The sequence below is a fragment of the Microcoleus sp. bin38.metabat.b11b12b14.051 genome (genome assembly GCF_013299165.1).
Lineage (GTDB): Bacteria > Cyanobacteriota > Cyanobacteriia > Cyanobacteriales > Microcoleaceae > Microcoleus.
Map to the genome: position 1 here is coordinate 1 of NZ_JAAFKD010000006.1, position 115,343 is coordinate 115,343.

The 115,343-nt window shown below is 46.0% G+C and carries 74 protein-coding genes and 2 pseudogenes (1 of these 76 running past the window's edge); 39 read left to right on the forward strand and 37 right to left on the reverse strand.

Annotated features, from left to right (window positions below; genetic code table 11):
• Positions 1–182: 182 nt before the first annotated feature.
• The 3 genes from QZW47_RS08770 (at position 183) to QZW47_RS08780 (ending at position 2,472) form a co-directional block, all read left to right on the forward strand.
• Complete coding sequence (locus QZW47_RS08770) at positions 183–815, forward strand: flavin prenyltransferase UbiX (protein ID WP_293126156.1); 633 nt, start codon at positions 183–185, stop codon at positions 813–815.
• A 205-nt stretch (positions 816–1,020) separates the two neighbouring features.
• Positions 1,021–1,899: a LapA family protein gene (locus QZW47_RS08775; RefSeq protein ID WP_293126158.1), complete on the forward strand. Its 879-nt coding sequence runs from the start codon at positions 1,021–1,023 to the stop codon at positions 1,897–1,899.
• A gap of 6 nt (positions 1,900–1,905) precedes the next feature.
• Complete coding sequence (locus QZW47_RS08780) at positions 1,906–2,472, forward strand: shikimate kinase (protein ID WP_293126160.1); 567 nt, start codon at positions 1,906–1,908, stop codon at positions 2,470–2,472.
• Positions 2,473–3,247: 775 nt separating this feature from the next.
• Here QZW47_RS08780 and QZW47_RS08785 read toward each other — a convergent pair.
• Positions 3,248–3,691 carry a hypothetical protein gene (locus tag QZW47_RS08785; protein WP_293126162.1) on the reverse strand — a complete coding sequence of 148 codons (444 nt, stop codon included), beginning with the start codon at positions 3,689–3,691 and terminating at the stop codon, positions 3,248–3,250.
• A 62-nt stretch (positions 3,692–3,753) separates the two neighbouring features.
• A complete protein-coding gene (locus QZW47_RS08790) occupies positions 3,754–4,158 on the reverse strand; it encodes an NIL domain-containing protein (RefSeq protein ID WP_293126164.1) in 405 nt (134 codons plus the stop codon).
• A 175-nt stretch (positions 4,159–4,333) separates the two neighbouring features.
• Between QZW47_RS08790 and QZW47_RS08795 the strand changes: the two genes are divergently transcribed.
• From QZW47_RS08795 to QZW47_RS08805, 3 genes are all read left to right on the forward strand, one after another.
• Positions 4,334–4,936, forward strand: coding sequence for a thioredoxin family protein (locus tag QZW47_RS08795; RefSeq protein WP_293126166.1), 603 nt, complete (start codon positions 4,334–4,336; stop codon positions 4,934–4,936).
• A 471-nt stretch (positions 4,937–5,407) separates the two neighbouring features.
• Positions 5,408–8,632, forward strand: a complete 3,225-nt coding sequence (locus tag QZW47_RS08800; protein ID WP_293126168.1) for an efflux RND transporter permease subunit — start codon at positions 5,408–5,410, stop codon at positions 8,630–8,632.
• Positions 8,633–9,129: 497 nt separating this feature from the next.
• Positions 9,130–10,311, forward strand: coding sequence for an RtcB family protein (locus QZW47_RS08805; RefSeq protein ID WP_293126170.1), 1,182 nt, complete (start codon positions 9,130–9,132; stop codon positions 10,309–10,311).
• A 200-nt stretch (positions 10,312–10,511) separates the two neighbouring features.
• On the opposite strand, the gene QZW47_RS08810 is transcribed toward QZW47_RS08805, so the two are convergent.
• The 6 genes from QZW47_RS08810 to QZW47_RS08835 form a co-directional block, all read right to left on the reverse strand.
• Entirely contained in the window at positions 10,512–10,778 is a 267-nt protein-coding gene (locus tag QZW47_RS08810) for a type II toxin-antitoxin system RelE/ParE family toxin (protein ID WP_293126172.1), read from the reverse strand.
• Positions 10,775–10,984, reverse strand: a complete 210-nt coding sequence (locus tag QZW47_RS08815) for a hypothetical protein (protein WP_293126174.1) — start codon at positions 10,982–10,984, stop codon at positions 10,775–10,777. Before QZW47_RS08815 ends, QZW47_RS08810 begins: the two co-directional genes overlap by 4 nt.
• Before the next feature lie 46 nt (positions 10,985–11,030).
• Complete coding sequence (locus QZW47_RS08820; RefSeq protein WP_293126176.1) at positions 11,031–14,312, reverse strand: HEAT repeat domain-containing protein; 3,282 nt, start codon at positions 14,310–14,312, stop codon at positions 11,031–11,033.
• A 159-nt stretch (positions 14,313–14,471) separates the two neighbouring features.
• Positions 14,472–14,909, reverse strand: coding sequence for a hypothetical protein (locus tag QZW47_RS08825; protein ID WP_293126178.1), 438 nt, complete (start codon positions 14,907–14,909; stop codon positions 14,472–14,474).
• Between the two features lie 241 nt (positions 14,910–15,150).
• The gene (locus QZW47_RS08830) at positions 15,151–15,522 is read right to left on the reverse strand and encodes a DUF4278 domain-containing protein (RefSeq protein WP_293126180.1); all 372 of its coding nucleotides are present in this window, start codon (positions 15,520–15,522) and stop codon (positions 15,151–15,153) included.
• 386 nt (positions 15,523–15,908) lie between these two features.
• Positions 15,909–16,253, reverse strand: coding sequence for a BON domain-containing protein (locus QZW47_RS08835; RefSeq protein WP_293126189.1), 345 nt, complete (start codon positions 16,251–16,253; stop codon positions 15,909–15,911).
• Between the two features lie 150 nt (positions 16,254–16,403).
• On the opposite strand from QZW47_RS08835, the gene QZW47_RS08840 reads away from it, so the two are divergent.
• The 10 genes from QZW47_RS08840 (at position 16,404) to QZW47_RS08885 (ending at position 31,243) form a co-directional block, all read left to right on the forward strand.
• Positions 16,404–16,883, forward strand: a complete 480-nt coding sequence (locus QZW47_RS08840) for a chemotaxis protein CheW (RefSeq protein ID WP_293126191.1) — start codon at positions 16,404–16,406, stop codon at positions 16,881–16,883.
• A gap of 411 nt (positions 16,884–17,294) precedes the next feature.
• Positions 17,295–18,620 (forward strand): CheR family methyltransferase, encoded by a 1,326-nt coding sequence (locus QZW47_RS08845; protein ID WP_293126193.1) that lies wholly within the window; start codon positions 17,295–17,297, stop codon positions 18,618–18,620.
• A gap of 29 nt (positions 18,621–18,649) precedes the next feature.
• Positions 18,650–20,404 (forward strand): methyl-accepting chemotaxis protein, encoded by a 1,755-nt coding sequence (locus tag QZW47_RS08850; RefSeq protein WP_293126195.1) that lies wholly within the window; start codon positions 18,650–18,652, stop codon positions 20,402–20,404.
• 234 nt (positions 20,405–20,638) lie between these two features.
• Positions 20,639–22,264: a CHASE3 domain-containing protein gene (locus QZW47_RS08855; protein ID WP_293126197.1), complete on the forward strand. Its 1,626-nt coding sequence runs from the start codon at positions 20,639–20,641 to the stop codon at positions 22,262–22,264.
• Position 22,265: 1 nt separating this feature from the next.
• The gene (locus QZW47_RS08860; protein ID WP_293126198.1) at positions 22,266–23,858 is read left to right on the forward strand and encodes a methyl-accepting chemotaxis protein; all 1,593 of its coding nucleotides are present in this window, start codon (positions 22,266–22,268) and stop codon (positions 23,856–23,858) included.
• Positions 23,859–24,023: 165 nt separating this feature from the next.
• A complete protein-coding gene (locus tag QZW47_RS08865; protein WP_293126200.1) occupies positions 24,024–24,692 on the forward strand; it encodes a chemotaxis protein CheW in 669 nt (222 codons plus the stop codon).
• Between the two features lie 196 nt (positions 24,693–24,888).
• The gene (locus tag QZW47_RS08870; RefSeq protein WP_293126202.1) at positions 24,889–27,897 is read left to right on the forward strand and encodes a hybrid sensor histidine kinase/response regulator; all 3,009 of its coding nucleotides are present in this window, start codon (positions 24,889–24,891) and stop codon (positions 27,895–27,897) included.
• 581 nt (positions 27,898–28,478) lie between these two features.
• On the forward strand, positions 28,479–29,498 hold the full coding sequence (locus tag QZW47_RS08875; RefSeq protein WP_293126204.1) for a chemotaxis response regulator protein-glutamate methylesterase: 1,020 nt from the start codon (positions 28,479–28,481) through the stop codon (positions 29,496–29,498).
• Between the two features lie 98 nt (positions 29,499–29,596).
• Positions 29,597–29,773 (forward strand): hypothetical protein, encoded by a 177-nt coding sequence (locus QZW47_RS08880; RefSeq protein ID WP_293126206.1) that lies wholly within the window; start codon positions 29,597–29,599, stop codon positions 29,771–29,773.
• Positions 29,774–29,911: 138 nt separating this feature from the next.
• The gene (locus QZW47_RS08885) at positions 29,912–31,243 is read left to right on the forward strand and encodes an adenylate/guanylate cyclase domain-containing protein (RefSeq protein WP_293126208.1); all 1,332 of its coding nucleotides are present in this window, start codon (positions 29,912–29,914) and stop codon (positions 31,241–31,243) included.
• A gap of 1,075 nt (positions 31,244–32,318) precedes the next feature.
• Here the strand turns inward: QZW47_RS08885 and QZW47_RS08890 are convergent.
• From QZW47_RS08890 to lpxC, 5 genes are all read right to left on the reverse strand, one after another.
• Entirely contained in the window at positions 32,319–33,587 is a 1,269-nt protein-coding gene (locus tag QZW47_RS08890) for a DNA cytosine methyltransferase (protein ID WP_293126210.1), read from the reverse strand.
• A 23-nt stretch (positions 33,588–33,610) separates the two neighbouring features.
• Positions 33,611–34,783: a lipid-A-disaccharide synthase gene (lpxB, locus tag QZW47_RS08895; RefSeq protein WP_293126212.1), complete on the reverse strand. Its 1,173-nt coding sequence runs from the start codon at positions 34,781–34,783 to the stop codon at positions 33,611–33,613.
• A 559-nt stretch (positions 34,784–35,342) separates the two neighbouring features.
• On the reverse strand, positions 35,343–36,137 hold the full coding sequence (gene lpxA / locus QZW47_RS08900; RefSeq protein ID WP_293126214.1) for an acyl-ACP--UDP-N-acetylglucosamine O-acyltransferase: 795 nt from the start codon (positions 36,135–36,137) through the stop codon (positions 35,343–35,345).
• Positions 36,138–36,417: 280 nt separating this feature from the next.
• Positions 36,418–36,939 carry a 3-hydroxyacyl-ACP dehydratase FabZ gene (gene fabZ / locus QZW47_RS08905; protein ID WP_293126216.1) on the reverse strand — a complete coding sequence of 174 codons (522 nt, stop codon included), beginning with the start codon at positions 36,937–36,939 and terminating at the stop codon, positions 36,418–36,420.
• A gap of 239 nt (positions 36,940–37,178) precedes the next feature.
• On the reverse strand, positions 37,179–38,033 hold the full coding sequence (gene lpxC, locus QZW47_RS08910) for a UDP-3-O-acyl-N-acetylglucosamine deacetylase (protein WP_293126218.1): 855 nt from the start codon (positions 38,031–38,033) through the stop codon (positions 37,179–37,181).
• Between lpxC and QZW47_RS08915 the strand changes: the two genes are divergently transcribed.
• Positions 38,022–38,192 (forward strand): hypothetical protein, encoded by a 171-nt coding sequence (locus QZW47_RS08915; protein WP_293126220.1) that lies wholly within the window; start codon positions 38,022–38,024, stop codon positions 38,190–38,192. The genes lpxC and QZW47_RS08915 overlap by 12 nt on opposite strands.
• 480 nt (positions 38,193–38,672) lie before the next feature.
• On the opposite strand, the gene QZW47_RS08920 is transcribed toward QZW47_RS08915, so the two are convergent.
• Both QZW47_RS08920 and purC read right to left on the reverse strand, forming a co-directional pair.
• A complete protein-coding gene (locus tag QZW47_RS08920; RefSeq protein WP_293126222.1) occupies positions 38,673–41,123 on the reverse strand; it encodes a BamA/TamA family outer membrane protein in 2,451 nt (816 codons plus the stop codon).
• 467 nt (positions 41,124–41,590) lie between these two features.
• Positions 41,591–42,319, reverse strand: a complete 729-nt coding sequence (gene purC / locus QZW47_RS08925) for a phosphoribosylaminoimidazolesuccinocarboxamide synthase (RefSeq protein ID WP_293126224.1) — start codon at positions 42,317–42,319, stop codon at positions 41,591–41,593.
• Positions 42,320–42,877: 558 nt separating this feature from the next.
• Between purC and QZW47_RS08930 the strand changes: the two genes are divergently transcribed.
• The 3 genes from QZW47_RS08930 (at position 42,878) to QZW47_RS08940 (ending at position 49,316) form a co-directional block, all read left to right on the forward strand.
• Positions 42,878–43,309 carry a response regulator gene (locus QZW47_RS08930; RefSeq protein WP_293126226.1) on the forward strand — a complete coding sequence of 144 codons (432 nt, stop codon included), beginning with the start codon at positions 42,878–42,880 and terminating at the stop codon, positions 43,307–43,309.
• Between the two features lie 121 nt (positions 43,310–43,430).
• Positions 43,431–46,850 carry a response regulator gene (locus QZW47_RS08935; RefSeq protein WP_293126228.1) on the forward strand — a complete coding sequence of 1,140 codons (3,420 nt, stop codon included), beginning with the start codon at positions 43,431–43,433 and terminating at the stop codon, positions 46,848–46,850.
• 141 nt (positions 46,851–46,991) lie between these two features.
• Entirely contained in the window at positions 46,992–49,316 is a 2,325-nt protein-coding gene (locus QZW47_RS08940; protein ID WP_293126230.1) for a DNA phosphorothioation-associated putative methyltransferase, read from the forward strand.
• Between the two features lie 77 nt (positions 49,317–49,393).
• Here QZW47_RS08940 and QZW47_RS08945 read toward each other — a convergent pair whose 3' ends face one another.
• Both QZW47_RS08945 and QZW47_RS08950 read right to left on the reverse strand, forming a co-directional pair.
• Positions 49,394–50,566, reverse strand: a complete 1,173-nt coding sequence (locus QZW47_RS08945; protein ID WP_293126232.1) for a TRC40/GET3/ArsA family transport-energizing ATPase — start codon at positions 50,564–50,566, stop codon at positions 49,394–49,396.
• A gap of 140 nt (positions 50,567–50,706) precedes the next feature.
• Positions 50,707–51,090 (reverse strand): DUF2358 domain-containing protein, encoded by a 384-nt coding sequence (locus QZW47_RS08950; RefSeq protein ID WP_293126473.1) that lies wholly within the window; start codon positions 51,088–51,090, stop codon positions 50,707–50,709.
• A 194-nt stretch (positions 51,091–51,284) separates the two neighbouring features.
• Here QZW47_RS08950 and QZW47_RS08955 point away from each other — a divergent pair, with 194 nt between their 5' ends.
• Positions 51,285–51,899 carry a glutathione S-transferase N-terminal domain-containing protein gene (locus QZW47_RS08955; protein ID WP_293126234.1) on the forward strand — a complete coding sequence of 205 codons (615 nt, stop codon included), beginning with the start codon at positions 51,285–51,287 and terminating at the stop codon, positions 51,897–51,899.
• A gap of 220 nt (positions 51,900–52,119) precedes the next feature.
• Here QZW47_RS08955 and QZW47_RS08960 read toward each other — a convergent pair whose 3' ends face one another.
• The 3 genes from QZW47_RS08960 to ahcY form a co-directional block, all read right to left on the reverse strand.
• Entirely contained in the window at positions 52,120–53,544 is a 1,425-nt protein-coding gene (locus tag QZW47_RS08960; RefSeq protein WP_293126236.1) for an NADP-dependent isocitrate dehydrogenase, read from the reverse strand.
• 466 nt (positions 53,545–54,010) lie between these two features.
• Positions 54,011–54,625: a DedA family protein gene (locus QZW47_RS08965; RefSeq protein ID WP_293126238.1), complete on the reverse strand. Its 615-nt coding sequence runs from the start codon at positions 54,623–54,625 to the stop codon at positions 54,011–54,013.
• 351 nt (positions 54,626–54,976) lie between these two features.
• On the reverse strand, positions 54,977–56,254 hold the full coding sequence (gene ahcY, locus QZW47_RS08970) for an adenosylhomocysteinase (RefSeq protein WP_293126240.1): 1,278 nt from the start codon (positions 56,252–56,254) through the stop codon (positions 54,977–54,979).
• A 2-nt stretch (positions 56,255–56,256) separates the two neighbouring features.
• Here ahcY and QZW47_RS08975 point away from each other — a divergent pair, with 2 nt between their 5' ends.
• On the forward strand, positions 56,257–56,457 hold the full coding sequence (locus tag QZW47_RS08975) for a hypothetical protein (protein WP_293126242.1): 201 nt from the start codon (positions 56,257–56,259) through the stop codon (positions 56,455–56,457).
• A gap of 196 nt (positions 56,458–56,653) precedes the next feature.
• Here the strand turns inward: QZW47_RS08975 and QZW47_RS08980 are convergent, their stop codons facing one another.
• Positions 56,654–57,259 carry a VTT domain-containing protein gene (locus tag QZW47_RS08980; RefSeq protein WP_293126244.1) on the reverse strand — a complete coding sequence of 202 codons (606 nt, stop codon included), beginning with the start codon at positions 57,257–57,259 and terminating at the stop codon, positions 56,654–56,656.
• 153 nt (positions 57,260–57,412) lie between these two features.
• Here QZW47_RS08980 and QZW47_RS08985 point away from each other — a divergent pair.
• Positions 57,413–58,294, forward strand: a pseudogene (locus QZW47_RS08985) (mechanosensitive ion channel family protein).
• Positions 58,295–58,548: 254 nt separating this feature from the next.
• Here QZW47_RS08985 and QZW47_RS08990 read toward each other — a convergent pair.
• Together QZW47_RS08990 and QZW47_RS08995 are read right to left on the reverse strand one after the other, a co-directional pair.
• Positions 58,549–59,256, reverse strand: a complete 708-nt coding sequence (locus QZW47_RS08990) for a PEP-CTERM sorting domain-containing protein (RefSeq protein ID WP_293126246.1) — start codon at positions 59,254–59,256, stop codon at positions 58,549–58,551.
• Positions 59,257–59,856: 600 nt separating this feature from the next.
• Positions 59,857–60,456 carry a sulfite oxidase-like oxidoreductase gene (locus QZW47_RS08995; RefSeq protein ID WP_293126248.1) on the reverse strand — a complete coding sequence of 200 codons (600 nt, stop codon included), beginning with the start codon at positions 60,454–60,456 and terminating at the stop codon, positions 59,857–59,859.
• A gap of 309 nt (positions 60,457–60,765) precedes the next feature.
• On the opposite strand from QZW47_RS08995, the gene QZW47_RS09000 reads away from it, so the two are divergent.
• Positions 60,766–60,999, forward strand: coding sequence for a hypothetical protein (locus tag QZW47_RS09000; RefSeq protein WP_293126250.1), 234 nt, complete (start codon positions 60,766–60,768; stop codon positions 60,997–60,999).
• Between the two features lie 259 nt (positions 61,000–61,258).
• On the opposite strand, the gene QZW47_RS09005 is transcribed toward QZW47_RS09000, so the two are convergent.
• Both QZW47_RS09005 and QZW47_RS09010 read right to left on the reverse strand, forming a co-directional pair.
• Complete coding sequence (locus tag QZW47_RS09005) at positions 61,259–61,954, reverse strand: TrkA family potassium uptake protein (protein ID WP_293126252.1); 696 nt, start codon at positions 61,952–61,954, stop codon at positions 61,259–61,261.
• 140 nt (positions 61,955–62,094) lie between these two features.
• On the reverse strand, positions 62,095–63,429 hold the full coding sequence (locus QZW47_RS09010) for a TrkH family potassium uptake protein (RefSeq protein ID WP_293126254.1): 1,335 nt from the start codon (positions 63,427–63,429) through the stop codon (positions 62,095–62,097).
• Between the two features lie 255 nt (positions 63,430–63,684).
• Here QZW47_RS09010 and QZW47_RS09015 point away from each other — a divergent pair, with 255 nt between their 5' ends.
• From QZW47_RS09015 to QZW47_RS09025, 3 genes are all read left to right on the forward strand, one after another.
• The gene (locus QZW47_RS09015; protein WP_293126256.1) at positions 63,685–64,638 is read left to right on the forward strand and encodes a methyltransferase domain-containing protein; all 954 of its coding nucleotides are present in this window, start codon (positions 63,685–63,687) and stop codon (positions 64,636–64,638) included.
• A 406-nt stretch (positions 64,639–65,044) separates the two neighbouring features.
• Positions 65,045–66,043 carry a homogentisate phytyltransferase gene (locus QZW47_RS09020; protein ID WP_293126258.1) on the forward strand — a complete coding sequence of 333 codons (999 nt, stop codon included), beginning with the start codon at positions 65,045–65,047 and terminating at the stop codon, positions 66,041–66,043.
• Between the two features lie 341 nt (positions 66,044–66,384).
• Positions 66,385–76,101 (forward strand): tetratricopeptide repeat protein, encoded by a 9,717-nt coding sequence (locus QZW47_RS09025; protein ID WP_293126260.1) that lies wholly within the window; start codon positions 66,385–66,387, stop codon positions 76,099–76,101.
• Between the two features lie 312 nt (positions 76,102–76,413).
• Here QZW47_RS09025 and rppB read toward each other — a convergent pair whose 3' ends face one another.
• Positions 76,414–77,766 (reverse strand): two-component system sensor histidine kinase RppB, encoded by a 1,353-nt coding sequence (rppB, locus tag QZW47_RS09030; protein ID WP_293126262.1) that lies wholly within the window; start codon positions 77,764–77,766, stop codon positions 76,414–76,416.
• A gap of 98 nt (positions 77,767–77,864) precedes the next feature.
• Between rppB and QZW47_RS09035 the strand changes: the two genes are divergently transcribed.
• Complete coding sequence (locus QZW47_RS09035) at positions 77,865–79,037, forward strand: RNA-guided endonuclease TnpB family protein (RefSeq protein ID WP_293126264.1); 1,173 nt, start codon at positions 77,865–77,867, stop codon at positions 79,035–79,037.
• Between the two features lie 43 nt (positions 79,038–79,080).
• Here QZW47_RS09035 and rppA read toward each other — a convergent pair whose 3' ends face one another.
• From rppA to QZW47_RS09050, 3 genes are all read right to left on the reverse strand, one after another.
• On the reverse strand, positions 79,081–79,770 hold the full coding sequence (rppA, locus tag QZW47_RS09040; RefSeq protein ID WP_293126266.1) for a two-component system response regulator RppA: 690 nt from the start codon (positions 79,768–79,770) through the stop codon (positions 79,081–79,083).
• A gap of 268 nt (positions 79,771–80,038) precedes the next feature.
• Positions 80,039–83,143, reverse strand: coding sequence for an efflux RND transporter permease subunit (locus tag QZW47_RS09045; protein ID WP_293126268.1), 3,105 nt, complete (start codon positions 83,141–83,143; stop codon positions 80,039–80,041).
• 80 nt (positions 83,144–83,223) lie between these two features.
• Entirely contained in the window at positions 83,224–83,844 is a 621-nt protein-coding gene (locus QZW47_RS09050) for a hypothetical protein (RefSeq protein ID WP_293126270.1), read from the reverse strand.
• A 205-nt stretch (positions 83,845–84,049) separates the two neighbouring features.
• Between QZW47_RS09050 and QZW47_RS09055 the strand changes: the two genes are divergently transcribed.
• Positions 84,050–84,238: a hypothetical protein gene (locus QZW47_RS09055; protein WP_293126272.1), complete on the forward strand. Its 189-nt coding sequence runs from the start codon at positions 84,050–84,052 to the stop codon at positions 84,236–84,238.
• Between the two features lie 974 nt (positions 84,239–85,212).
• Here QZW47_RS09055 and QZW47_RS09060 read toward each other — a convergent pair.
• Positions 85,213–87,630, reverse strand: coding sequence for a TylF/MycF/NovP-related O-methyltransferase (locus tag QZW47_RS09060; RefSeq protein WP_293126274.1), 2,418 nt, complete (start codon positions 87,628–87,630; stop codon positions 85,213–85,215).
• A 164-nt stretch (positions 87,631–87,794) separates the two neighbouring features.
• Between QZW47_RS09060 and cobA the strand changes: the two genes are divergently transcribed.
• The 6 genes from cobA to QZW47_RS09090 all read left to right on the forward strand — a co-directional run bounded on the left by cobA (position 87,795) and on the right by QZW47_RS09090 (position 94,271).
• Complete coding sequence (gene cobA / locus QZW47_RS09065; RefSeq protein ID WP_293126276.1) at positions 87,795–89,363, forward strand: uroporphyrinogen-III C-methyltransferase; 1,569 nt, start codon at positions 87,795–87,797, stop codon at positions 89,361–89,363.
• A 179-nt stretch (positions 89,364–89,542) separates the two neighbouring features.
• Entirely contained in the window at positions 89,543–89,734 is a 192-nt protein-coding gene (locus QZW47_RS09070; RefSeq protein ID WP_293126278.1) for a DUF2281 domain-containing protein, read from the forward strand.
• Positions 89,721–90,113: a type II toxin-antitoxin system death-on-curing family toxin gene (locus tag QZW47_RS09075; protein ID WP_293126280.1), complete on the forward strand. Its 393-nt coding sequence runs from the start codon at positions 89,721–89,723 to the stop codon at positions 90,111–90,113. The genes QZW47_RS09070 and QZW47_RS09075 overlap by 14 nt, the downstream gene beginning before the upstream one ends.
• Before the next feature lie 239 nt (positions 90,114–90,352).
• Entirely contained in the window at positions 90,353–91,534 is a 1,182-nt protein-coding gene (locus QZW47_RS09080) for a tetratricopeptide repeat-containing serine protease family protein (protein WP_293126282.1), read from the forward strand.
• 85 nt (positions 91,535–91,619) lie between these two features.
• Positions 91,620–92,198: a Uma2 family endonuclease gene (locus QZW47_RS09085; RefSeq protein ID WP_293126284.1), complete on the forward strand. Its 579-nt coding sequence runs from the start codon at positions 91,620–91,622 to the stop codon at positions 92,196–92,198.
• A 1,440-nt stretch (positions 92,199–93,638) separates the two neighbouring features.
• The gene (locus QZW47_RS09090; protein ID WP_293126286.1) at positions 93,639–94,271 is read left to right on the forward strand and encodes a restriction endonuclease subunit R; all 633 of its coding nucleotides are present in this window, start codon (positions 93,639–93,641) and stop codon (positions 94,269–94,271) included.
• A gap of 95 nt (positions 94,272–94,366) precedes the next feature.
• Here the strand turns inward: QZW47_RS09090 and QZW47_RS09095 are convergent, their stop codons facing one another.
• Positions 94,367–94,495, reverse strand: coding sequence for a hypothetical protein (locus QZW47_RS09095; RefSeq protein ID WP_293126288.1), 129 nt, complete (start codon positions 94,493–94,495; stop codon positions 94,367–94,369).
• Positions 94,479–99,617 (reverse strand): CHAT domain-containing protein, encoded by a 5,139-nt coding sequence (locus QZW47_RS09100; protein WP_293126290.1) that lies wholly within the window; start codon positions 99,615–99,617, stop codon positions 94,479–94,481. The genes QZW47_RS09095 and QZW47_RS09100 overlap by 17 nt, the downstream gene beginning before the upstream one ends.
• A gap of 206 nt (positions 99,618–99,823) precedes the next feature.
• On the opposite strand from QZW47_RS09100, the gene coaE reads away from it, so the two are divergent.
• From coaE to QZW47_RS09115, 3 genes are all read left to right on the forward strand, one after another.
• Positions 99,824–100,519 (forward strand): dephospho-CoA kinase, encoded by a 696-nt coding sequence (gene coaE / locus QZW47_RS09105; RefSeq protein WP_293126292.1) that lies wholly within the window; start codon positions 99,824–99,826, stop codon positions 100,517–100,519.
• Positions 100,520–101,125: 606 nt separating this feature from the next.
• Complete coding sequence (locus QZW47_RS09110) at positions 101,126–101,332, forward strand: hypothetical protein (RefSeq protein ID WP_293126294.1); 207 nt, start codon at positions 101,126–101,128, stop codon at positions 101,330–101,332.
• A gap of 192 nt (positions 101,333–101,524) precedes the next feature.
• Positions 101,525–101,776: a hypothetical protein gene (locus QZW47_RS09115; protein ID WP_293126296.1), complete on the forward strand. Its 252-nt coding sequence runs from the start codon at positions 101,525–101,527 to the stop codon at positions 101,774–101,776.
• A 321-nt stretch (positions 101,777–102,097) separates the two neighbouring features.
• Here the strand turns inward: QZW47_RS09115 and QZW47_RS09120 are convergent, their stop codons facing one another.
• Positions 102,098–103,501, reverse strand: coding sequence for a TldD/PmbA family protein (locus tag QZW47_RS09120; RefSeq protein ID WP_293126297.1), 1,404 nt, complete (start codon positions 103,499–103,501; stop codon positions 102,098–102,100).
• A 281-nt stretch (positions 103,502–103,782) separates the two neighbouring features.
• Here QZW47_RS09120 and QZW47_RS09125 point away from each other — a divergent pair, with 281 nt between their 5' ends.
• The gene (locus QZW47_RS09125) at positions 103,783–105,354 is read left to right on the forward strand and encodes a HAMP domain-containing sensor histidine kinase (protein ID WP_293126299.1); all 1,572 of its coding nucleotides are present in this window, start codon (positions 103,783–103,785) and stop codon (positions 105,352–105,354) included.
• 491 nt (positions 105,355–105,845) lie between these two features.
• Here the strand turns inward: QZW47_RS09125 and QZW47_RS09130 are convergent, their stop codons facing one another.
• The 4 genes and pseudogenes from QZW47_RS09130 to QZW47_RS09145 form a co-directional block, all read right to left on the reverse strand.
• Complete coding sequence (locus QZW47_RS09130; RefSeq protein ID WP_293126301.1) at positions 105,846–109,574, reverse strand: PAS domain S-box protein; 3,729 nt, start codon at positions 109,572–109,574, stop codon at positions 105,846–105,848.
• A 1,270-nt stretch (positions 109,575–110,844) separates the two neighbouring features.
• Positions 110,845–111,330 (reverse strand): annotated as a pseudogene (locus QZW47_RS09135) (response regulator); the annotation flags it as partial.
• Positions 111,331–111,406: 76 nt separating this feature from the next.
• Positions 111,407–114,202, reverse strand: coding sequence for a hybrid sensor histidine kinase/response regulator (locus QZW47_RS09140; protein WP_293126303.1), 2,796 nt, complete (start codon positions 114,200–114,202; stop codon positions 111,407–111,409).
• Positions 114,203–114,549: 347 nt separating this feature from the next.
• A protein-coding gene (locus tag QZW47_RS09145) for a response regulator (RefSeq protein ID WP_293126305.1) crosses the window boundary here: on the reverse strand, positions 114,550–115,343 show its 3' portion. Its footprint extends 490 nt past the window's final position; 794 of the gene's 1,284 nt are visible here — the last part of the coding sequence; the start codon falls outside the window, past its right edge; the stop codon is at positions 114,550–114,552.

Sequence of the window (115,343 nt, forward strand, 5' to 3'; positions counted from 1 at the left end):
GCCACGATTACACCCACATGAGCAAGTCGCGTGACTAGAATATCGGGAGCCGAATGCGATGAAAGTCGCACGTTCGGATCTAATTGGGAGGGGCGGGGCTTAATAGCCTCCCTCGACCTAACTCAATGGACACGCTCTCAATTCCTACTTGCTTCTTTCCTCAAACTTATTTCTGAAAAATAATGACAAATAACTACCCGCTAATTGTAGGAGTGACTGGAGCATCGGGATTAATTTACGCCGTGCGAACATTGAAATATCTCTTGGAGGCCGATCGACCTGTGGAACTGGTAGCATCAAAATCTACCTACATGGTTTGGCAAAGCGAACAGAACATCCGAATGCCCGCAGAACCAACTATGCAAGAAGAATTTTGGCGGGAACAAGCAGGAGTACCCAATTCTGGTAAACTCCGGTGCCATCCCTGGCAAGATGTTGGTGCTAATATTGCTAGCGGCTCGTTTCGCACCCAAGGGATGATGATTATTCCTTGTAGCATGAGTACACTAGGCAAGCTGGCGGCTGGCTTAAGTTCGGATTTGCTCGAAAGAGCGGCCGACGTTCAGCTCAAGGAAGGCAGAAAATTGGTACTCGTACCTCGGGAAACACCTTTTAGCTTGATTCACCTGCGAAATTTGACCACCTTAGCCGAAGCTGGAGCTAGAATTGTGCCAGCGATTCCCGCTTGGTATCACAATCCTCAAACTATTGAAGATTTAGTAGACTTTGTGGTGGCTCGTGCTTTAGACCAATTGGGGATTGATTGCGTTCCTCTCAAACGCTGGAAGGAAGAAGATTTGTCAGTTGTCAGTTGACAGTTGATAGTTGACAGTTGACAGTTGACAGTTGACAGTTGACAGTTGACAGTTGACAGTTGACAGTTGATAGTTGACAGTTAACAGTTGACAGTTGTCAGTTGACAGTTAACAGTTAACAGTTAACAGTTAACTGTTAACTGTTAACAGTTGACAGTTGACAAATGACTAATGACAAATGACTAATTACCAATAAAAATTCTATATGCGCGCTGTATTTTTGCTCGTGATTGTGGTAGGGCTAACTATTTTTGCCCTGCAAAATGTGGAGCCGGCATTATCGCTGGTATTTTTGGGAATTCGATCGCCCGCTGTACCCTTGTCAATCTGGATTTTGCTGAGCATGGCGGCGGGAGCTGTCACATCTTTATTGATTTCTGGTATGCTCTCTTTTTCAAATTACCTATCTCAACCGCGCGATCGCTCTGGCCGCGACAGTCGCAGCCAGAGCGATACTTTCCCGACAGACAGGAGGACACCTAACTCGCCACCTCCCCCTCCTAGAAAACAAGAAATTGACCCGGATCTGAATCGGGAAAATAGCCAAACTCAGTCTGCTAGTTACCGAACACAGTTCGGTACGCCGGCGGGCTACGGTGCCCGGACTTTTCAGCAAGAAACTCCGAATCCGGTTGGGGCGAAAGATTACGCTGCTGCGGGGAGTTCTATCGCAGATGATGAGGACGATTGGGTTTCTGATGGCTCAAAATCGGCAAATGGCGCCAGCGATGATGATTGGGGGGATGGCGATTTGGCTGCTGACTCGCAGCTAAATGACTTGGGACAAGGCGCAAATCCGAGGGATTACGAAACTAAACAGGAACCCAAAAGCAAGTCTTGGGCTGGCTCGGTATACTCTTACGGCTATCGAGATCCGAACCAGTCGGGGGTGGGACAAACTGAGTCTGTCTACGATGCTGAGTATCGGGTGGTGGTTCCCCCCCAAGAGTCGATACTTAACTCCAATAGCGCGGGAGTATCCCCAAATCCTAGCGCAGAAGCAGAGGACGATTGGGGATTGGATGAGGATGATGTATTTGATGAGGACGATCGCCCCAGCGGATCGATTAATCTGAAAAAATAGCAAAATATGGAGGATTTGGCGGTGGATTTATTGAGGGGAGTCAATCTGTATCTCGTCGGGATGATGGGTGCGGGGAAAACCACGGTGGGGCGTATTTTGGCTAGGGAATTAAAATACCGTTTTTTTGATACTGATGACCTAATTGTTCGAGTGGCGAATCAATCAATTGCTGAGATTTTCGATCGCCTTGGGGAAGAGGCTTTTCGGGAATTAGAAACGAAGGTGCTCGGCGAGTTGGCTGCTTATCAAAATTCAGTCGTGGCTACGGGCGGGGGGATTGTGGGGCGATCGATCAATTGGGGTTACTTGCACTACGGTATCGTGGTTTGGCTGGACGTACCTGTAGAACAATTGATCCAGAGATTGGGTTCTGACACCACTCGACCCCTACTGCGGGAAGGCGATGTCAAATCTAAGCTGCAAAGCCTTCTGAGCGAGCGAGAGCGTTTCTACACTCAGGCAGATGTCCGAGTGTCTACCCGTCGAGGCGAACAGCCTGAAGAAGTTGCACTCAGGGCGATCGAGGAAGTCCGAAAAGTTATCAAATCTCAAACCCGGGATGATATCAATTGATACGCTCAGAAAGTGAGTTTCTGGGAGAATAACAGATTTTTGAGGATTTTTTTATTCCGTAATAATACTGATTTCTGTCTGAAGGTGTCCATTGAACCGCCCAAGCTCTAAAAATCAACCGGGTTTGAGGCGAGGCGGTGCGTATGTTTTATTCAATGTGACGATTTGGCTGTGGGAGACTTTGTAGAAAAGTTAATAGCAGGCTTGTCTGATGCGATCAAGTCAGCTATTGATACCAGTTTAAAAACAGAATGCAACTGTAGGTGAGCGATCCAAAGCTTTACCCGATCGGTCATTTTGATTGAAAATTGAAAATGCTGTGAGTTCTCTCTCAAAATAAAATGGCCCCACCGCTGAAGGGCTGTAGGGCGCAAGGACAGTTAAACGCTAACTTCATTGTCAGGAAATTTAGCTTCGATGTTATCCTCCTATGTGACGATTTCGCGATCGTCCATTGACTCATCAATTCTCCCGTATCAAAAAATGTAACCCAAGATCGATCGAATTCCACCCGTCCTATCCTGAGAACAATACCTCATGCAATCTGACGAGCAGCTCCCTAAAGCTGCTTTTTTATTGGGTGCGAATTACTGATTCGGCATCTGTAGCTCGCCATGGTAAAAAATCCTATGATTGCCCCCCGACAGGGGCAATTAGCCCGGGGTGAGGTATTGAATAAATATCGGCTGTATTTTAGTGATAGGCGATCGGATTATTTTCCACTAAATATCCGCTGTTAGTTGCCGCATTTGGTGGGTAAATTTCCTGTTTCCAATTAAGAGAATACGAGCCTGCCTGTTTTTGAGAAAAATTCGAGGTAGCCACCCAACCCCAAACCGCTCAGAGAAACAGCAGCTAATACGCAAAAAGTCCGCCATCTTTGATGACCAAAAATTTGAATGTCAAGTCTTGCCAAAGCTCCGGCTGAAATTAATACTAAACCAGTCACAAAAAGGTGCATCCAAGTCACAACTATAACAGCCAAAAAAGCTGCTGAAATAATCGAAATAAAAGCACCCGCATCAGTCGAGATCCACCGCATAATCCATTTTTTGGTGCTTTTAAGGGGGAACGACAAAGCGATAGCTAACACAAAAATAGCAGCTACGGCTAAAAACCAAGTCATGTGCGGGGGAATATCAAATTCAGATAATTTCCAGCCAAAAATGAAGTAAGTAGTAAAAAGTAGAGCGAGCGAAAGCCAAGAAGTTTTTCTCATCTGATGAAAAGATTAGGGAAACCAGGTTAAAAAAGATGACCCCGATAAATATATGAGCGGTTTTAGAGGTTGGTAGAAATAGCTTGCACCGGACAAGTAGGGATGCACTGCTCGCAGACGATACAGCGCGATCGAGCAAACGTTAGTTTAAAGCTTTCTGGGTCAAGGGTCAAGGCTTCTGTCGGGCAAACCCCCGTACACAAGCCGCAGTGAACGCAAATATCTTCATCGATGAGAATTTCCCTGCTGGCTAGAGAAACGCCGATGTTTTGCGATCGCATCCAGTCGATCGCCGCTTCGAGTTGGTCGATGTCCCCTGATAACTCTAGCACCAGTTTGCCCACTTGATTCGGAGCCACCTGAGCGCGGATAATGTTGGCTGCAACATTAAAATCCTTTGCCAGTCGATAGGTGACAGGCATTTGGATCGATCGTTGGGGAAACGTCAGCGTTACCCGTTTTTTCACTTTAACCTCGGTAATTTACAAACAATCTTTCCGATCTTCAGTTTTAACGCACTTGAGTCTAATTACAGGCATCAGCCAATTTTAAGATAATATTGGTCTAATTATCTCAAAATATGGTATAATTTCGACCAGCTTATCAAAATAAAAACATAAAAATAAAATCGCGATTTATTTTATGAGTCTCAATTCGCCAAACTCAACTGCTGCCCCTGTACCCAAAGATTCCGACATCACAGCGGCCGCGCGCGTCAGAAACTTATTGATCGTATTAGCAGCGATCGCTCTTTCAATATCCCTCTTCTTCGGAGTGCGAACTCAAACGCCATCAAGCAGTCTCACCGAAATGGCAAAAGCCTCCGTACCATTGGAAACAGCCTTAACAAACGGTAAACCGACGCTGATGGAATTTTATGCTAATTGGTGCGGTAGCTGTCAAGCAATGGCTAAAGATTTGAGCGCCATCAAACAGCAATACGCCGAACCAATGAATTTTGTGATGCTGAATGTAGACAACGACAAATGGCTGCCAGAAATCACTAAATATCGAGTAGATGGGATTCCGCACTTTGTCTACTTAAACGATAAAGGCAACAGCGTTGCAGAAACGATCGGCGAAACACCCCGCAGCATTATGGAAGATAACTTAGAAGCTTTAATTGCCGGAAAACCTTTACCACACGTCCAAGCTTCGGGTCAAGTTTCTGATTTTACCCCCCCCACAGGGCCTGTAAAAACAAGTAGCTCAGACCCGCGCGCCCACGGCAGTCAAGTACAGTAGTCAGTTGACAGTTGACGGTTGACAGTTATCAGTTGTCAGTTGACAGTTGTCAGTTGACAGTTATCAGAAGGACAGGACAATCTAAGGGCGGGGTAGGAACAATGCCCCCCATAATAAAGTTTATTTGTTGTTGTGGAACAGGCATCTTGCCTGTTCCTATTTGTGATAACTTACAGAAACTCAACAGCCGATCGCAATTTATGCCAATTTCGGTTGAGGGCGACTACCTCTAAAGGAATATTCAAAAATAAATAATTATTTTTTATTAAAACTTATTATAATTGCAAAAAGCGCAGTGTAAATATTCGATCGATTGACAGTTGGCACAAGAGCCAGAAAAGTCGGTCGTTGGGTTGACAGCTACTTATCCCTGTTGGCGAGAGGCTTTAAACCAATTATTTGTGGTAAACTTTTCAATCTCAAATCTTGAATCGCCAATCTAAAAATCTAAAATCTAAAATCTAAAATAGAATGAGCGCCGACAAACCCGGATTCAGCATTAGCAGCCTCTCAATCCGCCGCCATATCGGCACCCTCATGCTGACAGTAGCAATTATCATCTTGGGCCTGTTCTACCTCACCCAACTGCCCGTTGACTTGCTACCCTCCATCACCTATCCCCGCATCAGCGTGCGCCTAAACGCCCCCGGAATTTCCCCAGAAGTCGCAGTGGACGAAGTTACCCGCCCCCTCGAACAAGGACTTTCCGCCACCGAAGGCGTCACCCAAGTTTTTTCCCGCACCCGCGAGGGACAAATCAGCGTCGATTTATTCTTTAAACCGGGCGGCGATATCGACCAAGCCCTCAACGACGCCACCGCCGCTGTCAACCGCATCCGCAGCCGACTTCCCGATACAGTTGAATCTCCCAGTCTCTTCAAATTTGACCCTTCCCAACAGCCTGTTTACGAATTTGCTATTACTTCAAATTCCCTCCAAGGAGTTGACTTGCGCGTGTTTGCGGATGAAGAATTAGCAAGAGAATTAAATGTAATTCCAGGTGTCGCTTCTGTTGACGTTTCCGGCGGAGTTAAAGAAGAAATTCAAGTCAATATCGACCTGAATCGCTTGCAAGCTTTAGGCGTTCCCGTCTCTGACGTGTTCGACGCCCTAGCAGCCCGCAACCTAGACACATCCGGCGGGCGGCTGCGACAAGAAGCCAGCGAACCTTTGACGCGGACTGTCGGGCGGCTGCGGAATGCGGGAGAAATCCGCAATCTGTCTTTTCAAGTATTGAGTTCAAACCCGCCGAAACGAGTTTATTTGCGAGATTTTGCGGAAATAATTGACGGTACCGAAGAAGAACGAGTTAAGGTATTTCTCAATCAGAAACCTGCGGTAAAAATTAGCATTCTCAAACAACCAGATGCCAATACGCTGGCGGTTGTGGATGGGGTAAAGAAACGCATTCAGGAAATGCAGAGTACAAATTTAATTTCGCCTGATATGCAGGTTGTGACTAGCTTGGATGAATCCCGATTCATTCGCAATTCTTTAGCAGATGTCGCCAATGCTGGTATTTCTGGGGCATTGTTGGCGGCTGTAGCAGTGCTGTTTTTCTTGGGTTCTCTCCGGCAAACGCTGATTATTTGTTTGACGATTCCTTTGTGTACTTTAGCTGCAATTATTTTAATGCGGCTGTTTGGACTGTCTTTGAATTTGTTTAGTTTGGGCGGTTTGGCATTGGGAATCGGACAAGCAATCGACACTAGCGTAGTTATTTTAGAAAATGTGATTGTTGGTTTGAGAAGTAATCCTCATCTCAATAAAGGGCGGATTAAAGATAGAAAGCAGCGCACAATTGATGAGTGTGTGGCGCGCAGTGAGGAAGTAGAATCATCGATGATTGCTTCTACAGCAGCCAACTTAATCTCAGTATTACCATTTTTGTTAATCGGCGGTTTGATTTCGCTATTATTTAATGAGTTGATTTTAACTATTAGCTTTGCGGTAGCAGCCTCTCTGTTAGTAGCTTTAACTATTGTGCCGATGCTCACTTCTCAATTGATGGCAATTGAGCGATCGAGCGGCATCAGCAACTTTGCGCCGATCGCCATATTTAACCGCAAGTTTGCAGACGCTACGGGCGGCTACGGGTGGTTTTTGACAAAAGTTGTGCGATCGAGGGTGTGGGTAGTGGCGATCGCCTTTGCGGTGTTAGGTAGCAGCAGTTTGTGGATGGCCGGTCAACTTCCCCAAGAAATTTTACCGCGAGTTAACACCAGTCAAGCGAGATTATTTGCTTTATTTCCACCCGGTACTAACCTAGAAACCAATCAAAAAGTCATGGAAGCAGCGGATGAAATTTTTCTCAAGCAACCAGAAACTCAGTACACTTTAACCACAGCCGGAGGACTACTTTTTGGCAACAATACAATAGAAAACTTGCTCAGAGGTAGCAGCACTATTACTGTCAAATCGGGTACTAATGTAGCAGCATTTGCCGATCGCCTCACAGCAGAAATCAATAAAATCGACCTACCCAAAAATACTCGCCTGCGCCTAGTTCCCGAATCAATTCGCGGTTTAGTTTTAAACAACTCGCCAGTACGAGGCGGCGAAATTGATATCATACTCCAAGGCGACAACCCTCAAACATTGCAGACAGCAGGCCGTCAAGTATTGAAAACTCTAGATGAGAAAGTTAAATTAGCGAGATTTCGACCCGATGGCGACCCCCAACAGCCGGAAGTACAAATTCGCCCCGACTGGGAACGCGCCTCACTATACGGGCTGACAGCTAAAGCAATTGGCGAGACAATTCAGACAGCAATTCAAGGCGCAATTCCCACTCAATTGCAGCGGGGAAACCGCTTAGTAGATGTGCGAGTGCAATTCGATCGCAATTCTGTACAAACAGTAGATCAATTGCGGTACATTCCGCTGCTAGGGAGAAATAATACTCTGGTGCGATTGAGCGACGTAACAGCAATTACCTTAGGAAAAGCCCCGGGCGAAATTCAGCGGCTCAACCAACGCCCGGTTTTCTTGATAGTCGGCAATTTGAATAAACAAGTTAGTTTGGGCGACGCCGTAAATCAAGTCAATGCAGCTTTATCTGAGATAAAATTGCCCGACGGAGTGCGAATTGTCCCCAGTGCTGCGGCCGAAACCAATCAGCAATTGCAAAATTCCCTAAAACTTTTGGGCGCGATGGCCACTTTTTTAGTATTTGTGGTAATGGCTGTACAGTACAACTCATTAGTTGACCCGTTGGTGATTATGTTGACAGTGCCGCTAGCTTTGGCTGGGGGGATTTTTGGGCTGTATGCGAGCAAAACTGCGATCGGTGCAACGGTGATTGTGGGCGCGATTTTGCTGGTGGGAATTGTGGTAAATAACGGGATTATTATGGTAGAATTGGCCAACCAAATTCGGGATGAGGAAAAGGTCGATCGCACGACAGCAATTCTCAGAGCCGCACCTCAACGTTTGCGACCGATTTTGATGACAACTATCACGACAGTTTTAGGTTTATTCCCGCTAGCTTTGGGGATTGGAGAGGGTTCGGAATTCTTGCAACCTTTGGGGGTTGTGGTGTTTTCCGGTTTGTCGTTGGCAACTTTGCTAACGCTGTTTATCATTCCGTGTTTTTACGTTTTGCTGCACGATTTCTTTGGTATGTTTGGATCTAAGAAGCCGCAGGCTGTGGCGATTCCCGCGCAGAAAACGGCGGGAAAGACCACAAACTTATAAAATGTAGCGTGCGAAGGTTCGTAGTGTGGACTTTAGTCCGCTCTTATTGCAGACAGTTGCTATTCCCGTGCAGAAAACGGCGGGAAAGACTACAAACTTATAAAATGTAGCGTGCGAAGGTTCGTAGTGTGGACTTTAGTCCGCTCTTATTGCAGACAGTTGCTATTCCCGTGCAGAAAACGGCGGGAAAGACTACAAACTTATAAAATGTAGCGTGCGAAGGTTCGTAGTGTGGACTTTAGTCCGCTCTTATTGCAGACAGTTGCTATTCCCGTGCAGAAAACGGCGGGAAAGACTACAAACTTATAAAATGTAGCGTGCGCAATGCGCACCTTACGATAAATATCCCCTTTACTCTTCAGTCCGCGAAGGCGGACTTTGTTTCTGTAGTAGCGGTTTCAACCGCCGACTCTTATCTTGAGTCGTATTGACATTAGGATAAATTTATGTTACAGGTGTAATACATAAACTCGATAGTCAAAATAAATTCAACCAAAATGCCCTACGAAAAGTTAGAAATATCTACCCCAAAACCAGTATTATCCTGGGCGAACCACGCCCTAGGCGAAAAAGAAACCAAGATGGCCGCCAACGTAGCATCTTTGCCCTTTGTATTCAAGCACGTCGCCCTCATGCCCGACGTACACCTAGGAAAAGGTGCTTTAGTAGGTTCAGTAATTGCCACAAAAGAAGCAATTATTCCGGCTGCTGTGGGCGTGGATATTGGTTGCGGGATGATGGCTGTAAAAATGCCATTTAACGCCAATAAATTAGAAGGAAAACTCAAACAAATTCGCCTCGAAATCGAAGCAGCAATTCCCGTAGGATTTGCCGAAAACAAAGAAGTCGAAAAAAGTGTCACCAACTGGCAAAGATGGGGCGATTTCAAGGAACTGCATCAAGGAGTGCAGCATCAAGACAATAAAGCTTTAAAACAGTTAGGTTCCCTCGGCGGTGGGAATCATTTTATTGAGGTTTGCGTTGACACCGAAAACTCTGTTTGGCTAATGCTGCATTCGGGTTCGCGCGGTATCGGTAATTTACTCGCACAACAGCACATCGAGACTGCTAAAGACTTAGCTAAACTGGCAGAAATTAGTTTAGCTGACAAAGATTTAGCTTATTTTGTAGCCGGTACGCCGGAGTTTGCCGCTTATTGGCACGATTTGCAGTGGGCGCAGGATTATGCCAGTTTTAACCGCGATATCATGATGGCTAGGTTTAAGAAAATTGTCGAAAAGCATCTCGCCGGAGGCAAAGTTACTAAGCCGCTATTACAAGTGAATTGCCACCACAATTACGCGGAAAAAGAGGTGCATTTTGGTGAGGATGTGTATGTGACTCGCAAGGGTGCTGTGCGCGCGCAAGTTGAGGATTTGGGGATTATTCCGGGTTCGATGGGGGCGAAATCTTTTATTGTTAAAGGGAAGGGAAATCTTGAAAGTTACTGTAGTTGCAGTCACGGCGCGGGGCGGTTGATGTCTCGCAGCAAGGCGAAGAATGTATTCACTCTCGATGATTTTGTGCGGCAAACTGAGGGGGTGGAATGTCGGAAAGATGCGGAGTTTTTAGATGAAATTCCGGGGGCTTATAAGCCGATCGAGGAGGTGATGCAGCAGCAGTCGGATTTGGTGGAAGTGGTGGCGACTTTGAAGCAGGTGGTTTGCGTTAAGGGGTGATGGGGAGAGGTGGAGAACAGGAATTACGCATGAAGACCCAAGAAACCGGGTTTTTATCGAATCTGCGGGTAACAACGAAGGATTTTCGTAAAAAACCCGGTTTCTCACCACTCGTCCGTAAGTCCTAAATACTGAAATATGAGAATGATAGAATATAGGAGCTATATATCGTGCCAGTCACCTCTATTAATTCATCTAAGTTAAGGAAAATATCTGTAAACTTCTTTGCGGTGCAACACCCTCACAAAAATGACGATATTTTCATCGAATGCTATACCAATTCTGTAGTCTCCGATTCTAATTCGATAGTAGTTACCGTCAGCTTTAAGCTTTTTCAAGTTGCTTACATCTCCGAAATTTTCAGCCGCCTCTACTTCTTCAATAACCGCCTGAATTCGTTGCAGTAGGGATTCATCGCGCAGATTGTTTAAATCTTTCTCAAAACTCTTTCTAAATTCAACATTCATTGTTTTCGTCCTAGAATATTGAAAATTGTTTCACGGCTGACTGGCTCGGTATTTTCGCCTTCTTGGATTGCTTTTTCTAATGCAATATCTTCAATGATTTCTGCTAATAAATCATAAACTATTTCCTTTCTTTCTTGAAGCAGTTCAACAATGGCACTTTTTATCAGTTGTTTCAGCTCGATCTCGTCTATGGTAATTTCAGACATAAAGCCTCCAGATTGGGAGTTGAGTTTAATCGTAAGATACTCTCTATTATGCCATCATCTCGCTAATCCACGCCACAATCTTGGCAATTAAGTTCGGTTGACTGGGTGAAAAAGTTGGCAAGGAAATATCTGCTTTTTCGCAGACGACACAAATCGCGCGATCGAATTTGCTTAAAGCTTTGAGAAATGGAGCGCTAAATCCTGTGGGTGTGGGTGAGAGTGCTGTGGAATCGTAGCAGATGAAAAACAGGGGGATTTCGCTTTGGCGGCGTAGGGAATTCCAATACAGTTTGAGTTTTTGCATGGTATCTGGATAGCCATTTTGCGACTCTGGACAATTTTGATTTAGCATCATATCGTAAATTTCAAGGGCGGAGTTTTCGGGTTCTATGAATTGGTGAGTGTCGATGCAAATTAGTTTTACTTTGCTGCATAAATCGGGTCGATCGTTAATGGCTTCGGCAAGGATTTGGGGTAAGTTTGCTAAGTTGAGGCTTGCTGTTGGGGAGTTGGGAAGGGTGTCTTGGTGCCAAGCTTGATAGAAGTCGGGGTAGGGTAGATTTTGGGCGTAGTGCCAGATTAAATTGTAGCAGTCATAATTAATTTCCTGAAAGTTGTTTAACTTAGCTATTAAGGCTTTAATTATGGTCAATGGCTTGTCTATTTGGATGTTCTTCAAGCTTTCTGTCCATATGTAAATGTAGGTGTCACAACGATTGGGTGAGTTGAGCAGTTGCACGAAGGTATTGATGGCTTTTTGATTGCCTGGGTCAATTTTCCCTAAGCTTTCTGCTACGTTGCTACGGGTAAAAATACGAAGATTGGGATAATTGAGCAGTTGCACTAAAGTATCGATAGCATTTTGATTACCTTGGCCAATTTTCCCTAAGCTTCGTATCACCTCTATTATAGAGATATAATTAATATTGGGATAATTGAGCAGTTGCACTAAAGTATCGATAGCATTTTGATTACCTTGGCCAATTTTCCCTAAGCTTTCTGTTACGTAGCGACGGATATCATTATCAAGATGGGGTGAATTGAGCAGTTGCACTAAGGTATTGATGGCTTTTTGATTGCCTGGGTCAATTTTTCCTAAGCTTTCTGCTACGTTGCTACGGATATCATCATCAAGATGGGATGAATTGAGCAATTGTGCCAAATCATCGCTCACGGTTTTATTGGCTTGACCAATTATCTGTAAAATTCTTGGCGCTCGTATACGGGTGTCAGCATTAAGATTGGGAGAGTTGAGCAGTTGCACCAAAGTATCGATCGTTTTTTGATTGTTTGGGTCAATTTTCCCTAAGCTTTCTGCCACTCTTAAACGGTCGTAATTATAGATATCCGGTGAATTGAGCAATTGCACTAAAGCATTAATCGCTTTTTGATTACCTGGATCAATTTTTCCTAAACTTTCTGCCACATCCCTACGGATATAATCATCAAGATTAGCAGAGTTGAGCAGTTGAAGCAAAGCATCGATCGCTTTTTGATTGCCTTGACCAATCATCCCTAAGCTTACTGCCAGTAGGCTACGAGTGTTATTAGAAAGATCGATAGAATAGAGCAATTGAATCAGAGTATCGATGGCTTTTTGATTTCCTTGACCAATTTTCTTTAAGCTTGCTCTCACTATTGAATGACTGTAATGAGTGTGATCAGGAGAAATGAGCAGTTGGACTAAAGCATCGATCGCTTTCTGATTGCCTGGGTCAATTCTCCCTAAGCTTTCTGCCACTTCCCTACCGGTGTCATCATCAAGATTGGGAGAATTGAGCAGTTGCACCAAAGCATCGATCGCTTTTGGGAGTTGCGTCTGTTCTAATGCTTCCCTAGCTGCATTGCTGATTACTCTATCGCCATTATAAAAGCCCCACCTAACAATCTGTCCTATTACTTCATCTATTTGGGAATAATCCTGAAACTCCGCAATTGCGGCTGCTGCTAAAAAATACGCTCGATATTCATAGAAGCCTTTGTCTACATCGTCTTGAGAATTCCATTTTCCACATCCATCCTCAAAATTAACCAAAGCATCAATAAATTCCTGTTTCTGCTTTGCTTCTATCTCCCCTCGTCCCAACCACAGCAAAATTACCTCTCTCCACTGCCGCTCAAAAATACGGTAACGGTCAGAAACTGGGGGGATTTGGTGATCTAAGAAATAGTGCCAATCTGTAATGGCACAAGCAGCGAAATATTCCTGAAACGTGGGATGGTAGAAAGCATAAACTGGCTTTTTCGTGCGAGTATCCCTGTCAACCAAAACCAACCATCCCAATTCATCTGCTAAATCAAACCACTGTTCCTCCATCTGCCCGATCGCAAATTCTTGCTCGATCCGAAACCGATTAGCACTTTCCATCGCCGCTAAAGCCAACTTTGCCAAAGCTTGTTGAATCTGTTTTTTATCCGTTTCCTTCAATACTCGCTGTTTCTGCTGAAATTCCTCTTTTTTCCAGTCAAAAAAATAAGTAGTAAACTGCTCGTAAAGTGCCGCCTTCGTTGACGGCAAATCCCGTTCAGCTACGCACCAAGACTGACACAACATCGACAACCGCAGGGGATTGCGTACCAGTTCCCGAATTCGCTCTTTTCCCGGTGCTTTTAACTGTTGCTGTAACCGTTTTCCCTGGGAATGCCAAGAAGTTTCATTGTCAGAATTGCGCCGTTTCTCATCCTGACTCGCTTGCTCAAACCACTGGTGAATAAACTCATCGACATCATCGGGTTCAAATTCCAATGTTTTATAAGTCTCAAAATTCGTCAGCGTATTGCTAATCGCCGCATCCCAAACATTCAAACGGCAAGTTAGCACCACCCGCGCTTTACCCACCCAGTCTGTTAGTTGATCTCGAATTTTCGCCAACGCCTGCACGGGGGATTCGGCGGCCATTTCATCCACGCCATCAAGCAGCAACCACACTTTACCTTGACTGAACAGTTGTTTGAGTGCTTTCCCGATCTCTGGTGTTACATTTTCCGCATCAGCATCGATAAATTGCAGCGCTTTTTTCAGCCAATTATTGAGTAAATAATCTTCAATGGTGCTTTCTCGTAAATCTGCCAGTCGAATACAAATCGGAAAATCTGGGGAATTTTTCGGCAACCGTTCCGCCAATTCTCCTAATAGCGTTGTTTTTCCCGCACCCGGTTCGCCAATAATCGCGATATGCTTGCCTTTTTCGGTGCGATTTTCGGCAATCACTTTCTGGAAAAAAGCATCATCTTTATAAGTTTGGACGATTTGCAGTTCTGGTTCTTTCTGGCGCGACTCTTCGCCTGTGGGGTTTGGTATGGGGTTTGGTGTTTTGGGACGTTCCATTAATCCCAAGGGAACGTAAATATTTAATTCATATTGTTGTGCTGTTGCTTGGCGGCGGAGTTGTTGAGTTTCTATAACTTTGTTGCAGATATCGCGCCAGTTAACTTCGATAGTCTCGGTGAGATTCGATTTTTCCCCGTTCTCAAAGGACGGAGGCAGTCAGAAGTTGTTAGTCTGGTTCTGGATATTACCTTGATTGATAACTCCCTTTTCTTGCAACTTCGACCAGTTCAGGTTTTGGATGGATGGTTGTTGGGACTGGAGCTTTTTCATTTCCAATTGGATATATTCGGCAAGTCTGGGATTTGGATCTGCCTGTGCTGCTGCTAGCAATTGGATTAATATTTGTTTGAATTCGTCATTTCGATCGGCTACTGATTGCACTTCCAGGATTGCTTGACCGTAATCTAAAGGTTGCTCAGGCACAAGTTCGATCGCACTCGCCGTATCTGGAGACTCGTGTTTGAGCACTGACCGGAATTTTTGAACCGATTGAGTCAACGCATCTCCAAGGTTTTCTCCAATTTTTTCCAAAGCTTTTGTTCCTAATACGGTTGCCATCGCAGTTCCAGCAGCCGTCAGCGCCAAAGGTTCCATAAATTATGAGTAGGAGTTTTCATGGTTTGTAAATTTATAACATAATTTTTGTATAAATGCAAAGCTGCACATTTTCGTTGAGATACTGCTGCGACTAGGCGAGAAACTAAAACAAACTTTAATCAGATCGCACAATTGTTGATGTAGTCTTAGAGAATTTCAAAACCACAGCAAAAAGGGGAAATTGAATTTAACTCAACTTCCCCATCTTGACAAACGTCGTATTTTCTGAACTTATTTCCTAACAAGCCATCTGCTGCCACTCTCTTTCTAGCAAACGCAGCAGCTTTTCATCGCCCTTGGCTGCGGCTACTTGTTTCCGTCGATCGAGAATACTGCAAATATGCGCCCGGTGAACTTGCGCCAAATCCGTAGCAGTTGGCGCAGATTTAACCGCCGCATCAAGGGCGTCAACTGCTGTGACATTGTGCTGGGCTTGAAAATCTCGCTTTGTGGTAAAGTTGATACCGCCGTATTTTTTGGGGACAGCCAGGTGTCTCGGATACCGATAGTTCCAGTCTTGACCCCGATATTTGCCTGCGACTTCGCCTTCGATCATATCGACTGTCGGAATGTCGCACTCGTAGTTTGCACCGCGATAAGTGAGTTTCATATTTTTCGAGCCTTAATATTGAGATAAAAACGGTCAGTCGATTTTGGATTTTGGATTTTAGATTTTAGATTTACTTCACAGATGAATCTGGTAGTTGGGACTTTGGCGTTGCCCTGAGCGCAGTCGTTGGGTCTAAAATTTGGCGATCGACACTGGTGTCCCAGCTTGTACCCGTTTTTGGGCGGGTTACGCTAAGCTTGCTTTTTGTAGCTAAAACTATTTAAGTTTCTGTATTCAATTATACGGTTTTTTAAGTAAAATGTGTTTGTTTACAAAAATTAATATTTTGAGGGTGAGAAGGCAGGAAAAAACCCGCCGCAGCGGGTTTAATCGAGCTTTGACTAATTCGATCGTACTCAGAGCCAAACAGATTGAGATCCGAGGAATTACCCGACTGTCACTTGATCGGTTTGCACGCCTGTGGCGCCCTCTTCAGCAGAGGCGATCGCCACCAACTTATCCAGAACTTCCTGGCTGGGAACTTGACCTTTGAGAACAACCGTGCCACTGAGTTGAGCAACCCAAACAGTCTCAATATCAGCAACTTCTGAATCGCCGTCAAAAGCCAAAGCAACCCGCTTCGCCAGGCCACTTTCGTCAAAATTTCCGTCTGGGCCGACTTTAGCAGGAGCAATGGATTGTGCTTCAGCAGCTTGCTGTACTACTTCTGCCATCGGTTGAGCCTGCTCTTCAGGCTTTTCCATTCCGAATAGTCTTTTAAACCAACCCATAGTAGTTGAGTCTCCAGAAAATACACTTTTCCCAAGATAGCTCTAGAATGCCAAAAGACTCCTAATTGTTGCAAAACTAAGCGAAAGTTCTCAAAATTTTTTTCCGCTAGACTTGCAAAATATAAAATCTCTACTGGTATCCCGATGTTAATGTTGCTCTTTTATGTAGGGGACGATCGCTATGCCTTGGATAGCAGGCGAGTAGTCGAAGTAGTGCCCACTGTCACCTTGAAAAAACTGCACAACGCACCGGAATACATTTCCGGCTTGTTTAACTACCGGGGACATCTCGTCCCGGTGATCGACTTGTGCCAAATGCTACAGGGGACGGCGGCCCGCGCTTACTTGAGCACGCGCATCGTCTTAGTCAATTGCCAGTTTCCCGATACTTCTGAGGGGAACGGTGGCAGTTTGCGCGGCCCCCTAATTTTAGGGCTGATGGCGGAAAGGGTGACAGAAACTCTCGACAAACCAGAAACCGAATTTGTTAGTCCCGGCATTAAGATTGACAGCACTCCTTATTTGGGAGAAATGATTGCAGACGATCGCGGTATGATTCAATTTGTCAGGGTAGAACATCTGCTGCCGGAATCCCAAAAAACTTATTTGCTTCCCCAACAGGAAGGTTGACAGTTGACAGTTGACAGTAGACAGTTGACAGTTGACAGTAGTCATGGGTAATGGGTAATTGATAATTGGTAGTTGGTAGTTGGTAGTTGGCAATTGGTAATTGGTAATTGTGGGCAGGTCCGAAAGTTGATAACTACGATATTAACCAATACGGTTTACTTAAGGCTTTTTGAGGAATTTCTTAAGTCAACCATATTATGGTAGGGGTGGGTTTAGCTAACAATCTATGAAATAATTGACTGTATTAAGGCAAAACCCGCCCAATACAAGTAAACCGTATTGCGATATTAACGCATTAGCTAAAGGTAGCTGTCAACAGTCAACAGTCAACAGTCAACAGTCAACAGTCAACAGTCAACAGTCAACAGTCAACAGTCAACAGAATGAACGCAAATCTACGAGCTAAAATCAATGATACAAGCAGCAATTGAAGCTCTACTCAGACAAAAAATTGGTTTGGATGCCCTGACTATTGGTTCTAATACAATTACTAGAGCCGTGAACCGTCGGATGGCAGATTGCGGTTTGACTGATATAAATATTTACTTGGCAAAACTGCAAACATCCCCTCCAGAATTGGAAGAATTAATCGAAAGTGTCGTGATACCGGAAACTTGGTTTTTTCGCGATCGCGAACCTTTTGTTTTTTTGAGCCGCCACGTGCTTTCAGAATGGTTGCCCAAAAATCCCGGCAAAACCCTGCGCGTGTTGAGCCTTCCTTGCTCGACGGGGGAGGAACCTTACTCGATCGCGATCGCCCTACTCGAAGCTGGTTTAAATCCGAGCGACTTCAGCATCGATGCGGCAGATATCAGCAAAGTTGCTCTCAAAAAAGCGGCTCGCGGAGTTTATGGCAAAAACTCTTTCCGCGACAAAAACTTGGATTTTCGCGATCGCTATTTTACTCCGCTGGCGGGAGACCTTTATCAGTTGAATGACTCAGTGAGACGGAAAGTTAATTTTATTCAGGGAAACATTCTAGACAGCTATTTTTTAGTTGGTCAAATTCCTTACGATGCAATTTTTTGCCGCAACGTGTTAATTTACTTTGATAGTGCAGGCAGAAGTCAGACTGTGCAACTTTTAAATCGGTTGTTGAAACCAGCAGGAATCTTGTTTTTAGGTCACTCGGAAAGCGGGCAAAAACTGCCTCCTCAATTTGTTTCGGTGCGTCACTCCCTAGCATTTGCTTACCGCAAAACCGAAATTCCCCAGAATCAAGGCGAGGTAAAACAACAGGCGACTAACATCAATCATTCACGGCTAATTCGGGAGTTGAAACGCACAGAAAATAGGGATAAAGCCCCGATTTGGCAGTGGCCAAGTGTGAGCGGTAAATCCTCTGCTTCCCAGGAAAAATATCCGAGAGAGGGCGATAATTCGCAGGTTTTGCCAATTCGGACGATCGCCCCGACACCAGCTCCTGCTAAGCCTGCTAGTGCCGATTTAGACGCAGCACGCCGCGCAGCCGATCGCGGACAATTGCAGGAAGCCGCCAAACTGTGCGAAACTTACCTCAGTCAAAATCCCACGAATGCTGATGCTTACGTCTTATTGGGGCAAGTTTACCAAGCAACGGGCGATCGCCAACAAGCTGAGCAATATTTCCAAAAAGCAACTTACCTCAAACCGGATCACTATCAAGGGCTAATTCACCTGGCTTTGCTCAGAGAAGAGCGAGGAGATATTGCCGGTGCTGCGATCGTCCGCCAGCGCATTCAGCGAATCGAAAAATAGCCCGATAAGTAATAACTGAGAACCGAAGCATGGACAACATTTTTAAGCATATGACTTTGCAAAGACGCATGATCGCTGCGTTTGTGTTCATGGGGGCGATCGTGCTGGTAGTGGCTTTAGTCGGCGCCAGCGGTAATTTTCGGCTATCTGCACACCTAGAGTCGCTCGCCAACAACGCTTATCCGAGCACCGTAGCTTTGTGGAAAATCAACGAAGGACAAACACAGGTGCAGTCTTCCGATAGAATGCTGCTCAACGAAGCAATCAATGCTGACCAAAGACGCCGAGAAATCGCCAGAATAAATAAGGCTTGGCAGCAGATAAATCAAGGTTTTAAAGAGTACGAAAAACTGCCGCGCGATGAAGATGAAGAAAAAATTTATCAAGAATTTAAACCGCTGTGGCAAAGGTGGGCTGATGCTCACAAACAATTCCAACAACTAAATATAGAATATGAAAAAGTAGGAATTATTAACCCCAGACAAATCCAAATTGATTTGCTAGAAAAAGGTCAAAATAAGTCACCAGAATTAGCAACTGCTAGAGCAGCAGTCGAGGTGCTTAACAGAATGAACGAAAAAGCGTTTAATGAGAAAATAACTACATTTCAAGCTGCGACAGAGGGAATGGTAGAACTCCTCAACTACAATCGCAAATTAGCAGCAGATTCGGCAAAATTAGCCGCAGAGGATATCACTCAAACTCGGTTCTGGGTGCTTTTAGGCACGCTGCTGGGCCCTTTGACGGCTGTAGTGTTTGGACTGTACTTTAGCAATACGATCGCCAAACCGTTAGGCGCTAAAATTGCTGGAGTTGTGGATGTAGCCGAGAAAATGTCGATCGGCGATTTGACTTCTGAAGTTCATGTCAGCGAAACCAAAGACGAAATCAGCAAATTGCAGAACTCATTCCGCAGCATGAATCGGGGTTTAGCCGCATTAATCAAGCAAGTGCAAACATCGGGAATTCAAATCACTTCATCAGCCACCCAAATAGCAGCTTCTGGCAAACAATTAGAAGCCACAGTCAACCAACAAGCAGCATCCACAAACGAAGTTGTAGCTACTGCCAAAGAAATCGCCTCCACCAGCGGTAAACTCGTAAAAACAATGGATGAAGTTTCGCACATGGCAGAGTCAACTGCCCGCGAAGCTGGCTCCGGTCAAAAAGAGTTAGGTCGCATGGAAAATACTATGAAACTATTGGGAAATTCCACCAACTCTATCTCTAACAAACTTGGAATAATTAGCGAAAAAGCTAACAATATCAACAGCATAGTTACCACAATTACTAAAGTAGCAGATCAAACTAATTTACTTTCTTTAAACGCAGCCATAGAAGCTGAAAAAGCCGGAGAATACGGCATGGGTTTTGCCGTCGTCGCCCGCGAAATTCGCCGCCTCGCCGACCAAACAGCCGTGGCAACTTTAGATATTGAAAACATGGTAAAAGAAATGCAGTCAGCCGTTTCTACTGGGGTGATGGAAATGGATAAATTCTCCCATGAAGTCAGCCGGGGGATGGAAGATATTCGCAACATCGGCGTGCAATTAGCCGAAATTATTCAGCAAGTACAATCTCTCACTCCCCGCTTCGATTCGGTAAATCGAGGTATGGAAGCTCAATCAGAAGGAGCTCAGCAAATTAGCGAAACGATGGCCCAGTTGGCTGAAACTTCCCTGCAAACTGCTGATGCTTTGCGGGAAATTAATAGTGCGATCGCGCTTTTGAACGAAGCAGCCCAAGGGATGCGTCACGAAATTTCTCGATTCAAAGTCAGTTGAGCGTTACTCGTAACCCAAGATTCGTCAGGATCGAACAATCTCAAATCACAAATTTTAAACCTCTAATGTTATCATATGATATTCAATAAATTAACCCTAGTAAAAACTGTTGGTAGTCAGGACTTCATTCCTCAGGATCGGCAGAGTGAAACCCTCACTACAAATAATTTGATGTGGGTTATTTTATGCACATAATATCGGCTCTTGCTAGCGCCAAAAGGAGATGTAATTTAAGTGCAGAAAAAATTAACTATTAAACAAATTTTGTGGAGGGGAATCGGCACAATTTTTATGTTAATATTTATAGCTAACATTGTCGCACAGCAAACTCAAAATACTTTAGTTAAGTCTTTAGACAACGTTACTTTGAGCTATAAAATTTTGCAAGAATTGGCAGAGTTAGATATGCTCCTCCTGGAGGCTGAAACCGGGCAGCGCGGTTATCTGTACACGGGAAAAGAGAATTTTTTAGACCCCTATAATAAAGCAAATGCCAGCATCAACGTGCAAGTAGCAAAGTTGAAAGAGAAGATTAGAAACCCAAAACAGCAACAAAAACTCGGTGAACTCCAAACCCTGATTAGAGAAAGAATAGATTATTTAGAAAAAACTATTCAACTCCGCAAATCAGGTCGAGAACAGGAGGTAAAAAAAATAGTAAGCGCTGGAACGGGACTGAAGATTATGGCAAAGCTGAGGGGAAAAATTACAGAAATTAAGGAAGCAGAAAATCAATTATTGGATAACAGGAAGAAATTAGGTCGGGAATCTGAGATTTTTTCAACTTACTTTGCTGGGGCCAGCACTGTGATGATTGTGGGAGTTGGTGCGTTAATTTCTTGGATAATTATCCGGAACATTGCCCAATCTTTGGGAATAGCAGTAAAAGTTGCAGAAGAGGTATCGGCGGGAAATTTAACTACCAAGATTTCCGCAAGTTATCAGGGAGAAATTGGCAAATTGCTCGCCGGATTTCAAAGCATGAGTCACAACCTAAATTCTTTGATAGGGCAAGTGCAGAATTCGGCAATTCAAGTAACAGCTTCGTCTCAGGAAATTTCCGCATCTGGAAAACAATTAGAAGCGACTGTGACAGAACAAGCAGCTTCGATTATAGATGTAAAAAATACTACCAAAAATATTGCTTATACTTCTCGGGAACTGAAGCAGACAATTGAGGAAATTACTTTTACATTCCAAACTACAACCATAGCTGCTGAGGGCGGGCGGCGTAATTTAAGCCAGATGGAAAATACCATGCGGGATTTAGCAACTGCTACGAGTTCTATTTCTAGCCAACTAACTAACATCAGTGAAAAAGCTAACAATATTAGCAGAATTATTCTGACGATAACTAAAGTTGCTGACCAAACTAATTTACTGTCTTTGAATGCTGCAATCGAAGCCGAAAAAGCGGGAAAATATGGTAGCGGTTTTGCCGTAGTTGCCCTAGAAATTAGGCGCCTCGCCGATCAAACTGCTGTTGCTACTTTGGATATAGAAAAAATGGTTAAAGAAATGCAGGCAGCAGTTTCGAGTGGGGTGACGGAAATGAATAGTTTTACTGAAGAAGTAAATGATAGCGTTGAGGATGTCGCAAGTGTGAGCTGGCAACTGACTGAAATTATCGAGCAGGTGCAAGCTATCACTCCGCGTTTTGAAGTTGTAAATCAGGGTATGGAGGCTCAGTCAGCAGGAGCTCAGCAAATTAGCGAGGTGATGGTGTATCTGAGTGAATCATCGTCGCAAACGGCGGACGCATTGCGCGAAATTAACGGGGCTATCTCTCAATTAAATGACGCATCTCAAGGTCTGCATCAAGAAATATCTCGGTTTAAAGTAAGCAGTAAGGAATCGTAAAATGTTTAAAAATATCAGTTTCAAACAGCGGATAAATGCTGCATTTATCTTTCTAGCAGTGATTGTTTTAGCAGTGTCCTCTATCGGTTGGATGGGGAATTATCAGCTCGGCGGACATATTGATACGCTAGCTAATAATTCCCTGCCGAGTATTAGTGGCTTGTGGAAAGTTAATGAAGGACAAACACAAATTGAGTCCTCGGAACGGGCTTTGCTGGATCTGGAACTCTCCCCAGACGAAAGAAAAACTGAGTTGACGAGAATCCAGAAAGCTTGGGAGCAGATTAATGATGGTTTTAAAGAGTACGAAAACACGCCCCGGAGTACGGATGAAGATAAATTGTACAAACAATTGCAGGAAAAATGGGATATTTGGAAGAAAAATCATCAAGCTTTTTTAGATTATAATAAAAAATTTGATAGTTTGGGAATTGCCAACCCATTTAAAAGGCAGATTGAGCTGATAAGCCAAGGTAATACCAAATCGCCCGAGCTTGATGCTGCTAGAAGGGCTGGCGCGTTTTACAATCAATTGAGCGATCGCGCAAAAGGGAATCGCCCCTCCTTTGAAGCAGCTACTAACTTAATTTTGGAAGACCTCAAAATTAATGAAGCTACCGCACAACTAGCTAAACAGGAGTCAAAAAACGATATTAGTCAAACCACTTTTTGGGTAATTGTTGGCACGATCCTCGGGCCGCTAACAGCGGGACTGTTTGGACTGTTCCTCACGGGTGCGGTATCCCAAACTCTGGAAAATCAAATAGATATGTCCGGTATCAAAATTAGCGGTTCTACTAATCAAATTGCTGCTTCTGGTAAGGAATTGGAAGCGACGATGAACCAACAAGTCGCCTCGACTAACGAAGTGGTAGCTACCGCTAGAGAAATTGCTGCTACTGCTATGCAACTGGCGAGGACAATGGATGAAGTTTCCCAGATGTCCCACCAAGCTGCTCAATCGGCTGGTGGTGGTAAACAAGAAATTGGTCGCATGGAGTCCACGATGAATAAATTAGCAGATTCTACCAGTGCTATTTCTGGTAAATTGGGAGTTATTAGCGAAAAAGCTAATAATATTAACAGTATTATCACGACGATTACGAAGGTGGCGGATCAAACTAATTTGCTTTCGCTCAACGCGGCTATTGAAGCGGAAAAAGCGGGTGAGTATGGGTTGGGTTTTGCAGTTGTTGCGAGGGAAATTCGGCGGCTGGCAGATCAAACGGCGGTGGCTACTTTGGATATTGAAAATATGGTTAAAGAAATGCAGTCTGCTGTGGGTGTTGGTGTGATGGAAATGGATAAGTTTACTAATGAGGTGCGCCGGGGGGTGGAAGATGTGCAAACTATTAGTTTGCAGTTGGAGTCGATTATTCAGCGGGTGGAAGCTTTAACTCCGCGTTTTGAAGAGGTGAATGAGGGGATGGACGCGCAGTCTCAGGGAGCTCAGCAAATTAGTGAGGCGATGGTGCAGTTGAGTGAGGCTTCTTCGCAAACTGCGTCGGCACTGCGGGATATCAATGGGGCGATCGGGCAAGTTAACGATGCTACACTTGGTTTGCGTCACGAAATGCTAGCGTTTTTAAAGTAAATAGGGAGTGGGCTACTCAACTCGATTTGTTAAAATAATAACAGGTGTAGCCAGGATAAATCTCAAATTGAATCTTTTTTATAATAGGAGCATATCTGAATAAAATCTAAAATCTAGCAGCTAAAAACTAAAATCTAAAAACTAAAATCTAAAATCTAAAATCGAATGACTGATGATTGCTGGAATCGGATCGGAGTTGGGGGCGATCGCACTTGTCCCGAATTAAAAAGATTTATTCACTGTCGTAACTGTCCTGTGTATTCCGACGCGGGCCGCAGTTTGCTAGAACAGGAATTGCCCGCAGGATATCTGGAAGAGTGGACTAATTTATTGCGATCGAGCCAAGGAGTAACTAACGCCGTTACCGCTGCGGGTACTGTGTCTGTAGGTATTTTTAGGTTGAACGGCGAATGGCTGGCTTTACCCGCCCAACTTTTTAAAGAAGTGACGCAGATATCTGTCATTCACACTGTGCCGCACCGCAGCAATAATATATTTATTGGTTTGGTGAATATTCGGGGTGAAATCCAGTTGTGTATTTCGCTAAAAGCACTTTTGGGATTGGAAGCAGCAGATGCTAGCAGACAAAATATTAGTCCTGTTGTTTACCAACGGATGGTAGTTGTTGAGAGAGAAGGTAGTCGCTGGGTGTTTGAGGTAGATGAAATTTATGGGATTCACCGCATTCTGCCGGAGCAAATCAAAAATGTCCCGGCTACTGTTTCTAAAGTGCCAGAAACTTATACTAAAGGGATTATAAGTTGGCAGGGGCAAAGTGTTTGTTATCTGGATGATGATTTGCTGTTTTATACCTTAACTAAAAAGATTATCTGATGCAAAACCTGGCGAATGGAATTCGTTTTTACACACATAAAATCTGGCGAATGGAATCGGGCGAATGGAATTCGCGTCTACACAGGCGAAACCCGGATTGCCAAGGATTGAAGAAGACCGGGCGAATGGAATTCGCGTCTACACAAACACTCACGCGCATTGCCAAGGGTTGAAATAAATTAAGGATTAATAAAAAATGAGCAATCAAGATATGAGCAATTTCTCCATGATGGATTTATTTCGCATGGAGGCGGACACCCAAGTAGGAATATTAAATGAGAACATTCTGTTACTGGAAAATAACCCGAGTTCTCCTGCTGAATTGGAATCTTTGATGCGTGCTGCTCACTCGCTTAAAGGCGCGGCGCGGATTGTGGGACTGGATGCTGCTGTGCGAATCGCTCACGTGATGGAGGATTGCTTTGTGGCGGCGCAGGCTGGATCGATCGCCCTAGACTCACCTGATAAGATTGATGTGATGCTGCGGGCGATCGACCTTTTGGCCCAAATCAGCCAGATCCCGGAAACCGAGATCGAAAATTGGCTTCCGGTTAATCTATCGCAAATTGAAACCTTAGAAACTGCTATTTTAGCAATTATCAATAACGAACAATTAGATTTTAACAGCGGATATGAAGCAGAAAAAATAGAAATACCTATGATTTTGGCTAGCGATAATCCGCTAGAGTCATCATCGGAAAATTATCTTGTTTTTACCGAAACAACAACAAATTCCGCACAACTAAATTCAGATATTCATCAAGAAATATTGCCAGAATTGCCGTCTGTTGAAACTCCGGAAACTCGGCTGCTAAAAACTGATTTGTCGATGTTGGCTTTATTTTCAGGAGAAGTAGAAACTCAATCAATTCTGTTAAAGCAAACTTTGCTATCGCTCAAAAATAACCCCAATGAATACTTAGACTTGGACTCCCTCGTCAAATCCGCTCATTTAATTAAGGGTGCTGGTAGAATAGTTCATTTTAATGAAATCGTTAAACTTGCTAAGGCGATAGAAAATACATTTCTGGGACTTCAGAAGCACAAAGCTAGCTTAAATGAAAGTCAAATTGACAGCCTGCTTGTCGGAGTAAATATCCTGGTAAATATGCAGGAAATTCCGGCGCTGGAGATCGAAAATTGGCTTGCCCAACGAGACGGAGAAATAGATCAGATTGTGGCCGCGATCGCTCTCATTACCCAAGCAGCTCAAACTCAGCACCCAGCAATTACCTCGGCAGTTACCTCACAAAAATCGGCAGAGCTAACGAGTTCTCCAACAACGCCCGTACCGCCGCCACCGATATCTAAAAATGCTCCGTCGGCACCTACGAAAAATAGCGGTAAAACTTCTGCAAATGGCGATTTACAAGCAATAAATGTAGATCGACGCCAGACTAAAATTGCTAGCGGACAACCTTCAAGTTCAGATATTAGAGAAAACGCTCAAAAGGCGAAAGCGGCAGACCGCGTAGTGCGAGTAAATGCGGAAAATTTAAATCGGATTATGGGTTTGGCGGGCGAATCTTTAGTAGAAGCAAAATGGTTGCAACCGTTTGCTGATTCATTGTTGAAACTGAGAGCAAATCAAGGGCAATTGTATAGTTTGTTGGAGAAATTGCAGGAATCTTTAAGCGATTCTGTCCTGGATCAGCGCTCGGAAGATTATCTGGGGAGTGCTCGCAAAAAAGCTAACGATTGCCGCCATATTTTGTCCGATCGCCTCAACGAACTAGAACTGTTTGCGCGCCGTTCGGCAAATTTGTCTGACCGCTTGTACCGAGAGGTGATTGCTAGTAATATGAGACCGTTTGCCGACGGCGTGCAACCTTTTCCGCGAATGCTGAGAGATTTGGCGAGACAGTTGGGCAAACAAGTGAAATTTGAAGTGCTGGGCAAATCTACTCAGGTCGATCGAGATATTTTAGAAAAATTAGAAGCACCGCTGACGCACATTTTACGCAATGCTCTCGATCACGGTATCGAGGCTCCTGAAGCTCGTTTAGCTGCGGGAAAACCTGCCGAAGGTACGATCAGGATGGAAGCAGCACACCGCGGCGGGATGCTGTCAATTACCGTCTCGGATGACGGTAAGGGAATAGAATCGGAAAACCTGCGCCAAAAAATTGTGACTAAGGGGATGGTGAGTGCGGAAATAGCGGCGAATTTGACTGAACCGGAACTGATGGATTTTTTGTTTTTGCCGGGATTTTCTACTGCTAGTCAAGTTACGGAAATTTCGGGGCGCGGCGTGGGCTTGGATATTGTGCAAAGCATGGTGCAGGAGGTTGGCGGCATTCTGCGAGCGACATCTTTGCCGGGAAAAGGTATGAATTTTCATTTGCAGTTGCCGCTAACTCTGTCGGTAATTCGGACGCTGTTGGTGGAAATTTCGGGGGAACCTTATGCTTTTCCGCTGACTCGGATCGATCGCATTGTGATGGTTGACTCTGCTGAGATTGCGATCGCCGAAAACCGACAGTATTTTACTCTTGACAACCAAAACATTGGTTTGGTGACGGGTTATCAAGTGTTGCAGTTACCGCCGCCCGATCGCAAGTTGGATTTGCTGCCGGTGATCGTGATTAGCGATCGATCTAGCAGTTACGGTTTGGCTGTAGACAAGTTTCTAGGGGAACGCGATTTAGTTGTCAGGCCTTTAGATCCGCGTTTGGGTAAGGTAGCGGATATCAGCGCCGCTGCTTTTATGGAAGACGGTGCGCCGGTGCTGATTATCGATGTTGAGGATTTGGTGCGATCGACTGATAAGCTGCTGACTGAAACTCGGTTGCAAAAAGTTAGTCAAACTGCACAAACTGCTGAATCAAAAAATCGCAAGCGCGTTTTGGTCGTAGATGATTCGATTACAGTCCGAGAAGTAGAGCGAAAACTTTTAGAAAATCAAGGGTATGAAGTTGAAATAGCTGTTAATGGTATGGACGGTTGGAATGCTTTGCGAACGGGGCAGTTTGATTTGGTAATCAGCGATGTTGATATGCCGCGGATGACGGGAATTGAACTGGTAAGTCAAATTAAAAATCATTCGGGTTTAAAGTCGATTCCGGTGATTATTGTTTCTTACAAAGACCGCGAAGAAGATAGAATCAGAGGTTTGGAAGTGGGAGCAGATTATTATTTGACTAAAAGCAGCTTTCATGACGATACACTGTTAAATGCGGTAGTTGATTTAATCGGTGAGGCTTGAAAAGAAATATAGGGTTAACTTTTTTAATGAACACATAAAAATGAGCTAAAAATGTGGTAGGAATATTAGTAGGGTGCGTCAGCCTGCGTAATTTGCTCGATAATTGAGAAGCTGTTTGCTGACGCACCCTACAAGTAGTAGTAGGGTGCGTCAGCCTGCGTAATTTGCTCGATAATTGAGAAGTTGTTTGCTGACGCACCCTACAAGTAGTAGTAGTAGGGTGCGTCAGCCTGCGTAATTTGCTCGATAATTGAGAAGTTGTTTGCTGACGCACCCTACAAGTAGTAGTAGGGTGCGTCAGCCTGCGTAATTTGCTCGATAATTGAGAAGTTGTTTGCTGACGAACCCTACAAGTAGTAGTAGGGTGCGTCAGCCTGCGTAATTTGCTCGATAATTGAGAAGCTGTTTGCTGACGCACCCTACAAGTAGTAGTAGTAGGGTGCGTCAGCCTGCGTAATTTGCTCGATAATTGAGAAGCTGTTTGCTGACGAACCCTACAAGTTTTGTTTTAAATAAAATTCCGCAAAAAAAACTGGCTCGGCAGGCTCCGATAACGACCCGCAACCGAAAATTAATCAGCTATGAAAAATTTCAACATGAAAATAGCGATCGTCAACGACACGCTGATTGCTGCTGAAGCCTTGCGCCGAGTTTTGGTAACAGTACCCGAGTATGAAATTGTTTGGATAGCTGGCGACGGGGCTGATGCTGTGTCGAAGTGCGCCCGCAATACCCCGGATTTGATTTTGATGGATTTGATCATGCCGGTGATGGATGGCGTTGAGGCGACGCGCCTGATTATGAAGCAATCTCCCTGTGCGATTCTGTTGGTGACATCTTCGGTAACAGGTAATGCGGGCAGGGTTTTTGAAGCTATGGGATATGGGGCTTTGGATGCTATTAATACGCCGATTTTGGGGTTGATGGGCAATTCCCCAAGCGGTGGTGCGGAGCTATTAAAAACTATTTCTAAAGTCGCTAGGTTGATTGGCAAAACTAACTCGACTTCTATATTTCAGAGCGCTACTCCAAAATGCTTGACTCCGCCGCTGTTGGCGATCGGCTCTTCGACTGGCGGGCCGCAAGCTTTGGCAACTCTGCTATCGGGTTTACCGCCAAATTTATCGGCCGCGGTGGCGATCGTCCAACACGTAGATGCTGAGTTTGCTCCTGGTTTGGCAGATTGGCTGAGTCAGAAAACTAATTTGTCGGTGGGTGTCGCAGTTGCCGATCGACCTTTGGAAGTCGGTAAGGTGGTAATTGCCGCGACTAACGACCACTTAGTATTACAATCTAATTTAACACTTAAGTATACGAAGGAACCTTTAGACTATCCTTACCGCCCCTCAGTAGACACTTTTTTTCAAAGTGTCGCCCAACACTGGCCGGGTAAAGGGGTGGCAGTGCTGTTAACCGGCATGGGCAAAGACGGCGCTAAAGGGCTCAAGGTTTTACGAGCGGCCGGCTGGCACACGATCGCTCAAGACCGCGCTAGCTCAGTAGTTTACGGGATGCCGAAAGCGGCGGCCGAATTGAACGCGGCGGTGCAGGTTTTGTCGGTGGAGGCGATCGCTCCAGCCTGTCTCAAATATTTAGTCTAGAAAATACTAGAGATGTTTGGGCCATAAGGCTTAGGGTCTTAAGCATAATGGCCGGTGGCACGCAACACTTTCACTTAAGATAATTTACCTACGGGGTGATGATTTGGCAATTTGATTGCGGTTTGTATGTTGCAGCAATCCGTAGGTGTACGGGCAATGCTGCGGGTACCGGCCACCAGGGAGCCAGCAGCAGCCGGGGAGCCAAAAATTGGCGATCGCAGCCCTTGCAATTAATTTCAAGCGTGCTAGGCTGTGTAAAGATTTTGCAAAAATGACCCGGTAACATTTTACAAACCTAGTATTATCACCTGGTAAGCGTACTTAAATAACACCGGAGTCGTTATTGGTATTGACAAAATTTTCAAGTAAAAGTTTTTATCCTCTCCAGACAATGGCCGTTGCCCGATCTAGTTATGAACTTAACTCACTCTCAGGCTATTGAATTCGATCGCATTCATACAGTAAATCAACGAGAAATCCCTGAATTCAACGGCAACGTGGTAAAGTTGAAATTTGAGGATAAGGGAAACAATGGAAAAAAGGCAGTTACAGCGCGAGATAGCGCCATTGTCAGTAACATCAACTTAGAGAGAAGCCTCCATTCTATTGACTTAAATTTACCCTTCAATTCAGAAACAAAAAAAATATCCAGCTTGACCCAATCCACTGTCACAGTTTTACTGGTTGACGATCAGGAAATGATCGGCGAAGCAGTGCGCCGAATGCTAGCCAGTGAAAAAGATATTAAATTTTATTACTGTAACGATCCCGCCCAAGCAATTAATAAAGCATTAGAGGTGAAGCCAACAGTCATCCTCCAAGATTTAGTAATGCCAGAAATAGATGGATTGCAGTTGCTGCGATTTTTTCGAGCGAATTCGCTGACGCGAGACATTCCGATGATCGTCCTCTCCAGTAAAGAAGAAGCGGAACTTAAAGCGCAAGCCTTCTCCTTGGGTGCTAACGATTATTTAGTAAAATTGCCCGATCGAGTGGAACTCATAGCTAGAATCCGCTATCACTCCAAAGCTTATATGCACCTGTTGGAAAGGAATCTGGCATATCAAACTATGCAGGATTATTTAGAGAAATTAGAGATAGAACAAAAAAAATCCCAAGAGTTGCTGCTAAATATATTGCCAGAGGCGATCGCCGAAAGATTAAAAAAAGAACAAGGAATAATCGCCGACGAATTTGCAGCAGTCAGCGTCATGTTTGCCGATATTGTGGGCTTCACTCAGTTGTCAGCATCAATATCGCCGAAAGACTTAGTACATTTGCTCAACGATATATTTTCCAAGTTCGACGAACTCGCCCAAAAGCACGGTTTAGAAAAAATTAAGACAATTGGTGACTCTTATATGGTAGTAGCCGGACTGCCAAATCCGCGAGAGGATCATGGAGATGCGATCGCCGAAATGGCGCTAGATATGCAAGAAGCTATCAGTACATACAGAGAAAAGCTCGGCATCAGTCTCAGCATCCGCATCGGCATTCATTCCGGGCCAGTGGTAGCCGGAATCATCGGTACAAAAAAGTTTATTTACGATTTGTGGGGCGATACGGTAAATACCGCTTCTCGGATGGAATCTCACGGTATCCCGGACGGAATTCAGATTACGGAAGCAACTTACTTGCTCATAGAAAATAAGTATGACTTTGAAAAACGCGGTTTAATTAGTGTTAAAGGTAAGGGCCAAATGGCTGCTTATTTGTTGAAAGGAAGATTGGAAGTTGATTTTTAATTGGGAAGATCGTATCCTGTGAATTACCAACCAGAAAAAGGGTTTGTAGTGAAAACTTTAGTCCTGGCTTTTTGGCGGACTAAAGTCCTCACTAGGAACCAGGAAAAGGGTTTGTAGTGAGGACTAAGGATCGCGAATTAAATAATTTACACAAGTTTGTGGGGTGTCCCGCCCGCCCTTTCGGGACGGGCGAGACGCCCATCCCACAAGAATAAAAGTGTAAGTTATTAAATTTTTATTCCTAAAGTCCTGGGTTTTTGGCGGACTAAAGTCCTCACTACGAACCAGAAAAAGGGTTTGTAGTGAAAACTTTAGTCCTGGGTTTTTGGCGGACTAAAGTCCTCACTACGAACCAGGAAAAGGGTTTGTAGTGAGGACTAAGGATCGCGAATTAAATAATTTACACAAGTTTGTGGGGTGTCCCGCCCGCCCTTTCGGGACGGGCGAGACGCCCATCCCACAAGAATAAAAGTGTAAGTTATTAAATTTTTATTCCTAAAGTCCTGGGTTTTTGGCGGACTAAAGTCCTCACTACGAACCAGAAAAAGGGTTTGTAGTGAGGACTTTAGTCCTGGGTTTTTGGCGGACTAAAGTCCTCACTACGAACCAGGAAAAGGGTTTGTAGTGAGGACTTTAGTCCTGGGTTTTTGGCGGACTAAAGTCCTCACTACGAACCAGGAAAAGGGTTTGTAGTGAGGACTTTAGTCCTGGGTTTTTGGTGGACTAAAGTCCTCATTACGAACCAGAAAAAGGGTTTGTAGTGAGGACTTTAGTCCTGGGTTTTTGGTGGACTAAAGTCCTCATTACGAACCAGAAAAAGGGTTTGTAGTGAGGACTTTAGTCCTGGGTTTTTGGCGGACTAAAGTCCTCACTACGAACCAGAAAAAGGGTTTGTAGTGAGGACTTTAGTCCTGGGTTTTTGGCGGACTAAAGTCCTCACTACGAACCAGGAAAAGGGTTTGTAGTGAGGACTTTAGTCCTGGGTTTTTGGCGGACTAAAGTCCTCACTACGAACCAGGAAAAGGGTTTGTAGTGAGGACTTTAGTCCTGCGTTTTTGGCGGACTAAAGTCCTCACTACGAACCTTGTAGATAATATTGTTCCGCTTCCGACCAATTTAGTTTAAGCAGCGATTCATCTCCACCTGGAAGTTTGACACTCGGCTTGGTTACTTTCACACCCAAAGCGCTAATAATCTGCGCTGCTACAGCTTTCGCCAGCAACGGCGGTACAGAATTTCCGACTTGGCGAAAACCGTGCCATTTTGTGACGTGAAATCTAAACCAGTCAGGATAGGAATGCAGCCGCGCAGCTTCCCTGACTGTAATGCACCGAGGGGCGATCGGGTGAATTGGCCTTGGCGAAGTATAAGCGCCTCTCGCCCTGTCGGTTCCAGCCCTGAGAGTGTTGCAAACTCCGTCTGGGTGCAGCTTGTAAAAACGGCTGATCGGCTCTTTTTCGCCGTAGGCTGCTGCTGCAAATCTTTCCATACATTCTACAGAATGTTTGGTGCGCCGGCTAGATGAGAGGATTTGTCGATCGTACTGGCGATCGTAACTATAATCATTTTCAAAATCATCGAATCCGCGCAAAAAACTCGCGTAATCGCTGTGGCAGTTTCCGTACTCTGCCATTACCCAATCTCGGTGCAGCAACTCGCTATACTGTTCTACTTCCGGCAAATCTCCGATCGCATCCAATACTGTCGGAACCGCAGGTAAATTAACTTTTTTATAGCGTTTAGGAAGTTTCTTTTTAGGTAAAAAAGTAGTTTGCTGAGGGTATTTAGGCAGATCGTAGCCTTTTTTTGAGCCAATCAGAAACAATCGTTTGCGAGCTTGCGGTACTCCGTAATGAGCGGCGTTGAGAACTTGATAGTTTTCTTCTACTTGATACCCTGCTTCCAGAAAAGAGCTAATTAAAAGATTCAGGAGTTCTTTGTGTTCGCCCGCCACAATTCCCGGCACGTTTTCCATGACAAAAAACTTGGGTTTTAACTCTAAAACCAAGCGCTGAAAGTGAAAAATTAGAGAATTTCGCGGATCGTCCACATCGCGCTTCCCCATCAGCGAGAATCCTTGACAGGGCGAACCGCTGATTACCACGTCGATTTCGCGCCGCCCGATCGCAGATTTTTTCCTAATTTCCGATCCCGTGAGTTCTGCGACATCTTTGCACAATATAGAACACAGCGGGAAGTTAAACTCGTGGGTAGCGCAGTGAATTGGGTCAATTTCGACTGACGCAAGTACATCAAAACCTGCTTGTTCAAAGCCCAGGGTCATTCCGCCTGCACCTGCAAATAAATCAACAGCGATCGGTCGCTTTATCCGATAGCTTGGCATAATATTTTAATACTAAAATTGCTTTAAGAAGCTGTATTTAATTTAACATTTTTCATTATTTCTGCCGCCGCGCGATCGCACACACCGACATCTCCGAGACTTTCGCGCATTTCCCGATAATCCGCTAAGGTTTGCTGGCGTCGATCGGCATTTTGCAGTAATTCTAGGGCGTGGAAAACTAGATTTGCCGCAGTAGCCTCATCTTGCAGCAACTCCGGGACGATCGGCTTCATTTGCACCAAATTGGGGGGAGAGATAAAAGGAATCGACAATTTCAGCACGTGGCGAGCAATCATCGCCGTAATCCGACTGACGCGGTAGGCGACAACTTGCGGAACGTCGAGCAAAGCTAATTCCAAATTAACAGTACCAGATTTGGCGATCGCCAGATCCGCAGCCGCCAAGATTTCCAGATTTTGATTTTCCAACAAAGTAGCCCGCAAACCGTAATTATCGATCGCTGCTGCGATTTTGCTGCGAAAAGCGGCTTGAGAAAGCGGAATCCAGAAATGAACCTCCGGCATTTTAGCTTGAATAATTCGAGCTGCCTCAAATATCACCGGCATCAGGTACTTAAGTTCTTGCTTTCTAGAGGCGGGAATTAGCGCGATTGACACCTGTTCCGGCTCAATTCCCAAAGTTTTGCGAGCCTCGAACCGACTGGGCGCAGATTGCATTCTATCCACCAAAGGATGACCAACCCAGCTCACTTGAGATCCTTGTGCGCCATAATAACGAGCTTCCTCGGGGAAAATCGCCAAAATGCGATCAGCAATCCTGACAATTAGCTCAGTATTCCGAGGAGAAATCGAGCAAACCCATTCTTGAGGTGCGATGTACCAAACCACAGGTAAACCGGGCAAATAGCGGCGAATGTAGCTACCAATACCGAGATTGGGAGTCAAATAATCAATCAATACAACAGCATCTGGACGGAAGTTTTTCAAGTATTCTTTAGCTTTTTGCTGAACTTTGATCGTGGGCAAAATATACGGCACTGATTCGATAATGCCCATAGAACCAATACCCACAGTATCGCCTAAAATAGTAGCACCAGCTTCTGCCATGCGAGGGCCACCCAATGCGGTTATTTCTAACTCCAAACCAGCGGCGACAGCATGACGTTTCAATGCAGCGACTAACAAAGCTCCTTGCAAATCGCCTGAAACCTCCCCAGTGCTGATAAAAATTTTCATATTTGTTGTTAATTAAACTCTGACTTTAAACAGGTGAGATTTGTTGGAGCAATTCAGTCACAGCATCGTATTGATATGGCATATTAGCACAGTGCCATAGTGATTCGACAAGATTGCCTAAATCTTTGATAGAGCCAGTCAACCGCAGATTTCAGGCAGATTAACGCAGATCGACGCAGATAATTTCAAGAGCAGAAACCGAATGAGTGCAAGAGGTCTCATTATAAAAAATATTGCTACAAAACAAAATTTTGCTTGCTTCCACGGGGCCGAAGTATCAGGTGCGTCGCTATAGAACCCATTTGAGATCTATTTTGCGTAAATCTCAGAAACCGGGTTTCTCTGTATATTTCTCGTCACCCAACCCAAAAACTCGTAGAAACCCGGTTTCTCGCCCCTTGCGTAAATCTCAGAAACCGGTTTCTCTCTATATTTCTCGTCACCCAACCCAAAAACTTAAAGATGTCAAATGGGTTCTATAAGATTTTCGATATTTACTTAGAGATTTTTCAGGGCGACACACCCTACAAATACTCTTGCATGATTTTCATAATTGGTATTATTTCTTACCAGGAATCAAACCGCGCCGCCCTTTGGTTACAGACTGCTGCACAAATCTCCGCAGGTGCTGCAAGTGGTGATTTTCTGGTAACAAGTCCAACTGTTCCAAAGCTTCATTGAGAGTGTAGCCGGAATGGTATAAAATCCGAAAAGTTTTCTTTAAAATTAGCAAATCTTCTGGGGTTAAACCCGCGCGTTCGAGGCCTATTTTGTTGATAGCTCGCACTCGCGAAGGATTCCCTTCGATTAGCATATAGGGAGGCACATCTCGATCGATCCTGCTCAAGCCACCGATCATGGATAAGCGGCCGATGTGGACAAACTGGTGAACGCCCAAAACCCCGCTGAGTCTGGCTTGCGACTCAATTTTGACGTGTCCGGCTAGGGCTACGGCGTTGGCGATGATTACTCGATCGGCAATATCGCAATTATGACCCACATGAACGTAAGCCATCAACATATTATGATTGCCGAGTGTGGTGCTTTCCCCCGCTCCTGTAGCGCGGTTGATTGTCACATATTCCCGAATCACATTATTGTCGCCAATTGTTACCCTAGTTGGAGAACCCTCATATTTCAAATCTTGAGGTTCCAAACCAATCGCCGCACCAGGGAAAATTTGATTGCGAGCGCCTATTTCTGTTAGTCCGTCGATAATTGCATGGGCGCCAATCTTAGTCTCCGGCCCGATTTTCACTCTTTCCCCAATTACAGCATAAGCGCCCACTTCTACAGTCGGGTGCAGTTCGGCGCGGGGATGAATCACAGCAGTTGGGTGAATCAAAGTAAGCATTTGTCAGTTTTTAAGTAGAAGGAAGAAGGAAGAAGGAAGAAGGAAGAAGGAAGAAGATATACACAGCAAGCTTTTTAGCGACCAGTATTTTACGTTGTTTAATTAGGTGGATTTACTTAGATGGTAATTAGTCATTGATAATTTATAATTAATAATTGATAATTTGCAATTTTGCTTCACCAAACAGTTATTAGTTGTGAGCTCTTACCAATTATCTATTCTCATTACCATTACCAATTTCCATTGCCAATTCCCCATTCTCCATTCCTTATTAGTAAATCTAATCTACCATCGAAAACGTCAGTTCTCCTTCACAAACTTTTTGTCCGTCCACTTCGGCGATCGCCTGCATTTTTCCGAAGCGGCGGCGTTTTACCCACAGCAATTCAACAGTCATCAGCAACTGATCTCCCGGTACAACTTGACGGCGGAACTTGACTTTATCAATGCCGGTAAACATCCACAATCCTTGCTCGATGTCGGGCAACTGAGCCAGAACAATACCGCCAACTTGAGCCATCGCTTCCACAATTAAGACCCCAGGCATAATCGGTCTTCCGGGAAAATGACCTTGAAAATGCGGTTCGTTGAAAGTCACATTTTTAATTCCTACAGCCTTCTGCGACGGCACGTAGTCAATGATTTTGTCTACCAGTGCAAAAGGATAGCGGTGAGGCAACAATTTCTGAATTTCTTCGAGAGTAAAAGTAGATTTAACCGCTGGAGAATCCTCACCGTTGTCGGTGGGAACGAATTCTGAATTAGCAGTATTGAGCGTGTTAACTTCTGTCAGCGTGGACATTGCTTGAAGACTTTTGAGTGTGGTATTACAGAAGGAAGAAGGAAGAAGGAAGAAGGAAGAAGGAAGAAGGAAGGCTTTAGTTATCGTCACCAGAGAAACAATCCACTGCAATGGTTTGAGTAATTAAGAACTTCCTAACCACCTTGGCTGTTGCTATCTAAACGCAAGGCGCAAGGGATGGCGTCTTGGGTTGTGAATTGTAACTGCAAACTATAACTGTAAATTGGCCCGAACCTGTTCTAACTTGTCTGCTTCGCGACTCCAGCTTGGGAGTTCAGCGCTAAGGCAAGTTGGACGTGCAGGTTATGACTGGCTTTGTAGGCCAAGTAGTGAGCTTTTGGCCAAGTTCCCAGCAGACTGAGGTCGCCTGCTAAGTCTAAGATTTTATGGCGCACGGGTTCGTTAGCAAATCTCAAAGGCGGGTTGAGCCAGCCGGAGCGATCGCAAACCAGGGCGTTCTCTAGGGTACCACCTTTGATCAAACCTGCTTGTCGCAATTGGTCAACTTGGCGGGCAAGTCCAAAAGTGCGGGCTGGGGCGATCGCCATCGCAAAACTTTCAGCCTCTGGCGACCAACTGTACCATTGATTGCCGATCGCCTGTTCTTCAAAATCAATTCCGTAGCTAAACCGAGTTTCCGCTGACGGTAAAGCCGCGACAAAAGCATCCCCGTGACGCACCCACACAGGCTCAGCCACAACGAATGACGGATCGGAGTCTGCCTCGCCTTCTTGAGAAATTAAGCCGGTATGGGCGATCGCCTCTACCCAAACCCGAGCCGAACCGTCCAGCAGTGGCACTTCCGGCCCATCAACCTCAATTCGAGCATTATCCGCTCCCATACCTGCCAAAGCGGCTAACAGATGCTCTACAGTGCGAATTTGAGCATCGATACCTGCGAGCTCAGTCGAAAGTGCCGTCTGAGAAACCGCCTCAATTTTTGCCGGAATTATCGGAGCACCGGGCAAGTCAGTTCTGACAAAATAGCGGCCTTCCCCAACCGCAGCGGGCAGGACTCGAACGCGAGTTTGTTCGCCGCTGTGCAAACCGATTCCTGATAGTTCAAATTCAGATTTTAGGGTGTGAATAGTCATGGGGCATGGGGCATTGGGCATTGGGCATGGGGCATTGGGCATGGGGCATTGGGCATTGGGCATTCTACTCGTTACCAGGCTCTGCCTGGTAACGCCGATCGGTCGGCTCTGCCTCGCGTAGCCAAGGGAAAAAGGAAGAAGGAAGTTAAGCGTAGTTAACTCCTTAACTACATCCTAAGATGTGCTTAATGCCCTCGACTACAGCCGCCACAGCCGCGATATCTAAAAATGACTGGAATGGCACTATTATCGAGGTGATGCTAGCTCCAATTGCAAGACCTCCTAGAACCTTTACTACTGCGGCGGGTATCATAATTGACATAGATGGCACACTAGCTGTAGCAGCAAAGGTTAAAAGTCCCCCCATTAGAGCAATGATCGCGATCAACTCCGACGGTCCGACAGTATGACAAGAGCTAGTTTCTGCTAACAGCATTTGAGTAAATTGCAATATCGGAAAAAATGGACTCATCTTGGGCTGGTGGTAATGCGTACTCTACGATTCTAGCAACCGCAAGAGCGTCAGAGTCTTCTAGCCACGCGAGGCAGAGCCTCGCTTACATCGGTTCCCAGGCAGAGCCGGGGAACCAGTTCAATGCCCCATTCCCGATGCCCGATGCCCGATGCCCTATTCCCTAATTAGAATCGCTCGCCAATCCCAAAGTGAATTTGATTGCTGCCGCTGTCGTTGATACCGTAATCGATGCGGATCGGGCCCAAGGGAGATTGAATCCGGACGCCGAGGCCGTAGCCGTAACCGCTACCGGGCTTTCTGCGGATGCCCGCTGGGTCGCCCGGGACATCCTTGCCGGTGCCCAAGTCGGTGCCGGCATCCAAAAAGAGCGCTCCGCCGATAAAGGAAATAATCGGGAAACGGTACTCAACGCTGCCTTCTAGGAAGCTGCGGCCTGCTCCGACATCGCCTTCGTTGTATCCGCGCACCGAGTTGGCGCCACCCAACGCAAAAGCTTCGTAGGGAGGCAAATCGCCGAATATGGTGCCGGCTTTAAAACTAAAAGCCAAGGTTTGGGGGCCGGGGGTAAAGTTGGTGTACTTGACTGGTAGGTAAAAGTTGTAATTGGCGCGCAGGCGGTTGAACAGAATGTTACCGGAACCGACAGGAATCGATTGTTCCATGCCAAATCTGAGCAGGGAACCGCTAGTGGGGCGCACGGGGTCGTTGCGTCGATCGCGCACAACACCTGCTTGCAGTGTTGTCAAGTCGTCGTTGCCAGAATTGCTAAAAGTTAACTGGTTGCCGAGTTCGTCCTCAGCTACGCGCCGGCCTTTGCGATCGGTAGTTGAGACTCGTTGGAACTGCAAGCCGACGGAAGCAGTCCACTCAGCATCGGCAAAAGGATTGCGCGACAGGGGACGGGTAAAATTGATGCCGGCGCCGGTGCGGACGATGCGAGGTCGATCGCCATTTGGCAGATAAACTTCCCGTTCGCCACCGTCAAAAATCACGCTGATCGATCGCCTGCTAAAGGCATTCACCGTATAAGAAGTGCGGTAAGGATCGCCCGCAATCCAAGGGTCAGTAAAACTCAGGTCAAACAGCGTTTGGCGTTCCCCGATTTGTACTTCAGCCCCCAATTTTTGGTTTCTACCGAACAAGTTTTGCTGCTGGTAACTCAGGGTACCGAACAAACCCGTTGCCGAGCTCAAACCCGCACCCGCCGCCAGAGAACCAGTATTTTTCTCAATGACGTTGACAACTACCCTTGCCTTGCGGGGGTCAGTCGCTCCCGGTTCCAAGCCCAGCCGCACGTCTTCAAAAATCCCCAAACCAAATACCCGTCTCAAATCTCTTTCCGCCTTGGTGCGGTTAAAGATGTCTCCGGGCTTCAGTTGTACTTCGCGGGTGATGACATAGCGCCTAGTGTTGCCGCCGATCGGCTGACCGGTGGCATCCGTGGGTTCTCCTTCCTTGTTCAGGAAACGAACATCAACAGATTCGATCTGGCCTTCTGCCACTACCAGCGTTACTGTGCCGTCATCTGCGACTTGCGGCGCATCAGTGATTTGACCCAAAACATAGCCGTTGTCTTGATACCACGCATTAATTTTTTTCACTCCCTCCTCAAAGCGGCGGAGGTTGAGAATTTTGCCGTACTGATCGCGGAAGCTGTCGTCAATTATGCTTTGGGGCAGCACTTGCTGGCCGGTGATTTTCACTCCCCGCAGCACCGGATTTGGCTGCACGATAAAAGTCACCCGGACGCCTAAGGGGGTGTCTTCCGGTACTGCGCGCACGTTTCTGAAGAAGCCCGTGGCAAAAATGGCGTTGATGTCTTGTTGCAGTTGGCTGCGGTTGGTGGTGCGTCCCGGTTGGGTGCTGATGACTCGGTAAATCTCGTTTTGCAGGTCTCCCGTCGCCCCGGTGATGCTGACTTCGGCAACTAGCACCTGCGGTTCTGCCGCCCCGGCTGGTGCTGGGGTTTGTCTCGGCTGCGGTGCTGCTGGGCCCGAGGGCAATGGGGGAACGGTGTTAGCTGGCGGTCTGGTCGGGGCTGGTCTAGCCGGGGCTGGTCTGGGGGGAATTTGGGCGTTTTGAGCGATCGCCCCTGATGCGTCCGGGGCAGATATGGGAGAAACTTGGAGGTTTTGGGCCATTGCCCCTGATTCGTCCTGTTTCCGAGGCTCTACTGCCACCCAGGTAGGCGAAACAGCGGTCTGGGAGGGGGGGAGAGGGCTAGCCAGTTGTGCCTCTGGTAGGGCGTTTTTACTGCTATAGGGGATTCGATTCGATTCAATCTCGGGTTTGAGTTGCACCTGGGCGGGCGAAACCGGGGTTGCCGGGTCTGTGACTCGGTTTGGGGGTTCGCGATCGTTTTCTCCTCTGCCAGGGGCAGTGGCTATTTTTAGGGCTGCCGCTGGGCTGCTGTTAGCTTCTGTGCGGTTTTGAGGAGAATTTTCGGTTAATTCTGGGACGGGGCGATCGGGTAATTCGATCGACGGGGCGGAAGGAACGGCTGCCAAAGCTTCCTCTGTTGATTCAGAGTAGGATGTTTGACCACTTGCCGAATTTGATAGTCCGAATGTTGCTGAGACAGTAAAAACTGCCACCAATACAGCAGATAAGCGCATTTTTGTTCACTCTTTTGGGCAATCACACACACGACATTATTTAGTCATCAGTCATCAGTCATTAGTCATTAGTCATCAGTCATCAGTCATTAGTCATCAGTCATTAGTCATCAGTCATCAGTGCTGTCCTCGAAGAGCGAACGTTAATCAGTCATTAGTGCTGTCCTCGAAGAGCGAACGTTATGACTCAAAATGACTCAAACGTTATCAGTCATTAGTGATTTAGTCGGTTGAATTTCGCACTGACTGCACGTCAAGAGGGATACAAGCCAGTTATCTACCCCCGCAGGGCTGTCGTGGTGCTCCCCAAATTTTAGACTAAGAGTTCAACCTCCCAGATTCATCTGTCAAGTAAATCTCAAATCTCAAATCGACTGACCGCTAATTGATGACTGTTCACCGCTGATTGCTGACATCCAAGGCAGAAGGGTTACAAACTGTGCAATTGTAGCGCATTGCTAAGTGCTCTAGACTTTCTGAGCTAGAACCCGCTGGAGAACTTGCTGGTAAGCGGTTTCTACCGATCCCAAGTCGCGGCGGAATCGGTCTTTGTCCATCACACGGGCGTCGGGATCAGTTTCGGCGTTGTCCCAGAGGCGGCAAGTGTCGGGACTGATTTCGTCGGCCAGAATCAGATTTTGATGTTGGTCGATGCCGAATTCTAGTTTGAAGTCTACCAGGGTGATACCGCACTGGCTGAAGAATTCTTTGAGTATTTCGTTAATTTCGCGGGCGGCGATTTCTAGTTGGTGTACTTGTTCTGGCGTGGCTAGCTGCATTAACAGCAACCGGCCTTCGGTGAGCAGCGGGTCTCCCAAATCGTCGTTTTTGTAATAAAACTCCACCAGCGGCGGATTGATAATTGTGCCGAGGGCGAGTCCGGTTTGCTTGCACAGACTGCCGGCGGCAATGTTTCTGACGACGACTTCTAAGGGCAATATGCGGACGCGGCAAACTCGCATTTGATTGGGGGCGGGCGTGTCAATGAAGTGGGTGGGAATGCCTTTGGCTTCTAGCATCCGAAACAGGTGGGCGGATATGGCATTGTTGATTTCGCCTTTGCCGGTGATGCTGCCGCGTTTCTGGGCGTTAAAGGCGGTGGCGTCGTCTTTGAAGTGGGTCAGCAAAATTTCGCCCTCTTCGGTGGAGTAGAGGATTTTGGCTTTGCCTTCGTAGAGTTTGCGATCGGCTGACATGGCGATTAATAATGTAGATGAGTTTTAGATTTTACTTTAGCTTGATGTTGCCTTGACTGTTTGAGATTCGATTTTTGACATTGAAGAATTGGGAATGACCGATGCTGTATGGGTTTTGAGCGCGAGCTGACCGTTGCAGCCTTTTTTTACTCAGCCCACACCGTTGGCGATTTTCCAGTGGTGATTTGACGATCGGCAATCGCTGATTGCATAGGAGCTGGAGTCTCGAAAAGCAGTTGGATTATTTGATCAAAAGGCTCTGATTTCTCAGTTATACCAATTTTATAAAGATTTGCTAAAGATGAACTCTTAGCCCCCCCAAAGCATCGGGGGGGTTGGGGGGGTGATTGTATAACACTACTTTAGAAAAATGGTATTATTGGCTCTACGCTGCGCCGTTGGCGACTACGCCCAGAGATATATACTGCCACCGGCTGAGGCATAAATGATTCTTTGCAAAGCACAATAGAGTTAGACCTGCTGGGTTCGCGATCGGTGCTACCTGAACCTGGCGCATACAGACTCGCGGTTAAAAAACATCTGTAAAATGGCTGATTTATGGAAGAGAAAAAAATTCATATCCTCTTGGTAGAAGATGATGAGGTTGATGTGATGAACGTCCGGCGAGCGTTCAAAAAAAATAACATCGTCAATCCGCTCTACATGGCTTCAAACGGATTAGAAGCTCTAGCTATATTGCGCGGAGAAAGCAAAACCGAGCCTGCAATGCCTCAAGCGCGCCGGTTGATTTTGCTAGACTTGAATATGCCCAGAATGAACGGCATCGAGTTTCTGCGAGAATTGCGGCTAGATCAAAGTTTGAGGTCGATTCCAGTGATCGTACTTACAACTTCTAACGAAGATAGAGATAAGGTAGAAGCTTATAATTTAAATGTTGCCGGTTATATTCTCAAGCCAGTTACTTTTTCTAACTTTGTGGAAGTTATGGGTACTCTCAACAGATACTGGATGCTGAGCGAAATTCCCTAGCTCGGGGAAAATATAACAGAAAATTTATTCATGTTGATGTTGTAATTAATCAGCGATTAATGGCTTTTAATTTCTTTTTGTATACTCCAAATTTGGCAGATTAATCTACAATCGAGTTGTTATGGACAAACTTACTAAAATTCTCATCGTTGATGACGATGAAGTAGATCGGATGTTGGTCAAACGGGCGCTAAAATCCGCAGGAGTTTCGGTTGAATTTACAGAAGCCGAAGACTGCGCTGACGCCCTGGCAAAACTATCAGTCAGCAAAAAATATACCGCGGCGGCGCAACTCTCAAAACAAGAGAAATTTCAAAATTTAAGCGAGGTCGATGGGCCAGAAAATTCGCAGCAATCAAATCAGATATTTGATTGCAAATTTGACTGTGTATTCCTTGACTACGGCTTACCGGACGGAGACGGACTGACTTTGGTGCGAAATGTGCGGGAAGCCGGGCTCAAAGTTCCGTTAATTGTGCTCACAGGTCAAGGCGACGAAGAAATTGCTGTGGAATTGATGAAGGCGGGAGCTTCTGATTATATCGCTAAAAATAAGCTGTCTCCTGAGAGTTTGTCCCGCAGTTTGTTCAATGCCCTTCGCGTTTATCGCGCCGAAAGTCAGGCGTTTCATACCAGCCAACAACTTAAGGAAAGCGAGGAACGCTACAGGTTAGTTTTAGAGGGAGTTAATGACGGAATTTGGGATTGGGATTTAATTGAAAATGATGTTTATTGGAACGATCGCCTTTTGGAAATCATCGGTTTGCCGCGAGATCAATTTGGCTGCACTATGGATGCTCTCTACAGCCGCCTGCACCCCGATGACAAGGACGGCATCATCCGGGCGATCGCTAGCCACCTCGATCGACAAATCGACTACAATGTAGAATTCCGCCTGCTGCACTCATCCGGTGCTTACCGTTACTGCACTTCCCAGGGAAAAGCTCAGCGAAATTCCCAAGGACAAGCGGTGCGGATGGCCGGCATGATTAGCGATATTACTGAACGCAAACAGGCCGAAGATGCTCTAGAAAGAGAACGGCAACAACTGAAACAAATTGTTACCTGCGTGCCAGTAGCCATGGCAATGTTTGATACAGAAATGCGCTATTTAGCTAACTCTCACAAATGGCTGACTCAATTTAATTTGGAGTGGCAGTCCCTGACCAATCTCAGTCATTACGAATTGTTTCCAGATACGCCAACTCGCTGGAAAATGATGTATGAAAAGGTGTTAAAAGGTGAGGTAATTTCTGTGAGCGAAGATGCTTGGGAACGAGCAGATGGCTCAGTTTTGTTTTTGCGCTGGGCCGCTCACCCTTGGTACAATCCTGAGGGGAAAGTGGGCGGAATTGTCATGGTAGCGGACAAGATTAATGAGTTGGTGGAAGCCCGGGAAACTGCCCTGAAAGCCAGCCAGGTTAAGTCACAATTTTTGGCGAACATGAGTCACGAAATTCGGACTCCGATGAATGGGGTTCTGGGGATGGCTCAATTGTTGCTGCGCGCTCCTTTGGAACCAAAACAGCGCGAGTGCGCTCAGACTATTTACCGCAGTGCCGAACATTTGCTGATTGTGATTAATGATATCCTCGATTTCTCTAAAATTGAAGCGGGAGAAATGCGGCTGGAAAAAGCAAATTTTGATTTGGATACCTGCCTAGAATCAGTCATAGAAATGGTGGCGCCTTTGGCAGAGCAAAAAAATCTCGAATTGGATTTTTTAATTGACAGTTCGGTGCCGAGAAACTTGGTGGGCGACTCGGGCAGGTTGAAGCAAATTTTGCTTAACTTGACTGGAAATGCCATCAAATTTACCGATAGCGGTCAAATTTTAGTTCACGTGACTGTCAAACGCGGCAACCGATCGGCAGACGGCAAATTAGGAGAAAGTTTATTATTTTCAGTGCGGGATACTGGTATTGGAATTTCACCGGAAGGGCAGACAAAGCTGTTTGAATCTTTTTCTCAAGTAGACGATTCTCCTACTAGACCCTACGGCGGCACGGGTTTGGGTTTGGCTATTTGCAAGCAGTTAGTTGAGATGATGGGAGGTTCGATAGGAGTACGCAGTCTGCTAAGGAGCGGCTCTACTTTTTGGTTTGCTGTACCTTTAGAAAAACAGTTGGAAGTTGAGCCGAAATCGCTAGAAATTGCGGGGAAGAAGCTGTTAGTTGTCTCGGGAAGCGCTTTGAAAAGGGCGGCGGTACGATCGCTCGCTCAAAGTTGGGGCGCCCGCTGCTACGAAGCAGAAACTGTGGCTGCTGCTTTGACTTGGTTGCACAATGCTGCGATTGGCATTTCCAAGCATTCCGAATACGGGGAAAAATGCTGCGATGCGGTGCTGGTAGACTTGCAAATGCCGGATTTGGATGCTGAGGAATTTGCCCAAAAAGTGCGATCGAGCTTGAGAGTTGGCTCGTTAATCGCCATGACTCCTTTGCGCGAACAGCCGAAAGCTGAAGCCCTTTGCTGTCAAGGTTTTACCAGCTATTTAATCGAACCCGTGCGGCCGCACCGCCTGCACGAGGCTTTGCTGGCTGCGGTGAAGGGAAAGGGAGAGTTGGGCAGCTTCGAGGCTGGTAATAATTGCAAGTTACCGGCAGTTAATTCTCAATACGTTACTGCCAATTCGCCATCCTTAAAAATTTTACTGGCGGAAGATCACCCGATCAACCAACAAGTGATTGTCGAACAGTTGGCAGTTTTAGGGTATGATGCTGACTGCGCCTCCAACGGTCAAGAAGCCCTGGACTTGCTGGAACAAAAAAGCTACGATCTCGTGCTGATGGACTGTCAGATGCCCGTACTTGACGGTTACGAAACGGCGCAAAAATTGAGAAAAATCGAAAAAGGCGATCGGCATACTTTTATAATTGCTTTAACAGCTCACGCTATGCCGGGGGAACGAGAAAAGTGTCTGGCCGCGGGGATGGACGATTATCTCAGCAAACCTGTAGATTTAGATGCTTTGGCGGCGGCGCTGAAAAAGTATGAATCCAAAAATTTTCAGTTTAAAAATAACTACGGAGTGAAAAATATTAATGTGACAAACCACGATCGCAATTCTCAGTTAGCAAAAAATCAGACAGAAGCTGTGGAAAAAGCCGAGGTTGTGGCCGAGCCTGCACCAAGAGCGATCGCCCTTAAAACCTGGGAATACGGAGACTGTGACGGACTGTTCGACAAGAACAGATTAGAGCAACTCGGACGAGTTAATGTTAAATTGCCCGAGCGACTCTTGCAAGCATTCGTGGGAAACGCGCAAGCTGATGTGGCTGCCGCTAAAATAGCAGCAGAAGCTCGAGATTGGCAAGCTGTGGAATATCAGGCTCACCGTCTCAAGGGAACATCGGCGAATGTGGGAGTTGCTGAGATGTCGCAATTAGCGGCACAATTAGAACATCAAGCGCGAGGATTTCAATCTAAAACAGCAGCTTCGGGAGTGTCAACTATTGAGGGAGTAGAAAACATATTAGTGAGTTTGTCCAGTCATTTAGCCCGAGTTCAAGAATTTGTGGAAACTCGAATGTTTGGTTAATATTGAAGTTTTTAGATGTGTCAGCGATTAAAATAGCCAAAAAAAGTCCACCTGCGCGGAGGAAGAAATAAATTTCCTCAATTATCTGTTTCTTGACTCTGTGTTATCTGCGGTTAATACAAAAAATCGATTAGTTTAGCCATGACTGACGATACCTATACAAACACTATTTCACATAACGAGCCATTAGAAAATAATGGAGAAAAGCTAACGCCTTTGAGCGCTTTTGCTAAGGAAGTTTGGCTGCATGAAAACCATGCCCGTTCGGGTACAAAATCTCTACCCGCAGTAGATAGTGAGGCTGGGTGCGACGAAATTAATGATGTTTGTGTCGATAATCTAGTAGAAAAAGTAGCTGTCTGCTGTCGCAAAAGCAAAGTGGGGAAAAAATTACCGACGGCTTTTTACGTTCACCTTTCCGCTTTACCAGCACTCAATCCAGTCCTCGGAATCTACGAAAATTGTGCGCGGCGCCAGCTCGAAAATATTGATGGAGCAACTTTAGTTAAATTTTCGCTCCAGCAACCTAAAATATCTTATCTTTCTTACCCAGATTTCGATACAGACGCTCACCCTGCTTTGCAAACCAGCATCCAAATTAATCTGGAAACAGGGGAAGTTAAATATTTTGATTACAGCCACAGCGAAAATCCCCCGGTTTTGCACCGCAAGGAAACTTTTGTGACGCCGGATTATCCCAATTACGAGAAGTTTGCTCGACTGACTCGCTGCGAGGAAGGATGGGGGCTGCTTGACAATACTAGCGCGATCGGCACTCGCGACGGTTGGATCAAATATTTGGGATATTGCGGTGTGGAAATCCACGATCATGCTGTTGTCGAGCGTGTGAAACCGGAAAATAGCGAGTTATCAATTCCTAAAATCGAGCGTCACAAAGCTGCGATGGTACGCAACTCTATTTCTAAACCTGTGCGGCTGGTTTTGGAATCGGATTTGTTTGTGGATGGGATGACTTTTTTTGATTACGGTTGCGGCTACGGCGGCGATATTAAATATATTAGCCAAGAGGGTTATGCTGCTGCGGGTTGGGACCCTTACTATCAGCCGGATGCTCCGCAAATTTGTGCGGATATTGTGAATATTGGTTATGTAATTAATGTGATTGAATCGTTGGCGGAACGCCGAGTGGCTTTGCTGAATGCTTGGGAATTAACTAAGAATTTATTGGTGGTGGCGGCTCAGGTTTTGATTGACGATCCGGATCGCGGTCAAATTGCTTACGGGGATGGGGTGATTACTTCTCGGAATACTTTTCAGAAGTATTACGAGCAGGAAGAGTTGAAGGTTTATATTGACCAAGTTTTGAATGTTGATGCGATTCCTGTGGCTTTGGGAATCTATTTTGTGTTTCGGGATGCGGCGGAAGGTGAGGGTTTTCGGGCTTCTCGGTTTCGATCGCGCTTATCGACTCCCCGAGTGCGATCGCAAGTCAAGCGCTTTGAGGATTACCAGGAAATGCTGGCTCCTTTGATGGCTTTTGTGAGCGATCGCGGCCGCCTCCCCGTGAAGGGCGAATTAGCCGAAGAATTGCCAATTAAAGAGGAATTTCACAGTTTTAATCGAGCTTGGAGGGTGATTTTGCAAGCCACGGATGTTGATGATTGGGAAACAATCGCCGACAAGCGCCGCCAGGATTTGCTAGTATATCTCGCTCTCAACGGTTTGGGCGATCGACCTTCGATGCGCCGCCTCCCGGCTCAAATCCGCAACGACATCAAGGGTTTGTTTGACAGCTATCAAAGAGCTTGCACTTTAGCCGATTTAATGCTATACAGTCTCAGCAAACCTGATATTGTGGCGGATTGTTGCGAGGATAGCGCGATCGGCTACAAACAGCAGGGTTCTCTTTCAGTACACGTATCATTCTTAGAAGAACTCGACCCTTTACTGCGGCTCTACGAAGGCTGCGCTAACCGCACAATTGGCAGGCTAGACGGCGCCACAATCATCAAATTTCACGCTCGCAAACCTCAGATTTCCTACTTATTTTATCCCGATTTTGACACAAACCCGCACCCAGCCCTCCACACGGCTATGCACATACATTTGAGCGACCTTTCAGTCAGCTATCAAGACTATTCCGATGTATACAATCCGCCCATTTTAGTTAGAAAAGAAGCTTTTGTGACTCCTAGTTATCCCCATTACGAAAAGTTCGCAAAACTCACTCGCCAAGAGGAAAAGTTGGGGATTCTCGACACTTCCGTTGTCAAGAAGTATCGAGAATGGGTGAAGTGTCTGGAGGATAATTGCGTTAAAATTAAGGGTCATAAGTTGTTTTGGCGATCGAATGCTGACCCGGAAAAAGTGAAAATACTGCAAAAAGCCGCGTCGGAACGCCAGCAGAAAAAGATTGAGGTTAATGCAGGAAAAATCGAACAAACCACAGAGCCCGCTCTTGACACAGAAGAAGAAAAAGAATACGAAGAGGAAAAAGGTTCGTAGTGAGGACTTTAGTCCTTCTTCATCCATCAAGAAAAAACTAGCATTCCTCACTACAAACCCTGTCCGCTTTCTTAGCATCAAGCAAACTTAATCTTCAAATAATCATCCTCCATCTTCGCGCCCGAAGGTTGCAAAGCCGCTAAAGCTTGCGGCAAAACCATATTCCGGCGGTGATTCCCAATCCGAACATTTAACTCGTCTCCAGTTTTGGTCAACTGAATCTGATCCTTAGCAATTCCCGGCAAATACAGTTCTAGAACATATTGATTGTTGTCCTGAACAATTCTAATCGTATTTTCTGTGTAATAAACCTTGCTCGGATCTTCGTCTTTGTAAAGCGTTTCTTTCAAGCGCTCCAAAGCTGGCAAGCCGCACATTTCTTCAGAATAAAGCGGAACTTCTTTCACTGGAAGTGGCCGGAAGTTCTCGTGAATCTCCTGCTTGTACTCCTGCTGGTTCTCTTTCCAGCGTTTGAAAAATGGATCGGTTACTTCTTCGGGAATAATTCGATTTGCTACGATTAAATCTGTGGCAACATTGTACAAACTCAAATAAGCGTGAGCGCGCAAAGACTCTTTAATTACCATTTTTTCTGGATTAGTAATTAACCTCACCGAAGTCACAGTATTATCAGTTAAAATCTTTTCCAAAGCTTCGATTTGTTCGTAAAATTCATAAGGTGCATCCATCACCTCTTTGTTCGGCAAAGAAAAGCCGGCAAGCGGTCGAAAAAACGGTTCAACTAAAGGTCTGAGGGCAACAGATATGCCTTGCAAAGGCTTGTAAAATTTTCTCATGTACCAGCCGCCAACTTCTGGCAAACTTAGCAGTCGCAATGCTGTGCCGGTGGGAGCAGAATCGATAATTAAAACATCATATATTCCCTCGTCATAATGCCGTTTCATCCGTACCAAACCGAATATTTCGTCCATTCCCGGCAAAATGGCTAATTCTTCAGCTTGTACGCCTTCAAGTCCCTGGGCTCTCAAAACCTCACTAATATAGCGTTTGACGGCTCCCCAGTTGCCTTCTAACTCCCTGAGGGCGTCCAATTCTGCCCCCCACAAATTGGGTTTTACAAGTCGGGGGTCGTGTCCGAGTTCCATGTCGAAGCTGTCGGCCAAGGAGTGGGCGGGATCGGTGCTCAGCACTAGGGTTTTGTATCCCAATTCGGCGCATCGCAGCCCTGTAGCCGCTGCTACGGAGGTTTTACCGACGCCGCCTTTTCCGGTCATTAATATTAAGCGCATTGATTGTTTAGCTCGCCTGCAAATTTGTTACTTCTCTATTGTAACGGAATGTAACAAAGATTAATTTGCAGGCGGTAGTTATTGTAGGGCGCGCAGCAGCAGCCTGTAGCGCACACAGCGGGTAGCTTAGTTAAAGGCGGTTATGTTCCTGAGAAGACAAGCTGTTTGAGCACGTCTAGGCGCGAACAGTTCCAGTAGTCAATGTGGGAAACAATTAAACCGTCGCTGTTAACCTTAAGCTCGCTCCTTCCGGCGATCGCCATTTTGGGTTTCCAAGGTAGCGGCGCGATCCAACTCAGAGTCCAGCGAGTTTGTACAGTATCTCCAGACTGAGAAATCTCGTGCAAATCCATTTTAATTTGTTGAAAAAACGTCCCCATAAACCCGATCATTTTGCGGTAGCGATCGACTCCTGTAAATCGATTCACTGGGTCTTCAAAATAAACATCTTTGGCGTAAATGCTGTAAGTCTGATTTTCGGGGAATCTTTGATAATCGTCTTTGAGAATTTCAATAATGTGCATTTTTCTCGATCGACTGCCACCCAGCCAAAATCTTATTATAATAGAATTTTCACCACAACCTTTGTTGAATTGTGCCTTCTGGCTTGTACGTAAGTGCGATCGATCGCTCAAAACGCGCCCAATAGCCGTCGCAATCCCGATCTCGTGTCCGGTTGCTTCCTTCGTTGCCAACTTTTAACTTAACAGCACAACTTATGATCGACCTCTACACTTTTACCACACCGAACGGTCGCAAAGTCTCGATCATGCTCGAAGAAATAGGTTTACCCTACAACGTGCACGTCATAGACATCAGCAAAAACGACCAATTCACCCCAGAATTCATCGCCATCAACCCCAACAGCAAAATACCCGCAATAGTCGATCGGGATAACAGCATCACAGTCTTCGAGTCAGCCGCCATCCTGATCTATCTTGCAGAAAAAGTAGGCAAATTTCTGCCCACCGACAAACACAAATACTTTCAAGTTATGGAATGGCTGATGTTTCAAATGGCCAGCGTCGGGCCCATGTTCGGTCAACTAAACCACTTCAGACGCTTTGCACCCGAACAAATTCCCTATGCAATTCAACGCTACGAAAAAGAAACACTGCGCCTCTACGGAGTATTAGATACTCAACTAGCAAAACACGAATACATCTGCGGCGATTATTCGATCGCCGATATGGCAACTTATCCGTGGGTTGCTATTTACGAATTTCAAGGATTAACCCTCGACAACCACCCGCACCTCAAACGTTGGGTAGAAACCTTACAGAAACGTCCCGCCGTTGAGCGCGGTATGGCTGTTCCATCTATACAAAAATAGCTTTTTTTTGGGGCGGGCTAGAAGCCCACCCCACAGTAATTTTATGATTTTGGGGCGGGCTAGAAGCCCACCCCACAGTAATTTTATGATTTTGGGCGGGCTAGAAGCCCACCCCACAGTAATTTTATGATTTTGGGGCGGGCTAGAAGCCCACCCCACCCGACAATCAAATTCACTCTTTGTGGAACGGGCTTCTAGCCCGTTCAAAAAGTCCTAAAACTCAATCCGCAAAGTGCTTAATAATTGCCTCAGCAAACTCCGAACACTTCAACTCCGGCACCGGCGGTTCCATCAATCTTGCCAAATCATAGGTAACTTCACCATTAGAAATTGCAGCGCCCAAACCCTTCTTAATCAAATCTGCGGCTTCCTGCCATCCCATATATTCTAACATCATCACCCCCGACAAAATCAGGGAACCGGGATTGACTTTATCCAAACCAGCGTGTTTCGGTGCAGTGCCGTGAGTCGCCTCAAAAACAGCACATTCATCACCAATATTCGCGCCAGGGCCCATGCCCAATCCGCCGACAATCGCTGCGGCCGCATCGGACAAATAATCGCCGTTCAAATTCATCGTTGCCAAAATAGAATATTCGGCTGGTCGAGTTTGAATTTGTTGGAAAATGCTATCAGCAATTCGGTCATTGACCATGATCTTTTCTTTCCACTGGCCACTACCGTGACTTTCCCAGATTGCCGACAGAACATCGGCAACTTCTTTGCAAATCACTGCTTGTTTTTCGGGTGTTAAAGCATCATAGCCCGGATCGATTTGGCGGGCATTGTCTTCTAAGCTAATGTCGGCATTGTGTTCTTTGTTGCCCAGAATCCAGGATTCTCTTTCTGTTACGCACTCAGCCCGATATTCGGTGGTTGCTAATTCGTAACCCCAATCTCGGAAGGCTCCTTCCGTATATTTCATGATGTTGCCTTTGTGCACCAATGTTACTTGTTGCTTGTCTTTTGGCAACCGCAAGGCGTGGGTCATTGCCCGCCGCACTAAACGCTGGGAACCGCTTTTGCTAATTGGTTTAATGCCAATTCCTGAATCGAGGCGAATTTGTTTTTTGCCGTGTTCTGGTGTTGAGGGAATTAACTCGTTATTCAGGTATTCAATTAGTTTAAGGCCGATTTCGCTGCCTTCTTTCCATTCAATTCCCAGGTAAATATCTTCTGTATTTTCCCGGTAAATAATTACGTCTAACAGTTCGGGAGTTTTGTGCAGCGATGGGGTGCCATCGTAATATTTGCAGGGCCGCACGCAGGCGTAGAGGTCAAAGATTTGCCGCAATGCTACGTTGAGCGATCGAATTCCGCCACCGATTGGGGTTGTCAGCGGGCCTTTGATGGCGACGCCGTATTCTTTGATGGCGTCTAGGGAATCTTGCGGTAAATATTGGTAAGTACCGTAGACATCGCAGGCTTCGTCGCCTACGTAAATCTTGAACCAGTTAATTTTCCGATCGCCGCCGTAAGCCTTTTCTACCGCAGCATCCATGACTTTCTGGGATGCTGGCCACAGGTCTACGCCCGTACCGTCGCCGCGTATGAAGGGAATAATCGGGTCGTTGGGGACGATCGGCAAACCGTCTTTGAAAGTAATTTTAGAACCAGTGGTCGGGGCTACAATTTTTTCGTACATATCTTAACAGTGCGGATAGCAATTCTCCCTATTTTGCCACGATTATACCAGAAGGAAGAAGGAAGAAGGAAGAGGGAAGAAGGAAGAAGCGATCGGCTACCCGTTACTGCGATCGGGTGATCGGCAATTTAAAACTAAATTAAAAAAAGTAGCAACAATAGCAGAATTTGGTTTCAAATAAGGGCATCTATCTTTCAGCGCTACTGTTCGGGACATTGTGGAAGCGAGTCAAAATGGTGATTAATTTTTAACCGCAGATGAACGCAGATAAACGCAGATAATTTTGAGCATATGGCAACCACCAAGACAATTAGGACGTTCTTAATTTCTGAAATATAAGATTTTATTGCTTGTTCTTCCTTATTTTCTTCTTCCATTCTTCCCTTCTTTCCTTATTTTCTTATGCCCTTCTTTCCTTCTTCCTTCTTCCTTCTTCCTTCTTCCTTCTTCCTTCTTCCTTCTTCCTTTATTTGCGATATTTTTCCTGCTGCATCTTCTTCTTGACAATCCACAAAACAAACCCGATGACAATAGTCACGGCCACTATTTTAGAAACTGGAGCCAGATAATCATCTACAAGCGCATAATTTTCGCCGAGTTTATATCCGGCAAAAGTGAGGAAACTCACCCACAAAATTGTACCGATTGTTGAGTAAAGTAAAAATGGAACTAAAGGCATATTGTTGATGCCTGCGGGTAGGGAAATTAGAGTGCGAACTCCGGGGACGAGACGACACAAAAATACGGCTTTGTTGCCGTGTTTGTTAAACCATCTATTTGCTTTGTCAATATCGGCACCTGATACTGTAATCCATTTGCCGTATTTGTCGGCTAAATTCCTCAAGCGTTCTTCGCTCAATATTTTACCTGCATAGTACCAGGGAAGCGCCCCTAAAACTGTGCCGATCGTCCCTGCTGCGATCGCCGGAATCATCTGCATACCGCCCTTCGATACGGTGAATCCTGCCAGCGGCATAATCAATTCTGAGGGGATGGGCGGGAACAGGTTTTCTAAGAACATCAACAGTCCAATGCCTAGATAGCCCATTGACTGCATTGTGTTAGTTATCCATTCAACCATTTTGATTTAATAATTTGGTAATATGTACAGCAGAAGGAAGTTCGGCAACGGATTATGTAACGGCTTTAACGGATGTCAGGAAGACCGAATGCCGAATTTCATGAAGTAGGGACACGGCAAGATCCCATTACTGTCAACTTAAGCCTGAAACTCATATAAATCTAGCTTTTAGGCAAAGTTCAGATCCCCCTAAATCCCCCTTAAGAAGGGGGACTTTGATCGGATTCCTGTCCCCCCCTTCTTAAGGGGGGCTAGGGGGGATCTAGATTTAATAGTCAAACAATAGTCTCTGACTGGGTTTGACCTTAAGTTGACACCAATGGGCATTACCGTGTCCCTACGGTGCGATGATCAAGTTCCCGAAGTCCAAGAGTTGGTGTACTCAATTTGATCGGGAGTCAAGGTATCAATGAAAATACCCATTGCTTCCAATTTTAGACGCGCGATTTCTCTGTCAACTTCCACAGGAATTGAGTGAATACCTGGCTCTAGTTTGCCTTTGTTGGTGACAAGATGTTCGGCGGCTAAAGCTTGGTTGGCAAAGCTCATGTCCATCACGGCGCTGGGATGTCCTTCGGCGGCGGCTAAGTTGATCAAACGGCCTTCGCCCAAGACAATAATCGACTTGCCATTATTGAGACGATATTCTTGGGTGAAAGAACGTACTGTCTTGACGCCAGTGCTTTTTGCACCGAGGGATTTGAGGTCAATTTCGATGTCGAAGTGACCGGAATTGCAAACCATTGCGCCGTCTTTCATTGTGTCGAAATGTTCGGCACGAATGACGTGTTTGTTGCCGGTGACGGTGATGAAAATGTCTCCGACGGTGGCTGCTTCGTCCATTGGCATCACGCGGAAGCCGTCCATCACTGCTTCGATCGCCCGAATTGGATCAATTTCAGTGACAATTACGTTAGCGCCCATGCCGCGAGCCCGTTGTGCCGTGCCTTTGCCGCACCAACCGTAACCTGCAACTACAATATTTTTACCGGCTAACAAGATGTTGGTAGCGCGGATAATGCCATCTAGGGTAGATTGACCAGTACCGTAGCGGTTGTCAAAAAAGTGCTTGGTGTCAGCATCGTTGACGTTCATTGCAGGGAAAGTCAGCACGCCGTCTTTCAACATGGCGCGCAGGCGCACGATGCCGGTGGTGGTTTCTTCGGTGGTGCCGATCAAGTCAGCAATTTGGTTGGGGCGGTGTTGGATCAGGGCTGCTACTACGTCGCTACCGTCGTCGATGATGATGTTTGGACGGTGGTCGAGGGCTGTGTTAACGTGACGTTCGTAGGTGGCTGCGTCTTCTCCTCTCAGGGCGTAGACCGAAATGCCGTAGTCTGCAACTAGGCAAGCTGCTACGTCATCTTGGGTGCTCAAGGGGTTGCTAGCGATGAGTACAGCGTCTGCGCCGCCCATTTTCAGGGCGATCGCCAAATGGGCTGTTTCTGTGGTTACGTGGCAGCAAGCTGAAATTCGGATGCCTGCGAAGGGCTTTTCTTTAGCGAAGCGTTCTTGAATTTGGCGCAACACCGGCATTTCCCGGCCGGCCCACTCGATGCGCTGTTTCCCCAAGGGGGCTAGGGACAGGTCTTTGACTTCGTGTTTAATCTTGACGGATGTAGCTACCATGTATGTTATTTCCCAGAAATCATCAAACTTTGTTAGTTTTAGCAGATTATCCCATCGGCGGGCAAGTGTTGCATTTTTACTATCTGCGGATGGGCGATGCGGATCTGAAATGTTGGTGGTGCGCGATCGACCAATTTGCCAGAAGTTTACCGGCGACTCACCCGCACAGCCAGAGTCGATCGATTTTAGATTTTAGATTTTAGATTTTAGATTTTAGATTTTAGATTTACTCGCTTTGACGATCGGGAATCTGCAACTTTCGTCTCAAACCTTACTGTCTGGCTGAGTCAATGCTTTTCGTCAAGTAAGTCCAGCTAACTAAACGTTAAATACTGCTCCCGAACAAGCTTGCTGTGTCTGCCTTCTGCCTTCTTCCTTCTTCCTTCTACCTTCTTCCTTCTACTTATTAGCGCGGCGTTCTTGAATTATATGAATAATCGAAGGCACAAAAGAAAGTACAATTATTCCGCCAACAATCGGCAGTAAATATTGATCAACTTTCTCTGGAGGAATCATCTTTCCCAAATAATAACCGAGCAGCGTTAGCCCCACCGTCCACAAAAACCCGCCGATCAGGTTATAAAACATAAAAGTTTTATATTTCATTGCCGCCACTCCTGCCACTATCGGCGCAAAAGTGCGGAGAATCGGCGTAAATCTTGCCAGTACAACTGCTTTTTGACCGTGTTTTTCGTAGAACTTTTCGGTCTTTTCTAAATATTCTTTTTTAAACAGCCAGGAATCTTCCTTATTAAATAAGCGACGGCCCCAACGGTGTCCGCTTGCATAGCCCACATTATCGCCAGCCACGGCGCAGACAAAACACCCAAAAATTAGCGTCCAAATATTCAGAGAGTTTGGCCCAGCAGCCACAATTCCCGCAGCAAACAGCAAGCTGTCTCCCGGCAAAAAGAAACCAAACAGCAATCCAGATTCTGCGAATACAATCCCCCAAATTCCGAAATAGCCGAAGGTTTTAATCAGTTCCTGCAAATTGAAATTCATCTTTCTGTTTTTCCGAGGAATGAACGGAGTAGTATATAAATGACATCTATGATATCATTGTTTGTTGAATGTAGCATGAACGAAACTATGGCAAGATAAGAAATTAGCCAGTTACTGATTATTTGTGTAAAACTTTTTAGTTTATTTTTAACAATGGGTGCGGTAATTCAACAAATCCAAACTAGCTTGTTAAACCTGCTGGGTCAAGCGATCGAGGCAATGCCGTCAATAGCAGCGGCTATGATAGTTCTTGTGCTGACGAACACCGCAGCGAAGTTTGTTCGCAAAGCAGTATCGGCAGCTACCGAACAGACTGTCAAAAGTTTATCCTTGCGATCGCTGTTGGTGCAGATAGCCTTTGCCCTCACTTGGGCTGCTGGGAGTTCGATCGCCTGCGTGATTGCTTTCCCGGCTTTGCGTCCGGGAGATATCATCGGTTTGTTAGGATTGGGTTCAGTAGCTGTTAGTTTCGCTTTCCAAGATATCTTCAAAAACTTTTTAGCGGGAATCTTGATGCTGCTGCACGAACCGTTTCAATTAGGCGACCAGATAATTGTAGAAGACTTTGAAGGTACTGTTGAATAAATTTCGATGCGTTCAACTCAAATTCGGACTTACCAAGGAGAACGAGTTATAGTGCCGAATGCGATCGTATTTACCAATTCAGTGCGGGTACTGACAGCGATGCCGCACAGGCGAACAGACCTGCCTTTGATTTTAGACTACGATACCGAACCTTCACGAGCAATTGAAACCTTAGTTGCAGCTATTTCCGAAGTCGAAGGCGTTTTGTCGCAACCAACCCCAGAAATCGATATTTCAGGTCTTAACGATGGTTGTTTGCATCTAATTGTCCGCTATTGGACGCTGCCGGAACAAGCACAGGTGCGACGGACAAAAACGCGGGCTGTGATGGCGGTTAAAGCAGCGTGCGATCGAGCCAATATTAAAATTCCTCAACCGATACCGGTGAATTTGTACGACTTGCACTCGTCGTCGAACAACTCTGCGTCAAATTCAGCTACCGACGTATAATTAAGTTGCTGGGCGCGGGAGAGCGAGATAATTGCCCAATTAGGTTTTAATTTTTTTAATTTTTTATAAATTATTAATTAACTTTTTGCCAATTCACCCTTGATTTATTGCCTCCACATCCATCCGTAACATCCGCAGCCGAACTTCCTGCTTCTGAAACCAAGCAAAAGGCGAGCCGATTTCCCTATCGGCGCGCCTTTACATCGTATGATTTTTTCCGAAACGTCATTGAGGCGATCGTTCCCTTTAAAAAATTATGAAGCGGTATTGCTAGCGCGGCGGCGGCGGCGGGCTGCAATCAAGCCACCCAAACCTAGAGCCATACCAGTCATCGTAATCGGCTCGGGAACTGCTTCGGCAGTCACGGTGAAGTCTTGGAAGTCTTTGTCGTTGCCGTTACCGCGATCGTCAAAGGAGATTGTTGTGCCTCCGTTAAAGAGAGAACCTAATCCGTCTGTGTAATTTCCCGCAGCTTGGAAGTTGTTAGTTGTTTCTTTGCCGAGTGCGCTCCACAGTGGCGCTCCGCCAAACACTGCTTGCTGACTGCCTGTAGAAGCGACGTTCAGGTTCAGCCCAGATGTGGAATATACCATGCCATCACTGCCGCTGTTAAGTCCCAAAGTGTAAACTTGATTTGCTAAGAAGGTGAATGCTGCCGAGCCAGAACCCAACACTGTATTGCCCAGAGTTCCTTTCCATTCGTTGGCGCGGCCGTTGTCGGAGGATTTAGTTTCCGAAAATAAGTCCGCAACTTTGGAGAGTGTAAAACCGTTCACGTTGTAAATCCCCAAAGAGGATTGGTACATACCGTGAGATTCTTTGAAGTTGAAGTTGACGCTTGTGTCTTCTGTGAATTTGATACCGTTGGTGCCGAAAGAGAAGGCATGAGCTGGAGCGGCAGGGCCCAACATGGCTGTAACGGCTGCGGTAGTTGCTAGGGCGGATAAGAGTTTGGTATTCATAACTGCTTTCTGGTGTGCGAGGATGTTAATAGTTTTATTATCAGATAGTTTGTTGGCGTTTGTGGTAGTTTTTGTGAATTTTGACAGATTCTTTATCAAGCCTTTACACATCCTTTACAAATGCTGGACATCGAACCTGCTTCCAGGGATCTCGCTCTTGATTAAATACAGGCAATAATTATCATTTTTATGCGCTCAAACCTTGCATTTGCAAGCATTATAGCGCTAAAGAGTCAAACAGAATTTGGTCGGGTTTCGCCTAATGTTTTATTTATTTACAATCTCAATTATCAACTGCCAAAATTTACGTATAAACACGGTTGCACCGACGCCTATCCCAAGTTAAAAAAGAGTTTATCAGCTAGAAATTGGGAATATTTGTTTGTGTGGGACTGGGCTGGGGGAGTTAAAAGACTTTATCTATCGGGAAGATTACGTAAAAAGTGCAATGCTGGGTTGATATCTTTGGTTTGAATTTGAGGAAAGCCCCGCCTCCCAAAGATGGTCGAGATGCAATGTCAGGCGAACTCGGGGATGCGATCGCATAGTGGATGGGGCATCAAGAAATACTCTCGGTACAAGGTCTCGGCCGCGCGCGCATCAAAACAAACCGCTGTAGCGTTCCTCGGCCCAAGGTTCGCCCCGCTGGTGATAGCCGTTACGTTCCCAAAAACCGAGTTGTTCGGTTTCGGTAAACTCCAGCCCGTTAATCCATTTAGCGCTTTTCCAAGCGTACAAGTGCGGAACTACCAGCCGCATCGGGCCGCCGTGGTCGGGGGATAGGGGTTCGCCGAAGACGGTGTGGGCGAAAAAGTTTTCTTCTCGCAGGAAGTCGGCGATCGTAATATTGGTAGTGTAGCCACCGTAGCAGTGCTCGACGACGTGCAAGGCCGAGCGATCGAGTTCTACGCAGTTCATGAAATCCGTGACTTTGACTCCCGTCCACTGCACATCTAGTTTCGACCAGCGGGTGACGCAGTGAAAATCCGCTGTAAAGTTACTTTGGGGCATCGCCTGGAAGTCCGACCAAGTGAAGGTTTTTGGTTTGACCAATCCCCAGACTTTAAATTCCCAACTCTCAATGCTCACCGAAGGTGTATCGCCGTAGGTCAGCACGGGAAAGCCGTTGGCGAGGTATTGACCCGGGGGGACGCGATCGCTATTTTCTGGTTCTGGCTTGCGAAAAAATTTGCCCTGCATTGATTCACGCTCTACAGTAACTGACTGCAACACTCAGTATAACTTGCAGGTATCAGTGCAGGGCAATTCATCTCTAGGTAGAAAGCTTTCATGTCTGGTGCGCGACTCAAAATCCCTACATTCCGGCGTTTCTCTGCATATTTGTGCCAAAAGAGAGATGTGTCCGTCAAAATTTAGTATTAATTGGTCAAGCTTAGTAATTACTTAACATTAAATATTATCCCAATTAGGTGTTCATTTCCCAAAAATTCATGTATCGTTACAAGAGACTGATAGACCAAATATTAAAAATTTAATTGGAGAAAAAAAATGCTCGCAACTTGCTTGATTCCATTGACCGTCTGCTTGATTGCTGGGTGGGTGACTGCTGGGACTAACGAAAGAACGTTAGACGGGATTCCGGCTCCCATAGCTGCAATTATTGGGGTGTGTTCGTTAATTTGGTTTTTGGCTGTATGTCCTTGGCCTGTGGAACTCGCTCTAGTGTTGGCGGTACTGGTTTTCGGTAAAGTTTACCTGCAAGATATATTGAATGTAGGCTGAATTTTCAGGGCTAGCGCTCCTAGATTTGCAGGAGCGCGATCTGGTGCTTCTACTTTTATTTAATAATTTTCCGTTTTGGCTATTGTTTGGGTTGTGTTTTTAGAGGAAGCTGGAACGGCTGAAGCGACTCCTGTATCGTTGAAATTCAATTGAGATATCTCGATGAAAAACTAAAAGATCGAGGCGATCGTTCGCTCGCACATAATATAAGGTGCGTATTGCGCACCCTACATATCGAGCAAGCAAACAGGGCGAGCTATTAAATTGGCAAGCGATTGATATCTTTATTAGAACCAATTACTACCATCACCTCGCCGTTTTTCAATCGTTCGTTTGGCTGGGGATTGATCTCGAACTTGTCGCCGCGACCGATTGCTAGCAAGTTCAAACCATACCTGCGCCGGAGATCCAATTCGGTGATGGTTTTACCGCCAAATTTTTCAGGAACGAGCAACTCAACAATGCTGTGATTTGGGTCGAGGTCAAAGCGTTCTAGAATGCTGGGTTTTGTAAGAATGCGGGCCAAAGAGCAACCCATTTCTCGTTCGGGAAAAACTACATGATCTGCGCCGACTTTTTGCAAAATTTTCAAATGAGTTTCCGAGGAAGCTTTGGCGATTACGTGAGTTACCCCGCCTTCTTTCAGGTTTAGGGTGGTGGTAATGCTTTCTGCTAGGTAATTGCCGATCGCCACAATCACTGTTTCAAATTCAAATATACCCGCTCCCCTAAGAGCGCTAGGCTCAGTAGAATCTAACTGCACAACGTGAGCAGCTATACGATCGTTCAAAGCTTGAGTTACTTTTTTTTCGTCGGTGTCAACCCCGAGGACTTCGTAACCCAAGTCATGCAGGGTCGAACACACAGCTTTGCCGAAGCGTCCCAAACCAATAACTGCAAACTGCTTGTTTTCCGCGCGCAAACCACGAAAAAATTTTAAAGATGAAAGGTTCACTGAATATCCAGCGCTGAGCGTCTTGCTTTTTAAATTGTAGCAGAGACAGCGCCGCCTCCTTTTGATTTTTGAGTAAATAGTAAAAGTTGATTTGGGTTGTCACCCATTGTTTAGATTATCAGCAACTAGGCAGGATTTTTTTATCCAACTAACAAACTTTCCTCAGCATACTTAAAAGTTCTGGGTTTGGGATCGCCGACAGCGGCACTCATTAGCAGTAGCACGCCAACCCGACCTATATACATGGTAGCAATCAAAATTAATTTGCCGATCGCCGAAATCTTGGCTGTAATCCCTGTGGAAAGGCCGACTGTGCCAAAACCTGACATTGCCTCAAATAGCACTTGCATAAATTCTAGTTCGGGATTGGTGATTTCGATTAAAGTTGCAGATGCGATCGCGACCAACAGGGAACCAAAGACTACGCTAATAGTTTTTAGAATCAGTGCTGACGGGATTTGACGCTGATAGCACTGCACCTGTTCCTGACCATCGAGAACTGCTGCGGTACAGCTAAATAATATCCTAAAAGTTGTGGTTTTGATGCCACCGCCGGTGCTGCCGGGACTGGCACCAATAAACATCAGGACGATGGTCATAAATAACGAGGCTTCGGTCATTTTGCTGATGTCAATTGTATTAAATCCCGCCGTGCGAGGAGTAACTGATTGAAACCAAGCGGCCATTACCTTTTGCGGAAAATTGAGAGGTCCGAAAGTTCCTGGGTTGTTGTATTCCAGCACTAAATATGCTAGGGTTCCTAAAATTAAAAGGAAAGCAGTTGTACTGGTGACAACTTTGAAGTTGAGGGAAAAAACTGTGCAGATAGGGCTTTTGTTGAAGCGATCGCGTAGCCACAGGTACATTTCCATAATTACTTGATAGCCGATTCCCCCAAATATGATTAAACCACTGATTGTGAAGTTAATTACAGGGGAATTTACATAGCCAATTAAACTATCTGAGTAGAGGCTAAATCCGGCATTGTTAAAGGCATTAACACTGTGAAATATAGCAGACCAGAGACCGTCTTTAAATCCGTATTTAGGGACAAAAACCGACATTAACAAAAACACTCCTGTTAATTCAAACAAAGCGGTTGTTGCTATAATTGACTGCACGAGTTGCACTACGCCGGCTAGCCCGGATTTATCAAGTGATTGTTGCAGGGCAATTTTGTCTTTTAAACCAAAGCGGCGGCCCAATAACAGCAACAACAAAGTTGTGGCTGTCATGTAGCCCAAACCTCCTATTTGCACCAGTAAAACTAGGCAGAGTTGTCCCCAAAAAGAGTAATATTTGCCGACATCCACAACCGATAAGCCGGTGACGCAGACGGCGGAAGTAGAGGTGAAGAGTGCTGTGATTGGATCGCTCCAAGTTCCATCAATTGTGGAAAATGGCATCATTAGTAGTAGAGCACCTGCGGTAATGACGGCGAGAAAGCCCAAGCAAATGGTTCGCGAGACAGTCATGCGATTTTAGATTTAAGATTGAAGAATTTGAGATTGAAGAATTTGAGATTGAAGAATTTGAGATTTGGGATTTGAAAGGGAACCCAGAAATCGATTTGAGATTTGAGAGGTAGCCCACAAATCGATCGCCCGGCTTGAAATCAGGACATCTGTCCTAGTGCGAGTGCCTGAGGCCGATCGCCAAAAATCGCAAAACTTCGATGACAACATTGGGGAAATAACGGTAGAATTCCTTTAATAACTTGCGATCCGGCTATGACATCAACACTTTACCAGCAAATTCAGCAACTATATGACGCTTCTAGCGGTTTGTGGGAGCAGGTGTGGGGCGAACATATGCACCACGGGTTCTACGGCCCGGATGGCAATCTGAAAAAAGAGCGGCGACAAGCTCAGATTGATTTGATCGAAGAACTGCTGGGCGAGGCTGGAGTAACGTCTGTTGCAGCAGGAACGGAACCTTACCGCATTCTGGATGTCGGTTGCGGAATCGGGGGGAGCACGCTGTATTTGACTCAAAAGTTTAGCTCGATCGCGCCAAATAATTTAAAGTCGGATGGTGGGGTCGAGATCGATTCGAGTCGATCGACACAAGATAAGACGATCCCGAGAGTTACAGCTACGGGCATTACTCTGAGTCCGGTACAGGCAAAAAGAGCAACGGAACGCGCTCAAAGTGCTGGACTCGAAAGCAATGTCAATTTTTTGGTGGCAGATGCTTTGAATATGCCTTTTCCTGATGAGTCTTTTGATTTGGTTTGGTCGCTCGAAAGCGGCGAACATATGCCAGACAAAATTAAGTTTTTGCAGGAATGTTGCCGCGTGCTCAAGCCGGGAGGAACTTTGATTTTGGCGACTTGGTGTCACCGTCCGCTGGGAGAAACGAAGGGAGAATTGACTGATGCAGAGAGAAGGGAATTGGCAGAAATTTACCGGGTTTATGCTTTGCCTTACGTGATTTCTTTGCCGGAATACGAGGAAATTGTTCGCAGTTTGCCTTTTACAAGTATTCGCAGTGCGGATTGGTCAAAGGCGGTTGCTCCGTTTTGGGATGTGGTGATCGATTCTGCTTTGACTCCGAGCGCGATTTGGGGTTTGCTAACTAGCGGTTGGACGACTGTTCAAGCTGCACTTGCTCTCGGATTGATGAGTCGGGGATATGAGAGCGGACTGATTCGTTTCGGATTGATTTGTGCTGTAAAATCTTAGGGATGGAGCGGAGAATTTTTGAAGGTTCAGTTAAGGCTAAGGCGCTCCGAAGCATTGCTGTCAACTTGCGATCGAATGCAGTAAGCTGTCGCGCATTTAAATTGCATATTCAGGGCGGGCGGGACGCCGACCCCACAAGACTTTGATGGTTTTTTGATATACAATTTGAATGCCGCAACAGCTTATGACTCTACTGTTTGACTGTTAGCCCCAATCCCCCCTAACCCCCCGACGATCCGGGGGGAACCGGAAACTTTCTGAAAGTAAGTCTTCGATGGGGGATGCGAGGGGGAGCGAGACTCGGCGACAGACGAGATAACTCAAGGGTTTTAGGCGATTGTTGAGAGAAAGTGTAAGGTGTTGTGCACCTTACAGAATGTTATTTTTTGTGGCAGTTGTGTGATTTATGAGCAACGATTCGATCGGCAAATCTTGGATTGAGCGTGAAAATGGCGAGGCTCCGCAAAGCTGGGTGCGGGCATTTTGGGAGTTTTCTCGGCCGCACACGATTGTGGGGACTACGTTGAGTGTACTGGCTTTGTACGCGATCGCCCAAAGCAACCGGCTGTTGGTGAATCCGGTATTTCTGCCCCTAGCTTTTGCTTGGTTGGCTTGCATTTGTGGCAATATTTATATTGTGGGATTGAACCAGTTAGAAGATGTGGAAATTGATAAAATAAATAAGCCGTATTTGCCGATCGCCTCGGGAGCTTTTTCTCGCAAGACTGGAGAGGTGATTGTAGTCTCAACGGGAATTTTAGCGGTTTTGATTGCGCTATTCCAAGGCCCGTTTTTGCTGGCTACGGTTGGCGTGAGTTTGGCGATTGGGACTGCTTATTCTCTGCCGCCAATTCGGCTCAAACGCTTTCCTTTTTGGGCGGCGCTGTGCATTTTTACGGTGCGGGGGGCGATCGTCAATCTCGGGCTATTTCTGCACTTTAATTGGGTGTTGAGTTTGTCCAGGGCGAAAAGCATTTTTTCAGACTGGAGTTTAAATAGTGTGTCTTTTGAGATACCGCCGGAAGTTTGGGTGCTGACGGTGTTTGTGGTGGTGTTTACCGTGGCGATCGCGATTTTTAAAGATATTCCCGACATGGAGGGCGACAAGCAATACAATATTACTACGTTTACGATCGAGCTGGGCAAGCCTGCGGTCTTTAATTTGTCTCGCTGGGTGCTGACGGTTTGCTATTTGGGCGCGAATGGAGCCGCAGCAGTCCTGTTGTCTAGCGTTAATTTAGTGTTTTTTGTCGCGGCTCATTTGGCGGCTTTGGGTTTGATGTGGTTTTGGAGTTTTAAAGTTGATTTGGACGATTCAAAAGCAATTACTGATTTTTATCAGTTTATCTGGAAGTTGTTTTTCTTAGAATATTTGATTTTTCCAGCAGCTTGTTGGTTGGGGTAGAAGTTCAATAGCGGATGCAAGTAACGGATTTAATGGATAGAGATAAATTAGGCTGTCGCGCATTTAAATTACATATTCGGTACGGGCTAGAAGCCCATACCACTCATTGTTTGATTTATTTTGCATACACAATTTAAATGTAGAACAGCTTAGGTAACGGATTCGCTTTATTTGGATTTAACGGAATTAACGAATGGATGTTGAGGAAAGAAGGGAAGAAGGCTCGCTGCGGCTGCGGTATTCGGGCAAAAAAAAAGGGAAGAAGGAAGGAAGGAAGAGTTAACGGATTAGAGTAAGTTGGTAATTACAAGTTAGCGAACTCCCAAACAACACAGACAACTATGGCTTCTCAAAAAAAATCTCGAAAAACTGCCTGCAAATTGGATGTAGAACACTCTTTGAAAATAGCTTGGGAACATCACCAAGCGGGGCGTTTGTTAGAAGCTGAGAATTTGTATCGGCAAATTGTAGAAGCGCAGCCGGAATCAGCAAATGTGTTGTGCTTGCTGGGAATAGCGCTGAGACAGCAGGGAAAAATTGCCTCGGCGCTGGAATTTTACGATCGCGCGATCGCCCAAAACCCCGATTTTGTTGAAGCACATTTAAACAAGGCTCATGTTTTGATGGATGTCGGCGAAAGTCAAAGGGCGATCGTTAGTTACGAGCAAGTCATCAAAATTCAACCGGATTCCTCGCTAGCATACAATAATTTGGGCTGGCTCAAACAGCACTCTGGCGAAATTGACTCGGCAATTTTATATTATCAAACAGCGCTGGCTCTCGACCCCAATTTGCTGGAAACCGCGCACAATTTAGCAAGATTATTTACAGAAAAAAATCAATTAAACGATGCAGAAGCCTGTTACAGGCACGTCTTAAAAATAAATCCTAAATTGACATCTTCTCTGCTGGGCTTGGGGACAGTTTTGCAGCAGCAAGGTAAATTAACCGAAGCTTTCAACTGCTACCAGCAAGCTCTAGAAATAGAACCAAACAATGCCGACGCTCAGAACAATATGGGAGCATTCTACCACGAGCAAGGCAATACAAAAGCAGCAATATCGCATTACCGACAAGCATTAAGCTTAAAGCCGGACTTAGTGGATGCTATTAACAACCTCGGACACGCTTTGGTAGATGTAGGAGAATTTCAAGAGGCTTTTTTGTGTCACAGTCGAGCCTTGGAATTGCAGCCAGATAACGCCGTCGCTCACCTGGAATTAGCTTTGACTTTGCTGTTGTTTGGAGATTACCAGCGAGGTTTTGCTGAGTACGAGTGGCGGTGGCGCACTCCACAACTACAACCGAGACATTTTCCACAGCCGCTTTGGGATGGTTCGGATTTGCACTTTAAAACTATTTTACTCCACGTCGAGCAAGGCTTCGGCGATTCGATTCAGTTTATTCGCTACGCGCCGCTCCTGTGCAGCCGAGGTGCTAAAGTTATGGTGGCTTGCTATCCGGAACTGATGCGGTTGTTTGCAACTGTGGGCGGGATTGAATATTTATCAGTTAGTTTAGAAGGTTTGCCAGCATTTGATGTTCACGCTCCGCTGATGAGTTTGTCGCGAATTTTGGGGACAACTCTCGACACAATCCCGGCAAATGTTCCTTATTTAAGTCCGCCTGCTGAGTGTAAATTTGCGCTGGCTTCTGATGCAAAGTTGAAGGTGGGGATTGTGTGGGCGGGAAGTCCGCAGCGGCGCAAAGATCGCGATCGCTCTTGCAATTTGCAGGATTTTGTGCGGTTTTTTGATGTGCCGGGAATTGCTTTTTATAGTTTACAAAAAAACTTGTCGCAGAGCGATCGCACTTTGCTCAACCAGCATTTAGTACCGGATTTGAGCCCGCACCTGAGCGACTTTGCTGATACGGCTTCGGCGATATCCCAACTCGATTTAGTGATTAGTGTCGATACTTCTGTGGCGCACCTAGCGGGTGCTTTGGGAAAACCGGTGTGGGTGTTGCTGTCTTTTGCTCCTGACTGGCGCTGGCTGCTAGAGCGCGATGACAATCCTTGGTATCCAACAGCAAGGCTGTTTCGCCAAAATCAGCGGGAAAATTGGCAAGAGTTGTTTCAGGAAGTACACGCGGCTTTGAGTTTATTTGCGATCGCCAATGCTGCTGATTCCGAGGATTTAGGGCAAAATCTGCCGCTGGAAATGACTGTGGATGCGGCGGGGCTGGAAATGACAGGCGCCAGTGAGAGTCAACAAATATTTTTGACAGCGGGGGAAGCGCCCGCTAACGGCTCCGCAGTCCAAAAATTGCCGTTTGTTGACACATCGGCGATCGCCAATTCCGTGGTGTTAGAGAATTTATTGCGGCAAGCCGAATATTTAATGGAAACTGGCGACAAGCAAGAGGCGATCGCCGTTTACGAACAAATCATCTCTCTGGAGCCAAATTGCGTGCAAGCGCGGATTAATTTTGGTTTTCTCAAACAAGAAAACGGCGAGTTAGAGGCAGCTATCCCGCATTATCGAGAAGCTTTGGCGCTCGATCCAAATATTCCTCAAACAGCTTACAACTTAGCACAGATTTTTGAGGAACAAGGTCAAGTCGAAGAGGCGATCGCCCATTACGAACAAGCTCTTGTTGCGGAACCGGATTTCGTGCCGGCACTGATTAATTTAGCGGTGGTGCTGCAAGAAAAGGGCGAGCTGTTAGAAGCTCTTAACCTGTATCGGCGGGCGCTAGAAATTCAGCCGCATAGCTGGGAAGCATACAACAATCTGGCAACAGTGCTGCAACAACAGGGCAATTTAGAAGATGCGCTGGAATATTATCACAAAGCTCTGGAGTTGCTGCCGGATTTTGTGGAAGCAATCAACAATTTAGGCAGGACTTTTCTGGAAAAAGGAGCGCTGGAAGATGCGATCGCCTGTTACAGGCGGGCGATTAGTTTAAGTCCAGATCATGCCAGCGCTCACCTGAATTTGTCCTTGGCTTTGCTGCTGTCGGGAGATTTGGAAAATGGTCTCGCCGAATACGAGTGGCGCTGGAAAATTAAAGAATTTCAAACCGGGCATACTTGTTTTTTGACGGGGCCGGAAAATGCAGTTTCGGTGAGAGAATACCGGCCGCTGTGGGATGGTTCAAATTTGCAGGGAAAGACTATTTTGCTGCACGCTGAGCAAGGTTTGGGCGATTCGATTCAGTTTGTGCGCTACGCTGCGATGGTGAAGCAGAAAGGCGGTAGGGTAATTGTGGGTTGTTACCCGCAAGTGCAGCGTTTGTTTGCAACGGTTGAGGGAATTGATTTGCTGATTGTTAGGGGTGAGCCGCTGCCGGAATTTGACGTGCAAGTGCCGATGTTGAGTTTGCCCTACGCGATGGGTACTACCCTCGAAACAATCCCCGCAATTACTGCTTATTTATCTCCACCTGCTGGTGCAGAATTTGCGCTTTTACCCGATCGCAATTTGAAAGTTGGGATTGTCTGGGCGGGAAATCCCAAACACCGCAAAAATATGCAGCGATCTTGTAGTTTAAGTCAGTTTCTACCGCTTTTGGACGTGGCGGGGGTAACTTTTTACAGCTTGCAGAAAGAGGTTTCTGAGGCCGATCGCGCTGTGTTGGATCGAACGCCGATCGTCGATTTGAGCCCGCATTTTGGCGATTTGGCGGATACTGCTGCTGCGATCGCCCAACTGGATTTGGTGATTGCTGTCGATACGGCTGTCGCCCATTTGGCGGGGGCTTTGGGCAAGCCTGTCTGGATTTTGCTGGCGTTTTCGCCGGATTGGCGGTGGTTGTTGGAGCGCTCAGACAGTCCTTGGTATCCGACGGCGCGGCTGTTCCGCCAGCACCAGCGGGGCGATTGGGAACCTGTTTTCGCTCGGGTGGCTCAGGCTCTGGGAAGCATGGTTGCGGCACCGCCTGCGCCTTCTGAGGCGGCGGATGCGGAGTTTCGCTCGGGCCGGGATTTGCAGCAGCAGGGAGACTTTGCCGGTGCGATCGAATGTTACGAGCGGGCGATCGCGATCGCTCCGGATTACGCCGCCGCTTACAGCAATTTAGGTGTTCTCAAACAGCAAGGCGGGCGGTTGACAGAGGCGATCGCGCACTACCGTCAAGCTCTCGCCATCGATCGGCAGTTGGCGGAAACTGCGAGCAATTTGGGCAGCGCTTTGGCGGAAGCAGGGGAGATTGCAGGGGCGATCGCCCAATACGAGCGGGCGCTGTCTTTGAACCCAAATTGCGCCGAAGCCCTGGTGAATTTGGGCGTGCTGCGGGAAGAGCAAGGGGATGTGCCAGAGGCTATAAAGCATTACCAGGAAGCGGTTCAGCTCAATCCCCATTGCGCGGCGGCTTATTTTAATTTGGGAATTGTGCAGGAGGAACAAGGGCAGGAAGTGGAAGCGATCGCGAATTACGAGCTGGCGATCGCGAATTACGAACAAGCGATCGATCGCGAGCCAAATTATTTCCACGCTTTGCACAACTTAGCCTACGCCTCGATCCGTCAGGGCAAAATTGCTCGCGCGATCGAATTGTACGATCGAGCTCTGGCGTCGCAGCCGAATTTAGTAGAATCTGCGATCGCTTTAGGAAAATCCCTGCAACAGCAAGACAAGTTAGATGAGGCTGTAGCCGTTTTCCAGCAAGCAATTCACAAGTTCCCGACTCATGCGGGCGCTCGCTGGCATCTGGCAATTGTCCTGCACAAACAGGGGAAAATTGCCGATGCGATCGCCTGCTACCAGGAAGCTTTGAGCCTGAAACCCGATTTTCCCCAAGCTTGGGACAATCTGGGTAAAGCTGTTGAGGAAACCGCAAACACCGAAAAGGCGATCGAACCGGGCGATCTTAATAGTCTCAACAGTTTAGAAACTGCTTTGCACGATCGTGGCGAATTTGCCGCTCCTCTCACCGGCTACAGCCAAGCAGTTGAATTTAATCTCGCCAATCCCGAATCTCACCTCAATTTAGGTTTAGCTTTGCTGCTGGCGGGAGACTTGCAGCGCGGTTTTTCCGAATACGAATGGCGGCTGCTGGTGGAACGAAAACAGTTTCCCCACCACAAGTTTCATCAGCCACTTTGGGACGGCAAAGATTTAGCAGGAAAAGCAATTTTGATTTGCCCGGAACAAGGCTTAGGCGATGCAATTCAGTTTGTCCGTTACGTAGATTTAGTCAAGCAAAAAGGCGGTAGAGTAATTTTTTGGTGTTTGCCGCACTTGGAGCGATTGTTTGCCCAAGTTGCGGGAATTGACGAGTTAATCGTTAGTCCAGAAGCTGCACCGGATTTTCAAGTGTGCGCGCAGCTATTGAGTTTGCCCTATCTGCTGAAAACAAGTTTAGAAACAATTCCGGCAAAAGTTCCTTATTTAGCTCCGCCGCCGGATTTAAAATGTTATTTGCCTAAAAATTCTCAATTTAAAGTGGGAATTGTTTGGTCGGGAAATCCCAAACATTCACAAAATAAGGTACGCTCTTTACCGTTAAAGTTGTTGGCAAAACTGTTAGATATTCCCCGAGCCGAATTTTACAGTTTGCAAAAGGAACTTACCACAGACGATCGCGCTTTGTTAGAGCAACTGCCGATCGCAGATTTAAGCCCTCATTTGGGCGACATGGCCGATACTGCGGCGGCAATCTTGGCTCTAGATTTAGTGATTAGTGTCGATACTTCTGTGGCGCACTTGGCCGGTGCTTTGGGTAAACCGGTGTGGGTTGTGCTGTGTTTTGTGCCGGATTGGCGGTGGATGTTGGAGGGCGAAGACAGTCCTTGGTATCCGACGGCGCGGCTGTTTCGCCAGCCAAAGGCGGGGGATTGGGAACCTGTTTTAGCACGAGTTTTGTTGGCGCTGACTGAAAAAATATGCCAGCATCAAACAGCTTTACCGCCCGCAGCCCCTGAGTCTCATATGGAACTAGCTAAGAAACAGTTTGAGCGCGGAAATCTGCTGAAATCGCAAGGAAAATTTGCCGAGGCGATCGCGTATTTTAAGAATGCTTTGGTTTTGCAGCCAGATTCGATCGAGTGCGCTACTAATTTAGCGGTGACGCTGCACCAAACAGGCGATTTACCCGAAGCTGCTGTTTATTATCAGCGCGCGATCGAAATCGACCCGAACTGCCCTCAAGCGCAAAATAACCTGGGAATCTTGCTGCAAGATAGCGGGAATACAGCCGAGGCTGTAATTTGCTTTCACAGGGCGATCGCCCTAAATCCAATTTACGTCAAAGCTCTCAACAACATCGGCGCCATACTCCAGCACTCCGGCGAGCTCTCAAGTGCGATCGCCTATTTTCAGCAAGCACTTTCCATCAATACCAATTACGTGCCAGCGCTGTTAAATTTGGGCGTGGCGATGCAAGGAAAATCGCAGCCAGCAGACGCAGAACGGCTTTACCAGCGCGCAATTGCCGCCGAACCAAACAATCCCAAAACCTACTACCAGCTAGGTACTTTATGCTTGGAGACAGGTCAAATAGAACAGGCTATTGAGAATTTTGAACGAGCCATATCATTATATCCCAATTATGTAGAAGCTCTCACTAATTTAGGCAGCGCTTGCGAACAAATAGGAGACGCCAACCAAGCTATTTTTTGTTACAACCGAGCCTTAGAGATCGATCCAAAATGTGTTAAAGCTCGCTTCAATTTAAGCTTAATTTTGCTGTTGGCTGGGGACTTGCCGCGCGGTTTTGCCGAATACGAGTGCCGCTGGCAAACTGAACAGGCAAAAAACTTGCCGCGGTTGAATTTCGATCGCCAGATTTGGGATGGTTCAGATTTGAACGGGCAAACTATTTTGCTTCGCTGCGAACAAGGTTTGGGCGATGCCATTCAATTTGTGCGCTACGCAGCAATTGTGCAGCAAAAAGGTGGCAAAGTCATCATTTCTTGCTATCAAGAATTGCAGCGTTTATTCCAACAGATTCCCGGCATCGCACAGGTGGTGGTGCGGGCGGACGAATTGCCGGATTTCTACGTGCAAGCACCGCTGATGAGTTTGCCGCACATTCTGGGAACAAATTTAGAAAATATCCCGGCAAATGTGCCTTATCTGACGCCTCCTGCTGGCGGGAATTTGTCGCTTAATTCGCCTCAAACTTTCAAAGTAGGGATTGTGTGGGCGGGAAGTTCGGAACATTTGAAGGATTTTCAGCGATCGCTCGATTTCAGCTATTTTCTGAAATTGTTAGACATTCCCGGCGTAACTTTTTACAGCCTTCAGAAACAAGTGTCGGCGCTCGATCGTACTTTGTTAACTCAAACTTCTGTCATAGATTTGAGCGACAAGTTGAACGATTTTGCCGATACCGCAGCCCTGATCTCGCAACTAGATTTAGTCATTTGTGCCGATACCGCGATCGCCCATTTGGCGGGTGCTTTGGGTAAACCCGTATGGATTTTGCTCTGCTTTATGCCAGATTGGCGGTGGATGTTGCAGCGCTCAGACAGCCCCTGGTATCCCACGGCGCGGCTGTTTCGCCAGGAAAAACCGGGTGATTGGGATGAAGTGTGCGATCGTCTAAAAACTGCCTTGCAAGAATCAACAACCTCATTTTTTGCCAGTCAAGGGCTACAACCGCCCAGCGCGATCGCTCCCAACAACCTTACAGCAATTGAGATAGAGTTTCACATCGCAAATGCCTTGCGAAAAAAAGGTAACAAAGCCGAAGCAGCCGCCCGCTACCAACAAGTAATCGCCGCCTCGCCCAGCCACGCAGAAGCCCACAGTTATTTAGGTTATTTCCAACAGGAAAACGGGCAAATAGCCGAGGCAATTTTGCACTACCAACAAGCGCTAGCAACAAATCCCAATTTGGGCGAAACGAATTTGTATTTAGGTGCCGCCCTCGAAGAACAAGGAAGATTTGCCGAGGCGATCGACTGCTACAATAAAGCAATTCAACTATGCCCAGAATTACCAGAAGCGCACCTCAGATTAGCCTTAGCTTTGCTGTTAACGGGCAACTTTCAACAGGGTTTTGTGGAGTACGAATCGCGCTGGAAAACTCAAGAATTGGAGCCGAGATATTTCGCGCAACCGCTTTGGGATGGTTCAGATTTACAGGGAAAAACAATTTTGCTGCACCCAGAACAAGGTTTGGGCGATACAATACAGTTTGTCCGCTACGCGCCTTTAGTCAAGCAAAAAGGGGGCACAGTGATTGTGGCTTGTCATGTCTTGCTGAAGCCTTTGTTTGAAGGTATAGCCGGAGTCGATCGCATCGTAGTGCGCCCCAGCGAGTGCGTGGATTTTGACGTGCAAGCACCGCTGTTAAGTTTGCCGCGAATTTTGGCAACAACTTTAGAAAATATACCTGCAAATATTCCTTATTTAACTGCGCCGCCGCTGGCGAAAGTAACTCTAGAATCGAACGATCGCCTCAAAGTCGGCATTGTCTGGGCGGGCGGCGCGCTGCACCGCAAGAATCACGAGCGATCGTGCCAATTCAGCGATTTTGTGAAATTTTTAGATATTCCGGGAGTGAGCGTTTACAGCCTTCAGAAAGATTTGTCGGCGGGCGATCGCGCTTTATTAAAGCAACAACCGCAAATTAGAGATGTGAGCGAACATTGCATCGATTTTGCTGACACCGCCGCGATTGTTTCGCAACTCGATTTAGTAATTTGCGTAGATACTTCTATTGCTCATTTGGCTGGTGCGTTGGGTAAACCGGTGTGGATTTTACTATCTTTCGTCCCCGATTGGCGCTGGATGTTGGAGGGCGAAAATAGCCCCTGGTATCCCGCTGCGCGCCTCTTCAGGCAGCAAAAACCGGGTGATTGGGATGGCGTGGGCGATCGTATCAAAGCAGCCCTAGAACAACTAACTACCCCTTCCCAGGTTGTGTCTAGCAACCCAAATCCAGAGGCTCCCCCTCAACTTCCCCCCCCAGAAACCCCGCCACAAATAACCGGAATCGGCATTAGTTGGCCAGTCAGCATCACCAGCGGCTGGGGAATTTACGGCATGAATTTAACACTGCAACTGCTGCGAAATCCCGCCTGGGAAGTTGCACTTTTAGCACCCCCATCCATCAGCTCAGAATCCATCAATCCGCTGCACAAATCGCTGTTATTACCTGTAGTAGAAAAGCAGAAACAATTTCAGCAATTAGTAACCGCGAATTCTGACAAACAGATTACCTGCAACTTTCCCGTACTTTACGCTTTAGGGAATAATTTAGCATCCTCGGGAGTTGAGAATCAAATTACCAGCGCTTGTCAAGTCGGAGTCATCTTTTTTGAAGACACGCGCATCACCACCGCCGCCCTAGAAACAGCCAAAAAATATCGCGCCATAGTCGCCGGCTCCCACTGGAATGCGGATGTTTTGAGAAGCCGCGGCTTGACTAACGTAGCGATGGTAAATCAAGGAATTGACCCCGCAATCTTCCATCCTGCACCTAAATCTAACTTATTTGGCGATCGCTTCGTCATCTTCTCCGGCGGCAAACTCGAATATCGCAAAGGCCAAGACATTGTAATCGCCGCATTCAAACGCTTTCAGAAAAAACATCCTGAAGCATTATTACTAACAACTTGGCACAACTTTTGGCCACAGTATATGCTCGGAATTGAACAAATAGGAAACGTTGTCGGACTTCCTAATATTAACCGCGACGGAAGTTTAGGAATTTCCCAATGGTTGGTGGCTAACGGTTTACCGGCTGACTCTTTTATCGATATTGGCTTAATTCCCAATCACCTCGCCGGACAAATTTTGCGAGAAGCCGACTGCGCTGTTTTCACCAACCGCTGCGAAGGCGGCACTAACTTAGTCGCAATGGAAAGTATGGCCTGCGGAATTCCGACTATTTTATCAGCAAATACCGGACATTTAGACTTAATTTACAGCAACATTTGCTATCCTTTATCGCATCAGGGACGAGTGAAACCAACTCCTCATTTTCCCGGCGTCGAAGGTTGGGGAGAGTCTGAAGTTGCAGAAGTTGTCGAAGCTTTGGAGCAAATTTATCATAATCGCGAAGCAGCCAAACGTCGAGGTTTAGCTGGGGCGAATTTTATGCTGGATTGGACTTGGGAAAAACAGGTTAAGCGTTTTTTAAATGTGATAGTAAATCTGGGTTGAAAAGCCCTCGATCAGATTGGGCTTTTTCAAACGCGCCTAAAGTAAAGAAAGATTCGGTGGTTTCAGTAGACTACCGTGTTGGGAACGATTTTGCAATATAGCAGTTGACAGTTGACAGTTGACAGTTGACAGTTGCATAACGGGCATCAAACCATTGATTCCGTAAGGGTATCGGCTCTATCCATGAAGTTATTTATGTCCTAACCGCCTTGGCGGTTGCTATATTTGAGGCTCATCAGTGAATGATTCCCCGAATTTATTGAGCGGATATGATAATAATTATGATCAATCCTAATAAAATGAGCTATCACTTCAGCGTGTGTAAATCAGGGGCAAACGAACAGTAAAGACACTGCCTTTTGTCAGTTCACTTTGAACAACGATCCTACCTTGATGAGTCTGAGCGATCGCCTGAGCAATTGCCAAACCTAAACCCGATCCACCTGTGGTACGCGCCCGATCGCTCTGCACCCGATAAAAGCGATCGAAAATGTGGCTTTGCTCTTCTGAAGGAATTCCAATACCAGTGTCTTGAATGTGAATCAGAGCTTCATCGGGAGTGCGATCGAGAATTGCCAAAACAGTTCCTCCCATAGGCGTGTAGTGAATCGCATTGGTAATCAGATTAGAAACCATACGATAAAGTTGGGCTGAGTCTCCCAAAATGACGATTGGCGCTTGAGTCCGTAAGTCTAATTTCAATGTCACCGATGCGTTGACAGACATTCCTTCGAGTTCTTCTACCAAATCTGTGAGAACATCGCTCAGATTGCAAGGATTGAGTTGCAGAGACGGACGTTGTTCCAGTCGGCAAATTAGAAGTAAATCTTTCACAAGCTGCGACAACCGCCCTATTTGTCGCTCCATAATGTCTAAATTCTGATGGATTTCCGGCAGTTCTTCAGCAAGTTTTGTTTCTTCTAACGCACTATACAGAACAGTGAGCGGCGTTCGCAACTCATGGGCAGCATCGGAGGTGAACTGCTGCATTTGACGATAAGATCGATCGATCGGACGCATGGCAAGTCCAGCCAGCCACCAGCTTGCACCAGTAACTAAAAAAATGGCAAATGGGACTCCCAACAGCAGCACTAACCGCAGCAGATATAGATAGGCATTCCACTCTTTTAGCGATCGCCCAACCTGTACATAGCCCCAGGGAATATTTGACCGCGTTCTTAGGGGCATAGAGATTTGATAGAAGTTAGAATCGTCCTTAACGCCAGATAATTGTTGCCAATATTTTGAAGCTACTAGAGAACCAGAAAATATTGGTTGTTGCCCGATCGTGGCAATCACTTGATTTGAGCGATCGACAAAACGAACGTAGTAGCCTTGCTGCTGAAAAACGCCTGCGATGTGTCGTCCAGAGGCATTTTCGATTGACTTTGTTAAAGTCTGGCATACTTCGCCAGGAAAACATAACCCCGGCAATATCATAGTGACTTGAGAATTTAGTTTCCCAGGCTGATCCAGTATTGGTTCAATAGAATCGTGTAGCGTTCCGGCTAATGATTCTAGCTTTTGGCGCAGAATATATTGCTGCGTGTGTAGTACAGCCTGATATAACCCAAAACCACACAGACTCAATAACAAGCCGATCGCCAACGCATACCAACCAGTCAATCGCCATTGAGTGCGGACAAATATAGGATCGTGCTTCATCAGAGAAATGGGTATAAACCCCGTCCTTTTAGGACGGCTTTACAAAAACACCAACACAAGATTCACCATTATCACAGAAGACGTGCTAAAGTGTGAGGATGAAAAAAGCCTACCGCTACCGTTTCTATCCCACCGCCGAGCAAGAAAAACTCTTGCGACGGACAATGGGTTGTGCGCGGTTAGTGTACAATAAGGCTTTGGCTGCTCGCACAATCGCCTGGTACGAGCGTCAAGAGAAGGTTGGCTATGCTCAAACTTCTTCCATGCTGACGAATTGGAAGAAAGAGGAAGATCTTGATTTCTTGAACGAAGTTAGTTGTGTACCGCTTCAACAAGGACTTAGACACCTTCAAACAGCGTTTACAAATTTTTTCGCAGGGAGAGCTAAGTATCCTAATTTCAAGAAAAAGCATAATGGCGGTAGTGCTGAATTTAGTAAATCGGCTTTCCGTTGGAAAGATGGGCAGGTATTTTTAGCTAAATGCACTACGTCATTACCTATTCGTTGGAGCAAGCAAGTTCCATTAGGGTGCGTTCCGTCTACTATTACGGTTAGACTGACGCCTGCTGGACGCTGGTTCGTCTCTATACTTGTAGACGACTACACAATTAAACCACTTCCTAGAATAGAAAAATCTATCGGTTTGGATGTAGGAATAACCAGCCTGATTGCTACTAGCGATGGCGACAAAATTGCCAATCCTCAGCATTTTAAAAAGCTTCGCAAAAAGTTAAAAAAGAAACAGAAAGCATTAGCTCGCAAGCATTCGGGAAGCAACAACAGGCAAAAAGCGCGGGTGCAAGTGGCTAAAATCCACGCACAGATAACCGATGCGCGTCAAGATTTTTTACATAAGCTGACGACTCAATTAACTCGTGAAAACCAAACGATTGTAGTTGAGGATTTGGCCATTAAGAATATGGTGAAAAACCATAAGTTAGCTCTTGCTATTAGCGATGCTAGTTGGGGCGAACTAATTCGTCAACTTGCGTATAAATGCCAGTGGTATGGCCGAGAACTGATTAAAATAGACCGCTGGTTTCCTAGTTCTAAGCGCTGTGGAAACTGCGGGCATATTGTCGATAAATTGCCGTTGAATATTCGCGACTGGGAATGTCCTAAATGTGGGGTCAACCATGACCGAGATATCAACGCTGCAAATAACATTTTGGCGGCTGGGCTAGCCGTGTCAGTCTGTGGAGCAACCGTAAGACCTGAAGAGAGCAAGTCTCGGAGGGCTGGTGCCTTGAAGCAGAAACCTGATCAGTGATGATTGGGAATCCCCGCTCCTTCAGGACGGGGTGGATGTCAATTTAACCAACTAGCCGATAGCCAAATCCATGCACAGTTTCAATCATCGCTGCACAGCCACAGTCTGCCAGCTTTCGACGCAAGAGGCGAATTCTAGCAGAAACAACATTGCTGATGGGTTCGGCATCCGTTTCCCAGAGTTGGGTAAGAAGCCGATCGCGGCTGAGAGTTTGATTGGGGTGTTTCATCAGATATTCCAGCAACCGAAACTCGTTGGCGGTGAGTGGAATGGATTGAGGTTGCCCTGAATTGTTCAACGTAGCGATACCGGAACTTGCGTAGTCAAGCACCAGTCGCCCAACCTGGATCTGTTGGGGTTGCAAAGAGGGCGATCGACGCTGAAGTGCGCGCAGCCTTGCCAGCAGTTCTGTTTTAACAAAGGGCTTTACAAGATAATCATCTGCCCCTGCATCCAACCCCAGCACCAGATCCTCCATTTGATCTTTAGCAGTCAACATCAACACAGGTAACGCACAATGCTTCTGACGCAACCGCTGACAGAGTTCGATGCCAGAAAGACCTGGCAGCAACCAGTCCAAGACAGCAACCGAGTATTCTGCCCATTGCAGTTCCAAATAGTCCCAAGCGACTAAGCCATCCTGCACCCAGTCCACCAAATATTTCTCGCGACTGAGGGTTCGTTGCAAGAGTGCTCCTAAATCTGGTTCGTCTTCGACCAATAAGATTCGCATAGGATTGATACTAAGGAATGAAAATTTAATAACTTACACAAATTTGTGGGGTGTCCCGCCCACCCAGGGCTATTTCATTCTTTGTAGGGGCAATCCCCCCGTGGTTGCCCCGATGCCTGAAATGAACGATAATTCTTCGGTGGGGCGGGGTAGGCACGGGGGCACTACCCCTACAAAACCCTCATTTTTTCGAGAATGAAATAGCCCTGCCGCCCACCCCACAATAACAATTAAAATTGTAAGTTATTTAATTTGCGATACTAAAGGACTACAGAGATGCTTGATCGTCAAAGAATTTGGTTGGTCTTGGTTTGAGAAGCTTGCCAAATCGAGCATACAATGCAGGCAGTACCAACAGGGTCAACACCGTTGATGTCAACAAGCCACCCAGAACCACGATCGCCAGTGGCTGCAACAATTCTTTCCCAGCACCGCCTCCCAACACCAGAGGAACCACTCCCAAGGCCGAAGTCAGGGCAGTCATCAAAATTGCCAGCAACCGTTCCATCGCCCCTTCCACAATAACTTCAGACATCGGCATTCCCTGAAGCAGCTTGACGTTGTAGTTATCCACCAATAACAAGCCATTGCGAGTTGCCACGCCGAAGAGTGTCACAAAACCAACCATTGAGGGCACAGAAAGCGTTCCTCCGGTGAGTAAGACTGCAATCACACCGCCGACGAGTGCTAGCGGTAGATTGACCATAATCATCAGCATAGCGGGAACGGACTTGACAGTGAAATACATCAAAATTGAGATCGCAACTACCGCCAATAGTCCAACAATCACAAAGTTACGAGTTGATTCTTGTTGTGACTTGTACTGTCCGCCATACTCGATCGAATATCCTTGAGGGAGTTGGACAGCTTTACCGACGCGATCGCGAATATCACCGACAACCGAGCCAACATCACGACTGTCAACGTTAGCAGAAACCACAATCAGCCGTGAGACATTCTCTCGGTTAATCGTATTCGGCCCTCTGCCGTAGTCAATCTTGGCTAACTGCGAGAACGGCACTTGTTGTCCAGTTGGAGTAGTAACGGGCAGGGCGCGAATGGCATCTAAATTGTTCCGTGCCGATTTAGTTACCCAAACCATCAGATCCACTAACTGTTGTCCGTCCGACACTTGAGAGACAATGCGACCATTTAATGCTGTTTCAGCGAAATTTGAGACCTGCGTTAGTGTCAGCCCGTACTTTAAAGCAGCATCGCGATCGAATTGAATCTGCACCTGACGAATTGGAATTTGAGGCTCTAGTTGCAAATCCACCAGTCCCTTGACATCTTTGATTGAGGTTTCAACCTGTTCTCCAATGCGCCGTAATTCCTGAAGATCGGGCCCGAAGACTTTAATCGCGATCGCACTTCGCACCCCAGATAAAACTTCATCCATGCGGTGAGAAATAAATCCCCCAATATTAGTCACAACGCCTGGAAACTGTCCCATAATTTGTCGCAATGCCTGAATTGTAGCAGGACGATTTTTCATCGCCTCCTCACTCAATTCGACATCTAAGTGCGCCAAGTTCACTGAAGCAGCATCAGGATCGCCCGGAGCTCGTCCGGCGCGAAGTTGCACTGATTCAAATCGCGGATCAGCCTTGAGCGCATTTTGAATTGCCACTCCAATGCGATTCGTGGATTCCAAGGAAGAACCGGGATAAAGCGCGATCGCATTCATCAAAGATTTTTCCTGAAAAGTCGGTAAGAAATTCCGTCCTAGGGTAGGTACAACAACCATCGCCGCGACGATAGCTGCGATCGTAACTCCCATAATTATCGTAGATTGTCGCATCGCCAACTCAAGCACAGGTCGGTAAATTCGCTTTGATAACTCCGCGACAAAAGATTCGCTAGTTTTTATGCGACTGTGGGGCAACAACACCGCACACAACGCAGGCGAAATCAGCATCGATTCCAAACTAGAAACAATGACCACAACCAAATACGCAATTCCCATCGGCGTGAAAATTCGCCCTTCCACCCCTGACAATGTAAAAATTGGCGAGAACACAATAATACCGATTAACATTGCGCCAATCAGGGACTCTCGAACTTCCTGACCGCCTTCAAAAATCACCTGCATCACAGGTTTAGGATTTTCAGAAAGATGATTTTCTTGCAAACGGCGATAAGTATTCTCACAGTAAACAATGGCATCGTCAACCGCAGTACCAATGGCAACTGCCAGACCACCTAACACCATCGTATTGAGTTCTAAGCCAATCAAATTACAGATTAGCAGCGAAAACAGCAAAGTCAAAAAGAAGTCTAAAAGGCAGACAGTTAGTGTTCGCCAATTCATCAAAAATGGAATCAGAATAATCGCGACTATCACACTGCCTTCAATCAATGCCGAGCGTACATTATCCACAGACGCATTGATATAGGCATCTTGACGGAAAGTCACCGTTGCTTTGACATCTTTGGGGAAACTAGCTTGCAATTCATCCATTGTTCGCATGATGGCGCGGGTTACAGTGGGACTATCCACCAACGGCTGTTTATTCACCATCACTACGATCGTGCGTTTTCCATTCCAACTCGCATCGCCCCGCTGAAGAGCTGGCCCGATCTTCACCTCTGCCACATTTTGCAGTTGAATCGGTTTCCCGTCGCGAATTGCCACCACAGCCTTTTGCAGATCTTCAATCTTCTGAATTTGTCCTTCTCCGCGCACCACCAATTCCTGATCCGGTGAAATCAGCAATCCGCCCGAAGTCTTTGCATTTGCTTCAGTTGCAGCCACTACCACATCCTGAAGTGAGATTTTCAATGCTTTGAGCTTTTCGGGATTGGCGATCACTTGAAACTGACGGACATCGCCACCATAAACCAACACCTGAGACACGCCAGGAACAGACATCAAGCGATTACTAATCACACCATCGACTAGACTGCGAACATCCATCAGCGAGGTTTTTTCTGATGTGAAAGCATACTGAATCACGGTTCCAATCGGTGGTGATAACGGCGATATTTGAGGAGTTCCAACTCCTTCAGGTAGCTTACTCTGAGCTTCCTGAAGTCGTTCTGATACAACTTCTCGTGCCGTTTGTGGATCTGTACCCCACTTGAATACAACCCGCAGGACAGAAATCCCAACAGCAGAGGACGATCGCACTACCTGCACTCCCGGCGCACCATTCACAGCACTTTCTAAAGGCAGCGTCACCAGCGATTCGACGGCTTCCGGCGCAAGTCCAGGGGCTTCGGTTTGAACTTCTACTTGGGGGGGTGCAAAATTTGGCAATACATCTAGGGGCATCTGACTGACGCTATGGATGCTAAAAATTGTCAGCGCGATCGCACCGGCAATCACAAACCATCGCTGTGCGATCGCCCATTTTGGAATCAGGTTCAGCATAAAATTTGGGTTTAAAATTAATAGAAAGCTCTAGGTATCTCCGAAGGGCTTAGAGATACCGCGATCGAATAGCTTAGACTTCACTTATTAGAGTCACTCGACTTATTCAAGCCCAAGAATGCAATCACACCCACAACGCCGAACCCAGCCGGAATTCCCACCCACAGTAGAGGAGAGATTCCAGAAGCTGGTGTGGATTCTGATGTGACGTTGGCTGATGTGCCAGAAGCTACTGCGGATGCAGGTGTGGGGCTAGTCGTTGTACCACCCCGCAATGCCTGTGAATACAACAATGTTGCACCTTGCGTCACCAGCATCACACCGGGTGCTAGGTTGCCTTCTGTGACTTCTATTTTGTCTCCCTGAGTTGTCCCCGTCTGAATCACAATAGGTTTGTAGCTGGTTCCCTCTTGCACATATACCAGCTTTTGTCCATCTGCATCAACAATACTGCTGTTCGGAACGGCCAACTTGGCTGCATCAGCACTTGCAGCGAGTGCTTCTGTTTTAATGCCCAATGCTGTGGCTGTTTCCGCATTCACAGTCAGCGGTTGTGTTACTTTACTACCGTCGCCCTTAAATTCATTGTCATGTCCAACGTGGGCGATCGCAGTAGATGCCGACAACATCAAACTAAGTAGTACCGATGCTCCATAGCCAACCGCGCGAGAACCGTAAATCCGAGACTGATTAGCTGTCATCAAAAATTCTCTCTTCAATAATGAAATTTGCTTTGCTTGATATTCATCATTGCAAGGAGAAGTGAAAATTTGGTGAAAAGTTGTAATCTTGCTAATCTTCAATTCATTGGCGCATCGGTATATAGTTTTCCTGCCTAAGTCATTTTTGTATATCGGACGATGGTTAAAAAATACTGTCAAGTAAAACGAGGCAGAGCCTCAAGATTTGCGTTACCAGGCAGAAGGTTGGGGAGAGTCTGACGTTGTAGAAGTTGTCGAGGCTTTGGAACAAGTTTATAATCATCGCAAAACAGCCAAACGTCGAGGTTTAGCTGCGGTGAATTTTATGTTAGATTGGACTTGGGAAAAACAGGTTAAGCGCTTTCTTGATGTTATCTCAAGTCTCACAGATTAATCTAACAAAAACATTTCGTAGTACGGACTTCAGTCCGCTCTCACAGATTAATCTAACAAAAACATTTCGTAGTACGGACTTCAGTCCGCTCTCACAGATTAATCTAACAAAAACATTTCGTAGTACGGACTTCAGTCCGCTCTCACAGATTAATCTAACAAAAACATTTCGTAGTACGGACTTCAGTCCGCTCTCACAGATTAATCTAACAAAAACATTTCGTAGTACGGACTTCAGTCCGCTCTCACAGATTAATCTAACAAAAACATTTCGTAGTACGGACTTCAGTCCGCTCTCACAGATTAATCTAACAAAAACAGTTCGTAGTACGGACTTCAGTCCGCTCTCACAGATTAATCTAACAAAAACAGTTCGTAGTACGGACTTCAGTCCGCTCTCAGGTATAAAACCAAAGTCCGCACAGATCCTGATACCAAGTGTGAAAAAATAATGCAACAGTGATGGTAGGGTGTGCCGCCACGAATAATTCCTAGCTACCTATCGACAATTTAACAGCTCCGCACCCGATCGCAATGGTATTATAAACGAACATAAAATTTATTGTGTAGCAATTTTTTGTCAAACTGGTATTAGTTATTGCGGTCAATCGACCTAACATGATATTATTCATCAGGTTTAGATAATAAGCCTGAAGAAGGACTGAAGTCCTCACTACGAGCCTGAAGAAGGACTGAAGTCCTCACTACGAGCCTGAAGAAGGACTGAAGTCCTCACTACGAGCCTGAAGAAGGACTGAAGTCCTCACTACGAGCCTGAAGAAGGACTGAAGTCTTCACTACGAGCCTGAAGAAGGACTGAAGTCTTCACTACGAGCCTGAAGAAGGACTGAAGTCTTCACTACGAGCCTGAAGAAGGACTGAAGTCCTCACTACGAGCCTGAAGAAGGACTGAAGTCTTCACTACGAGCCTGAAGAAGGACTGAAGTCTTCACTACGAGCCTGCGGGACTTGATATTATTTCAACTTTTTAAACCAGACTCCTGTTTCATCAATGGTATTCAGAGAAAATGACTCGCCTTTCATCTTCTCAAAATCGTGTACTGCTTGCTTGCAGCCCTCCCAGTGCCCGTAATCATCCACCTGAATCAAACCGTTAGCAATCACGCTGTCATAAAGCGTATTAAATATATCCATTGTGGACTCGTACCAATCTCCATCAGCGTGCAGAAACGCAATACTTCCGATTGCCGATTTGTATTTGGGTAAAGTCTCGGCAAATAATCCCTTAACTGGTACTACAATATCTTTAACTTGCAGTAACTCACAGATTTTGTCCAAATTTTCAGTAATATCAGCTTTGAGAGTTCCTTCGCCAAAATTAGTGAGATTTGCAGGTATTCCCTGATGGCGATCAATCTCCGTAGGTGCGGGCATTCCTTCAAACGTATCAAAAGCATACAGCAATCTCGGACGGCGGCTGTAATGTTTAATTACAAATGCGATTAACGCCGCTGAACCGCCTTTGCAAGTTCCGCATTCTACAAAATTTCCCGGCAAATCTTCCACGCATATTTGCTTTGCCAAACAATACAGAGAAAACAGTCTCGATTCGCTCAGCAGCGTGTAGGGGCGGACAATAGACAAGATATTTTTAAAGTTCGCAGGAGAATTTTGTGCTGACGATTTGCTGCGTTCAAGAATTTTTGGCAAATTTTGCGGTGGTAGCAAGGGTAAATTCAGTTGTGGCATAACTGAAATACCGCTGACTGAATAACCGTGCAAATGTGCTGGTAACTGCCAAGAAATATTGGGATCTGGTTGATGTTTGACAGGCTCGATATTGCCCCGCCAAGCAGCACCCATAATTTGCATGGTTTGATATACAATTGTTTGCCATCCCTGTTGTTTTAAGTGATCCAAACCCTTCGCTACAGCGGGAGCTGCTAAATCATGAAATAAAATTATTGCATCTTCTTCAGCTAATTTTTCGCAGGCGATCGCATCATTTAACGGCCCATCACCTTCGTGTTCTCCGTCAATAAAAATTAACGACCATTTGCGGTTAAATTCCTTTGCTAATTGCTCTACTCTTTGGGGGCTGTAGCCGGGTACCAACGTCACGGTAGTCTGCACGCCAGAGGCATTGAGAGCGCATTGAATTGAATCGATGACGCTCTGTCTAATATTCTCGGTTTCTAATAGCGGATCGACGACATCTAACTCTACTCCGGCGAGGGCTAAATGACAGGCCGACCAACCCAACCAGCAGCCAATTTCTAAGGCTTTTTTACCTGTAAATTTCAGGGCTGTATTATAAAGGATATGTGCTTCGTCGCGGCTGAGAAATCCGACTGAACTAGCACGGCTATCGACATACCAATTGTGCGGAATCTCTCGGCGCAGGTAAGGCCACGGACAAGTATTAGTGTCGCCAACAATCATGTTGGGAAAGTACGCATCCGGGAGGATAATTTTTAATCCTGGCGACACATAGTCTCCGGCGGGTAACAAAGTATTGTTTGTGATTTTAGATTGTTGTTGTACTGTTGTTAATTGTGGAGATACTGGACGTTGGATTGGTTGGTAGCGGAGACTAATTTCTACTTGATTGCCGTCGGTTGTTGCTAATTTTACTAAGTCGTGCTTGTGGCCGGTCATGTGCAGAATGCCGATCGCCCCGTGCGGCAAATATGGCTCCACAAAACACGCTTGCTGCTTGTCCCAGACGGGCAAACCGAAGTTGCAGCTCCAGTTACAGCCAGCCGGCAGCATCTCTGTGCGATCGAACATTTCAGTGCCGTAAACCAACCGATTTAAAGCTATTTGGTCAGTCATCAAAGAAACGTGCCGCTGCAATGCCTCTTCCAGATATACCGCCCAAAGTTCCCAGTGTGGCGCGTCTTTGTGCAGCGCGAAAATACCTGCATTAATAGTTGGGTAGCTGTGCAACTGTTTTGCCACTTCCTCACCAAAAGCTGCTTGATAGTCGCGAAAAACAAATTCCCAGTACCAAGGCAATTTGCCATAAGCTAAATAATAGCCTCTGTCCAATTCTGGCACCACGGCTAAACCTCGTTTTGCCGCGCCTTTTACGAATAATTTTACGGCTTGCCAATCTTGCACCCAAGCATCGGCATCTATCCACAGGTAGATGTCGAAATTGGGGAAGTAACGGCGCAGAAACGGACGAGCTAAAAGTCCTTTGAGATAGTGAGGCGCTTCATTTTGACCGGGAAAATCAAACTCCCAATCGGGTTTTTGAATGAAATTAACTTGTGTTTCTAGCCACTGTAATTGTTCCGTAGTGCAGCCGAGATCGAAAAAGCCGATCGCCACATTTGCACCCTCTGATTTTTCCCGCACCGATAAAATAGTGCCTCGCACCAGTTCAAAGTAATTTGCATCGGCGGCAGTGATGATGATAATCTGCATAAATAGTGAGTTGTGGCGGGTTTATTTAACCTGTTTGCACGATTGAGGTGGATGGGTAAACCCGCCCCGACAGGCTGCTGGAAAAGTCTGATTAAATTATAGGCTAAGCTAGGGTGCGCCACCACACCCCAATATTCATAAAACTATACTATCGAGGAGCAAATATGCAAAACCCAAAAGGAAAAGTTTATCTAGTCGGAGCGGGGCCCGGAGATTGTAACTTGATGACAGTGCGATCGCAAAAACTGCTATCCCAAGCCGAAGTCTTAATCTACGACGCACTCATCGACATCCCGCAACTCGAATTAATCCCAGCAACTTGTCGGAAAATCGAAGTTGGGAAACGCGGCGGCAAACCTTCCACCCAGCAGCAAGAAATTAACCGCTTGCTGGTAGAACACTGCAAGCTTGGTAAACAAGTTGTACGGCTCAAAAGCGGCGATCCGTTTATTTTTGGTCGATCGAGTTCCGAAATTCAAGCGTTGATTACAGCGGGCTGCGAGTTTGAACTAATACCCGGAATCTCGTCAGCATTTGCTGCACCTTTATTAGCAGGAATTCCCCTCACAGATCCGGTGATGAGCCGCTGTTTTGCGGTGATGAGCGCCCACGAACCGGACGCGCTGGAATGGGAAGCTTTAGTGCGGATAGAAACTTTGGTAATCTTGATGGGAGGACGCAATTTAAACGAGATAGTCTGGCAATTACAAAAATACGGACGATCGCCCGAAACTGCGATCGCCATTATCCGAGATTGCGGCCGCCCCGAACAGCAAATTTGGATCGGCACCCTCTCCGATATTGTACAGCAAACAATAGGTGAATCTCTATCGCCTTGCGTCATCGTCATTGGAGAAGTAGTTAGATTGCGCGAATTTTTAATCCAGCCAGAAAGCACAAACATGAGCAATACACCAGCCACTGCTAACGACAGCCAGCCTTTAGCCGGAAAAACGATTTTAGTCACCCGCGCGGCTTCCCAGTCTGGTCAATTTAGCGATCGACTCCAGCAACTAGGTGCCCGCGCGATCGAAATGCCAGCCTTGGTAATTGGTGAGCCTTCGAGTTGGGAAGCGTTGGATAGTGCGATCGCCCAAATGGCAAGTTTTCACTGGTTAATTCTCACTTCCCACAACGCCGTAGACTGTTTTTTTCAACGATTGCAAGCCAAAGGCAAAGACGCGCGCAGCTTGTTTGGCATTAAAATCGCAGTAGTCGGGAAAAAAACCGCAGAGAGTTTGCGATCGCACTCGCTACAACCAGACTTTATTCCCCCCAACTTTGTCGCCGATTCCCTAGTCGAAAACTTTCCAGACAATTTGCAAAACTGCAAAATCCTATTTCCCAGAGTAGAAAGTGGCGGTAGAGAAGTTTTAGTTAAAGAATTCACCGCGAAAGGAGCGCAAGTAATCGAAGTACCAGCTTACCAATCTTGCTGTCCCGAAACCATCGCTCCGATCGCCCTAGCCGCACTCCAGAATCAAGCCGTAGATATCATCACTTTTGCCAGTTCCAAAACCGTACATAACTTTTGCCACTTGATCAAAACAACTCCCGAATTTTCCTTATCTCAGGATTGGCTGCAAAGCGTTTGCATCGCCTCCATCGGCCCGGAAACCTCCAAAAGCTGTCAGAGTTTATTGGGTAAGTTAGACGTAGAAGCCACAGAATACACCTTAGATGGATTGACTGAGGCGATCGTCCAATGGGCAACAAAACATCAAAATTTGTAAATCTAATCTTCAGTCTGCGGAGGTGTTCGCCCAGCGAAACAAAAACGGTTCGTAGTGCGGACTTTAGTCCGTAGCCAAGCAAGCGGACTGAAGTCCGCACTACAAACCTTACTTGTTGCGGTCAATCGACCGGACATGATATAAGTTGTAAAGTGGTTGTAAAATAATTAGAAAAAAATATGAGCGTAAAAGAACAACTTCTGCAAGAAATCGACCAATTGCCAGAACCCATCCTGAAAGAAATGCTTGAGGTTCTACTAGAAATCAAAGCAAAAGATCCTGTAAAATCAGAGAAGAGTGATGTTTGGAATGCTTACTTAGCATCTAAAAAAGAACGAGAGGAGGTTTACCGTCGCCTTGCAAACTCCTAGATTTATCTCCATAGATGAAGTGCTGGAACTTCATGAAGACCAAATTTCTAGTTTTGGTGGTACTTCGGGTGTCAGAGATGAAGGATTATTAGAATCAGCTTTAGCTCAACCTCAAGCAACTTTTGGCTGTCAACTTTTGCATCCAACAATTAGCGAACAAGCTGCCGCCTATCTCTATCACCTAGCAATGAATCATCCTTTTATTGACGGCAATAATAGAACCGCTTTTGCCGTAGCAGATACCTTTTTGCGTTTGAATGGCTGGACTCTGAATTTGACGGACGATCGAGCTGATGATTTAGTCATGCAAGTCGCACGGGGAACGATGACTAAAGAAGAACTAAGCACCGAGTTGGAGTCAGGCATTGTTGCGTTTTAATAAGTAGGATGCATATCCTAGGCAAGGATCTTTAGGGAAACGGCATTCCCCTGTGCGATCGCCAGCCTGACGCACCTTACAACTGAATGGGGACACAGGGAATCGCGGAACAAAATAGCGAGTAAAATTATCATTAAACAACAAAGCCGATCGCCCCAAGCGTCAAAACACTAATCAAACTAAACACAAACCTCGACTAGCAGCTAACCCCCGCTACCCAACTACAAATTACCCATACCATGAATAGAAATTTTTCTCGTTTCGACACCCTCGCCACCTTGCTAGCAGGAACCACCGCAGCCTTAACCATAGTCATCAGCCAACCCGCGATCGCCAAAACTCCCCAACAAATCGCCAGTATTGCCGGGCCGCTGACAGTACAAATTAACAGTTCCCTAGGAGACGGTTCTGGGGTAATTATTGCCAAAAACGGCAAAACTTACACAGTTTTAACAGTCAATCACGTTGTAGAAAAAGCAGACGTGAAATACACCGTTCGCACGTCGATCGGCAAAAACTATCAAGCCACCGCAGTCACCCGCTTGCAAGCAGCCACAACAGACGCCGATTTAGCCGTAGTCAAATTTGAAAGTCCCGAAGAATATCCAGTGGCGACGATCGCCGATTCCGATCTTGCCGTCATCGGCACTCAAATCTTCGTTTACGGCTATCCCGCTACCGGCGGACTTTTCGGCGCCGAACGAGAACCAGAACTGTCTCCCGGACTCGTTACCAGCCGCCCGCGCAACCGCCCGGAAGGTTACAATTTGCGGTATCAAGCAGTAACTTGGAGCGGGATGAGCGGCGGGCCAGTGTTCGACTCCGAAGGCCGAGTCATCGGCTTGCACGGACAAGGGGAATTCGGTTTCGCTCAAACCAGTTCCGGCGAAGTCGCCCCGATTAAAACCGGCTTTAACGCAGCAGTTCCGATCAACACATTTATCGCGAAGCTAGTGGCGGCGGGAATGAACAAATCCGAGTTGAAAGTAGACAATACTCCCCCAACAGTCGGCCCGGTATCCACCGCCAATCCGCAAGACGCCCAATCCTATTATTTTCGAGGACTTTCTCGCTTAGATCGAGGAGATGCTTGGGAGGCGATCGCCGATTTCAACAAAGCACTGGCTTTCAAGCCCAAGAACACCCCAGAATTGCATTTCAATATCGGTAATGCCCGCACGCTAATCTCCCTCATTCCCGACCCCACCCGCGGTTCCACGGCCATTCAAGCATACACGCAGGCGATCGCAGCCAATCCCGGTTTCGCCGACGCCTACTACAACCGAGCCTTAGCTTACCTAGCGACAGAAGACAAACCCAAAGCAATTGCCGACTTTCAAAAAGCAGCAGAACTGTACAAGCAAGGTGGCAGAACCAGCGCCTATCAAGACGCCCTCAACCGCATCAAAACATTGCAGTAAAATTATAAATCTTGAGTAAGAATTTAAAATGTATAATTCATTATAAATTCTTACTCAAGTTCCCACCCACAGCAGGTAAATAACAATGACTGCTATCACATTAAATCTCAATTCCATTATTCAAATAACTTCCGAACAGTTTTATCAACTGTGTGAAGAACACCCTGAATTGAAACTAGAACGCAACGCCAACGGAGAATTAATCGTCATGCCACCAACCGGAGGAGAAACAGGGAAAAGCAACTCAAAATTCAACTTACAGATTGGACTTTGGAACGAACAAACCGAACTCGGTGAAGCCTTTGATTCCTCCACAGGATTTACTCTTCCCAATAAAGCCGATCGCTCTCCCGATGCGTCTTGGGTAGAAAAATCCCGCTGGGAAGCTTTGACACCTCAACAAAGAGAAAAATTCATTCCCCTCTGTCCCGATTTTGCTGTGGAAATTCTCTCCCCGACCGACAGCTTGAAAAAGACTCAGGAAAAAATGCAAGAATATATAGAAAATGGCTGCCGTTTGGGTTGGCTGATTAATCGCAAAAAACGAGAAATTGAAATTTATCGCCCCGCTCAAGCAGTCGAAGTTTTACAATCTCCTCTCACACTTTCCGGGGAAAACGTTTTGCCGGGGTTTGTTCTGAATTTGCAAAAAATTTGGAATTAGCATAAATTAATTATAACTTAGACAATCTTAGGTTCGTAGTGAGGACTTCAGTCCTTCTTAATGCGGACTAAAGTCCTCACTACGAACCTATTTAGTTGTTGATAAATCTGAGATAATTGTAAGTGTTCATAAAATTAACTATCGCCAATTATGGTTCAAACGATTCAAGCTAAAAACGCCACATTAGCAGAATTAAAAACACTTTTCAATCTACAAGTTGCCACTGAATAACTTAGACTATCTTCGGTTCGTAGTCAGGACTTCAGTCCTTCTTAATGCGGACTAAAGTCCTCACTACGAACCTATTTAGTTGTTGATAAATTTGAGATAATTGTAAGTGTTCATAAAATTAACTATCGCCAATTATGGTTCAAACGATTCAAGCTAAAAACGCCACATTAGCCGAATTAAAAACACTTTTCAATCTACAAGTTGCCACTGAATAACTTAGACTATCTTCGGTTCGTAGTCAGGACTTCAGTCCTTCTTAATGCGGACTAAAGTCCTCACTACGAACCTATTTAGTTGTTGATAAATTTGAGATAATTGTAAGTGTTCATAAAATTAACTATCGCCAATTATGGTTCAAACGATTCAAGCTAAAAACGTCACATTAGCAGAATTAAAAACACTTTTTAATCTACAAGTTGCCACTGAATAACTTAGACTATCTTCGGTTCGTAGTGAGGACTTCAGTCCTTCTTAATGCGGACTAAAGTCCTCACTACGAACCTATTTAGTTGTTGATAAATCTGAGATAATTGTAAGTATTGATAAAATTAACTATCGCCAATTATGGTTCAAACAATTCAAGCTAAAAACGTCACATTAGCAGAATTAAAAACACTTTTTAATCTACAAGTTGCCACTGAATAACTTAGACTATCTTCGGTTCGTAGTGAGGACTTCAGTCCTTCTTAATGCGGACTAAAGTCCTCACTACGAACCTATTTAGTTGTTGATAAATCTGAGATAATTGTAAGTATTGATAAAATTAACTATCGCCAATTATGGTTCAAACAATTCAAGCTAAAAACGTCACATTAGCAGAATTAAAAACACTTTTTAATCTACAAGTTGCCACTGAATAACTTAGACTATCTTCGGTTCGTAGTGAGGACTTCAGTCCTTCTTAATGCGGACTAAAGTCCTCACTACGAACCTATTTAGTTGTTGATAAATCTGAGATAATTGTAAGTGTTCATAAAATTAACTATCGCCAATTATGGTTCAAACGATTCAAGCTAAAAACGCCACATTAGCAGAATTAAAAACACTTTTCAATCTACAAGTTGCCACTGAATAACTTAGACTATCTTCGGTTCGTAGTGAGGACTTCAGTCCTTCTTAATGCGGACTAAAGTCCTCACTACGAACCTATTTAGTTGTTGATAAATCTGAGATAATTGTAAGTATTGATAAAATCAAATATCGTCAATTATGGTTCAAACAATTCAAGCTAAAAACGTCACATTAGCCGAATTAAAAACACTTTTTAACCTGCAACTTGTCACAGACGACCAGTTTTTTCGAGAATGGCAAGACGAGTTACCCGAAATCACCGATTTTCAGAAACGACAGCTAGATCAGATTAAGGCGGGTTACTTCAACTTGCTTGAGTATCCGCCGATGCTGGAAAAAACCATCAGTTTGTCGATCGTCTCTCCGCTGTTATTTGCTGGCGAGTTTTACCTGCACCCATTTTACATTAAACCGGAAAAATCTGTGGAAATTTCCGCAGAAGATGAAGGCGCAATCATCAAAGGCAGTCTCGACACTTTAGTTTTAAAAGAGCAGTTGTGGCTGATGGTAATCGAATCGAAACGAGTTTCGTTTTCCATGGAAGCGGGGCTGGCGCAAATCTTAGCTTATATGCTAGCAAACCCCAATCGCGATCGCCCGAGTTACGGCGCGATCGCTACAGGCGGCAGTTTCATCTTTGTCAAATTAGTCAACGGAGAATCACCGCGATATAGCACATCTAAGGGGTATCTCACTCGCAACCCCGGTAACGAACTTTATGATGTACTCCGCATCCTCAAACGCCTGAGTCAAATAGCTGCTAGCAATTAGTCATTAGTCTTATCATATCCCAAATCAACGACCACAATCAAATTGGTTCGTAGTAAGGACTTTAGTCCTCTCTTTTCTGAGGACTAAAGTCCTTACTACGAACCTGAGGTATTAGTCATTAGTCTGTTTTGCCGATCGCACTCCGAGCCCTCTTTTCCCTCTTCCCTCTTCCTTCTTCCTTCTTCCATCTTCCTTCTTCCTTCAGAATTACCAAGGCGAACCAATCATGGTAAAAGCAGCCCAATAATAAGGATGCGACAAATTACGATCGCCCCTGGCGGCCAACTCCGGCGGCAAAGGCAGAGCTTGATTATTGCCTGATCGTACCAAATAACCATCCTGCAACCGCACTTCCCCGCGCAACATCGCCAACTGAGCGAGGCGCAAAGCTTCAGCCTTAATCGGCGCCTCGCGCAACTGCTGGTAAAACTCAGTCATCAGCCCCAAAGTACCAGCATCTGACACATACCACAAACTCGCCAAAGCCGATTTTACCCCAGCGTGTACCGCCAATCCCGCAAACCCCAACTCTGCCTGTTCGTCTCCCACCGCCGTAGTACACGCACTCAAAACCAACAACTCCACCTGCGGGTTAGATAACTTCAACTCACTCAACTGATTCAACCGCAACTTAGTATCCCAAAACTGAATGTAAGAATTTTCGGCACCACCAGGCTGAAAATCGCCATGAGTAGCTAAGTGAATAATTTTGTATTGGGGTTGATTGCGTTTGTCCTTCAAATTTGCCAAGGTAAAAGCTTCGTTGAGAAAAGACGAACCAGGCCAAATCTTGTCCACAATTGTTGATATTTCCAGCGGCACAGCAGGCAAAGGATTTTGATCGTATTTTGCCGGAAAATTCGACGCACCCATCGCCAAAACTTCCGAACCCTTAACATCAGCATAGCGAGTATCAGTCAAACTCAAACTGGGAATCAACCCCAAACTATACTTTTCTACCAAAAACTGTTTGCCATCAAAAAGAGCAGCCAAAGGCAAAGTTCGCAAACCCGCATCCATCGAAAACACCAAGGTATCAATCTTGTTAGCCTCCAATTCTGGTTGCAGCGGTGCAATCAACCACTGGTAAAGTTCCCGGGCAGGTTCCTTGTAATCATCAGCAGTCAATCTTCTAGGAGTTCTGACAGCATTAGTGAATTCTTTAGCAACTTGCAGCACCGTCTCGCGGCTTGCCGACACGCTTTTAAACACATTTTTGCCATCTGGCAATAACAACACAAGTTCTAAATGATTCTCTTTCGCCCACACGTAAACGATCGCCGGTTTAACCCCAGTCAAGCGACTGACGCTGCTGAGAGTATCTCGGATCGTTTGCGGCGTGATTGACTTTTGAACCAGACTGCTGCCAAAGTAACGTTCAAATTCCTGGCCCTGAATTTTTTCTCTTTTCTGCACCGCGTCGATCGGACTTATTTGCCCGATCGCGCTCGATCGAGAAATCTCAGGAACCCTGATATTATTGCCGATAGTTTCTGCATTGCTAGCACTTCCTGGCTTCTGTGCAATTGTGGCAGTGCTGCCGTTTTCTGTCGCCGCTGGAGCGCCCAGATTGTCTTTTAACACCGACGGCGACCCCAACACCAACCCGGTAGTAGTGGCGTTCGAGGGCGCCTCAACAGTCGCAGCAGCAGCTTCTGAAGCGACATTTGCGGTACTGCTCTTAGGCGCAGACACTGCGGGGGTCTCAGTGACAATTTGTGGAGAATTGCCCGTAGTTTTTAGTGTCACGGTGGTGGTAGTGGGTGTTGGAATCGGCAGGCCCAGCAGCGGCGCCGAAGTTGTGGTGGTAGAGTTAGATTTCGAGTTTCCCGTCGCAACACTGCTGGTAGCGCAGTTTCCCGACTGGCAGGCGCTTTGTAGCAGAGTCAGAGAACCCGATCGCACCTGTCCGTCTGTAGAAATGCTGACGCTAGAGGCGCGTTCGGCAGCCGTTCCGGTTCCGGCAGCCCGAAACAAGCCCCCAGCCTGGATTGCCACATCGCCGCCGGTATTGCCATTAGCTTTGATCGAAACAACTTCAACATCTTTCTGCCCGGTAATCTTGCTCGAACCGGCACTTCCCGACTGCGAACCGGAATTGATCACTCCTGCCACGATCTGGCCCGGCGCCGCGATCGAGATATCTCCGCCGCTTCTGCCGCCAAAAGCATTGACGTTGCCCGCTGCTACCGAACCGGCGCTGCGGATGTTGATATCGCCCGCCGCCCCGGAAGCCGATCGAGATGAAACCGTACCGACAGAGACGTTACCCAGACTGCTAGTGATGTTAATCCCCGCCGTCGAGGTAACGTCCCCAACAGCCACACTACCGCCCAGCAGAGCGATGCTGGCGTTATCAATTCCCACGATCGCACCTGTTCCCACGATCGCACCAGTGCTCTCGGGCGATCGAATCGTCGTCGGATCTTGAAAAGTCACCGCCGGGGCTGCCGTCGCATTTTGCCCTCGGGTTGCCGCCGGAGCGATCGCGATCGAGCCGCTGCCATCCGCACGCCCGATCGCGATCGAAGCAAACCCGTTTTGCAGCGAGTTCAATTCCGCGGCAGTCAAGTCCAAAGCCTCAGTTACATCCGCACCGGCCAAGGTAATATTCTGAGACGGAGTTGCCGGTTGCAGCACCAGATTGCCGTTGCTGGCGATCGAATTCCTGCCGCCCGTCAAGTCAATTTCGTTACCCGTCAGAGTAATATTTCCGCCTGTTTCGGAGCCTCCAGCTTGGATCGCCCCCGCGGTGACTCCGGCAGTCCCAGTCAGGGTGACGTTGCCCCCGCGATCGCCCTTGGTGTCGATCGCCCCTACCGTCACCGTACCCTCAGCGGTAACGCTAATATCACCCGCCCGAGAGCGCACAACTGGGGAAGAATTGACTGAAGTGCTGATGGTGCGGTTAGAAGCCGTGCGTAGCTGATTGGTGGTGACATTACCAGTAGTGCTATTGATGCGAATTTCTTGATTGTTGGTAGTGATATTTCCCGTGGCAATATTACCGTCAGCTTTCAGAGTAATTGAGGCATTATCTGCACCTGTGAGAGAATTTCTAGTAGTAATTGTTCCCAAACCCGTCGGTGATTGAATAATCAGCGGGTCATAAAATGTGACATCGTTAGCAATCAAAATCGAACCGCTACCGTTGCTGCGCCCGATCGTAATTCCAGCAAATCCATTTTGCAAAGTTTCGAGGTTGTTTGCTGTCAGATTCAGATAGATATTAGTCCCAAGTGTTCCCGTACCGCCGATCGCAATATTTTGAGCAGGGTTCCAAGGTTGCAGTACCAAAAATCCCGTACCGCTGACGGAATTTTTGTCGCCTTTCAAATTAATTTCATTACCCGTCAAGGTAATATTTCCCGAGCCTCCGGCGATCGAATTAACTCCTAGAATGCTCCGAGCACTCAAAGTTACAGTTGCTGCCGATTTAGAGCCGCTGGCCTCAATTTTTTGGGCGGTGACGTTGAGGCCTTCGAGCAAAATATTCCCGCTGTTGCCGGTGCTGGGATTCGATGCAGAAACATTGCCTGCAACGGTTGTTCCCGGACTAATCAAACTAATATTTCCGCCGTTGCTCGACAAATTACCAGCCGTTATTTGACTTCCAGAAATAGCGATCGCGCCTCCGCGAGTGCTAATTGTATCTCTAGCATTCATCGAAAAAACGCCGACACCGCTGCGATCGGCATCTGCTCTCAATGTTACCGAGCCAGTGGTTGCTGCAAAACTCAACTTATTGTCTGCCAGATCGGCAATTTTGATATCGTTGAGCGCTTCGAGAACCACATTTGCAGTTCCAGACAAACTTTCCAAAGCTCTTCTTGAAATTGTCAGCGAAGGCTCAGAATTGTTTTGCTGCTGTCCAGATGGCGTTCCGGTTGCCAAAATATTGCTGTTAGCAATAACAGTCGCATCCCCCGCAGCTTCTTGGGAATCTGTAATTAAAATATTTTCCGGATCGAGCAGCAAAGTCCCCAAACCGTTTGTCCCGGAGGTATCGACAGTACCGTTAAAAATCAATCTTTGCTTGCCGGAAACTTCCACAAACCCGCCCGTACCCCCGCTGCTGGCCGTTGTCGAAAAGCCCGTCGCGCTGATCCTGCCCAAAAATGATGTGGTGTTGTCCGCCCAGACAAAAACTCTGCCGCCGTTACCTGAGTGCGTGGCGTTGGCTGCGATCGAACTTTTGCCATCCACATAAGTCATCCTGGCATTAGGCACCGTACCCTGGCCTCGGTAATCTCCCCCGATCCGCACCGTACCGCCACCAGCCGGCCCGTCCGCCTCAATCCTCGCTCCCAACAGCCCTACTCGGTCGCCCAACACGTTCGCACTACCTCCTGCACCCCCCTTGGCAGAAACACTTACAGTACCCGATATCAGGGCAGTTCCTGCACCTACAGGCACTGTTTGATTGCCTGTGAGTACAACTTCACCGCGATCGTTCGTAGTTATACCAGTAGCCTCAGCCACCCCAGGCCCCGATAGCAACCGAGGCAAACTCTGGGGAGAAAAGGGAATAGCCGCAGCACCGGACACTCCCGCAGCCGGAGCAACTTCTAAATTCAGCAAAAGTCCGTTTTGACTGAAGCGCACCAGATTTCCCCCCGGAACGGCCGCCACCGTAATTTGACCGCCGTTCGCTTCAAGTTTCCCGGTACTGATTACCGTCCCGGCGAGCAAAGTCAAATTTTGCCCGGTTCCCACAGCCAAGTCACCCGCATTGACAATACTCCCTGACTGTGCCCCAAAAGCAAAAACATTCGGCCCTCCGACGAGTGCCGCGTAGTCGTTAGCCCCCGTACCGTTAAACCAGTGGTTGTCAAAACCGATACCCGTAGCTGTGGTAGCAAAAAAAGACCCGGAAACGTCTAGTCTGGCATTGGCACCGAAAATAATCCCTGCGGGGTTCATCAGGTACAAGTTAGAATTGCCGCCGCTAACTTGAATTAAACCGTTAATTAAGGAAGCGTCGCCGCCGACAACGCGGCCGAGGATATTTTTAATGTTTGGGTTGGAGAGGAAATTGGCAGTTTCGCCAGAATTCAGATTAAACCTAGTAAAACTGTGAAACAGATTTGCTCCATCTCTGGAACCTGTGCCGCCTTGAATGTCGTAGCGAGCTGCGCCCGGGGCGATCGCGGTTCCCGTGCCGTCTGGTGCTGGAACAATAGATGATTGTGCTGCTGCAATTTGGGGTTGAGGAGAAATTGCCACAACTAGCCATCCGCTGCTGTTGGCTTTCAAAAACAGGAGGTGGGGCGAAAAATCTAATATCAAAAATCCGGCAATGGGTATTGCTGCCAGAATTGAGCGCACAGCACGTTGAGTTTTCATATGTTTGCCTCGATCTAGACCTTGATTCGAGTTGAAAATGGAGGTTTTAAGTAAAAAAGAGTCGATCGCACCCCAATGCTGACACTTCCTAACGCTAGCTCTCGATCGCTAATTTTGAATTTAAAGTCTAATTTTGATTGTGTCACCAACATAGCAAATACTGACAGTAAGTGTCTCTACATAGTTCCGTTTAAACAGAGAAAATTATGACAGATCGAACTGTTCGCGCCATCGGTTTAACAGGGGGCATCGCCACCGGAAAAACCGCTATATCTAATTATCTGGCAGATACCTGTAAATTTCCGATTTTAGATGCCGATATCTACGCCCGCGAAGCTGTGCACCCAGGTTCGCCAATACTGGACTCTATTGTAGAACGATACGGCGCCTTTATTTTGCTGCCCGATGGCAATTTAAATCGACCCGAGTTGGGAAATATTATTTTTTGTAACCCAGCCGAGCGCCAGTGGTTGGAACAACAGATTCACCCTTATGTACGGCGCCGATTTGTTGAGGAAACTCAAAACAGTATTGCTGCATTCAGTCATGTATCCCAAAACACACAAAGCTTAAGTACAAAAACTCAAGAAAAACAAAGCGTTATTGCAAAAAAAACCGTTTTGGGCGCCAAGAATGACACATTGACTGTGGTTTTGGTAGTACCGCTGCTGTTTGAAGCTAACATGACGGACTTGTGTACCGAAATTTGGGTGGTGTACTCTTCGCCCTCGGTGCAGTTACAACGGTTGATGCAGCGAGACGGCTTGAGTTACGATCGAGCTAATGCCAGAATTAACGCCCAAATCCCGCTAGCTCAAAAGTGCCAACAAGCTGATGTTGTGTTGGACAACTCGTCAACCCTCGACTCACTGTTTCAACAGGTAAACGCGCAACTGAGTTGATTCCTGATGTGAGATTTAAGATTGACTCCGCAGTATTGATTAAAAACTCAGTGTTTGTTTTTGTAGGGCGAGTGAGGCGCGCCTACCTACTTATGTGACAATTCCCTGAACTCTAACCGCCCCGCGCGGCACCGCTTTGTTGACGAAACATACATTGACTGTAAATTCAAAAACACAGCACAACAATCCTTTGGGCATTTGTGAACCTGATTTTTTTTCAACCTGCGGATTTCGACTGACGGCGCACCTAATACTCTGCTGTTTTGTCTTCAATCCGAGGCTGGCGCGGCTATATCAATAAATTATGAAGTTAATCTGAAGAACATTAAAAATTTATAATTTGCGGTTTTCCTTTGCTGGTTAGAAGAGCGTTTAAAGACGATTCAAGGGTTAAATTGTGCTGTTGTCGGCTGTACAGGAGGAAACTCGAACTTACCAGCGTCAAAGCGAGAAATTTGAGGGGTTTTACCCCCTTATGACGACAAATCAAAAAAATTGCGGTGCCGTCAATTACTAATTGAAGATTTTGCGACAATTCTATTTTTTTAGCCGGATCTCACAATCGAGGCTGCGTATCAAGAAGTGGAAAATACGACACGGAATTTTATGATGCGCCTCTACTCTTCTATTTTGATGTCAAGCCTGTTACTGAGCGGCATTGCAGTTAAGGCTCAAAACTCTGAAGCTCGATCGACTTTTTTCTCTCACAACAACTCTGCTCCCGAAATTGTAACCGCCGCAGCCAACACTCAAAAATTCTACGCAGATAGCGATAAAGATGTGGCACCACCAGAACGAGGTAGCGGAAGATAACCACAAAAATGGACATTTTACCAAAAGAAGCGAAACATACTGAGTCATTAATTTTGAGTGTGTTTGCTTTGGTTTATCGCTGGAAACCTTAGTAATTCGAGCAGTTTCTAACTAAAGGTTAACGGTAATTTGGTCTGGGGCGTTCTGGGTTAGTTTTCATCGTTAACTAGAAAGATCGAGAGGAAAAATAGAATGTATACTCCCGTGAAGTTTATTTATTTGATTGCGCTATTCGTTAGCGCTCTGGTTCTTCCTGAAAAACTAGAAAATATTTCCATGACAGAACATCAGTTCGATAACTTGCAACAAATGCTATTAGCTAAAGAGCGCGAAACCGATTCAAAAGGCTGTACCTCCTCGCCTTCTCCTGGCTGTTCTCGCCGAGACTTCCAGCCACCCATCGCCCCCAGAAGCCCGGTTGATGGCGCCCTGAAGCTGGCGTGACACCATCGCCCACCTCGATCAATCCGGTTTCAGAGTTTAACCTGTTTTTTATTTTCGCCAATTGCCGCAATTAACCGAAAACTTGCATTCGGAACGATCGCACTAATTTTACATCCGCTACCGTCCCCATGTAGAATTTGACAGTAAAAAAAATCAAGGTGAAGAGTCGCGAGTAGGAATCTGGCGCTTTACCTTGATTTTTAATAGACTTTCATCACAAGGATTCGATCGCCCGAAGTGGAAAGGCACCTGCATTAAGGAGCGGTTTGCCGATCGCTCCTCAACGCAGATTTATGCAATAACTCTCAAGATGTGGAAGCTTTAATCTTCCGCAGCTTCCCCGCCCACCACGACATCCCGAATCCGCAAACTCGGGCCGCCGCAGCCCACGGGTAAACCGCTTTGTCCTCCCTTGCCGCAGCCGCCGGATTCATCCCAGTAGAAATCGTCGCCGATCGCCTCAATATCCGCTAAAGTGCTGAAAACATTACCCGAAAGAGTCACATCCCGCACCGGATTGTCGAGTTTGCCATCGCGGATCATCCAAGCTTCGCCAGCACTGAAAGTAAACATTTCGCCGTTAGTCATGCCGCCTTGCCAATTGCGCGCGTAAACTCCTTCTTTGATACCAGAAAATAAATCCGCAACTGGTGTATCGCCCCGTTCGATCCAAGTATTCGTCATGCGGACGATCGGCGGATAGTGATAATTTAAACAGCGAGCATTCCCCGTAGGCGTTTCTCCCAACTTCCCCGCAGTTTCCCGCGAGTGCAGGCGCCCGACTAAAGCCCCGTCTTTAATTAACTGAGTCGTAGTCGCCGGAGTGCCTTCATCGTCGTAGAAATAGCTGCCGCGGTGTCCCTGTGGCGCCGCACCGTCAAAAATTTGCAAATTTTTCGGGCCGAACTGGCGGCCGAGAGTCATAATTTCCAAAATATCGGGATTTTCGTAAGCCATGTCTGCTTCGGAGAGATGTCCGAAGGCTTCGTGAACGAACAATCCGCTGAGTATGGGGTCGATGACGACGGTGTAAGTGTTGCCTTGGACGGGGGGCAAGGCTAGGGAATCTACGGCACGCTGGGCGGCGCTGCGAACTTGGGTTTCAAGTTCGGTTAAATCTTCGTAAGCTTTCCGCGAACCGGTGGTTTCGCGGCCGGTTTGTACGGTTTCCCCGCTGCGGGCTGTGGCGGCAAACCGCATTTCCATGTCTGCCCAGCCTTGTTCGAGCATGGTGCCTTCGGAGGTGGCGAGGATGATGCGCTGGGTGCTGTCGCCGTAGCGCACGGAGATGGTGGCAATGCGGGGGTCTATGCTACGCAAAATGGCTGCGTAGCGATCGCACAATTGCTTTTTGTCAATTAGGGGAACCAGACGGGGATCTGTTCCTGTCAGGGGCAGGAAGCAAATGTCCTGTACTGGGGTGACAGGCGCGAGAATCGTTTCTTCTTCGCCGATCAGTTTGGCTGCGGCGATGGCTTCTTCGATTCTTTCGGCGAGGGTGGAAAGTCGGTTAAAACTGGCAAAGCCCCAGCCGCCTTTGTGACAAGCTCGGACTTGGCCTCCGATTGAGACTCCTTCGCTGAGGGTTTCAATTTTTTCGCCCCGCAGCAGGATGTCGGTTCCTTCGGCTTCTTCGAGTCGAATTGCTAGATAATCTACTTGGTTGCGGTAGCGTGCCATTAAGTCTGACAGCAGATTTTTTGAGTCGGCGATCGAGGTGGGCATAAGCAAAGCACGGTGTTAACTGCATCCATTTTGCACTTTTGCCAGGGCGATCGGGCTACCCTTGTGGAAAATATCGCCCGAAGCGCGGAGATTGCGACTTATTTGTTCGGTTCTGCCAATATCGATAGTTGACAAATGTGGATATCCTGTGAGGTATGAGCAAGGCGCAAGAAATTAGGCGGGATTTTGCGATCCTGTTGGTGCTTGAATCCTGACTCCTGAGCATTGCTATACATAAATACTTCATCCTTCATCTATCTGAAGGTGGGTTTATAACTACTGTGAATACTTACTTTTTACCGACTATCAGCGAAATTTTAGCCTCCGAGGCCCTAGAAAATGACCTCAGTCCCTTTGACGCGAGGTTGGCGCGCGAAAACAGTCGCCCCAAGTGTCCTGGAAGTCGGGGGGCCCAAAGGCCCAAAGCTGAACAGGAATGGTACGGGGCGATCGCGACTTTGAATCAAATGCTCGCCCAGCAAAAACACTGTGTCTCCCCAAATCCTAATTCCTGTCAGGGATTGGTTTTGTCGGGCCCGTCTTCGGTTTTGACAGAGCCCGCTGTAGCTTCGGGCTTTGCTAATTGGATCTTTACCAGCATTCCCGATAACGATGCAGCTTTGTGGTCATTTCGTGCTAGACAAACTTTAGCTTTGCTGCCGGCTGCCGATGAGCAAATATCTGCGCCTGCTGCTGCGCCTGCGCTGGCTTTGGCGATCGGCGATCCTTTAGCAAACGAACAGTTTTGTGTAGTTTTAACTGCTAGTTTTAGTCTCGTGATGGTTTTAGGTGAAAATGCGGCGGGAATTCCGGCTTTTCTCTTTTCTTTCGACCCGCAAGTAGTCGCCAAAGCTTGGGAAGTTTTGCGGCGCCGCGTCACTGAAACTGAATGTTTGCTGGCTAATTCTGAGGGTGGATTCAATTTGCAATCTCACAAATTAACTCCTAATTCTACTTATAAATTAGATGCGCTATTCCAGCAGTTTTTGCCTGTTGAACCCAACTATCAAACAGTCACGCTGTTCACTCGGTTGTTGTTAAATAATTTACCTGTTGCGAAAGAAGAAGCAGGCAGAGTAAAAGATGAAAGAGTTGATGATAGTTTGAAAGGGCGGCAAAATATCAAGTGCAAGTCTGCAATTCCTTACGCGACTAAAGAGGTGGAGTTGTTACAGGCGATCGCCCACGAAGTCCGCACTCCTTTGGCCACCATCCGCACCCTGACTCGATTGTTGCTGAAACGCCCCAAACTCGATCCAGTGGTGGTGAAGCGCTTGGAAACCATCGATGCTGAGTGCACCACTCAGATCGATCGCTTCGGTTTAATTTTCCGCGCCGTGGAAATGGAAATGTCCCAAGCCAAAAATTCGGGAGTGCAGCTAACAGCAATATCCCTGGGCGAAGTGCTGCAAAATAGCATTCCCCGCTGGCAAAAACAAGCCATTCAGCGCAACCACACTTTAGAAGTTATTGTGCCGCAAAAATTGCCCGCGGTAGTCAGCGATCCGACAATGTTGGATCAGGTTTTAACTAATTTAATTGAGAATTTTACTCGAACTTTGCGATCGGGGAGTCGCATTCAGGTAGAGGTGACTTTGGCCGGGAGTCAGTTAAAGTTGCAGTTGGAATCGGAGCACTTATCTGAAGGTAATGGCGAAGCGACTTTTGGAAAATCGGCCAATGCTCCTTTGCGATCGATCGGGCCTTTGCTCATGGTACAGCCAGAGACAGGAAGTTTGAGCTTAAATTTGAGCGTAACTAAGAACTTATTTCGCGCTGCTGGCGGCAAATTAGTAATTCGCCAGCGCCCAGAAAAGGGCGAAGTGATGACAGTATTTTTGCCACTGCAATAGTCATATTACACCCGCCATAACACAAGAAAAAAGGTTCGTAGTGAGGACTTTAGTCCGCATCCATTCCAGGACTAAAATCCTCACGATAGATATCGTGCAAAAGTCCTTTTAATCAAATTCTGGGACGGGCTCTCCGGCCCATCCCACAAAAGAAAAAACTTTTTGTGGGACGGGCAAGATGCCCATCCCAGGTATTTTTGAAATCTTGTCTAATACGGTTTACTAGACAAGATTGCAAAAGTCTTTTTGACCAACTTTTTGAACGGGTTCTTCGGCCCGTTTCACAGGAAAAAATATTTTTGTGGAACGGGCCGGAGAGCCCGTTCCTAACTATTTTTGCAATCTTGTCTAGTAAACCGTATTGCGACATGATAGGATAGCAAGTCCTAGTTATTCATCCCGTTATGAATGTAAGGTGCGTCGCTCTCTTAATCCTCATTTATAGCGAGAATTATTCATAGCGACGCACCCTACCTCTAATGACCAAATTTTTACATCAATCCGTTGATTGACAAAGTAATCGTAAACTCAGCCCCCTCTCCCGGATTAGAAAAACACTGCAAATGACCCCCATGATTTTCCGTTACAATTTGATAGCTAGTTGCTAAACCCATACCCGTACCTTGACCCACAGGTTTAGTTGTAAAAAATGGATTAAATATTTTTTCTTGAACTTGAAAACTCATCCCGCAACCATTATCCTGAATCGAGATCGCCACCTGATTTTCAGAAGTGAGAGAAGTGGTAATCACAATTCTACCAAGATAATCTAATTTTTCCCTAGGGTCGAGGCTCGATCGCTGTTGTTCGATCGCATCAATAGCATTGACTAACAAATTCATAAACACCTGATTCAATAAACCACCATAACATTTAACATTAGGTAAGTCGGCATAATTCTTGGTGAGATAGACCTCTGGTTTTCCCGCCCGACCGTTCAATCTATTTTGTAGAATAACTAAGGTACTCTCGATATTTTCGTGAATATCTATTTCTTTAAATTCTGCTTCATCCAAGCGCGAAAATGTCCGCAGAGACTTAACAATATCACTGATGCGTGTGGCTCCTGTTTTCATCGATTTCAGCAACTTATAAAAATCACTTACTAGATACTCTATGTCAATATTTTCAGTAAAATAAGAAATCTCTTGGGGTGGACTAGGATAATGAACTTGGTAAAGATGAATTAGCTCAATCAAGTCACTGGCATAATCACTGGCTGGTTGAATATTCCCATAAATAAAACTTACGGGGTTATTGATTTCATGGGCAATTCCCGCTACCAACTGCCCCAAGCTAGACATTTTTTCAGCTTGGATTAATTTAGTTTGAGTGTTTTGCAATTTTTTCAGGGTGGCTGCTAATTCTTCAGATTGCAGCCGCAGTTGAATTTCGGATTGGCGTACTGCTGCTTCTGCCTCGATCCGCTCTATTTCTGCACCCGTGCGGGTGGCAAATATTCTTAAAATGTCTGACTGCATTTCTAAATCTTTGAGCATCGGTTTAGTGTCGAAAATAGCGATTATTCCCAAATGATTGCCAGCAGCATCTACAATCCGCAAACCAGCATAGCTCTCAGCTTGGAGGGCGGCTAAATTCTGATTGTCAGGGAAGAATAACTGGACATCTTGTGTGTATCGATATACTTGAATGCAATCGTTAGTATTTTGACAGGGTGTATCGATTAAATTGTAAGTAAAGTTACTGGCAAATTGGTCTCCCGCCCAAAATGCTGTCGTTCTCATAATAGTTTTTTGTTTGTCAGCAAATTCGGCGATAAAAGCATAACGAACTTCTAATACTTCCGCCAGATATTGGACGCAACTTTTGAAGAATTCTTCGCCTGTTTTCGCCGCCGTACCTTCGACTATTAAGCGGAGAGCTTGTTCTTGACGTTTGCGAGCGGTGATATCTCTTGCTAGCCAAACCACTCGATCTTCTGACATGGGAGAAATACTAGCATTAAACCAGCTTAAACTATCGCCTATGGGTAATGAGTATTCGATCTGGATCATCGATTGGTTAATGATGGCTTGGTGAATCGTTTCGAGGAAACTATCTGCCATATTTTGAGGCATAATTTCGTGGAGAGTTTTGCCTAAAAGTTCCTCGGCAGGTTTGTACAATATGGGTTCAGAACTGGGAGCTACTTTTAGATAGCGTCCCTCTGAATTCAGGACAATAATCACATCCTGGATGGCGTTAAATAGTGCCATTAATTCTTCTTGAGAGGCGGCTAACTCTATTTCGGCGGTTTTGCGATCGGTAATATCCCGTGCTGCTGCATAAATCAAATCTCCACAAGGAGCGGCACGCCATTCAATATATCGATAACTGCCATCTTTGGCACGATAGCGATTAATGAATTCAGGAATTGTTTTCTGTTCCCCCAAATCAGACATCACCTCTAAGGTTGAGGCGATGTCGTCGGGATGAACAAAATCTAGAAATACTTGACCTTCTAATTCTTGAATGCTGTAGCCGAGACTGTTTTCCCAAGAACGATTCAGGCGGCGAAAGTGACCGCTGACATCGGCAATGCAGAGCATATCGAGAGCAACGCTAAAAAACTGCTCTAGTTCTAATTCGGCGGTTTTGCGATCGCTAATATCGCAATTAGTGCCCATAAACCGCAAAGGTTGACCATTGTTGTCCCAATCAGTCACCTGACCGCGAGCTAAAATCCATTTATAAGTACCATCTTGACAGCGCAGGCGATGTTCGTTGCGATAAATATTTTCACCATTCAGGTGTTGAGCAATATCTTCATAGCATTGGGATATATCATCGGGATGCACCCGAATCTTCCACTCTTCTAAACTATTGGTGATTTCGTCTTCTGCGTAGCCCAGCATCGCTTTCCACTGCCGAGAAAGAATCACTTCATTTGTTTTGATGTTCCAATCCCAAGTGCCATCTCCGGCTGCTTCTATGGCTAACTGCCAGCGACTATTACTTTCTTCTAAAACAATTTGTGCTTGTTTTGTATGGTGGATGTCACGCGCTATTCCCAAACAGCCAATAATTTGCCCGTTTTCATCTTTTAGAGCTGAGATATTTGAGGAGTGCCAGTAATATTTGCCATCGTGATGTAAAGCTCGATATTCAAGCCCCCGCACTTGTTCGCCTTGGAGACAGCGATGCAAAGCAGTCTGACACCTCAATAAATCTTCGGCGTCAATTAAAACAGTAAAAGATTTGTCTAGCAATTCTGCTAACTCATATCCCGTCACTTCTTTGAATTGGGGATTGACATAGCTGAAAGTAGCATCTGCATTGATGATATAAACCAGATCGTTGACATTTTCAATGATGCTGCGGAATTTATTTTCACTTTGGCGCAGGGCGATTTCTGCGGCTTTAATTGCTGTGATGTTTTGAATATAGCCATACCAATTTATACTGCCATCTGATTCTTGCTGGGGTGTAGAATGACCGAGCAACCACAGCAATTTGCCACTAGGCAAACAAACTCGATGTTCGCAATACCAAGGTGTGAGGTTTTCGGCGGATTCAATAATGGATTGATTGACGCGAACGACATCATCAGCATGGACAAACTTAAAAAGTTGAGTCGCATTATCGCCTACTTCTTCTCGGGAAACGCCATAAATATCTGGCATCCCATCGCTGGCGTAGAGTAAATGAGTAGTTCCATCAGGCCGGAGACAAAACTGATAAATAAAACCGGGGATGTGACGGGCAATTTGCTTGAGGCGATAATCATCGAGAGGAGCAGGGAGACTAACAGGCTCAATCCCCGCCTCCCGTAGTTGATTGTGGGCTTGTTGGAGTTGATCTTTGAGTTCTTGGACTTGTATCTCTAGCCGTTTGCGTTCGGTAATATCTCGCATTACTGACAGATGGCGATGGGGTAAAAAGTTTGCCTTCGTGGCGTATTCCACTACGCGGAGTTGCCCATCAGCCCGCACTAAGCTCAACTCACCCCGCATTTTTTCTTGTTGCTGAAATTGCTCCCATGCTGCTTGGAAATCAAAGTCGGGTTCCGTAAACTCCATGATGGAGCGTCCCAGCAGTTGCTCTCTCTCTACCCCAAATAATTCACAGGCGGCGGGGTTGACATCGAGGTAATGCCCTTGGCTATCAGAGATGACGATCGCATCTAGAGTTGTTTCAAACAGTGTCTTTAATTGCCTCTCTCTTAGAGATAACAACAAGTCATAGTCTTCATGTCTATAATTTTCTAAGGATTCGGACATTATGGTTAATGGTGTATTTGAGAGTTTTAATGTTTAATAAAAATCTAATGACTCAATACTTTGGAGATGGTTTGATGGCAACAGTAAAATTTTAATACCAGCATAATATGCCCGGATTTGACAGCGCTGGCAGAGTAATTCGGTACAAATAAATACAATATTGGGAAGGTCTGCTTTTGCCGCGCTCGACTCTTTTCTCGTATAGATTATAGGCTGAACTCTCCGGGTGCATCTCACTTTTGAAGAGGGCGAAGCATGACCGCATATAAGTTATTAGTTATAATCTCATATTGACTGCGGTCATGCTTCGCCCCTACAAACATATTTGCCCAAGTGAGATGCACCCGAACTCTCCCTAGGAAACCCTGTAATATATTGTTTTTTAGTGCCATCTTACCTACCAACTCAAAACCTGAGTTCATTGATGCAGGCTCGCGAGTTGAGGAACCGGGTTTTGGCTAGATTTCTGCTTAATTAACGCAGAATTCATCAGATAAACCCAGTTTATAGATACATATCTGTTAGATCCGAAGGAATGCTTTGCTCCTACAGAGATATTTAGTTTCAGAAAGAGATGCTCGGGATACTGTTTGGCTATAGATCAATACGGTTCACTTAAGAAATATCCCCCCTAACCCCCCTTCCCAAGGGGGGGACAAGAAAGCTCTCAAAGTCCCCCTTCTTAAGGGGGATTTAGGGGGATCTCCGGGGTATAAATAGTCTTAAGTAAACCGTATTGGGCTATAAATCCTCGCTTCTAGTTTAGATATACCACTAATTTGAGAATTAATTTTACTCAACTAAGGATTAACGTGGGATAAAAATTGTAAATTATGTGATTTGACCTCAAATCGATCCGGTCTCTAGCATAGCATAGTGCGTCTCAATTACAATTTGGCGATCGCCTCCGATCGCAATTCCGTGCCATTTCCAACTTATTTTCTAGTAAAGAGGTGGTGGGAGATCCGCAATATTACTGACTCTAAGATAGCTGGATAATTATGTTTGCTCCGCATTAATATGGTTAAAAAATTGCTCGATTCGCCGGATACTTCACCAAAATCATGATTCGTTGAATATTAGTCTGTAATTATGCTTAGGTTCGCCCCCGTTGTACCCGCAGTATCGATCGCCTTGGCGAGAATATTCATAAACACTTGATTTATCGCTTTTCTCAAAAAGATGACGTATGTCTGGTAATGGGTAATTGCCAGACATCAATCAAAATAGATGAAGTGGTTGACTCAACCAGAGTTTTGAGTCCAGGTGGTTAAGCGAGATATTGCTGAATAAAAGCCCGCAGTTGTTTGATCTCGCACGCCTCAACCATCTCGACAAGCTCTCGGACAAAAGCCGCATTATCCCCATCGGGAATTTGCTGGGCGACTTCCAAAACTCCCTCTAAATCGCCAATGCGAGCTAGTTGAGCAAGTTGGGTCAAAATGGCGATCGAGGGCGGCTGAATTTCTTGGGCTACATCAGGCCCATTTACTCGATCGCCTTTGGGTGCCTGATAAATCCAGTCTAACTCTAAATATTTTTGCACTTGTTCTAGCAACGTTTGAGCTATGATGGGTTTGGGCAAGAAATCATTGCCGCCAGCTTTAATGCTATTGTGGCGATCGATGTCAAAGACACTCGCCGAAGAAACCAGCACGATGTGATGTTGTAATTCTGGTTGCGATCGCAAATTATGCAAAAACTCAAACCCGTCCATCACTGGCATTGCTAAATCGGTGACAATCAAATCCGGTGCTGTCTGCCAAACCTGCTGGTATTAGCTTTAAATCGATGCTGTTAAATAGTCCAAGTGCTGTATCATTCCCATATTTTTACTCTTTGGCTCGTTGAACTACTGAAATTAAGTTCAAAATTCTTTTATATTCAAAGTTATCTACAGCCACTTCTATAGCATCCGCTAAAGGCTGATCGTGGGTAGAAATTTGTTGCAATATCGTTGCCATAAAGTCAATATCGCAAACAGTTATTGCGTCTTGAAGTCGAATTAATATCTCCCTCGGAATTTCTGCCATAGCCTCAACATTTAAAGCCTCTCTACTCGTTTTTATATCCGTATTTGTGGGAATTAAATCTTCGTAAATATATTTTACTCCAATATGCTTATTCATCGCATTAAAAATTTCTGCCTCTCGAAATGGTTTTCTCAAGAAATCATCACATCCTGCTGACAGCACCCCAGCTCTTTCTTCTTCTAATACGCTAGCAGTTAGGGCGATAATCGCTGTTTCTCGACCTGTGGTGCGAGCTTTAATTTTTTGGGTTGCCGTGTAACCATCCATCACAGGCATTCTGATGTCCATCCAGATTAGGTGGGGTTCCCACGTCTCCCAAATGTTAACTGCTTCTTGCCCGTTACTTGCTTCCTTGAGTTCAAATCCTAAGGGAGAAAGTAGTTTGATTAATAACTGGCGATTGGTGGTTTTGTCGTCAACTATGAGCAGGCGAAATCGCGGTTGATTTGGTTCGAGAGCAATGACGCGACGAGAGAGTTTTTGGCTGGTCATATCGCTTGCTTCTACCTCAGCAACTTGAATATCAAAGAAGAACGTTGTGCCTTGTCCGACTTCACTCTTGAGGGTGATTTCTCCTCCCATGAGTTTGACAAACTGACGGCTAATACGTAAGCCTAATCCTGTGCCTTCTTGAGCTTGTTTGCCACTGGCTGTTTGGGTGAACGCCTCAAATAGATATCCTATTTCTTCTGCTGCAATGCCAGCACCGGAGTCGGCAATTTCAAAGTGTAGGATGTGGTAGTTTTGCTCGACAATTTCGGCGGTTTGTTGAGGTATTTTTATGCTGCTGACTTTTAGGGAAACTCCTCCCTCTTCAGTAAATTTCAGGGCATTATTAATCAGGTTAATCATTACTTGACGCAATTTCACATCATCAGTATGGACGTAGCGCGGTAAATGGGGATCATATTCCATCAATAGCTGCAAACCTTTTTCTTCAACTTTCATCTGAAACATATCGTAAATGTCATCTAGCAAGCGATGTAGGTCGAAGTTTTTGGAATTGAGGGTGGTTTTACCGGCTTCGATTTTAGATAAGTCGAGGATGTTGTCGATCAGATTGAGTAGATGTTCCCCACTGCGGGAGATAATAGCAACATTTTCCTGTTGTTCGGGGTTTAGGGTTTGAGAGCGAGTCATGATTTGAGAGAAACCCAAGATGGCATTCAGGGGAGAGCGTAACTCGTGGCTCATGTTGGCAATAAAGGTACTTTTTGCTTGGTTAGCTACCTCGGCTTTCTCTTTTGCTACTACTAATTCCGCTGTCCTGTCTTGGACTCGTTGTTCTAGGGTTTGGTAAGAATCTTTAAGGGATTGGTAAGAATCTTTTAATTGCTGACTCATCATATTAAATGATTTGCCTAAAGCTCCTAGTTCTTGTACGGGAGAATCAGGGATATTTTGCTCTAATTCTCCATTAGCTATTGCTGCACTTGCTTCATTCAATCGGCGGATAGGTTTCGCAATCCAATTTGCGGTCATAATCCCGACTGCTGTAGCTACACCTAAAGCTAACAAACATAATAACATTGTACTGCGGGTATTAGCGTTAATCTGTTCCATGAAATCAGATTCTGGAACGACTACAACTACTAGCCAATCAAGTCCTTTTTCATCTTTAAATGGCAAAACTTGGATAAATTGTCTCTGATTAGATATGGTAAATTCTAGTTCTTGTTGGTTTTTAATATTATTCAAATCGCCAAATTTTTGGGTAAGTGTTTGGGCTGTCGCGCTAATTAATTTATCGCTACTGTTTGATGCTTTAAGCCGTTGAGGTTTTGCATCCTTTTTTTGTTCTAATGTAAAAAGCTTTTGTTGAGTTGAAGTTGCTACTAACATTCCAGATTTTTCCATAATAAAAACCTCCCCTGACCGACTAATTTTGAGATTATTTAGAAATTTACTAATAGCTGTCAAGTAAAAAGTGGTACCAACAATACCTTGAAGTTTTTGGGCGTCATTATAAACAGGGGATGCCGCAGTGATCTGGGGTTGAAGCGTACTCCATTCTGGATAAATTTCACTCCAACTTGATTTTTTTCTTTGTTCAGTATTGATATACCAAGGTCGAGTACGAGAATCGAATTTGTGGGGAATTTTTTCTGTTTTGCCCGTTCGGTTTCCCCGAACATCTATCTCATAATAATAAGGGTAAGATAAAGTATTTTTGTTGCTCATGTAAAACCGCAGCAAATTATCTTTTTCCCGGCGCTCTATTCCTAATAGTTCCCCTTGCACTGAACAAAAAGAAATCCAGCTTAGAGACTCAAAAAGCTGCATTTGTTGCCAAAGCAATTTATCGGTTTTTTGATTCGGTGTTTTCAAGTCAAAGCTCAATTCTCCACGCTCGATCGCATCTTGATTCAGCCTATTAATTATAAAAGGTTTCTCTAAGTAATTGTCGAGATACATTGTTACTCGATCGCTAATCTTACTTCGCAGTTGAGCTGATACATCATTGACAGCCTTCTCCCCGTTGCGTAACGATAACCATCCCGTCATTCCGACGGCGACAAATATTTGGATCGCAAAAGGAATAACTAAAACACTCTGTAGAGGAAACTTTCGCACTTTAGCAATATTTATAGGCATAATGGCCGCTCGGAACGAGTGAAAATTTGATACATTATACCTAGAGTAGTATGAATTGTCTATAGAACTCATTTGACATCTTTGAGTTTTTGGGTTGGGTGACGATAAATACCGAGAGAAATCCGGTTTCTGAGATTTACGCCTGGGGCAAGAAACCGGGTTTCTACGAGTTTTTGGGTTGGGAAGCAGAAATACCGAGAGAAACCCGGTTTCTGAGATTTACGCAGAATAGATCTCAAATGGGTTCTATACGATCAAATACATAATAACTAAATTATCCTAATTTGATCAGGAGAAGTCGCGTTATTTTTGCGAAACTTATCTTTATAAAATATATGGTTTCTTATCTAATGTTTTCCGTAAATCGGTAATTTTAACACAAATTCAGTTCCTTTTCCAGGAGTTGAATTGACAATAATTGCTCCTTCATGTTTTTCTACAACAATTTGATGGGCGATCGCCAATCCCAATCCTGTCCCCTTGCCAACCTCTTTGGTAGTAAACAAGTGGTCGAAGATCCGCGTTTTTACTGAGTCAGACATTCCCGCTCCGTTATCTTTGATACTAATTGCTACAGTGGAAAGGTCGATCGACATTTCAGTAGAAATGACAATTCGCCCCGGATCGATTTCTAGTTCTGCATAGGTTCGCCCAACGCACGCTGCATCCAAAGCATCGATCGCGTTGGCAATAATATTCATAAACACTTGATTTAATTGTCCCGGAAAACAATCGATTGCTGGTACATCACCGTAGTCAGCAATCACTTCAATGGCTGGACGGCGATCGTTAGCCTTGAGGCGATGGCGCAAGATGAGCACGGTGCTGTCGATACCTTCGTCGAGGTTAAATTTCTGCTTTTTGTCGCTGTCGGCGCGGGAAAAAGTGCGGAGGCTTTTACTAATAGATACGATGCGATCGCCCCCATCCTTCATGGATTTAACCAGTTTGGGCAAATCTTCCCGCAGATATTCTAGATCGATCGTGTCTAGTTCTGCCTCAATTGTCGGGCCGGGTTCCGGGAAGTGCTCGCGATATAGATCGATCAAACCAAACAAATCGTTGATGCTATCTTCCACAGCACTGACATTACCCACCACACAACCAATGGGATTGTTGATTTCGTGGGCAACGCCCGCCA

Excerpts from the sequence above, each read along its gene's own strand:
- QZW47_RS08770 (WP_293126156.1), top strand. The coding sequence starts at position 183 with ATGACAAATAACTACCCGCTAATTGTAGGAGTGACTGGAGCATCGGGA.
- QZW47_RS08775 (WP_293126158.1), top strand. The coding sequence starts at position 1,021 with ATGCGCGCTGTATTTTTGCTCGTGATTGTGGTAGGGCTAACTATTTTT.
- QZW47_RS08780 (WP_293126160.1), top strand. The coding sequence starts at position 1,906 with ATGGAGGATTTGGCGGTGGATTTATTGAGGGGAGTCAATCTGTATCTC.
- QZW47_RS08785 (WP_293126162.1), bottom strand. The coding sequence starts at position 3,691 with ATGAGAAAAACTTCTTGGCTTTCGCTCGCTCTACTTTTTACTACTTAC.
- QZW47_RS08795 (WP_293126166.1), top strand. The coding sequence starts at position 4,334 with ATGAGTCTCAATTCGCCAAACTCAACTGCTGCCCCTGTACCCAAAGAT.
- QZW47_RS08800 (WP_293126168.1), top strand. The coding sequence starts at position 5,408 with ATGAGCGCCGACAAACCCGGATTCAGCATTAGCAGCCTCTCAATCCGC.
- QZW47_RS08805 (WP_293126170.1), top strand. The coding sequence starts at position 9,130 with ATGCCCTACGAAAAGTTAGAAATATCTACCCCAAAACCAGTATTATCC.
- QZW47_RS08810 (WP_293126172.1), bottom strand. The coding sequence starts at position 10,778 with ATGAATGTTGAATTTAGAAAGAGTTTTGAGAAAGATTTAAACAATCTG.
- QZW47_RS08815 (WP_293126174.1), bottom strand. The coding sequence starts at position 10,984 with ATGTCTGAAATTACCATAGACGAGATCGAGCTGAAACAACTGATAAAA.
- QZW47_RS08820 (WP_293126176.1), bottom strand. The coding sequence starts at position 14,312 with ATGGAACGTCCCAAAACACCAAACCCCATACCAAACCCCACAGGCGAA.
- QZW47_RS08825 (WP_293126178.1), bottom strand. The coding sequence starts at position 14,909 with ATGGAACCTTTGGCGCTGACGGCTGCTGGAACTGCGATGGCAACCGTA.
- QZW47_RS08830 (WP_293126180.1), bottom strand. The coding sequence starts at position 15,522 with ATGAAACTCACTTATCGCGGTGCAAACTACGAGTGCGACATTCCGACA.
- QZW47_RS08835 (WP_293126189.1), bottom strand. The coding sequence starts at position 16,253 with ATGGGTTGGTTTAAAAGACTATTCGGAATGGAAAAGCCTGAAGAGCAG.
- QZW47_RS08840 (WP_293126191.1), top strand. The coding sequence starts at position 16,404 with ATGTTGCTCTTTTATGTAGGGGACGATCGCTATGCCTTGGATAGCAGG.
- QZW47_RS08845 (WP_293126193.1), top strand. The coding sequence starts at position 17,295 with ATGATACAAGCAGCAATTGAAGCTCTACTCAGACAAAAAATTGGTTTG.
- QZW47_RS08850 (WP_293126195.1), top strand. The coding sequence starts at position 18,650 with ATGGACAACATTTTTAAGCATATGACTTTGCAAAGACGCATGATCGCT.
- QZW47_RS08860 (WP_293126198.1), top strand. The coding sequence starts at position 22,266 with ATGTTTAAAAATATCAGTTTCAAACAGCGGATAAATGCTGCATTTATC.
- QZW47_RS08865 (WP_293126200.1), top strand. The coding sequence starts at position 24,024 with ATGACTGATGATTGCTGGAATCGGATCGGAGTTGGGGGCGATCGCACT.
- QZW47_RS08870 (WP_293126202.1), top strand. The coding sequence starts at position 24,889 with ATGAGCAATCAAGATATGAGCAATTTCTCCATGATGGATTTATTTCGC.
- QZW47_RS08875 (WP_293126204.1), top strand. The coding sequence starts at position 28,479 with ATGAAAAATTTCAACATGAAAATAGCGATCGTCAACGACACGCTGATT.
- QZW47_RS08880 (WP_293126206.1), top strand. The coding sequence starts at position 29,597 with ATGATTTGGCAATTTGATTGCGGTTTGTATGTTGCAGCAATCCGTAGG.
- QZW47_RS08885 (WP_293126208.1), top strand. The coding sequence starts at position 29,912 with ATGAACTTAACTCACTCTCAGGCTATTGAATTCGATCGCATTCATACA.
- QZW47_RS08890 (WP_293126210.1), bottom strand. The coding sequence starts at position 33,587 with ATGCCAAGCTATCGGATAAAGCGACCGATCGCTGTTGATTTATTTGCA.
- lpxB (WP_293126212.1), bottom strand. The coding sequence starts at position 34,783 with ATGAAAATTTTTATCAGCACTGGGGAGGTTTCAGGCGATTTGCAAGGA.
- lpxA (WP_293126214.1), bottom strand. The coding sequence starts at position 36,137 with ATGCTTACTTTGATTCACCCAACTGCTGTGATTCATCCCCGCGCCGAA.
- fabZ (WP_293126216.1), bottom strand. The coding sequence starts at position 36,939 with ATGTCCACGCTGACAGAAGTTAACACGCTCAATACTGCTAATTCAGAA.
- lpxC (WP_293126218.1), bottom strand. The coding sequence starts at position 38,033 with ATGACTATTCACACCCTAAAATCTGAATTTGAACTATCAGGAATCGGT.
- QZW47_RS08920 (WP_293126222.1), bottom strand. The coding sequence starts at position 41,123 with ATGCGCTTATCTGCTGTATTGGTGGCAGTTTTTACTGTCTCAGCAACA.
- purC (WP_293126224.1), bottom strand. The coding sequence starts at position 42,319 with ATGTCAGCCGATCGCAAACTCTACGAAGGCAAAGCCAAAATCCTCTAC.
- QZW47_RS08930 (WP_293126226.1), top strand. The coding sequence starts at position 42,878 with ATGGAAGAGAAAAAAATTCATATCCTCTTGGTAGAAGATGATGAGGTT.
- QZW47_RS08935 (WP_293126228.1), top strand. The coding sequence starts at position 43,431 with ATGGACAAACTTACTAAAATTCTCATCGTTGATGACGATGAAGTAGAT.
- QZW47_RS08940 (WP_293126230.1), top strand. The coding sequence starts at position 46,992 with ATGACTGACGATACCTATACAAACACTATTTCACATAACGAGCCATTA.
- QZW47_RS08945 (WP_293126232.1), bottom strand. The coding sequence starts at position 50,566 with ATGCGCTTAATATTAATGACCGGAAAAGGCGGCGTCGGTAAAACCTCC.
- QZW47_RS08950 (WP_293126473.1), bottom strand. The coding sequence starts at position 51,090 with ATGCACATTATTGAAATTCTCAAAGACGATTATCAAAGATTCCCCGAA.
- QZW47_RS08955 (WP_293126234.1), top strand. The coding sequence starts at position 51,285 with ATGATCGACCTCTACACTTTTACCACACCGAACGGTCGCAAAGTCTCG.
- QZW47_RS08960 (WP_293126236.1), bottom strand. The coding sequence starts at position 53,544 with ATGTACGAAAAAATTGTAGCCCCGACCACTGGTTCTAAAATTACTTTC.
- QZW47_RS08965 (WP_293126238.1), bottom strand. The coding sequence starts at position 54,625 with ATGGTTGAATGGATAACTAACACAATGCAGTCAATGGGCTATCTAGGC.
- ahcY (WP_293126240.1), bottom strand. The coding sequence starts at position 56,254 with ATGGTAGCTACATCCGTCAAGATTAAACACGAAGTCAAAGACCTGTCC.
- QZW47_RS08975 (WP_293126242.1), top strand. The coding sequence starts at position 56,257 with ATGTTATTTCCCAGAAATCATCAAACTTTGTTAGTTTTAGCAGATTAT.
- QZW47_RS08980 (WP_293126244.1), bottom strand. The coding sequence starts at position 57,259 with ATGAATTTCAATTTGCAGGAACTGATTAAAACCTTCGGCTATTTCGGA.
- QZW47_RS08990 (WP_293126246.1), bottom strand. The coding sequence starts at position 59,256 with ATGAATACCAAACTCTTATCCGCCCTAGCAACTACCGCAGCCGTTACA.
- QZW47_RS08995 (WP_293126248.1), bottom strand. The coding sequence starts at position 60,456 with ATGCAGGGCAAATTTTTTCGCAAGCCAGAACCAGAAAATAGCGATCGC.
- QZW47_RS09000 (WP_293126250.1), top strand. The coding sequence starts at position 60,766 with ATGCTCGCAACTTGCTTGATTCCATTGACCGTCTGCTTGATTGCTGGG.
- QZW47_RS09010 (WP_293126254.1), bottom strand. The coding sequence starts at position 63,429 with ATGACTGTCTCGCGAACCATTTGCTTGGGCTTTCTCGCCGTCATTACC.
- QZW47_RS09015 (WP_293126256.1), top strand. The coding sequence starts at position 63,685 with ATGACATCAACACTTTACCAGCAAATTCAGCAACTATATGACGCTTCT.
- QZW47_RS09020 (WP_293126258.1), top strand. The coding sequence starts at position 65,045 with ATGAGCAACGATTCGATCGGCAAATCTTGGATTGAGCGTGAAAATGGC.
- QZW47_RS09025 (WP_293126260.1), top strand. The coding sequence starts at position 66,385 with ATGGCTTCTCAAAAAAAATCTCGAAAAACTGCCTGCAAATTGGATGTA.
- rppB (WP_293126262.1), bottom strand. The coding sequence starts at position 77,766 with ATGAAGCACGATCCTATATTTGTCCGCACTCAATGGCGATTGACTGGT.
- QZW47_RS09035 (WP_293126264.1), top strand. The coding sequence starts at position 77,865 with ATGAAAAAAGCCTACCGCTACCGTTTCTATCCCACCGCCGAGCAAGAA.
- rppA (WP_293126266.1), bottom strand. The coding sequence starts at position 79,770 with ATGCGAATCTTATTGGTCGAAGACGAACCAGATTTAGGAGCACTCTTG.
- QZW47_RS09045 (WP_293126268.1), bottom strand. The coding sequence starts at position 83,143 with ATGCTGAACCTGATTCCAAAATGGGCGATCGCACAGCGATGGTTTGTG.
- QZW47_RS09050 (WP_293126270.1), bottom strand. The coding sequence starts at position 83,844 with ATGACAGCTAATCAGTCTCGGATTTACGGTTCTCGCGCGGTTGGCTAT.
- QZW47_RS09060 (WP_293126274.1), bottom strand. The coding sequence starts at position 87,630 with ATGCAGATTATCATCATCACTGCCGCCGATGCAAATTACTTTGAACTG.
- cobA (WP_293126276.1), top strand. The coding sequence starts at position 87,795 with ATGCAAAACCCAAAAGGAAAAGTTTATCTAGTCGGAGCGGGGCCCGGA.
- QZW47_RS09070 (WP_293126278.1), top strand. The coding sequence starts at position 89,543 with ATGAGCGTAAAAGAACAACTTCTGCAAGAAATCGACCAATTGCCAGAA.
- QZW47_RS09080 (WP_293126282.1), top strand. The coding sequence starts at position 90,353 with ATGAATAGAAATTTTTCTCGTTTCGACACCCTCGCCACCTTGCTAGCA.
- QZW47_RS09085 (WP_293126284.1), top strand. The coding sequence starts at position 91,620 with ATGACTGCTATCACATTAAATCTCAATTCCATTATTCAAATAACTTCC.
- QZW47_RS09090 (WP_293126286.1), top strand. The coding sequence starts at position 93,639 with ATGGTTCAAACAATTCAAGCTAAAAACGTCACATTAGCCGAATTAAAA.
- QZW47_RS09100 (WP_293126290.1), bottom strand. The coding sequence starts at position 99,617 with ATGAAAACTCAACGTGCTGTGCGCTCAATTCTGGCAGCAATACCCATT.
- coaE (WP_293126292.1), top strand. The coding sequence starts at position 99,824 with ATGACAGATCGAACTGTTCGCGCCATCGGTTTAACAGGGGGCATCGCC.
- QZW47_RS09110 (WP_293126294.1), top strand. The coding sequence starts at position 101,126 with ATGATGCGCCTCTACTCTTCTATTTTGATGTCAAGCCTGTTACTGAGC.
- QZW47_RS09115 (WP_293126296.1), top strand. The coding sequence starts at position 101,525 with ATGTATACTCCCGTGAAGTTTATTTATTTGATTGCGCTATTCGTTAGC.
- QZW47_RS09120 (WP_293126297.1), bottom strand. The coding sequence starts at position 103,501 with ATGCCCACCTCGATCGCCGACTCAAAAAATCTGCTGTCAGACTTAATG.
- QZW47_RS09130 (WP_293126301.1), bottom strand. The coding sequence starts at position 109,574 with ATGTCCGAATCCTTAGAAAATTATAGACATGAAGACTATGACTTGTTG.
- QZW47_RS09140 (WP_293126303.1), bottom strand. The coding sequence starts at position 114,202 with ATGCCTATAAATATTGCTAAAGTGCGAAAGTTTCCTCTACAGAGTGTT.